Source organism: Nocardia wallacei (genome assembly GCF_029869545.1).
In the GTDB taxonomy this organism is placed as follows: domain Bacteria; phylum Actinomycetota; class Actinomycetes; order Mycobacteriales; family Mycobacteriaceae; genus Nocardia; species Nocardia wallacei_A.
The window spans coordinates 1-86053 of record NZ_JARWQD010000249.1 but is presented as its reverse complement, the minus strand read 5'-3'; the positions used below and the strand labels follow the sequence as shown (position 1 = coordinate 86053).

Annotated in this window: 74 protein-coding genes and 1 riboswitch; of the genes, 48 read left to right on the top strand and 26 right to left on the bottom strand. The window is 69.5% G+C overall.

What is annotated here, in order from left to right:
* The 6 genes from QH290_RS21340 to QH290_RS21315 all read left to right on the top strand — a co-directional run.
* A partial coding sequence (locus QH290_RS21340) for an SDR family NAD(P)-dependent oxidoreductase (RefSeq protein WP_280384691.1) occupies positions 1–3392 on the top strand: 3392 nt, incomplete at its 5' end.
* Between the two features lie 10 nt (positions 3393–3402).
* A complete protein-coding gene (locus QH290_RS21335) occupies positions 3403–4764 on the top strand; it encodes an aminotransferase class I/II-fold pyridoxal phosphate-dependent enzyme (protein ID WP_280384689.1) in 1362 nt (453 codons plus the stop codon).
* On the top strand, positions 4761–6764 hold the full coding sequence (locus QH290_RS21330) for a CRTAC1 family protein (protein WP_280262389.1): 2004 nt from the start codon (positions 4761–4763) through the stop codon (positions 6762–6764). The genes QH290_RS21335 and QH290_RS21330 overlap by 4 nt, the downstream gene beginning before the upstream one ends.
* Positions 6761–7873 carry an enediyne biosynthesis protein gene (locus QH290_RS21325; protein ID WP_280384687.1) on the top strand — a complete coding sequence of 371 codons (1113 nt, stop codon included), beginning with the start codon at positions 6761–6763 and terminating at the stop codon, positions 7871–7873. Before QH290_RS21330 ends, QH290_RS21325 begins: the two co-directional genes overlap by 4 nt.
* 46 nt (positions 7874–7919) lie before the next feature.
* A complete protein-coding gene (locus QH290_RS21320) occupies positions 7920–8870 on the top strand; it encodes a DUF1702 family protein (protein WP_280384685.1) in 951 nt (316 codons plus the stop codon).
* A gap of 5 nt (positions 8871–8875) precedes the next feature.
* Positions 8876–9682 (top strand): SDR family NAD(P)-dependent oxidoreductase, encoded by an 807-nt coding sequence (locus tag QH290_RS21315; protein WP_280262396.1) that lies wholly within the window; start codon positions 8876–8878, stop codon positions 9680–9682.
* 6 nt (positions 9683–9688) lie between these two features.
* Here QH290_RS21315 and QH290_RS21310 read toward each other — a convergent pair whose 3' ends face one another.
* Entirely contained in the window at positions 9689–10678 is a 990-nt protein-coding gene (locus QH290_RS21310) for a UbiA family prenyltransferase (RefSeq protein WP_280384683.1), read from the bottom strand.
* 91 nt (positions 10679–10769) lie between these two features.
* Between QH290_RS21310 and QH290_RS21305 the strand changes: the two genes are divergently transcribed.
* From QH290_RS21305 to QH290_RS21295, 3 genes are read left to right on the top strand one after another with little or no spacing between them, the layout of a single operon-like run.
* A complete protein-coding gene (locus QH290_RS21305; protein ID WP_280384681.1) occupies positions 10770–11639 on the top strand; it encodes a geranyl diphosphate 2-C-methyltransferase in 870 nt (289 codons plus the stop codon).
* The gene (gene idi / locus QH290_RS21300) at positions 11639–12208 is read left to right on the top strand and encodes an isopentenyl-diphosphate Delta-isomerase (protein ID WP_280384680.1); all 570 of its coding nucleotides are present in this window, start codon (positions 11639–11641) and stop codon (positions 12206–12208) included. Before QH290_RS21305 ends, idi begins: the two co-directional genes overlap by 1 nt.
* Before the next feature lie 3 nt (positions 12209–12211).
* Positions 12212–13228: a UbiA prenyltransferase family protein gene (locus QH290_RS21295; protein ID WP_280384678.1), complete on the top strand. Its 1017-nt coding sequence runs from the start codon at positions 12212–12214 to the stop codon at positions 13226–13228.
* Here QH290_RS21295 and QH290_RS21290 read toward each other — a convergent pair.
* The gene (locus QH290_RS21290; RefSeq protein WP_280262406.1) at positions 13215–14018 is read right to left on the bottom strand and encodes an NAD(P)H-binding protein; all 804 of its coding nucleotides are present in this window, start codon (positions 14016–14018) and stop codon (positions 13215–13217) included. The genes QH290_RS21295 and QH290_RS21290 overlap by 14 nt on opposite strands.
* 132 nt (positions 14019–14150) lie before the next feature.
* Here QH290_RS21290 and QH290_RS21285 point away from each other — a divergent pair, with 132 nt between their 5' ends.
* The 5 genes from QH290_RS21285 to QH290_RS21265 all read left to right on the top strand — a co-directional run bounded on the left by QH290_RS21285 (position 14151) and on the right by QH290_RS21265 (position 19273).
* Positions 14151–15041, top strand: coding sequence for an AraC family transcriptional regulator (locus tag QH290_RS21285; RefSeq protein ID WP_280262409.1), 891 nt, complete (start codon positions 14151–14153; stop codon positions 15039–15041).
* Between the two features lie 61 nt (positions 15042–15102).
* On the top strand, positions 15103–15708 hold the full coding sequence (locus QH290_RS21280) for a chemotaxis protein CheB (protein WP_280384676.1): 606 nt from the start codon (positions 15103–15105) through the stop codon (positions 15706–15708).
* The gene (locus tag QH290_RS21275; protein ID WP_280384674.1) at positions 15705–17522 is read left to right on the top strand and encodes a CheR family methyltransferase; all 1818 of its coding nucleotides are present in this window, start codon (positions 15705–15707) and stop codon (positions 17520–17522) included. Before QH290_RS21280 ends, QH290_RS21275 begins: the two co-directional genes overlap by 4 nt.
* Positions 17523–17565: 43 nt before the next feature.
* Complete coding sequence (locus tag QH290_RS21270) at positions 17566–18465, top strand: GAF domain-containing protein (protein ID WP_280262413.1); 900 nt, start codon at positions 17566–17568, stop codon at positions 18463–18465.
* Between the two features lie 31 nt (positions 18466–18496).
* Positions 18497–19273 carry a GAF and ANTAR domain-containing protein gene (locus tag QH290_RS21265; RefSeq protein ID WP_280262415.1) on the top strand — a complete coding sequence of 259 codons (777 nt, stop codon included), beginning with the start codon at positions 18497–18499 and terminating at the stop codon, positions 19271–19273.
* Between the two features lie 9 nt (positions 19274–19282).
* Here QH290_RS21265 and QH290_RS21260 read toward each other — a convergent pair whose 3' ends face one another.
* Positions 19283–20323, bottom strand: a complete 1041-nt coding sequence (locus tag QH290_RS21260; protein ID WP_280384672.1) for an NAD(P)-dependent alcohol dehydrogenase — start codon at positions 20321–20323, stop codon at positions 19283–19285.
* Between the two features lie 110 nt (positions 20324–20433).
* On the opposite strand from QH290_RS21260, the gene QH290_RS21255 reads away from it, so the two are divergent.
* The 5 genes from QH290_RS21255 (at position 20434) to QH290_RS21235 (ending at position 25526) form a co-directional block, all read left to right on the top strand.
* Positions 20434–21909 carry a flavin-containing monooxygenase gene (locus QH290_RS21255; RefSeq protein ID WP_280384670.1) on the top strand — a complete coding sequence of 492 codons (1476 nt, stop codon included), beginning with the start codon at positions 20434–20436 and terminating at the stop codon, positions 21907–21909.
* Between the two features lie 99 nt (positions 21910–22008).
* Positions 22009–22632, top strand: coding sequence for a TetR/AcrR family transcriptional regulator (locus tag QH290_RS21250; RefSeq protein WP_280262420.1), 624 nt, complete (start codon positions 22009–22011; stop codon positions 22630–22632).
* Positions 22633–22689: 57 nt separating this feature from the next.
* Positions 22690–23565 (top strand): bile acid:sodium symporter family protein, encoded by an 876-nt coding sequence (locus QH290_RS21245; RefSeq protein ID WP_280384668.1) that lies wholly within the window; start codon positions 22690–22692, stop codon positions 23563–23565.
* 72 nt (positions 23566–23637) lie between these two features.
* On the top strand, positions 23638–25029 hold the full coding sequence (locus QH290_RS21240; RefSeq protein ID WP_280384665.1) for a family 1 glycosylhydrolase: 1392 nt from the start codon (positions 23638–23640) through the stop codon (positions 25027–25029).
* Between the two features lie 89 nt (positions 25030–25118).
* Positions 25119–25526 carry a hypothetical protein gene (locus QH290_RS21235; protein ID WP_280262426.1) on the top strand — a complete coding sequence of 136 codons (408 nt, stop codon included), beginning with the start codon at positions 25119–25121 and terminating at the stop codon, positions 25524–25526.
* A gap of 25 nt (positions 25527–25551) precedes the next feature.
* On the opposite strand, the gene QH290_RS21230 is transcribed toward QH290_RS21235, so the two are convergent.
* Positions 25552–26568: an alpha/beta hydrolase gene (locus tag QH290_RS21230; protein WP_280262454.1), complete on the bottom strand. Its 1017-nt coding sequence runs from the start codon at positions 26566–26568 to the stop codon at positions 25552–25554.
* 177 nt (positions 26569–26745) lie between these two features.
* On the opposite strand from QH290_RS21230, the gene ligD reads away from it, so the two are divergent.
* Complete coding sequence (gene ligD / locus QH290_RS21225) at positions 26746–27768, top strand: non-homologous end-joining DNA ligase (protein WP_280384663.1); 1023 nt, start codon at positions 26746–26748, stop codon at positions 27766–27768.
* Positions 27769–27817: 49 nt separating this feature from the next.
* Here ligD and lexA read toward each other — a convergent pair whose 3' ends face one another.
* Entirely contained in the window at positions 27818–28474 is a 657-nt protein-coding gene (gene lexA / locus QH290_RS21220) for a transcriptional repressor LexA (protein ID WP_280384661.1), read from the bottom strand.
* 237 nt (positions 28475–28711) lie between these two features.
* On the opposite strand from lexA, the gene QH290_RS21215 reads away from it, so the two are divergent.
* Together QH290_RS21215 and QH290_RS21210 are read left to right on the top strand one after the other, a co-directional pair.
* Entirely contained in the window at positions 28712–29593 is an 882-nt protein-coding gene (locus QH290_RS21215) for a helix-turn-helix domain-containing protein (protein WP_280269805.1), read from the top strand.
* Positions 29590–29805 (top strand): DUF397 domain-containing protein, encoded by a 216-nt coding sequence (locus tag QH290_RS21210; RefSeq protein ID WP_280269806.1) that lies wholly within the window; start codon positions 29590–29592, stop codon positions 29803–29805. The genes QH290_RS21215 and QH290_RS21210 overlap by 4 nt, the downstream gene beginning before the upstream one ends.
* A 76-nt stretch (positions 29806–29881) precedes the next feature.
* Here QH290_RS21210 and QH290_RS21205 read toward each other — a convergent pair whose 3' ends face one another.
* Both QH290_RS21205 and QH290_RS21200 read right to left on the bottom strand, forming a co-directional pair.
* Positions 29882–31612: an LCP family protein gene (locus QH290_RS21205; RefSeq protein WP_425303630.1), complete on the bottom strand. Its 1731-nt coding sequence runs from the start codon at positions 31610–31612 to the stop codon at positions 29882–29884.
* A 557-nt stretch (positions 31613–32169) separates the two neighbouring features.
* Positions 32170–32883, bottom strand: a complete 714-nt coding sequence (locus QH290_RS21200) for a TetR/AcrR family transcriptional regulator (RefSeq protein ID WP_280269808.1) — start codon at positions 32881–32883, stop codon at positions 32170–32172.
* Positions 32884–33024: 141 nt separating this feature from the next.
* On the opposite strand from QH290_RS21200, the gene QH290_RS21195 reads away from it, so the two are divergent.
* Entirely contained in the window at positions 33025–34740 is a 1716-nt protein-coding gene (locus tag QH290_RS21195) for a GMC oxidoreductase (protein WP_280269809.1), read from the top strand.
* Positions 34741–34843: 103 nt separating this feature from the next.
* Here QH290_RS21195 and QH290_RS21190 read toward each other — a convergent pair whose 3' ends face one another.
* Both QH290_RS21190 and QH290_RS21185 read right to left on the bottom strand, forming a co-directional pair.
* Positions 34844–35281, bottom strand: a complete 438-nt coding sequence (locus QH290_RS21190; protein ID WP_280384657.1) for a hypothetical protein — start codon at positions 35279–35281, stop codon at positions 34844–34846.
* 70 nt (positions 35282–35351) lie between these two features.
* Positions 35352–36440, bottom strand: coding sequence for a TerD family protein (locus QH290_RS21185; protein WP_280269811.1), 1089 nt, complete (start codon positions 36438–36440; stop codon positions 35352–35354).
* A 157-nt stretch (positions 36441–36597) separates the two neighbouring features.
* On the opposite strand from QH290_RS21185, the gene QH290_RS21180 reads away from it, so the two are divergent.
* Positions 36598–37116 carry a DUF2599 domain-containing protein gene (locus QH290_RS21180; RefSeq protein ID WP_280269812.1) on the top strand — a complete coding sequence of 173 codons (519 nt, stop codon included), beginning with the start codon at positions 36598–36600 and terminating at the stop codon, positions 37114–37116.
* A gap of 441 nt (positions 37117–37557) precedes the next feature.
* Here QH290_RS21180 and QH290_RS21175 read toward each other — a convergent pair whose 3' ends face one another.
* Both QH290_RS21175 and QH290_RS21170 read right to left on the bottom strand, forming a co-directional pair.
* Positions 37558–38631 (bottom strand): hypothetical protein, encoded by a 1074-nt coding sequence (locus tag QH290_RS21175; RefSeq protein WP_280269813.1) that lies wholly within the window; start codon positions 38629–38631, stop codon positions 37558–37560.
* 80 nt (positions 38632–38711) lie between these two features.
* Positions 38712–39143 carry a pyridoxamine 5'-phosphate oxidase family protein gene (locus QH290_RS21170; protein WP_280269814.1) on the bottom strand — a complete coding sequence of 144 codons (432 nt, stop codon included), beginning with the start codon at positions 39141–39143 and terminating at the stop codon, positions 38712–38714.
* A 129-nt stretch (positions 39144–39272) separates the two neighbouring features.
* On the opposite strand from QH290_RS21170, the gene QH290_RS21165 reads away from it, so the two are divergent.
* The 4 genes from QH290_RS21165 to QH290_RS21150 are packed head-to-tail and all read left to right on the top strand — an operon-like array spanning position 39273 to position 44675.
* The gene (locus QH290_RS21165) at positions 39273–40577 is read left to right on the top strand and encodes an aminotransferase class V-fold PLP-dependent enzyme (protein WP_280384655.1); all 1305 of its coding nucleotides are present in this window, start codon (positions 39273–39275) and stop codon (positions 40575–40577) included.
* Positions 40574–41851: a heavy-metal-associated domain-containing protein gene (locus tag QH290_RS21160; protein ID WP_280384653.1), complete on the top strand. Its 1278-nt coding sequence runs from the start codon at positions 40574–40576 to the stop codon at positions 41849–41851. Before QH290_RS21165 ends, QH290_RS21160 begins: the two co-directional genes overlap by 4 nt.
* Positions 41848–43350: an alanine racemase gene (locus tag QH290_RS21155; protein WP_280384651.1), complete on the top strand. Its 1503-nt coding sequence runs from the start codon at positions 41848–41850 to the stop codon at positions 43348–43350. The genes QH290_RS21160 and QH290_RS21155 overlap by 4 nt, the downstream gene beginning before the upstream one ends.
* A complete protein-coding gene (locus tag QH290_RS21150; RefSeq protein ID WP_280384649.1) occupies positions 43347–44675 on the top strand; it encodes a pyridoxal-phosphate dependent enzyme in 1329 nt (442 codons plus the stop codon). Before QH290_RS21155 ends, QH290_RS21150 begins: the two co-directional genes overlap by 4 nt.
* A gap of 3 nt (positions 44676–44678) precedes the next feature.
* On the opposite strand, the gene QH290_RS21145 is transcribed toward QH290_RS21150, so the two are convergent.
* Together QH290_RS21145 and QH290_RS21140 are read right to left on the bottom strand one after the other, a co-directional pair.
* Positions 44679–46145 carry an FtsW/RodA/SpoVE family cell cycle protein gene (locus QH290_RS21145; protein ID WP_280269819.1) on the bottom strand — a complete coding sequence of 489 codons (1467 nt, stop codon included), beginning with the start codon at positions 46143–46145 and terminating at the stop codon, positions 44679–44681.
* 45 nt (positions 46146–46190) lie between these two features.
* Positions 46191–46484: a hypothetical protein gene (locus tag QH290_RS21140; protein ID WP_280269820.1), complete on the bottom strand. Its 294-nt coding sequence runs from the start codon at positions 46482–46484 to the stop codon at positions 46191–46193.
* A gap of 100 nt (positions 46485–46584) precedes the next feature.
* On the opposite strand from QH290_RS21140, the gene QH290_RS21135 reads away from it, so the two are divergent.
* The 6 genes from QH290_RS21135 to QH290_RS21110 all read left to right on the top strand — a co-directional run bounded on the left by QH290_RS21135 (position 46585) and on the right by QH290_RS21110 (position 55171).
* Positions 46585–48450: a Na+/H+ antiporter gene (locus tag QH290_RS21135; RefSeq protein ID WP_280384647.1), complete on the top strand. Its 1866-nt coding sequence runs from the start codon at positions 46585–46587 to the stop codon at positions 48448–48450.
* Positions 48451–48503: 53 nt separating this feature from the next.
* Positions 48504–49121 (top strand): TetR/AcrR family transcriptional regulator, encoded by a 618-nt coding sequence (locus QH290_RS21130; RefSeq protein WP_280269822.1) that lies wholly within the window; start codon positions 48504–48506, stop codon positions 49119–49121.
* Positions 49122–49197: 76 nt separating this feature from the next.
* Complete coding sequence (locus QH290_RS21125; protein WP_280384645.1) at positions 49198–50910, top strand: acyl-CoA dehydrogenase family protein; 1713 nt, start codon at positions 49198–49200, stop codon at positions 50908–50910.
* Positions 50911–50984: 74 nt separating this feature from the next.
* Positions 50985–51157, top strand: a riboswitch (M-box (ykoK) riboswitch).
* Positions 51158–51348: 191 nt separating this feature from the next.
* Positions 51349–52086, top strand: coding sequence for an MgtC/SapB family protein (locus tag QH290_RS21120; RefSeq protein ID WP_280269824.1), 738 nt, complete (start codon positions 51349–51351; stop codon positions 52084–52086).
* Positions 52083–53819 carry an ABC transporter permease gene (locus QH290_RS21115; protein ID WP_280384643.1) on the top strand — a complete coding sequence of 579 codons (1737 nt, stop codon included), beginning with the start codon at positions 52083–52085 and terminating at the stop codon, positions 53817–53819. The genes QH290_RS21120 and QH290_RS21115 overlap by 4 nt, the downstream gene beginning before the upstream one ends.
* Before the next feature lie 14 nt (positions 53820–53833).
* Positions 53834–55171, top strand: coding sequence for an ABC transporter ATP-binding protein (locus QH290_RS21110; protein ID WP_280269826.1), 1338 nt, complete (start codon positions 53834–53836; stop codon positions 55169–55171).
* 68 nt (positions 55172–55239) lie between these two features.
* On the opposite strand, the gene QH290_RS21105 is transcribed toward QH290_RS21110, so the two are convergent.
* Positions 55240–55983 (bottom strand): TetR/AcrR family transcriptional regulator, encoded by a 744-nt coding sequence (locus tag QH290_RS21105; RefSeq protein ID WP_280384641.1) that lies wholly within the window; start codon positions 55981–55983, stop codon positions 55240–55242.
* A gap of 53 nt (positions 55984–56036) precedes the next feature.
* On the opposite strand from QH290_RS21105, the gene QH290_RS21100 reads away from it, so the two are divergent.
* Positions 56037–57518 (top strand): MFS transporter, encoded by a 1482-nt coding sequence (locus QH290_RS21100; protein WP_280384640.1) that lies wholly within the window; start codon positions 56037–56039, stop codon positions 57516–57518.
* A gap of 44 nt (positions 57519–57562) precedes the next feature.
* Here the strand turns inward: QH290_RS21100 and QH290_RS21095 are convergent, their stop codons facing one another.
* Complete coding sequence (locus tag QH290_RS21095) at positions 57563–59128, bottom strand: DHA2 family efflux MFS transporter permease subunit (protein ID WP_280269829.1); 1566 nt, start codon at positions 59126–59128, stop codon at positions 57563–57565.
* 161 nt (positions 59129–59289) lie between these two features.
* On the opposite strand from QH290_RS21095, the gene QH290_RS21090 reads away from it, so the two are divergent.
* The 4 genes from QH290_RS21090 to QH290_RS21075 all read left to right on the top strand — a co-directional run bounded on the left by QH290_RS21090 (position 59290) and on the right by QH290_RS21075 (position 63567).
* Complete coding sequence (locus tag QH290_RS21090) at positions 59290–60852, top strand: alpha/beta hydrolase (RefSeq protein WP_280384637.1); 1563 nt, start codon at positions 59290–59292, stop codon at positions 60850–60852.
* 90 nt (positions 60853–60942) lie between these two features.
* Positions 60943–61341 (top strand): cold-shock protein, encoded by a 399-nt coding sequence (locus QH290_RS21085; protein WP_280269831.1) that lies wholly within the window; start codon positions 60943–60945, stop codon positions 61339–61341.
* Between the two features lie 91 nt (positions 61342–61432).
* The gene (locus tag QH290_RS21080) at positions 61433–62515 is read left to right on the top strand and encodes an ATP-dependent DNA ligase (protein ID WP_280269832.1); all 1083 of its coding nucleotides are present in this window, start codon (positions 61433–61435) and stop codon (positions 62513–62515) included.
* Positions 62512–63567, top strand: a complete 1056-nt coding sequence (locus tag QH290_RS21075) for a DNA polymerase domain-containing protein (RefSeq protein ID WP_280269833.1) — start codon at positions 62512–62514, stop codon at positions 63565–63567. Before QH290_RS21080 ends, QH290_RS21075 begins: the two co-directional genes overlap by 4 nt.
* Positions 63568–63583: 16 nt before the next feature.
* On the opposite strand, the gene QH290_RS21070 is transcribed toward QH290_RS21075, so the two are convergent.
* The 3 genes from QH290_RS21070 to QH290_RS21060 all read right to left on the bottom strand — a co-directional run bounded on the left by QH290_RS21070 (position 63584) and on the right by QH290_RS21060 (position 66136).
* On the bottom strand, positions 63584–64222 hold the full coding sequence (locus QH290_RS21070; RefSeq protein WP_280269834.1) for a TetR/AcrR family transcriptional regulator: 639 nt from the start codon (positions 64220–64222) through the stop codon (positions 63584–63586).
* The gene (locus QH290_RS21065; RefSeq protein WP_280269835.1) at positions 64206–65351 is read right to left on the bottom strand and encodes an acyl-CoA dehydrogenase family protein; all 1146 of its coding nucleotides are present in this window, start codon (positions 65349–65351) and stop codon (positions 64206–64208) included. Before QH290_RS21065 ends, QH290_RS21070 begins: the two co-directional genes overlap by 17 nt.
* Before the next feature lie 92 nt (positions 65352–65443).
* Positions 65444–66136, bottom strand: coding sequence for a TetR/AcrR family transcriptional regulator (locus tag QH290_RS21060; RefSeq protein WP_280269836.1), 693 nt, complete (start codon positions 66134–66136; stop codon positions 65444–65446).
* Between the two features lie 156 nt (positions 66137–66292).
* On the opposite strand from QH290_RS21060, the gene QH290_RS21055 reads away from it, so the two are divergent.
* The 3 genes from QH290_RS21055 (at position 66293) to QH290_RS21045 (ending at position 69517) form a co-directional block, all read left to right on the top strand.
* A complete protein-coding gene (locus QH290_RS21055) occupies positions 66293–67174 on the top strand; it encodes an alpha/beta fold hydrolase (protein WP_280269837.1) in 882 nt (293 codons plus the stop codon).
* Between the two features lie 54 nt (positions 67175–67228).
* Complete coding sequence (locus QH290_RS21050) at positions 67229–68692, top strand: SDR family NAD(P)-dependent oxidoreductase (protein WP_280269838.1); 1464 nt, start codon at positions 67229–67231, stop codon at positions 68690–68692.
* Between the two features lie 423 nt (positions 68693–69115).
* Positions 69116–69517, top strand: coding sequence for a DUF2784 domain-containing protein (locus QH290_RS21045; protein WP_425301895.1), 402 nt, complete (start codon positions 69116–69118; stop codon positions 69515–69517).
* Here the strand turns inward: QH290_RS21045 and QH290_RS21040 are convergent.
* Both QH290_RS21040 and QH290_RS21035 read right to left on the bottom strand, forming a co-directional pair.
* On the bottom strand, positions 69460–70215 hold the full coding sequence (locus tag QH290_RS21040) for a thioesterase II family protein (protein WP_280384635.1): 756 nt from the start codon (positions 70213–70215) through the stop codon (positions 69460–69462). The genes QH290_RS21045 and QH290_RS21040 overlap by 58 nt on opposite strands.
* Before the next feature lie 25 nt (positions 70216–70240).
* A complete protein-coding gene (locus QH290_RS21035; RefSeq protein ID WP_280384633.1) occupies positions 70241–70813 on the bottom strand; it encodes a TetR family transcriptional regulator in 573 nt (190 codons plus the stop codon).
* Between the two features lie 102 nt (positions 70814–70915).
* On the opposite strand from QH290_RS21035, the gene QH290_RS21030 reads away from it, so the two are divergent.
* Genes QH290_RS21030 through QH290_RS21020 form a run of 3 tightly spaced genes read left to right on the top strand, consistent with a single transcriptional unit; the run spans position 70916 to position 74089 of the window.
* On the top strand, positions 70916–72130 hold the full coding sequence (locus tag QH290_RS21030) for an FAD-dependent monooxygenase (RefSeq protein ID WP_280269842.1): 1215 nt from the start codon (positions 70916–70918) through the stop codon (positions 72128–72130).
* Between the two features lie 34 nt (positions 72131–72164).
* The gene (locus QH290_RS21025; RefSeq protein ID WP_280384692.1) at positions 72165–73202 is read left to right on the top strand and encodes a nucleoside hydrolase; all 1038 of its coding nucleotides are present in this window, start codon (positions 72165–72167) and stop codon (positions 73200–73202) included.
* Positions 73199–74089, top strand: a complete 891-nt coding sequence (locus QH290_RS21020) for an amidohydrolase family protein (protein WP_280269843.1) — start codon at positions 73199–73201, stop codon at positions 74087–74089. Before QH290_RS21025 ends, QH290_RS21020 begins: the two co-directional genes overlap by 4 nt.
* On the opposite strand, the gene QH290_RS21015 is transcribed toward QH290_RS21020, so the two are convergent.
* From QH290_RS21015 to QH290_RS21000, 4 genes are all read right to left on the bottom strand, one after another.
* Positions 74086–75651, bottom strand: coding sequence for an adenylate/guanylate cyclase domain-containing protein (locus tag QH290_RS21015; protein WP_280269844.1), 1566 nt, complete (start codon positions 75649–75651; stop codon positions 74086–74088). The two genes, QH290_RS21020 and QH290_RS21015, sit on opposite strands and share 4 nt — an antisense overlap.
* Before the next feature lie 186 nt (positions 75652–75837).
* On the bottom strand, positions 75838–77073 hold the full coding sequence (gene meaB / locus QH290_RS21010) for a methylmalonyl Co-A mutase-associated GTPase MeaB (protein ID WP_280269845.1): 1236 nt from the start codon (positions 77071–77073) through the stop codon (positions 75838–75840).
* Positions 77070–79331 carry a methylmalonyl-CoA mutase gene (gene scpA / locus QH290_RS21005; RefSeq protein WP_280269846.1) on the bottom strand — a complete coding sequence of 754 codons (2262 nt, stop codon included), beginning with the start codon at positions 79329–79331 and terminating at the stop codon, positions 77070–77072. The genes meaB and scpA overlap by 4 nt, the downstream gene beginning before the upstream one ends.
* Positions 79331–81205: a methylmalonyl-CoA mutase family protein gene (locus QH290_RS21000; protein WP_280269847.1), complete on the bottom strand. Its 1875-nt coding sequence runs from the start codon at positions 81203–81205 to the stop codon at positions 79331–79333. The genes scpA and QH290_RS21000 overlap by 1 nt, the downstream gene beginning before the upstream one ends.
* Before the next feature lie 286 nt (positions 81206–81491).
* Here QH290_RS21000 and QH290_RS20995 point away from each other — a divergent pair, with 286 nt between their 5' ends.
* Both QH290_RS20995 and QH290_RS20990 read left to right on the top strand, forming a co-directional pair.
* Positions 81492–82202: a TVP38/TMEM64 family protein gene (locus QH290_RS20995; RefSeq protein ID WP_280269853.1), complete on the top strand. Its 711-nt coding sequence runs from the start codon at positions 81492–81494 to the stop codon at positions 82200–82202.
* Positions 82203–82340: 138 nt separating this feature from the next.
* Complete coding sequence (locus QH290_RS20990) at positions 82341–83192, top strand: SDR family oxidoreductase (RefSeq protein ID WP_280269848.1); 852 nt, start codon at positions 82341–82343, stop codon at positions 83190–83192.
* A gap of 6 nt (positions 83193–83198) precedes the next feature.
* Here QH290_RS20990 and QH290_RS20985 read toward each other — a convergent pair whose 3' ends face one another.
* Both QH290_RS20985 and QH290_RS20980 read right to left on the bottom strand, forming a co-directional pair.
* Positions 83199–84197 (bottom strand): alpha/beta hydrolase, encoded by a 999-nt coding sequence (locus QH290_RS20985; protein ID WP_425301896.1) that lies wholly within the window; start codon positions 84195–84197, stop codon positions 83199–83201.
* Positions 84198–84409: 212 nt separating this feature from the next.
* Complete coding sequence (locus tag QH290_RS20980) at positions 84410–84952, bottom strand: MarR family winged helix-turn-helix transcriptional regulator (protein ID WP_280269850.1); 543 nt, start codon at positions 84950–84952, stop codon at positions 84410–84412.
* Positions 84953–85035: 83 nt separating this feature from the next.
* On the opposite strand from QH290_RS20980, the gene QH290_RS20975 reads away from it, so the two are divergent.
* Positions 85036–85758 carry an SDR family NAD(P)-dependent oxidoreductase gene (locus QH290_RS20975; RefSeq protein ID WP_280269851.1) on the top strand — a complete coding sequence of 241 codons (723 nt, stop codon included), beginning with the start codon at positions 85036–85038 and terminating at the stop codon, positions 85756–85758.
* Positions 85759–86053: the final 295 nt, after the last annotated feature.

Here is an 86053-nt window from a genome sequence, read left to right as displayed (position 1 = left end):
CCGCCGCGGACTGGACGCTCAATGCCTACGGCCGCCTGATCGAGGCCGATGTGGACGCCACCACGGTCGATGTGACGCCGCCCGCCGCGGCGGACCGCGTCCCGGCCGACGCGCTCTACGACAGCATGACCGAGCACGGGCTGAGCTACGGACCCGAGTTCCGGCTGCTGCGCACGGTGTGGGTCGGGCCGGAAGGTGTTGTCGCCCAGATCGGTTCGCCGGAGCCCGATGCCCGACACCGGCACCTGGCGCACCCGGCCGTCATCGATGCGGCCCTGCAGTGTTTCGCCGCGCTCTACGCCGCCACCGCCGCCCGGCACGGCGCGGGCGCCGCGGACGTGGTGATCCCGGGCGCGATCGCGGGCGTGCGGTGGACGGGCCCGATTCCGGAGCACCCGGTGGTCGTGGTCACCCGCGATCCCGGCGACCCGCTGCGCGCCGATATCCGGATCGCCTCGGCCGCGGGCGATGTCGCGCTGGCGCTGACCGGCGTGCAGTTCCGCACCCTCACCCCGCCGCGATCCCTGTCCGACCAGCTCGACGAGCTGTATTACGAACCCGTGTGGGAAATCGTGTCCGACACCGCGGAATCCGCGCCGCCGGCGCTGCCCGCCGAGGAGGAGGCGCTGGTCGTGATCAACCTGGGCGCCGAGATCTCCCAGCGCGCCAAGGAGATCGCCAGCACCCGCACCGGTGAACTCGTCACCGTCGGCGATCACGCCTCGGCCCTGGGTGACGAGCAGCTGTTCGACCTGCTGCGCGGCGCGCACGCGCGGCCCGGCATCCAGCGGCTGCGGCTGGTCGTGGTCGCGAGCACCGACCTGGACGGCATGCACAACGTGCACGGCCTGGCACAGGTGGCGCGGGCGGTGAAAGCACTGCTGTCCCTGGATGATTCGAAGCCGCACGCGGCCGACGACACCACTCTCGCGGCCGACGTCCGCGCCGTCGTGGTCACCGAGAACGCGCTGTGCCTGCCCATCGACCGGTTCGCCCGGCCCGAGCACGCGGCACTCGCGGGCGGGCGGCGCGAACTGCTCAACGAACTGCCCGCGGGCCAGTGGCGGCTGGTCGACACCGAACCCGGATCCGCCGCCGCCGATATCCTCGAGCAGGTCTACGCCGACACCGTCGTCGACGAGGTCGCCCTGCGCGCCGGGGCGTGCTGGACGATCCGCTGGCGCCGCACCCTCGGCTCCCACCTCGCCCGCTGGGACGTCCCCGCACCGCTCACCGACCCGAATCGTTCCTTCCGCCTCGATATTCCACGGTCCCGCCTGCTGCCGGAGTTGGCGCTGCGCACCACCGACCGCGTCGCGCCGGGCCCGGACGAGATCGAGATCCGCATGCAGGCGGTCGGACTCAACTACAAGGACACCCTCAAGGTGCTCGGCGTGCTCACCGAGCGCGAGCTCGACGGCACGTTCTTCGGCACCGAGATCGGCATGGACGGGTACGGCGTCGTCGAACGCGTCGGCAGCGAGGTCACCGGCATCTCCCCCGGCGACGAGATCTCGGTCGTCGCACCGGGAATCGTCCGCCGTTACGTCACGCTGCGCCCCGACACCGGCGCGACCACCCCGATGGACATCTTCCCGCCGGGCACCTTCGACCCGATGCACTGCACCTCGGTGATGCCACTGTTCACCGCGGAGATCGGCCTCGGCGAGCTGGCCCGGGTCCGCCCCGGCGAGACGGTGCTGGTGCACGGCGCGGCCGGTGGCATGGGCATGGCGGCGGTGCAGGTCGCGCTGCGGATGGGCGCGCGGGTCATCGCCACGGCGGGCACCGCCGAGCGGCGCGACCGGGTGCGGGCGCTCGGCGCGCACGAGGTGCTCAACTCCCGATCCATCAGCTTCGTCGACGAGGTGCTGGCCCTGACCGGCGGCACCGGCGTCGACGTCGTCTACAGCTCCGCGCCCGGGGAGATCCTGCAGCAGAACTTCCGGGTCGCGGGCGAATTCGGGCGCATCGTCGATATCGGCAAGGCCGACATCTACGGATCGGGCGCGATCGATCTGCGGCCGTTCGACCGCAACCTGTCGTTCTTCGCCGTCGACATCGACCGCATTCTCGCGCGGCGGCCCGAACAGGTCCGCCACGCCGCCCGCCGGGTGGTGGACGCGATGTACCACGGCGAGTACACGGCGCTGCCCAACACCGTCTTCGGGCTCGACCGCCTCCCCGAGGCATTCGAGACGGTGGCCCGCTCGGCGCAGATCGGCCGCGTGGTGCTGGATCTGCGCGAGGAGCGGCCCGCGGTACGCCACATCCCCCGCGAGGTCGAGATCGACCCGGCCGCAAGCTATCTCGTGACCGGCGGCTTCGGCGCCTTCGGCCTGGCCACCGCGCGGCACCTGGTGCGCGCCGGGGCCCGGAACCTGGTGCTGGCGGGGCGGCGCGGCGCCATCACCGACGCCGCCCGCGAGCAGCTGGCGCAGTTCGCCCGCGAGGGTGTCGCGGTGCGCGAGGCCCGCATCGACGTCGCCGACTACGACGCGGTGGCCGCGCTGATCGCCGACATCCAGTCGGGCGGGGCGCCGCTGCGCGGTGTCATCCACGCCGCGGGCGTGGTAAACAACACCGAGATCCCCGAGATCACCGTGGACTCACTGCGCGAGATCTTCGAACCCAAGGTCGCCGGTGCGCTGAACCTCGACCGCGCCACCACCGAGGCCGGGGCCGACCTCGACCTGTTCGTGCTCTACGCCTCCGCCAGCGGCATCGCGGGACTGTCGCCCCAATTGGGTTACGCCTCCGCCAATTCCGTGCTCGACGCGCTGGCCTGGACGCGGCGCGCACAGGGCCGTCCCGCGGTCTCGGTGGACTGGGGTTTCATGCGCGGCGACGGCGGGATGGCCGACTCCCAGGCGGTGTCGCGGTACGCGGAGATGACCGGATACGGCTCGCTCGACATGGATTTCGCCACCGTGCTGCTGTGGGAATGCCTGCGGCTGGACGTGCCGCAGTGCGCCGTGCTCGATATCGACTGGGCGCAATGGGCCCTCGCGCACCGCTCCTCGGCGAAGGCACCCCGATTCGTCGAACTGGTCACCGCGGCGGGTGGCGGCGGCACCGGCGGGCTGCGCACCGAGATCCTCACCATCGACAGCGAGCAGCGCGGCGAGGTGGTGGCGTGGCTGCTGGCCGAACAGCTCGCGACCGTCCTCGGTGTCGACGCCGACACCGTGGACCTGGACACCCCCACCAGCGAGCTCGGCCTGGATTCGCTGATGGCCATGGAATTCGGTGCCCGCGTGGTGAAGAGCCTCGGCGTGAAGATGTCGGTGCTCTCGATCGGCGCCGGACTCTCGCTCGGCGGCCTGGGCGCCAAGATCGCCGCCCAGATCGCACAGGAAGAAGCAACGACGACCGAACCGACCGCAGCGTGAGGAATCGCCCATGACGACCGACGCGCGCGCACTGGCGCGCTCCCTGATGTCCAAACACGACCCCGACGCCAACGGGTCCGCCGCCACGGCGACCGCCACCGCGGCATCCGACTCACCGGCGGCGCGGCCGACCCTCGACACCACCTTCCGCGATCACCCCGGCGTGGTCGAGGCCACCGAGAAGTGGGCGCGGTTCGACACCTGGGCCCGCGGGGCCGGGGTGATCAACCCGTACTATCTGCCGCACGAAGGGATCAGCGGCCCGGTCACCCGGTTCGCGGGCCGGGATATGTTGAACTTCAGCAGTTTCGGCTATCTCGACCTGGCCGCCGAACCGCGCGTGCACGCCGCGGCGGTCGCGGCCATCGAACAGTACGGTACCTCCGCGGCCGCGGTGCGGCTGGTCGCCGGTGAGCTGCCGCTGTACGGGGAGCTGGAGTCGGAGATCGCCCGCATCTACGACACCGACGCCGCGATCGTCACCGCCAGCGGATTTCTCACCAATGCCGCCGCGGTCGCGTTTCTGCTCGGCAAGCGCGATATCGCCGTGTGCGATGCGCTGATCCACAACAGCATCATCCAGGGCACCGAGTGGGCCGGATGCAAGCGAGTCACGTTCCGCCACAACGACCCCGAGTCGCTGGAGGCGATCCTGTCGATGTCGCGGCGCAGCTTCGAACGGGCGATGGTGCTCATCGAGGGCGTGTACAGCATGGACGGCGATATCGTGCGGCTGCCCGAAATCATCGAGGTGGCGAGGAAATACAACTGTTCGATCATGATCGACGAGGCGCATTCGTTCGGCGTCCTCGGCGAGCGCGGGCTCGGCGTGCGCGAACATTTCGACCTGCCCGGCGACGCGATCGATGTCTGGATGGGCACGCTGTCCAAGGGAATCGGCAGCGTCGGCGGATATCTGGCGGCCAACAAGGAGCTGGTCGACGGCTTCAAATACTCCGCCTCCGGCCTGAGCATGTACACCGCCTCCCCCGCGCCCTCGGCCGCGGCCGCCGCGCTCGAGGCACTGGCCGTGCTGCACGACGAGCCGGAACGCGTTGCGGCACTGCGGCACAACTCCGAGTACTTCTACCGGCGTGCGGGTGAGCTCGGCTTCGACACCGGCAACGGGCAGGGCACGCCGATCACCCCGATCATCACCGGCGCCGACGAACCGGCCGTGCGGGCGTCGATGGAACTGCTCGAACACGACGTGATGGCCAACGCCATCGGCCATCCCGTCGTCCCGGCGGGCGAGGCCCGGCTGCGGTTCTTCATCAACTGCCGCCACACCGAACAACAGCTCGACCACGCGTTGGACACCGTGCGTGCGGTGTTCGACGGGTTCACCGAACAAGAGGGGCAACATTCGTGAAGCTACCGCCGAATCTACTGCGAAAAGCGCTGGTGCCGTTGGTAGCACTGGCCCTGATGACACTGCTGTTCGTCCCGGCGCGCTCGGCCATGGTCGCACCGAACGAGTACAGCGCCGAGGGCCGGGTGGCCAGCGGCTTCCACTTCACGCCGATGCCGATCGCGCTGCCGCCGGGCTTGCCCGAGAACAAGATCCGCCACATCGAGCCGCGGTATCAGCACATCGACGGCTGGATGTCGTCGGTCAACTCCGCCATCGCGATCAACGATATCGACGGCAACGGACGCGCCGACGACCTGTGCCTGGTCGATTCCCGCTCCGACAAGGTCATCGTCACCCCGACCCCCGACAGCGACACCAGCCGGTACGCGCCGTTCGTGCTCGAGGCCGGGCCGCTGCCGGTCGACGGTGAGACCATCCCGGCCGGATGCGTGCCCGGCGACTTCGACCACTCGGGCCGGATCGGCCTGATGGTCTACTACGGCGGCCGCACGCCGATCATCCATCTGCCCAAGCCGGGCGCGAAGAAGCTGGACAACAACGCCTTCCGGCCGGTCGAGACGGTGACCCCGCCCGCCACCCCGGACGGCAGCTACCAGGGCCCGCGCTGGTTCACCCTCGCCGCGAGCGTCGCCGACTTCGACGGCGACGGCAATACCGACATCTACCTCGGCGACTACTTCCCCGACGGCGATTTCATCGGCCCGAACGGCACGGACAGCCTCACGCTCAACGAGTCGTTCTCCAACGCCACCAACGGCGCCCAGGACCATGTTCTGACCTTCCAGGGCAGCACCGGCGGTCCCGAGCCGACCGCGACCTACCGCGAGGTGGTCGGTGCGCTGCCGGAGGGCAAGGACCGCGGCTGGACGCTCGCCGCGGCGACCCAGGACCTCACCGGCGACCAGCTGCCGGAGTTGTTCGTCGCCAACGACATGGGCATGGACCGGATGTTCGTCAACAAGTCCAGGCCGGGTCACATCGAGTTCGGGCTCGCCGAGGGCGAACGCGGCCCGGCCGACCCGAAGTCCTTTGTGCTCGGGCGTGATTCGTTCAAGGGCATGGGCGCGGACTTCGCCGACCTCAACGGCGACGGCCGCACCGACCTGTTCGTCAGCAATATCGCGCAGCGCTGGGGCACGGTCGAGGGTAACCAGGCGTTCATCAACACCGCGGCCGACCCGAAGGACGCCGCGGCCAAGATGGCCTCGGGGATCGCCCCGTTCGAGAACCGGGCCACCGAGAACGGCACCGCCTGGAACGGCTGGGGCTGGGACGCCAAGATCGCCGACTTCGACAACAGCGGGCGACCGCAGATCGTGCACACCAACGGCATGATCAAGGGCCAGACCACCCGCTGGCCGCAGGTGCAGGAGCTGGCGACGATGAACGACAACTTCGGCCCCTACCCGTGGGCATGGCCGAAATTCACCGGCAAGGCCGACATTTCGGGTAACAACCGGATCGGATTCTTCGCCCAGGACGCCGAGGGCAGGTTCATCAACATCTCCCCCGCCCTCGACATCTTCGACCGCACACCCACCCGCGGCGTCGCGGTGGGCGATCCGACGGGCACCGGGACCCTCAGCTTCGCCGTGGCCCGGCAGTGGGAGGCGCCGGTCTACTACCGCAACGACGCACCGCGCCAAGGCAAGTCGCTGTCGCTGCGGTTGCTGACCCCGGCCCTCACCGCGACGCCCGGCGCCACCACCCTGGCGGGCAAGCCGATCCTCGGATCGCCCGCGCTCGGCGCGGAGGTCACCGTCACCACCCCGGACGGCAAGACCCACCTGCAGCAGCTCGACGGCGGCAGCGGCCACGCGGGCAAGCGGTCCACCGATATCCACCTCGGGCTGGGCGACGTCGATCCGAATGCCGCACTGCCGGTGCGGATCACGTGGCGCGACAACCGCGGCGCACCGCACGCCCAGGAGCTCGCGCTGAAGCCGGGGCAGCACACTCTCATTCTCGACTCGGATGCGCGGGAGGTGCACCAGTGAGTGTCGAAGGAAACGGCCGTCCGGCCGACGACAAACCAGCAACCGGTATCGAAGGCAACGGATCCGCGGCCGTAGCGGGCAACGGATCATCCTCCGCCACAGCGACACTCACGCCGGAGGCCCCGGCGGAGAAGACGTGGCGCCAGAAGTGGCTGGGCGTGAACAAGGAGGGCCGCGACCCGCGCTATCTGGCCCTGCGCAACTTCGCGGGCTCGCTCACCTTCTTCAACATCGTGGGCTTCCTGTTCCTCGGTTTCGAGCAGCCGTGGCTGTGGCCGTTCCTGGCCGCGGGCACCGCCTACGCGGTCGAACTGCTCCTGGAAACGCTGGCGGCGTGGGCCTATCGACGCCCCGCCGCGTACCGGGGCAACGGCCTGCGCGGGCTGCTGGTGTTCCTGATGCCCGCCCACATCACCGGCCTCGCGCTGAACTTCCTGGTCTACGCCGGTGACACCTTCCTGCCGGTGGCGTTCGGGATCACCGTCGCCGTCGGCGCGAAATGGGTGCTGCGGGCGAAGATCAACGGCAAGATGAAGCACTTCATGAACCCGTCGAACTTCGGCATCGTGGTCGCGCTGCTGGTGTTCCCGTTCTTCTCGGTGGTGGGTCCGTACCACTTCCTGGAGTTCGTCTCGGGACCCCTCGACGCGCTGCTGGTGCTCGGGCTGCTGATGGCGGGAACCATGTTGAACGCCAAGCTGACCAAGAAGACGCCGCTGATCATGGCCTGGCTCGGCGCCTTCGTGCTGCAGGCGGTGGTGCGCGGCGTGCTCGACAGCGATATCTCGATCATCGCGGGGCTGGCGCCGATGACCGGAATCGCCTTCGTGCTCTACTCCAACTACATGATCACCGACCCGGCCACCACGCCGTTCAAGAAGCGCGACCAGATCGCCTTCGGCGCGGCGGTGGGCATCATGTACGGCGTCTGCATGGCCCTGAACGTGTCGTTCGGGCTGTTCTTCGCCCTCGTGGTCGTCTGCGCCGCCCGCGGCATCTTCTGGTGGTACCGCAACATTCGCGAATGGCTCGGCAACCGCGCACCGGCCGCGACCGCCGTAACCGTGACCGAACCGGCCGCACCGCAGCCCGTGGCCGCGACATCGTGACCGAACCCCGCACCGCCGCAACAGAATCGAGGATCACATGCCATCGATGATCGGACCACTCCGGTCGGCGCTGCTGGGCACCGGCACCGACGTGCCCCCGCTGGGCAGACCCGGTTTCCAGGCGCCGAGCCCGGCGACGAAGGCCGAACTGGAGCGCGTCGCCACGAATCTGGCGAGCTGCATCGACGTCGCCGTCCGCAGTAAGAACAACGACGAGCTGATCGCCCACATCAACCAGCTGCCCGAGCGGTACCAGGGCTTCGCATTCGAGGGCGCCGCAACGGGTTTGGCCGCGGTCGACTCGATCACCCCGTTCAGCACCCGCGCCCACGACCTCATCGCCGGGCCCGCCGCCAAGCACGACCTGACCATGTACGTCGGTGTCGGGCTGGCGATGGGCCGGATCCCGAGGCCGTTCTGGCGGAAGGTGATGCCCAAGCATCCGTCCTACCGCTGGCTGGCGATCGACGGCTACGGCTTCTACAACGCCTTCTTCCGCACCGAGAAGTACATCGGCCAGCATTACGTCGACACCCGCTACCCCCGCTGGATGGGCGATCGCGCACCGCTGCTGCGGGCGGCCGATCAGGGCATCGGGCGGGCGCTGTGGTTCGTCAGCGGCGGCTCGCCGGAGGGTGTCGCGAAGCTGATCGAGGAGTTCGACGCGAGCCGGCACGCCGACCTGTGGGGCGGAATCGGCATCGCGACCACGTTCGCGGGCGGTGTGGAAACCGCCGACCTGGAGGCGATCCTGGCCCGGGTGCCGCAGTTCCGGCGGCCGCTGGCCGCCGGATCCGCCATGGTCGCCAAGATCCGCACGCAGGCCGACAACGCCATCCCGCACACCCACGCGGCGGTGCGCACCTACACCGGCCGCACCCTCGACGAGGCCGCCGCGCTGATCGATCAGGCCTTCGACGAGGTGCCCCAGGACGGCACCGCGGCCGCCTACCAGCGCTGGCGCGATCACCTCGGCGTGCTGGCCACACCGAAATGAGCACCATGGACTGGACGGGAAAGCACGTCATCGTCACCGGTGCCTCCGAGGGGATCGGGGCGGCCGTGGCGGCCGCGTGCGCCCGCCGCGGGGCCCGGGTGTCGATCATCGCCCGGCGCCCGGATCCCTTGCGGGAGACCGCGAATCGCCTCGGGGCCGACCATGCGGCCGCCGATGTCACCGATCGTCCGGCGCTCACCGCGGCGATCAAGGAGCTGGAGGCCCGCAACGGCGACTGCGCGGTGCTGGCCTGCTGCGCCGGTCTCACCCTGCCGGGGCTGTTCGTGGACCTGGCCGACGACGAGTTCGAGATCCAGTCCGACGCCAACTATCTCGGGTCGGTCAACGCCGTGCGCGCCGTGCTCCCGGGGATGCTGGACCGCGGCACCGGCCATGTGCTGCTGCTGAGTTCGACCTCGGCGTTCCTCGGCATCCCGGGATACGGAGCCTACGCCCCGACCAAGGCGAGCATCCGCCAGCTCGGGCTGTGCCTGCGGTACGAGGCCGAACCGGCGGGCGTGCGGGTGTCGGTGCTGTATCCCGCCGATACCGACACCCCGGGTCTGGTCCGGGAGAACCTGCGCAAACCGGCGGAGACCAAGGCCATCACCGGCTCCATCGATCCGATGCCCGCCGCCGAGGTCGGTGAGGCGGCGGTGCGCGGGCTGGAGCGGGGCCGCGCGCATATCGCCGTCGACCCGCTCACCACCTTCCTGATGCGCTGGGCCAATCTCCCCGAGGATTTCATGCGGCCGTTCTTCCGCCGCAGTATCGCCCAGGCCCGTCGCCGCACCACCCGGGCGGCCTCATGACCGCTGTCACCGGGCCGCGAACACTGCCGCAGCGGGGACCACCGACCCCCAGGCCAGCAGCATGGCCACGAACGCCCAGGATTTCGCGCCGCGCACGACCTCCATCGCCGCCGCCAACTCCTTGCCGCGCACACCGGTCAGCAAGTGCAGGAAATAACGCACCCCGACGCCGATCATCGCCAGATACGGAATATAGGTCCAGGAAAATCCGGCGAGCGGAAACGTCGCCGCGACGAAAATGGCGGCACCGACCACGAGTTGGGTCAGCCCGAGCACGAACGAGGCCGCCAGGCCGAGCGCACACGGTGCGGTATTGATGGAATGTTCGGTATCCTCCGGAACATCCTCCGCCGCATTCACGATGAATGCCGAATTGACCGTCAGCGCGAGTCCGAGAATCGCCAGCACGGCCGCCCATTCGATCGGACGATCGTAGGTGCGCAGCAGAACAATTCCGGGAAGGAAGGTCACCATCACCAGCACCGTCGGAACCTGCCATATTCCGGCGCCCTTCAAATGCAGCGGCGGCAGCGAATACTGAAATGCCAGCACGACCCCGATACCGACGAGAAGCAGCAGCTCGACGTGACCGGTCAGGGTCACCAGCCAGATCAGGAACACGGCGATGGCGGCGAGCCGCTCCAGGATCAATCTCCGGACCCGGCGCACCCCGAGCTCGTGCACCGCGCGGGACAGGCGCGACTTGAATTCCATATCCAGCCAGCGGTCGGCGAGGCAGTTCACGACGTTGGTGACCAAGACATAGGCGGTGAGCATGACAAAGGTGACGAGCATCCGTAACGAGAACACCTCACCCCACGAATGGGTGCTCACCACCACCGACGCGGCCATGACCCCCATGCCCAGCGGAACGACCTCCATCCGCTGGACGGCCAGGCCGAACCGGAAAAACTCCCGCACCGAAAGTTTTCGCCCCTCCTCACCCGGACCGACCGCAAATACGCGGCGGAACTCCGATACCGAACTCATGGTCATCGAATTCTCCAATTCCCTGGCCAACACCCCTGTACCCGCGCATAATACAAGCAATCCCGGCCGATGAAAACAGTGCGAAAGGATGGCGACCATGTCAATGCTGGACTCGGCAACGGACAATGTACTTCGAACCCCATACCAGCGAGCCGTCGCCGATTACTGGAACAACAATCCGAACGACGATCGCGTCAATGTCCGGCTCGGTGAGGTGGACGGCCTCTACCATCACCACTACGGAATCGGGGATTACGACCCGCAGGTCCTGACGGGCCCGGAGGAGACTCGCGAGGAGCGCCTCGTCGCCGAAATGCATCGGCTGGAAACCGCGCAGGCCGACTATTTGCTGGACCAATTCGGCCCGGTGACGGCCGAGGATCGGCTGGTCGACGCCGGCTCCGGTCGCGGCGGGACCAGCATCATGGCCCACGCCCGCTTCGGCTGCCGGGTCGACGGCGTCTCGATCTCGGAGTATCAGGTCGGCTTCGCCAACGAGCAGGCCGAGCAGCGCGGGATCACCGACCGGGTCGCCTTCCACCTGCGCAACATGCTCGACACCGGATTCGACACCGGCTCGATCCGCGGCATCTGGACCAACGAAACCACCATGTACGTCGACCTGTTCGAGCTCTACACCGAGTTCGCCAGGCTGTTGCGGCCGGGCGGGCGCTACGTGTGCATCACCGGGTGCTCCAACGATGTCATCGGCGGCCGGTCCTCGGCGGTGAGCCAGATCGACGCCCACTACACCTGCAACATCCACCCGCGCAGCGAGTACTTCAAGGCGCTGGCCGCGAACAAACTGGTGCCGGTGAGCGTGGTCGACCTGACCCCGGCCACCATCCCGTACTGGGAGCTGCGCTCGCATTCGGAACTGGCGACCGGGGTGGAGAAGCCGTTCCTCACCGCCTACCGGGAGGGCAGCTTCCAGTATCTGCTCATCGTTGCCGACAGAGTCGCCTGATGGCCTCCGGCACAGGACAATTCGAGGCCGATCGCGAGGCGCTGCTCGTCGAACTGGTCGACGGGGACGGCTTCGCGGTCGGTTCGTGTTCGGTGGCACGGGCCCATCATCGGCCCGGGCGGCTGCATCGCGCGTTCTCGGTGCTGCTGTACGACCCGGCGGGGCGGGTGCTGCTGCAGCGGCGCGCCGCGGTCAAGACGCGGTTCCCCGGACTGTGGTCGAACGCGTGCTGCGGACATCCGGCCCCGGGACAGGACGTGGTCGGCGCGGCGACGATCCGGCTGAAGGAGGAACTCGGCACGATCTCCGACACCCTGACCGAGGTCGGCGTCTATCGCTATCGCGCGCTGGACCCGCTCGAGAGCCAGGAGGAGAACGAGTGGGATCACGTGCTGGTCGGCACGCTCAGCGACGCTGTGCTGCAACCGGATCCGGCCGAAGTCTCCGAATGCGCGTGGGTCGACCCCGCCGAACTGCACGCGGCGCTCACGGTCGAGCCCGACCGCTACACTCCCTGGCTGCTCGGCGTGCTCGAGGTGGCCAGGCCCGAATTCTCGAGGAACGGATAGCAATTGCCGACTGTCACTCACAACGACGTGAGTCCGACCCACCGGGGTCGACTACAACGCATCTTCACGGCCGGTCCTGGCGAGCAGGGCCGGTCCCTGACACCGGGCACCCGGGTCAACTACGCGCTGTGGTTGACCCGGCCCGAGATCGCGCCCATGTCCGCGGCCGTGATGGTGGCCGATGTGCTGTTCAGCGCCCACTCCGGCGCCGAGATATGGAACGTTCCCATGCTGGTCGCGGCGCTGATCCTCGCCGTGGCCATCCAGGTGCTGCACGTCGCCAACTGCCTGGCCGACCGCTGGGTCGATATGGAGTACAAGTCCAAGTTCTCCCGCATGGTGCGCGATCTCGGGGTGCGGTTCGTGGCGTGGGAGATCTACCTCATGGTCGCCTTCATCCTGCTCGGCGGCCTCTATCTCGCCTGGGCGACAAGGCATCTCGATCTGCTGCTCATCGTTCCGCTGGGCACCTTCCTGCTGCTGCAGTATTCGCTGCCGCCCTGGCATTTCAAGTCCGCCGGGTTCTGGCAGATCCCGTGGACCTACGTCGCCACGATGGTCTTCCCCGGGCTGGTGGTGCTGCGGCTCTATGATCGGCCCATCGAAATCCCCGCGCTGCTGGCCGTTCTCGGCCTCGGCCTGACACTGACCGGGCTCTTCTCGGTCAACACCGCCGAGGATCTGCCCGAGGACGCCGAGCACGAGATCATGACCTCGGTGCGGGCGCTGGGCCTGCGCGCCTCGTTCGCCGAGTCGATCACGCGAGTGAGCGTCGGCGCCGCCCTCGTCATCGGAAGTGTTGTGGCCGTGGCGGGTTGGACCTGGACCCTCATCCCCTACGCCGCCGTCCTGGCGATCGTCCTGTGGTATCTCGGCAGCACCCTGGCGGGCATCTGGGGCAAGCCACCCGACGAAGCCATGACCATCGTGCGCCCCCGCGCCGCACTCTTCGTCGTCATGGTCGCCCTCATGGCCTGGACGACAGTCCTCCCCGCGGCCGCCACCTTCACCTCCCGGTGAAGGGGCGGGGGGCGCGGCCCAGGAGGGTGTGGACATCGGGGTGGAGGTGGGCGTAGGCGCCGCGCTCCTGGGCGGCGAAGGTTTCCAGTGACCAGTCGAGCGCCGATTCCCGGATGCCTGCCGCGCGTTGCTCGGTGATCCAGTCCGGCAACGGGATTCGAGTGAAGCGCGCCTGCTTTCCCGTAGCCGCGGAGATCAGGGCGACGGCCTCGGTGTAGGAGACGGCGCGGGCACCGGTCAGCGTGTAGATGCGACCGCTGTGGCCGTCGGCGGTCAGCGTCTCGATCGCGACATCGGCGATGTCACGGACGTCGATGTAGGCGACGCGGGTCCGCGGGGCCACCGGCAGCCGGAGTTCCCCGGCGGCGAGTGCGCGACCGGTCCGTTCGCCCGGGTCGAAATTCTGCGCGAACGCTCCGGGCCGCAGGATCGTCCACTCCAGCCCGCTCTCACGCACCGGTGTTTCGCGCGACGCCATCGGCACACTCCCGTATCCGGCACTCAGGCCCGACAGCAGCACCAGGCGCCGCACGCCCGCGGCCTCGGCAGCCGTCACGAACTCCCCCACCCGCTCGGCCGGGAAGTCCGGATCCATCGGCGTCACCAGGTAGACGGCACCAGCACCACCCAGAACCTGTGCCCACGTAGCGGATTCGAACCAGTCGAACCGCACGTCCGCCCCGGCCCGCGCCGCCGTGCGCACCACATCCCCACGCTCCCGCACCCCGGCCGCCACCAGCCGCCCCGTCTTCCCCGTCCCCCCGACCACCACCGTCGTCCCGTTCCTCATCCCCCAACCACCCCGACCATCTGTCGTTCCGATCTCATGCTTCGAGTCAATAGGGGCTTGACCGGCGCGGCCATCTGTAGCGGGCTCGACTACCTTCGTGTTCGGTTCAGGGGGCTCGGTAGCGTCGTATCGGTGGACGTGCTTGCGGAGATGCTGCAGGGGATTCGGGCGCAGGGCTCGCTGCTGTGGCGCGCCGATCGCCAGGCGCCGTGGTCCTGGCTGGCCGATCAGGCGGCGCCGCTGACGCTCTACGCCGTCCTGCACGGTCACGCCTGGCTCACTCGTGACCACCACACCACCGAACTCACCGCCGGGGATATCGCCCTGATCCGCGGCACCGGGCCGCACGTGCTCGCCGACGCGCCGGACTCGCCGCCGCAGGTCCGCATTCACGCGGGCGCGCACTGCACGGCCCTGCGCGCACCCGTCGCGGGGCACGGCGGGCGCGCGGTCGTCATCGCCGGAACCTACGGCAGTATCGATATCGCGGGCCGCAGGCTGCTCGACTCGCTGCCCGAATACGTCTGCGTCACAGCCGATTCCGGTACCTCACCGGCCGCGCTGGCGCTCCTGGACGAGGAGATCGACCACCTCGGCCCCGGCCGCCAGGCGGTCCGCGATCGCCTGCTGGATCTGCTGCTCGCGCACACGCTGCGCGCCTGGCTCGCGGGCACCGAGCCGGATTCGCCGGGATGGCATGCGGCACTGCGGGATCCGATCGTCGCCCGGATCCTGCACGCGATCCACTCCAGCCCGGGCCACCCGTGGACCGCCGATTCCCTGGCCGCGCACGCCGCGGTCTCCCGCGCCACCCTGTATCGCCGGTTCACCGCGCTGTTCGGCGAGTCGCCGCTGTCCTACCTCACCGGCCGCCGCATGACCCTGGCCGCCGATCTGCTGGCGCACGGCGAGACGGTCACGACGGTCGCCCGTAAAGTGGGTTACCGCAACCCTTTCGCCTTCAGCACCGCCTTCCGCCGCCACCACGGCAAACCCCCGAGCGACCTGCACCCGACACACTGATCCCCGCTCGAGCGCCCCCGGCATACCACGAGACCGGCCGTCGGCGCGCTAGGCTGATGCCGTGAACGACTCCAGCCGAGTTCCACCGGCCGAGAGTTACGGCATTGTAGCGATCGCCTCGTCCGCCGGAGGCATCACCGCATTGAGCCGGGTGCTCGGCGGTTTCCCGCACGACTTTCCGGTCCCGATCCTGGTGGTGCAGCACCTCGATCCGCGCCATCACACCGTCATCGCCGACGTGCTGTCGCGGCGCTGCCAGCTGCCCGTGCGACTGGCCGAGGCCGATGTGCGCGCCGAGGCCGGCGTCGTCTATGTGGCGCCGCCCAATCACCATCTGCTGGTCGGGTCCGGCGGCGTGCTCTCGTTGTCCAGCAGCGAGCTGGTCCATTTCGTGCGCCCGTCGGCCGATCTGCTCTTCGAGTCCGTGGCCGGGGCCTACGGTTCCCGCGCCATCGCGTGTGTGCTGACCGGGTCCGGCAGGGACGGCTCCATGGGTGTCGGTGCCGTCAAGTCCCGGGGCGGCACGGTGATCGCGCAGGATCCGCAGGACGCGGAGTTCAAGGGCATGCCCGAGGCCGCGGTCGGCACCGGCGCGGTGGACTTCATCCTGCCGCTGCACGAGATCGCCGAGGTCATCGCAGGGCTGGTCGGGGTGAGCGGCTCGTGACGGAGTCCGACGGGAGCGCGGCCCTCGAGGAGGGCACCGCGGGCGAGGGATCGGTGGAGGATCTGCTGATCTTCATCCGCGACTCCCGCGGCTTCGACTTCACCGGCTACAAGCGGTCGTCCCTGGCTCGCCGGATCCGCAAACGCATGCACGAGGTGCGGATCCCCGATTACCACGACTACCGCGACTATCTGGAAAGCAACGCGGACGAGTTCCGGCACCTGTTCAACACCATTCTCATCAATGTCACCAGTTTTCTGCGCGACATCGACGCCTGGCAGTATCTGCAACGCGAGGTCGTCCCCGAGCTGGTCACCGGCACCGATCCCGCCGACGAGATCCGGATCTGGAGCGCCGGTTGTTCCAGCGGCGAGGAGGCGTATTCGCTCGCCATCGTGTTCGCCGAGGTACTCGGCATCGAGGAATGCGTCCGCCGCGTCAAGATCTACGGCACCGATGTCGACGAGGAGGCGTTACGCGACGCCCGGACCGGCATGTACACCGCCAAGGCCCTGGAACCGCTGTCGAACGAACTGCGCACCAAGTATTTCGAGCCCAACGGGGACAAATTCCTCTTCCGGTCGGATCTGCGCCGCCGGGTGATCTTCGGCCGCCACGACATCACCCGCGATGCCCCCATATCCCGGCTGGATCTGCTGGTCTGCCGCAACACCCTGATGTATTTCAACGTGGAGGCGCAATCGCAGATCCTCGATCGCTATCACTTCGCGCTGCGCGAGGGCGGCTTCCTGTTCCTCGGCAAGGCCGAGATGCTGCTGTCGGACGGTGACCGCTTCGACGTGGCGAATATGCGTCAACGCATCTTCCGCTGTCGCGGCGGTCGTACCGTCACGCCGCATCCGCCCGTCCTCCCGAGGCTCGACGCCGGTCTCGGCAAGGAGGTGCAGGGCTTCGTCAAGCGGCGGCAGGTCGGTGAACTGGCCCTCGAGAACGCGCCGTTCGCGATGCTCGGCGTCGACACCGACGGCCGGGTCACGATCGCCAACACGCAGCTGCGCACCCTGTTCGGCCTGACCCTGCACGATATCGGGCGCCCCCTCAGCGATCTCGAAATCTCCTACCGCCCGGTCGAATTGCGGTCGCTGATCGAACAGGCCGTCGCGGAGCACCACAATATCCGCATCGGCTCCGTGGAGCGCCGCATGGGGCCCGAGGACAACCAGTTCTTCGATGTCCACATCCAGCCGCTGTGGTCCGCGGACGGCGTGAACGCCGGAGTCGTCGTCAATTTCATCGATACCACCGTCGCGACCCGCCTGTCGCTCGAGGTCAAGGTCAAGCGCGAGGAGCTCGAAACCGCCTACGAGGAACTGCAATCCACCAACGAAGAACTCGAAACCACCAACGAGGAACTGCAGTCGGGCAACGAGGAACTCGAGACCATGAACGAGGAGCTGCGCATCCGCACCGATGAGCTGGATGAGACCCGCACATTCCTCGAGGGCATTCTGTCCAGCGTCGCGGCGGGCGTGGTGGTGCTCGACGGCGACCTGCGGGTGCGCAGCTGGAACCGCGGCGCCGAGGAGCTGTGGGGGCTGCGGTCCGACGAGGTGAATCAGCAGTTCTTCCTCGCCCTCGACTTCGGGCTGCCGACCGAGCGGCTGCAGGAGCCCATCCGGCGGTGCCTGAAGACCCGGCGGCGCACCGACCCGGTGGAGATGCCCGCCGTCAACCGCATCGGCCGCTCGATCCTGTGCGCGGTCGTCTGCTCACCCCTGGACGGCAGCCGCGACGGCGTGGTCCTGTTGATGGAGGAATCGGCACAGTCCGCCGATGCGCCGCAACGAAACTGACTCAACCGGCGCCCGATGCCCGCGGCAGGGTTACGCTTGCCGGGTGTCGTCGTTACCGGACGAGCACCAGGATATCGCCGAGGCGCTGCGGCTGTACGCCCTGGAATTACAACGCGCGGCCCACGCCGCCGCCATCGCCGAGCGGCACGAGGAGCAAGCGGAGCACCCACCTGCCTCGATGCGGCCGTTCCGCCAGCGCATGGCCACCCTGCACCGCACCATCGAGGCACGCCACCGCGCCTGCGCGCGGCTGCATCGGCTCTACGCACTCCGCCTGCAGAAATGGCGCGCCACCGGCGGCGGGACCCGGCGACCGGTCTTCATGGCGGCCGTCGCCGATCAGCTGCGCGTGCGCAGCGCCGCGGTGGTGCTCTACGACGACGAGCAGCGGGAACTGCTCACCGCCACCTCCGATGCGGTCGCGCAGACCGTCCACGAGCTCGAGACCGTGATCGGCACGGGCCCCGCCCTCGACATCGCCGCCGGTCGGGACCAGGTGCTCGCCAACGACCGCGATTTCGCCCGGCTCTGGCCCGAATTGGGCGCAGCCCTGGCCGATCTCGGAGTGCGCACGGTGCTGGCCGTCCCGCTGCGGGCCGCCTCCCGGCGCCTGGGGGCGCTGTGCCTGTACTCGCGCAGTGCCGTGCTGACCGACGACGCCGTCACCGGCGCCGACCGGGTCGCCGACGTACTGGCCAATACCGTTCTGCTGGCGGGGTCGAGCACCGATGCCGCGCCCGGCGACCTGTCCCTGCGGGGTGCGCTGTTCGACGACGCCGATTACCTCACCGATGTGAACCAGGCGGCGGGGGTGGTCGCCGTGCAGTGTTGCTGCGATCCGGACACCGCGCTGACGCTGCTGCGGGCCCGGGCCTTCGCCGAGAGTGTGCCGCTGCCCGTCCTCTCCCGCCGAGTCCTCGAGGAGGGGTACCGATTATGCTGATTCACAATATCTTCCGAGCCGAGGCGGTGCCATGACCAACCGACTGGCGACCGGTCTGTCGGCACTGACGTCCGCGTTGCTGTCGCCCGAACCGGTCGAAGACTTCCCGCGCAATATCGCCGAGATCATCTCCGAGATGCTTCCGCGGCGGCCGCTGGCCGGTGTCGTCCTGCTCGAGGGGAACACCACCGTCGGCGGCTCGCGCGATGCCCACGCCATGCTGCTCGACGAGGCGCGCCGGGCGGACGGTATGGCGGCCGCGCGCGAGGCGGTCCGGTCACGGCAGCCCGTCTCGGTGACCGATCTCGGCACCGAACAGCGCTGGGGCGCCTACCCGGAGCGGATGGTGCGGCACGGGATCCGTTCCGCCGAGGTGTGCCCGCTCCTGTCGAACGACGAGGTGCTCGGCGCGCTCGGCCTGTACTCGGCCCGGCCCCACGGCTTCGACGACGAGGGCCGCCGGACGCTGGCGCTCGTCGCCGAGCACGTCGGCCTGCTGCTGGGCTGGGCCCTGACCGCCGCCCACCAGGAACAGCTCACCGAGCAGTTGCGCGCGGCACTGAATTCCCGATCCGTGATCGATCAGGCCATCGGAATCCTGATCGGGCAGCACCGATGCAGCCGGGACGAGGCGTTCGACATGCTGCGCCACATATCGAATCAACGCAACGTCAAACTGTCCCGCGTCGCCGCCCAGCTCGTCACCGCGGTCAGCGGGACGGGCTCTGCCGCAATCCATTTCGACGATCCCGCGGCGCCGCGAGCCGCGGCACCGGGTTGGCCCGCGACGATCGTGCCCGAGAACTGACCCGGCGGGTCAGGGCACGAGTACCGCGCGGCCGCGCACCTGCCCCTTGTCCAGCCGGGCGAACGCCTCCGGGCCCTGGGCCAGGCTGTATTGCTCCACCTCGATGCGCAACCGCCCGGATTGCGCGAGGGCGAGGGACTCGATCAGATCCGATCGGGTGCCGCCCAGCGATTTCCGGACCGAAGCACCCCACGGCCAGCCGGGCCCACCGGCCGGGCCCGCCGTGATCTCCGGTGCGCCGCCGCCGATTCCGACCATCCGGTAGGCACCGTTGGGTGCCACGGTTTCCACCGCGAGCCGCGCGGTCGCGTCGATGCCGACGAAGTCGAAGACGGCCTCCGCGCCCCGGCCGCCGGTACGGTCGAGGATCTCCGCCGCGGTGTCGGCACCCGCGAGCAGGCCCAGATCGGCCCCGCAGGCCGCGGCGAGAGCCAGCTTGTCCTGCTCGACGTCGACCGCGATCACGCGTACGCCGCTGACCGCGCGCAGGATCTGCACCGCCACGTGCCCGAGCCCGCCGATGCCGATGGCGACCGCGGTGGCGCCGGGCCGCAGCTGCTCGCGGGCGCCGCGGATGGCGTGGTAGGGCGTGAGCGCGGCGTCGGCGACGGGTGCGGCCTGCAGGAAGTCCAGGTCGCCGATCGGGACGAACGCGCTCGCCGGAATCCGCGCGTACTCGGCCATGCCGCCGTCCGGGCCCAGGCCCGGGCACGGCGGATACGCCGCGCGCCCGGCGGCCACGCAGACGTTCTCGTTGCCGCTCACGCATTCCCGGCAGCTTCCGCACGTCCAGAACAGGTAGACCACCCCGCGCTCGCCCACCTCCCGCCCGGACACCCCGCTGCCGACCGCCTCGACGGTCCCGGCGAATTCGTGGCCGAGGGTCAGCGGGTCCTCGCGCAGCCGCATCGGGAAGTTCACCAATGTCAGATCGGAATGGCACACCCCGGCGGCCCCGACCCGCAGGAGCAGATCGGCCGGGCCGATCTCGGGAACCGGAACGTCGCGGACCTCAACGGTTTCCGGCCCGGTGTACTGCAGTGCTCGCATCGCGCATCCTTCACACCTTGTGATGTGGCGCACACGATAACATTTCGCTGGACATGGAGTCCATTGAATGACTTACCGTCTAGCATCGGGGTGGGAGACGGGAGCAGACGATGAATCCCACCGAATCCAGGCGGCCGCGCGTCGCGATCGTGGGCGCGGGCATCTCCGGCATCTGCCTGGGAGTGTTCCTGCGGCGCGCGGGTTTTCACGACTTCACCATCTTCGAGAAGGCCGCCGGATTCGGCGGCACCTGGCGCGACAACAGCTATCCGGGGCTGGTGTGCGATGTGCCGTCGCGGTACTACCAGTTCACCTTCGCCAAGAATCCGGACTGGACACAGCTGTATTCCACCGGGCCGCAGATCAACCGATACCTCACCGAGGTCGCGCACGCGCACCGCCTGCACCGGCACACCCGGTGGCACAGCGAGATCACCGCCGCCGAATTCGACGGCCGCGCATGGCATCTCACCACCGCCGCCGGTGCGCGCGAGCGTTTCGACTTCGTGGTGTGCGCCACCGGATTCCTGCATCACCCGCGACTGCCGCAGATCCCCGGTCTCGACGACTTCGCCGGGCCCGCCTTCCACTCCTCCCGCTGGGATCACGGTATCGACCTGCGCGGCAAGCGAATCGGGGTGATCGGCACCGGCTCGACCGGCACCCAGCTCGTGCGCGCCCTCGCCGGGCGGGTACCGCGGGTCGTACTGTTCCAGCGCAGCGCGCAGTGGGTGCTGCCGACCGTCAACCGGCCCTACACCCGGCTGTCACGGGCGCTGTATCGACGCTGGCCGGCGCTCAGCGCGCTGTCCTACCGGCTCAACGCCCTGACGTTCGCGCTGTTCTCGCGGGGGCTGGTGCGCCCGGGCCCCGTGCGGCAAGTGATCAACGCGGTCTGCGCGGCCCACCTGCGCACGGTGCGGGATCCCGAATTGCGGCGGGCCCTCACCCCGGACTACCCACCGATGTGCAAGCGGCTGGTGGTGTCCGACGGCTTCTACGCGGCCGTGCAGCGCCCCGACGTCGACCTGGTCACCGCGGCCGTCGACCGCATCGACCCGCACGGCGTCGTGACCGCCGACGGCCGCCACCACGACCTCGACATCCTGGTGCTGGCAACGGGTTTCGACTCGCACGCCTATATGCGCCCGATGGCGATCACCGGGACCGGCGGCCGCACCCTCGACCAGGTGTGGGCCGACGGACCGCACGCGTTCGAGGCGATGATGCTGCCCGGGTTCCCGAATCTGTTCATGCTCATCGGCCCGCACAGCCCGGTCGCCAACCATCCGCTCACCGCGGTGGCCGAGGCCCAGTCCCGTCGCATCGTCGAGTGGCTGCGGGCCTGGCGCGACGGCGAGTTCACCACCGTCGAACCCACCGCCGCGGCCACCGCGGCCTACAACGAGCGGCTGCGCGCGGCGATGCCGGGCACGGTGTGGGCGGCCGGGTGCCACAGCTGGTACCTGGGCCGCAACGGAATTCCCGAGGTGTGGCCGTCGAGCCCGGCGCGGTTCGACAGGCTCATGCGCCGCGCACCCGTTCTCGCCGATTACGCCCTCGATCGCCCGGCCGTGTCCCGCTGAAATACGGCCGTTCCGTACGGCATTCCGCGCGGCCCGATCGACCCGGCCCTGACCGAGCACTCGGTCGGGGTCGTTATCCGACCGTGATAGGCTCCGCGCATGTCGACTCCCGGGCGCCCGCGCGGCACCGCCCGCAAGGAACGGATTCTCGACGTCGCGCTGAAGACGTTCGCCGACAACGGTTTCCGCGGCGCGTCGATCGCCGAGATCGCCGAGCGCTGCGGTCTGTCGCAGCCCGGACTGCTGCACCACTTCCCCACCAAGGCCGCGCTGCTGACGGCCGTGCTCGAATACCGCGACCGCGTGGACTACGAACGCCTGGGCGCCCCCGACGATCTGCGCGGCCCGGCCGCGCTCGACCGGCTGGCCGCCCTCGTCGCCTACAACGCCCACGTCCCCGGCCTGGTCCAGCTGTTCACCGTCGTCACCGGCGAGGCGATCACCGCCGACCACCCGGCGCACGGCTGGGCGGTCGATCGCTACCGCCGCCTGCGGGCCTGGCTGGTGCGAGCGCTCGACGACGGTGTCACCGCGGGCACCGTCGCCGCCGGGACCGACACCGCGGCCCTGGCCCGCCAGGTCACCGCCATGATGGACGGCCTGCAGCTGCAATGGCTGCTCGACCCCGAAAACGTCGACATGGCAGCACTATTCCGTGCCTACATCGACGGCGTCATCGCTCGCGTATCCCCCGCGCCCGCCCATCCGCACCCGATTCACTAGTGTCGGAACCCGGTGCCGGGCAGCACAACCGGCGGGTGCGCAGATGAGGAGTTCGCAGTGGGTTCGTTGTTCGCGGTGGTCCTGCCCCTCGCCCTGGCCCTGGTGATGTTCGGCCTCGGACTCACCCTGACCGTGGACGATTTCGCCCGGGTGCTGCGCTATCCGAAGGCGGCCGCGGTGGCGCTCGCCTGTCAGATGCTGCTGCTGCCCGCGATCTGCCTGGGCCTGATCTACCTGTTCGGGCTCGACGGCGCGGTGGCGGCGGGCATGCTGCTGCTGGCCGCCTCTCCCGGTGGGCCGTCGGCGAATCTGTTCAGCCATATCGCCGGGGGCAATGTGGCACTGAACATCACGCTCACCGCCGTCAATTCGGTGCTGGCGGTGTTCACCCTGCCGCTGATGGTCGGACTGTCGTATGTGTTGTTCCTCGACGGCGATGCCGGAATCGGGCTGCGCCCGGACAAGTTCGCGCAGGTCTTCGCGATCGTGCTGATTCCGGTGGCGCTCGGCATGTGGGTGCACCGCCGGTTCCCGGACCGGTCGCGGCGGGCGCAGGGCAGCGTGAAGGTGCTGTCGGTCGTGGTGCTGGCGCTGGTGGTACTCGCGGCCGTGGCCCGCGACTTCGACACGCTCACCGACAATGTCGGCGCGCTGGCGGCGGTATGCCTGCTGCTGGCCACGATCGGCATTCTGGTGGGCTATTACGTGTCGCGGCTGTTCGGCATCGGCGCCGATCAGGCCGTGGCGGCGGCCATGGAGATCGGGATCCACAACGGTGCGCTGGCCATCGCCGTGGCGACGTCGGTGCTGCACAACTCGGCGATGTCGGTGCCGCCCGCGGTCTACGGCGTGCTGATGAACGTGCCCGCCGCCGTCGCCGCGGCGCTGTTCGCCCGTCGCGCGCGTACCGGGCTGGCGGCGACCGCGTCCTGAATCCACCCCTGAGCGGCCGACACGCCGCCCGCCGCCACGGATTTCAGCAATTGGCCAGCTACGCTTGCTGGAATGCGACAGTCGACTCGCCGGCACGCGTTGGCGGCATGTGCCGCCGCGGTAGCGACGATGCTCCTACCGGGGCTGGTGGCGGCCGCCCCCGCGACCCCGCGACACGACGAGTGGCAGCTCGGCGACGATTTCCTCTGGGGCGTGGCCGCCTCCGGCTTCCAGTCCGAAGGCTCTGCGCCCGACAGTAATTGGACGCGCTACATCGAATCCGGTGCGGTCGACAAGTACAAGGATTCGGTGCGGTTCCTCGATTTCTACGACGACGACATCAAACACGCCGCCGCCCTCGGCGTGCGGGTGTTCCGGATGAGCATCGAATGGGCCCGCGTGCAGCCCGGCCCCGGGCCCGACGGCTGGGACGAGCAGGCATTCGCCAAGTACGACAAGATGGTCGAGCGGATCCGCGCCTACGGCATGACGCCGATGATCACCCTGGATCACTGGGTGTATCCGGGCTGGGCCGCCGACCGCGGCGGCTGGCTGGACGAGCGCATGGTCGGCGACTGGCTGACCAACGCGCGAAAGGTCGTGAACCGCTTCGCGAAATACGAGCCGATGTGGGTGACGATCAACGAGCCCCTGGCCTATGTCGGCTCCGAACGCCGCATCGGCGCCGTCTCCTCCAACGAGGAGGCCGATCTCATGGTGGAGCGACTCGCCCAGGCGCACAACGACATCTACGACACCATCCACAACAACCAGCCCGGCGCCCTGGTCACCAGCAACGTCGGATTCGTGTCCGGCAAGGAGGCCGAGGTCAATCACGGCTTCGTCGACCGGGTGCGCGACAAGCTCGACTTCCTCGGTGTCGACTACTATTTCGGCCCCGACGAGCAGACCGCCGCGACCGGCACCTCGGCGGGCGCGCCGCAGATGTGGGAGCTACCGCAGCAAACCGAGGGCATCTACTACGCCCTGCGGCACTACCACGAGTATCTCGACGGCAAACCGATCTACGTGGTGGAGAGCGGGATGCCCACCGACAACGGGACCGAGGGCGACTGCCGCAAGAACACCGATCCGCCGATCGAGAGCACACCCGAGCACCCCTACTGCCGCGCCGACCATCTGCGCGACACCCTCTACTGGATCCAGCGCGCCAGGGCCGACGGCATGAACGTCATGGGCTACAACTACTGGAGCCTCACCGACAACTACGAATGGGGAAGTTACGCACCGCGTTTCGGCCTGTACACCGTGGACGTCGAGAGCGACCCCACCCTGACCCGCACCGCGACCGGCGCCGTCGACGCCTACGTCGCCCTCGTCCGCAACGGCGGCGTGCCCGCGGGGTACGTCCCCACCCGGCTGCCCGCGCCGTGCTCCCAGGTCGATCCGCCCGCGAGCTGCGACCGCCCGGTGACCGTCGAGCCCGGGATGACCGGCTCCTGACCTCTCCTCGCCGAGCCGCGTTTGGGCGCTCGGCGTTCGGGGTAACTACCCGAACGCTCGATGTCACAGGAAGAGGAAAAGGTTCAACATTGATCAACGCCAAGAAGTCGATCGCCGCGGGTGCCGCCGCACTCGGGATCACCGCCGGTCTTGCGGTGTTCCTGCCTGCTACCGCATCCGCGGCCAGCTATGGCGGCCAGTGCGGCGAGGGGTTCACCGTCGTCGACCAGCATGATCTGCGGGGCGGCACGGTCTACCTCACCTACAACGGCAGGACCAACTGCGTGGTCACCATCCGGGACACGCCGGGTGAGCCGATTTCGATGGGCGCGGCGGTGCGGCAGTCCAAGGATCACTCCGCGGTGGTCATCAACGACGATCGCACGTTCACCGAGTACGCCTTCGCCAAGGTCGAGGCCGAAGGTAAGTGCATCGACTGGGGCGGCCGCATCAAGGACGACGTCTTCGAGGAGTTCGGCACGCACTGCGGCGACTGACCGCTGAGGGTTGCCCGCCTGTCGCTCAGGCGGGCAACTCCAGCCCCGCCGCCAGCACCGGCCACGACTTGATCAGCGCGTCGTGCCAGTAACCCCAGGAGTGCGTGCCGGTGGGCGGGAAATCGTAGGTCGCCGGAATGCCCAGCGAATTCAGCTTGGCCTGCATGTTGTGACTGCAGTAGTTGACCGCGGCCTCGATGACGCCGCCGATGGTGAGCTGATTGGCCCAGCCGCCCACACCGGGCAGGGTGTAGGGGCCGTCGAGGCCGTCCCACTGCCCGGGCAGCCCGGATCCGCTGGAGATGAACAGATTCAGCCCGCGCAGCTGGTCCGCGTGCACGTACGGATCGTTCTCGGCCCACATCGGATCGTTCTGCGGTCCGTACATGTTGTCGGTGTTGCCGCCGCCCCACACGTTGACCGCCAGATTCACGAAGGTGTAGCCGGTGGGGTCGGAGATCTGCGCGCAGCCGCTGTAGGCCGCGACCGACTTGTACAGGCCCGGTTTGGCGATGGGCAGCTGCAGCACCGAGGTGCCCGAGGTGGACAGTCCCGCAATGGCATTGAGCCCGTTGGTGCCCAGCGCGCCGTCGATCAGCGGCGGCAGTTCCTCGGTGAAGAACGTCTTCCACTTGTTCACGCCCAGCACCGGATCGGGTGCGCGCCAGTCGGTGTAGTAGCTCCATTTGCCGCCCACCGGCTGGACCACGTTGACGTCCTTGTCGGCCAGGAACCGCAGTGTGTCGGGCGCGCGCTGGTCCCAGGTGGCGCTGTCCTCGCCGCCGCCGGCGCCGTTGAGCAGGTACAGCACCGGGCGCGGCACGGAGGCGTCGCGCGGGCGCTGCACGTCGACGGGGAAGGTCTTGTCCATGGCCTTGGAGTAGACGTACAGCCGGATATTGCGGTCGTCCTGCACCGTGGCGCGGGTGATGTAGGAGCCGTCGGCGGCCCGCGGGTCGGCGAGCAGGCTGCCGGAGGTGATGACGGGGTCGGCGGCCGCCGGGCCCGCCACGACCGCCGTCGACAGCACCGCGAAAGTCATTGCGGCGAGAGCCGTTCCGATCCGATTCCGTACCGCCACGTGCACCTCCGTTGCCGATTTCCACCGCACCGGGCACTTGCACCCCTGCATGGACTCTAATTCAGCAGTTACCGTTTGGCGACCCGCTGCGGACGCGCGTCGCGGCCGGGGTGCCCGCCACGAATCAGACCGACGAGTATGATCGAGCAAGTCTTCAGCAACGTCCGTGTCCGGGAGAGGATGGGCGAGGCGGGTATGACGCGGTTGCCGCGGTACGCGGCGATGCTGGCCACGGCGGGTCCACTGCCCGCCGAGGACGGCCGCTGGGCCCGCGAGACCAAGTTCGACGGCATCCGCGCCATCGGGTACATCGATGACTCGCTGCGCCTGGTCTCGCGCAACGACAAGGACATCACCGCGGCGTGGCCGGAACTGGCCGGTCTGGCGCCCGCCACCCCGCGCTTCGTCGTCGACGGGGAGATCGTGGCCGTCGGCGCCGCGGGCCGCACCAGTTTCGAGGCGCTGCAGCCGCGCATGCACCTGCGCAACCAGGGCCGGATCCGGGCGCTCGCCGAGGCCGACCCGGTGACCTACATGATCTTCGACCTGCTCCACATCGGCGACCGGTCGCTGATCGACCTGCCGTATGAGCAACGCCGCGAGTTCCTCGAGAGGCTCGGGCTGACCGGCCCGCACTGGCAGGTGCCGCCGCGGCTGTCGGGCACCGGCGCCGAGGCCCTCGCCGAATCGCGGCGGCACGGGCTCGAGGGCATCGTCTGCAAGCGGCTCGACAGCCGGTACCTGCCCGGGCGCCGCAGCGAGCTGTGGACCAAGGTGAAGAACATCCGCGAGCAGGAGGTGGTGATCGTCGGCTGGCGCCCCGGGACCGGCCGCCTCGCCGGTCGCATCGGCTCGCTGCTGCTCGCAATCCACGACGACACAGGGAAACTCGTCTATTCCGGCAGCGTCGGCACCGGCTTCACCGCGGCCATGCTCGACGACCTCGCTGCCGACCTGCGCCCCCTGCGCCGCACCACACCGACGGTGAAAGCCGATGTCCCCGACGCGGTCTGGGTCTCCCCCGAGCTCGTCGGCGAGGTCGCCTTCACCGAGTGGACCCGCGACGGGCGCCTGCGCCACCCGTCCTGGCGCGGCCTGCGCCCGGACAAGTCACCGGATCAGGTCACCCGCGAACCCCAGTCCGACGACTCCGCCTCCTGACCGCCACGCGCCCGAATCCCGGGCGGTGATCGGCGCGCGGCGCTCCGGTTCAGACGCGGCGCATGACCGAGACGACCTTGCCCAGGACGACGGCGTGGTCGCCGTCGATGACCTCGTAAGCGGGGTTGCGGGGCTCGAGGTAGACGTGGCCGCCGCGGCGGCGGTAGACCTTCACCGTGGCCTCCTCGTCGATCATGGCGGCGACGATCTCGCCCGAATGCGCCTCGTGCTGGCGGCGCACCACGACGATGTCGCCGTCGCAGATGGCGGCGTCGATCATCGAGTCACCGCGCACGCGCAGGCCGAAAACCGTTCCGCGGCCGACGAGTTGGCGCGACAGGGTCAGGATGTCGTCGGTGTGTTCCTCGGCGAGGATCGGGGTGCCCGCGGCGATATCGCCGACCACCGGTACCGCCACCGACTCCTCGTCGCGGTCCGCGGGCGCCTCGGCCCGCAGGAACAGCCGCACATCGATCGGCCGCGACATGCTGTCGCTGCGCCGCAGGAATCCCTTGTCCTCGAGCGCCTTCAGATGTTTGGACACCGACGACGAGGACCGCAGCCCCACGGCCTCCCCGATCTCGCGCGTGCTCGGCGGATACCCGTGCCGCACCACCCAGTCGCGAATGGTCGCCAGGATCCGCTGCTGCCGCAGCGGCAGGATCGAGGTGTCGAGGTGCTCGAACGCATCGTCGTATCCGGTCACCGGGAAATAGTAGAGGGTGGCTCTCGACGCCCCGCCACCCGCCCATTCTTGGACATTCGATCATCGGAAAAACCAGGAGGAATTTCCCACGGATTCCTTGTCACGGAACTCGGTTTTTATGCTGGGAAAACAGATGAGCTGCCGCGGTTTTCCGCGTCAAACCATCGAACCGCGACGCCCACCGTGGAACAGTCGTCTCGACAGCGAATCACCGTGAACCGGAGTGGGGGTACGACGATGCCGGACACCGGCAGCACACTTCCGCGCAGGCAACTGGGACGGTACCTGCGCGACTTGAGACAACAGGCGGGCTTGACCCTGGCCGAGGCCGCGCGCCTGGTCGAACGCAGCCCGAGCAGCCTGCAGCGGCTGGAAACCGGGCAGGCGGAGCGGATCCGGTTGATCGAAATCCGGGAACTGTGCAGGCTGTACGACGCGGACGAGATGACGACCGCCGGAATACTCGGGCTGGCACAGCAGGCGTCGGTCAAATCGTGGTGGCATCGGTACGGGGATCTGATCCCCAAGGATTTCGATGTGTACATCGGGCTGGAAGCCGCTGCGCGACAGCTGACTTCCTACGCCCCTGATGTGATTCTCGGACTTCTGCAAACACCCGCGTATACCAGGACGCTGCTGCACAGCTTCTATCCGGACAACACGCCAGAAGAGATTGATCAGCGTGTGGCTTTGAAACAGAAGCGCCAGGCCCTCATCAAGCGCAAACGGAATCCTGCCCGCTTGGATGTTGTGCTCTTGGAGGCCGTCCTGCACCGAATGGTCGGCGGTCCCCAGGTCATGGCGGCCCAGTTGCGCCATCTCGCAAACGTTTCGACATTGCCGAATGTCTCGCTCCACATCCTGCCACTGCGAGCAGGCATTCCTCTCGGTGATCCGATTGGCCTGTTCACCATTATCGACTTCCCGTACGACAGCAAAGGACGGCCGATCGAACCGTCCGTGGTCTACCTGGAGAACTTCACCGGTAGCTTGTATCTCGAGAACGCAGAGGACGTCGAGCGATACCATGAGGCTTACCAGGCCATTCGACATGCGGCACTGGATGAGACTCGGAGCAGGGATCTCATCCGCCGGGTCGCCAAGGAGTACCTCTCGTGAGCGATGTCAACAACACCGACCTATCGGCCGCCGTATGGCGCAAGAGCACTCGCAGTTCAGCGAGCCGCGACTGCGTGGAGGTCGCCTTCCTTCCCAGCGGTGTGGTCGGCGTCCGCGATTCCAAGGACCCGGCAGGTCCGGCGCTGCTGTTCTCCCCTGCCGAGTGGGATGCGTTCACCACCGCCGTGACGGGGCACGGAGTGGGCGCCTGATCGAGTACCGCCGTGTACGCGCTCGACCGCTGAGTTCGTATCTGCTGCATACGATTCGGGGCCGGAAGCCCTGAACTCAGTTCACGCAGGGGATTTCGGACCCGATGTTCGTGGTCATCGGCTTCCCGGCGTCCGGGGGCGGATCGCCCGCCGCGGAGACCGATCCGCTCGTGGTCGATCCGCCGGATGACGTCGACGACGATCCCGAACCCGAAGTCTCGGACGACGTTGTGCCGGTGGACAATTCGTCGGGCATGGTGAAATCGCTGCCGATCACGATCTTCACCCGCCCGCTCTGCACGGACCTCGACGGCGCGGTGGGCAGCCCGCCGAGCATATCGGCCGCCTGGGTGGCGTCGACGTCGGCACCGGCGCCGTAGTAGACCACCGAACTGGAGCCGTCGCCGTAGCCGGCGTTGCCGATCTCGCCCTTGGTGAATCCCTTCTCCGACAACGCCGTCGACACCTTGGCCGCCATCCCGGTCGGACCGCCGGAGTTGACGACGTCCACGGTGCTGGTCGGGGTGGTGGTGGGCTCGGCGGGCTGCGGGGCCTGCATGCCGAATGCGGCACGGACGGTCTTCTTGATCAGCGCCGGGTCCACGATGTTGACGTCCTGGCCGTTGATGTTGTCGTACGCCTTCACCGGCAGGGTCTGGAATTCGATCGGGATGGACCCGGCCTTGCCCATGGTCTGGGCGAAGTCGATGAGGTTCCAGCCCTGCGACAGCACGATGTCGTCCTGCGCCATCTGGATCAGCTGCTGCAGCTTGCCGACGTTGGTCATGGTGCCGGAATCCTTGAGCTGCTTGGCCACCGAGGTGAGGAACGCCTGCTGCCGATGGGTCCGGTCCAGGTCGCCGTTGGGCAGGCCGTGCCGCTGCCGCACGAACGACAGCGCGTTGGCGGCGTCGAGATGCTGTGGCCCGGCGGGGAATACGGCCCCGGAGTAGTACTCGTCGTCGACCGGTGCCTTCAGGCACACGTCGACGCCGCCGAGAATGTTGGCGATGTCGTAGAACCCGATGAGCGAGACCTCGGCGAAGCGGTTGATCGGCACGCCGGTCAGCTGTTTGACGGTTTGCACGATGGATTCGCGCCCGGCCTCGCGGCCCTTGCGTTCCAGCTCGACCTTGTCCGTCACGCCCTGATTCTCGAGTTTCTGCTCGACGTGGGCCTTCTTGAGCCCGTACGCCTCCTTGATCTTGGCGTGGTCGTAGCCGGGGATCCCGCTGACCGCGACGTAGTCGTCGCGCGGGATGGAGAAGGCGGTGATCTTCTTCAGATCCTTCGGAATATGGACCAGGATCAGCGAATTGGCGTTGTAGCCGCCCTCGGTGCCGTCTCCGGCGTGCAGCTGGTCGAGGATGTGCTTGGGCAGGTCGTTGCCGTTCTGGTCCTTGCGGGTGTCCAGGCCGATGAGGAGCAGGTTCATATCGCCGTCGAGGGCCGCGGCATCCTCGGCGCTGATGGCGTTGGATCGCGTGAAGCCCGAATCGAGGCTGCGCTCGGTGTAGTAGGCGAATCCCGTGCCCGACACCACGACCACGGCGGTCGCGGCGGCCAGCAACCGGCCGCCGATGCGTGCCGCCCGGCCCGCCTTGCTCGGACGCCGCTGCGCGCGGCGCGTGTGCCGGTTCTCCGTCGCGGGGACGTACCGGTCGGTTGGACTGTCGGCGGTGTCGGTCGGCTCGCCGCGCCTTCCCCGCGTCGCGCCCTTCCGGGCGGGAGGTTCCGAATCCTCCTCGGCGGCATCGAGTACCGGGTATCCGGCGCCCCGCACACGTCCCCGGCGAGCCGGGGCCATACCCTCGCCACGGCCGCGACGGGCGGGGCGCTCCCCCTCGGCCCGCTCCGCACCGCCGCCCCGGATGGAACGATCGTCGGCCCGCCCCGCACCGCCACCCCGGGTGGGCCGATCGCCCTCGGCACGGCTGCGACGGGCCGGTGGTCGCGGATCGACGGGCGCCGATCGCGTGCGCGCCGGTGCACCCGAATCCGCCGCGCCGCCTCGCCTGCTGCCGTCGTCCCCGCGCGAACCCCCGCGACCCGATTCCGGCGCCTGGCCGCGCCCACGACGAATCCCGCTCTGCTGCTCCTCGCGCCGAGCGTGCGCGGGCGGCTCACCGGACCGATCGGCGGTATCCGGCTGCGCACGCCCCGCTCGACGGGCGTGGCGACCACCGCGGCGCGGGTCGGGCACCACCGGGAACTGATCGGTATCGTCGTTCATCTCGCCGTACAGTTTCACATCACCGTGCTGTGGAGAAGCTGAGAATGCGCGTCGTCAGGGCTGTGATCTTGCTCCACGGCCGCGGATATCCTGCACCATGACCACGACGAATGCACAATTCCACTGCGTGTTTACCCGCCGGGCGCGCCGCCCAATCCCACCATCGCACACAGGCTGTCGAGTTGGCGCTCGAATATCTCGGCCCGATCGGCGAAGGTCTGCGGACCGTACATGTCGAACACCTCGAAGCTCACCGCCCCGAACAGCCCCGTCCACACCGAGATTCCGCGCACCAGTACCCAATCGGGCACGCCCAGATCGAATTCGCCGCGGATGCGCACCAAATCCGCTGCCAGCGCGTCGGATACGGGCGGCAGCGGTTCCGGTGCGGTGAGAACGTCCGCGCGATAGGCACTTTCGAGCACCCGCAGCAGGGTCCCGATGACGCGCGTGCCCGGTGCGACCGTCTGTTCCGCGGGCGCCTCGTAGCCGGGCACGGGGGTGCCGAAGAGCAGGCCGTAGCGGGCCGGTTCGGCCAGCGCCCAGTCGCGCACGGCGCGCCCGGCCACCCGCAACCGCTGCGCGGGGTCGGCGGGGGCGCTCGCCAGTGCCTCGTCGACGGTGTCGGCGAGTTCGGTGTAGCCGTCGACGACGAGCAGGGTGAGCAGTTCGTCGCGGCTGCGGACGTAGCGGTACACGGCCGAGGAGACCACGCCGAGATCGCGCGCCACCGCCCGCAGCGACAGCGCCGCGGCACCGTGCACCGCGAGGTGCTCGCGCCCGATGCGCACGATGTCTTCCATGGTGCGGGCGCGGGCGCGCGCCCGGGGCGTGGTGGCGGCCATGCCCCCACCCTGCCATATCGAGAGCACCGCGTGCACACGCGAGCATCGCTCCCCCGGTTACAAGGTACCGCGCGACACAGCTACACGTACTCGGGAGTAATGTTGCGGGCGTCACCGGCGACCTCGAGCAAGGAGCTGCACATGGCCGAGCCCGATACCGATTTCGACGTCCTCATCGTGGGCTCGGGGTTCGGCGGCAGCGTCACCGCCCTGCGGCTGGTGGAGAAGGGCTACCGGGTCGGGGTGCTGGAGGCCGGACGGCGATTCGCCGACGACCAGCTGCCCGAGACCAGCTGGGATCTGCGCAAATTCCTGTGGGCGCCGAAGCTGGGCTGCTACGGCATCCAGCGTATCCATCTGCTGCGCGATGTGCTGATCCTCGGGGGCGCGGGCGTGGGCGGCGGCTCGCTCAACTACGCCAACACGCTGTACGTGCCGCCGGACCCGTTCTTCAACGACGCGCAGTGGCGCGACATCACCGATTGGCGCGCCGAGCTCACGCCCTACTACACCCAGGCCACCAAGATGCTGGGGGTGGTGCGCAATCCGCACATGACCCCGGCCGACGAGGTCTTCCGCCAGGTCGCCGACGATATGGGCGTGGGCGACACGTTCGTGCAGACACCGGTCGGGGTGTTCTTCGGCGAACCCGGCAAGACCGTGCCCGATCCGTATTTCGGCGGGGTCGGCCCCGATCGCACGGGCTGCCTCGAGTGCGGTGAATGCATGACCGGCTGCCGCCACGGCGCCAAGAACACGCTCGTGAAGAACTACCTGTATCTGGCGGAACAGGCCGGGGCGCAGGTGATCCCGATGACGACGGTGACCGCGCTGCGCCCGCTCAACGGCGGCTCGTGGCAGGTCGACACCGAACGCACGGGCGCCTGGATCCGCAAATCGCCCCGGTCGTTCACCGCCGGGCAGGTGGTGCTGGCCGCCGGTACCCGCGGCACCCAGCAGTTGCTGTTCGCCATGCGCGACAAGGGGATTCTGCCCGGGCTGTCGCCGCGGCTGGGCGAGCTGACGCGCACCAATTCCGAGTCGATCGTCGGGGCGGCGACCCGCAAGGTCGATCCGGACCGCGACTTCACCCGCGGCGTCGCCATCACCTCCTCCATCCATCCCACCGCCGATACCCATGTCGAGCCGGTGCGCTACGGCAAGGGCTCCAACGCGATGGGCCTGCTGCAGACGCTGATGGTCGACGGCGGCGGTCGCATTCCGCGCTGGCTGCGGTTCCTGCTCGAGGTGCTGCGCCACCCGCTGCGGCTGGTGTCGATGCTGAGCGTGCGCAACTGGAGCGAGCGCACCGTCATCTCGCTGGTGATGCAGCACCTGGACAACTCGATCACGACCTACACCAAGCGGGGCCTGTTCGGGCGCAAGCTCACCTCCAAACAGGGCCACGGCCAACCGAATCCGACCTGGATTCCGGCCGGTAACGACGTCACCCGCCGGGTGGCCGACAAGATCGGCGGGACCGCGGGAGGCAGCTGGGGCGAGATCTTCAACATCCCGCTCACGGCGCATTTCCTCGGCGGCGCCCCGATCGGAGCCGATCCGGAACACGGCGTGCTCGACCCCTATCACCGCGTCTACGGCTATCCGACGCTCAGCGTCGTCGACGGCGCCGCCGTCTCGGCCAACCTCGGCGTCAACCCGTCGCTCACCATCACCGCCCAGGCCGAACGCGCGGCCTCGCTGTGGCCGAACAAGGGCGAAACCGATTCCCGCCCACCACAGCACAGCCCCTACGAACGCATTCCCCCTGTCCCCCCGCGCAATCCGGTCGTCCCCGCCGACGCCCCCGCCGCCCTGGTCCTCCCCATCGTCGAAATCCGCCGCGACACAGCCTGATTCCGCGGGCACTCTCGGTTCCCGCACCCCCTGTTCGTTCCCGCACCCCCTGCGCGTGCTTGTAGCTGGTGCGCGAACGTGCAGGGGGTGCGGGAAGTGGGGGTCAGCGGGTGATGTGGGCGAAGCCCATGGGGGAGGTGGGTGGGGAGGTGGTGGTGGGGGCGCGGAATTCCTGGAGGGCGGGGAGGATGTCGGTGTGGCGGGCGGCGTAGCAGCGGACCTGCGGGAGGGCGTGGCCGACCTCGCTGCGTTCGAGCGGTTCGGCGTCGAGGTAGCCGACCGCGTCCAGGTCGATCCGCAGCCTGGCGGCGATGCGCTGGATGGCGGCGGATTTGCGGCCCCAGCCGACCTCGACCGCGGCGAAGACGCTGTCGAGGCCGTGCCGGTGTAACTTCTCGGTGGTCCAGGCCCATTCGCCGCGGCTGGCCACCGCGTGCACCACGCCCCGGCGTGCGAGCGCGCGTAGCGCCCGCAGCGCGTCCGGGCGCAGCGGCCCGCTCGTCGAATCGCAGACGACACCGTCCCACAGCGTGTTGTCCACTTCCCAGACAAGACATTTCACAGCCGGTGATGTCATCTCGCCCCTAGGTCGGCTCTCTCACACACTCGGTCTACAGATACGGCGGCAGCTGTTGCACCGCCTCCACCGGATGCCCGGCCTGGATGGGCGCGCCGATCGAGGCCAGTCGCCAGATGCCGTCCTCGCGATGCACCTTCGCCACCACCATGGCGGTGTGGGGGCCGCCGCCGCGCAGATTGCCGCGGGCCAGTTCGGCGTTGCTGGTGCCGTCGATCATGCGCCAGTAGCCGTTGCGGATTCGCTCGAAGGTGTGCCCGGCGTAGGAGGTGACCACGAAGACCACGGCCGACACCTCCTGCGACAGGCGGGCCAGGTCGACGGTGATCACCTCGTCGTCGCCCTTGCCCTCGCCGGTCATATTGTCCCCGGAGTGGCGCACCGCGCCGTCCTTGGACGCCAACTGCTGATGGAAGGCGACATCGCGGATGCTGCGGCCCACGAACAGCAGCGCCGAGGCGTCCAGATCGATCTCCAGCTCGCGCAGCCCGCGCGGGCCGTGCACCTTCACCGGATCCCAGCCGACCGCCATCTTCACCAGTGTCAGCTCACCCTTGCGGATCTCGTTGAGCGCCACCTCCTGGCCCGGATTCAGCACGGCGGGGCCGATATAGGCGGGCTCGGGTTCCGCGCCGCGCAGGTGCACGCCGTGCGCGGTGACCAGGTCGCGGAAGCCACCGGGGAAGCCCTCGCCCTGCACCCGCAGCTGCCAGTCGGCGCCCGCCCGGTCCAGATCCAACGCGATCACCGTCGCGGTCGGGCCCAGGCCGTCGATCACGTACTCGTACACCGGATTTCCGGCGGTGTCCTCGATGCGGACCTGCGGCGGCGCGAAGTCGCGGAAGTTCAGCTGGGGGTCGTCGAGCGCGACGACCACCCGCACGTGCTCGATATCGGGCGGCAGCTCGCGCAGCCCGATCGCCAGCGTCGACTGACCGGGGACCAGGCGCATGCCGGGGCCCGTGGGCTGGTTGTAGAAGATGAGGTCGTTCTCGCCGCGCACGCGTCCGGCCGAGTTGAGCAGTAGCGCCGCGACATCCACCGACTCGCTGTGTCGGACCGATACGACGATGTCGTCGACCCTCAGGCGGTCGACTTGCCCCTTGGTCAGCTGTGCGGCCACCCGTCCTACTCTACGTGGCCGGGCCCCGCTGGGCGCCAAGTCGATCTCCCGGGCCTGTCTCGCATCCGGCACGGCGGCAAGCGAATTGCACCGCCGCCGGGGCCGCCGGGTACCGTGGCGTTCGCGGAGACAGCCACGATCGGTCAGGGAGTTGCGAGTGCGGCACAGCGTCAGGGCAATCGGCGGGGCGCTGCTGCTCGCGGGCGCGCTGGCGGCGGCGGGCTGCGGGAGCGCCGACGAGTCCGCGCCGGTCGCGGTGGGTCCGGCGCCCACGACGACCACGCCCGTCACCACGAAGCCGACCGCCACCACCTCGGCTCGGGCGATCGCGGCGACCCCGACGGTCGACGAGTTCGCCGACAGCCCGCTGGTCGAGCGCACGGAGTGGACCGATGATCCCGACGGCCGCCGCCTGCACGTGTACCCGACTCCGGCCGGGCGCGCCGACACCTTCCCGGCGGCCCTGGACCGCGCGTGGGGCGAGGTGCTGGCCCACGCTCCCGACGCCGACAGTCCCGGCATGTACGACCAGTTCAAATGCCATTGGGACTGGGCTCGCCTGGTCGCCCCGAACAAGCCCAGCTGGAACCTCGAGCCCTGGCGCCCCGCCCTGGACTACCAGGGCACCGTGCAGGCCCGCTGCAACCCGGGCGGCCCCGACCCGGCAGGCAACTGACGCCGCGCGCACCGCTCGAACCCGATCACCGCACGCAGGACGACCAATCTGTGGCGCATCGGTGCCCGGGTCGCGAACGATGTGCGGGCCGAACACACGGTTCCCACCCCCCGCAATGTGTGCACCCGTTGCACGCTCGCACCCAGCGCAATGGATCCGGCATGCAGTCCCACACCGCCACGCACCGTACTCGGCCACCCGCTTCTCACCCGAGTGGTGAATGCACTCACGGCACCTCCGCGCCCGGTGCAACGGACCCATCCCGCGATGCCGTCCCACTACGTACCGGGCCTGACCGCCCGCCCGGTCACGGGCCGGGCCCTCGTTGCCCGTGCCGCCGCGCTGGATCACGCACCCGGCTTGCGCCACACGTGGACCGTCCGCCATATACCACTCTCCGGCGCATGTGGCCGATGGACCATTTGCCCGGGCGGCGCGGGTTCAGGGCGTTGCGTTGGTGCGGGCCGGGAGCATGAGGACGGCGAGGAGCCAGGCGACCAGGGCTGCTGCTATCGGTATGCCGGTCCACAGCTCGACCACATCGGGCAGGCGGCCTGCCGCGGCGGCGGCGACGCCGATGTACAGCCCCCAGGTGAACAGGGCGGCGGCCGTGGCGAAACCGCGGTAGGCGGACGGGCGGTCCGCGGCGGGGTCCAGGCACAGCACCAGCAGGTCCACGCCGACGGCCGCGACGGCGAAGGCGATGAGGATGCTCAGGTTGTGGCCGTCGGTTTCGGCGCCGGACATCGCCACCGCGGGCAGCATCGTCAGCAGCGCCGCCCCGAACGGCAGCCGCCAGCGCCGGGCGGCGAACAGCAACGGCAGCAGCAGCACGGCGGTGCTGATCACCACGGCCGCGGCCAGCGCACGCACCTGCGGCCCGCCCGGCTGCGACAGCACCTCCACGATCCGTGCCGCCGAGTAGGCGGCGGCATTGCCGTAGCCGAGGAACAGCACGACCAGCGCGGCGGCGCACCCGCAGGCCAGCAGCGCGGGCCACAGCAGCCGCAGCGGCGGCGCGGCCCCGATGTCGCCGCGCGCCATCGCCGACCGCAGCGGCGTGGTGACCAGGACGAAGGCGCAGGCCGCCAGGCCCAGGTGGGCGGGACCGAACTGCACGTCCACCGCCTCGGCGGTGCCGTGGAAGGCCGCATGCCAGAGCAGGTCGCCCGCCACCGCCAGGACGACGCCGATGAGCGCGGGCACGGTGGCGCGATATCCGAGCGGGACGGCGGCGGCCCCGCGCAGACCGTCGCGGAGGCCGCGCCGCACCAGCAGCAGCACCCATCCCGCGAGCGCGAGGAATCCCGTGTAGGACACCGCCTGCCACGGTGTCGAGAACGGTTCGGGTTCGGGCACGCTCGTGTGCGCCCAGGCGTCCAGCAGCAATCCGCCGACCAGCCATGCCGACAGGAGGGCCGTGACGGCGTCGTCTCGCGCGGTCGCGGGCAGCCCGCCCAGACGCGGGTCGCCGAGGACCGCCAGCACCCTCGCCCCCACGCTCGAGTTACTCACCGCGCACACGGTACCGAGCGGCACTACCCGGCGCAGCCGACTTCTTTCGACAATGCCGACACGCCCCTACGGCGTGCCGCTCAGAGCTCGCGCGTGTCTCCCAAGTCCGCCGACAGCCAGTGCTCCGGGCGCATGTAGACGACGGACTGTTCGCCGAGGCTCACCGCGAACTTCAGGTAGCCCGGGACGTTCTCCGGCGGCAGGTAGCGGCGCACCATCGCCTCGTGCAGCGCGTCGGTGGATTCGGCGATCCGGGTGACCGGACCCTCCACTGTCACATACCGCACGGTCGGTTCCACGCGTTCGACCATCAGGCTGAACCGCCCGGCGGCCTTGATCAGGCCCATCTTCTTCGAGGTGGGCCCGGTCAGCAGCCAGACCTCCCCGCCCGGGGTGTAGTCGTACCAGATCGGCACGGTCAGCGGCCCGCGGTCGGGCCCCGCGGAGACCGAGAGCGCACCGATATGTGCCTCGGTCAGGAACTCTTCACGTTCTTGCGGAGTGAGTGCCATGATCACACCCTACTCCGGGTGCCCACCGGACCCGGCCGAAACTCGTTGTCCGCGAGAATCTTCGAACACGTCATGAAAAGTGCGTATCGTTGGGGAGGTCGGAGCGTACGACCCGAAGGGAGCGTCGCGTTGCGGTCACCTGCGCCATGGTCTGCCCTCGCCGGGCCACCGGCGGCCCGGGAATCGTCGCCGACGTGGGACCCCGCGGCGGTCCGCACCCTGTTCCCCGCCCTCACCGAGGCCGCCGAGGTCTATCTCGACAGCGCGTCGACCACCCAGAAGCCCCGGCCGGTGATCGAGGCGATCCACCGCTACCACAGCAGCCGCACCGCCAACGCCGGACGCGGCACCTATCCGTGGTCCACCGGCCTCACCCGCGCCATCGAGGGGGTCCGCGAGCGCACCGCCGAATTCCTGGGCGCCACACCGCAAGAGGTGGTGTTCACCGCGGGCGCCACCGCCGGGCTCAATGCCGTGGCGCTCGCGTGGGGGCTGGCCGCCCTCGAGGACGGCGACGAAATCCTCTACAGCCCACGCGATCACGCATCGAACGTGTATCCGTGGATCCAGCTGCGGGCCACGCTGGCCGGATTCGGCCGCCGCGTGCGCCTGATCCCCTACCGGGTGACGGCGCTCGGCGAGGCCGATATCGACGACATCGCCGCGAAGCTCTCGCCGCGCACCCGGTTGATCACCGTGAGCCACCTGCACCACGTCTTCGGGTCGGTCACCACCCTCGAGGAGCTGCGCGGCCGTCTCGACCCCCGGGTGCTGCTGTGTTTCGACTGCAGCCAGAGTGCGGGCCATCTGCCGGTGGACGTCGCCGAGCTGGGCGCGGATTTCGCGGTGCTGTCGGCGCACAAGATGTTCGGCGCACCGGGCACCGGCGTGCTCTACTGCCGCCGCCGCGTGCACGACCGGCTCACCGCCTTCCTTCCCGGCGGCAATTCCGGCGTGGCAGTGTCGGATTCGGGCCTGCGCCCGACCCGCATGCCCGAGCAGCTCGAGGGCGGCACCCCCAACATCCCCGGCATTCTCGCCCTCGGCGCGGCGCTGGAGTTTCTCGGCGAGATCGGAATCGGCACGATCACCGCGCACAACCGCGCCCTGACGCAGCGCCTGATCACCGGCCTGCGCCCGCTGCCCGGCCTGCAATTCCTGCCCGGCCCCGCCCACGCGCCGTGTGAAACCGGGTACGGCACAGTGTCGTTCACCCTCGACGGCATCTCCGCCGCCGACCTGGGATTCGTGCTCGCCGAATCCGGATTCCTGGTCCGCACCGGCGCGCACTGCGTTCCCACGGCTGAGCACACCACCGAAGACGTTGCCGCAGATGATGTTTCGGTACGGGTGAGCACTCACCTGTACAACACCGCCGACGAGATCGACCGGTTCGTGCGGTGTGTCGCCACCATTGCCACGGAGGTCCGATGAGTACCGATCAGGCGCAACCCCGCTACGACCGGCGCGCGGCCTCCCGCGTCCTGGCCGGACTGGCCCGGCCGGGCCTGTTCGGCGACCCGCCACCGCCGGAACCGAACCATATCGAATACACCTGCGCGCCTTTACGTTCCGAACCCAACAGCCATCTCACGCTGTCGCAGCGCCTGTATCTGGAGCGGTTCATGCGCCCGTGCCGGGCCGATCAGGTGACCAGCGCGACCCACCGCATCGCCTGGACCGACTCCGACGGCATCCCCAATACCGGTCACTTCCATTCCGGCGGACTGGGCCCGATCGTGCCCATCGCCATGCGCGAGACGGTGCTGCGGCTGTGGCACGGACTGGAGTCCGACACCGGCCTGGCCGACCGCATGTCGGCCCTCGCCCCGCGCGACCGGGCGGTGCTGGCCGGTACCACCACCGACCACGAACCGCACGACATCTTCCGGGTCGGCATCGAGGCGTGCGGGCGCGCGCTGGCCCAGCACGCCCTGCTGGCCCGCTGGACGCCGTATCGCACACCCGACGAATTCGCCTGCGGTATGCGCGATTCCGGCATCTTCGGCGCCGTCGCGACGCGCTGGTTCTGGGAGCTGCAGGCGTCCACCTATCGGCGCGGCATGATCCCGGTGACCTTCGCGGTCCAGCCCGACGGCACCGTCCGCTACACCGCCGACACGGTCGCGACCCTGCGTGCGATGAAGGACACCACCATCTCCGAGGCGCACACCGTGATGCGCCGCGCCACCACCGCCGAGGGCCTGTCGGTGGCGGCGGCCATCGAGAAGTACCACGACGAGCTGGACCTGATCTCCCGCCAGTACGCGCTGCTGCCGCCGGGTACCCGCCCCGCCTGCCTGGCCGCCATGCCGCACCATGTCGCGGGCGAGCACTACAGCATCCTGCCGGTGGTGGTGGAGCGCTTCGTGGAGCTGTTCCGCACGGCGGTGGTCCGGCTCACCGTCGCCGAGGTGCCCGGCGAATCCGAGCCCGGCACCGGCGATCTGGCCGCCGAGGATCAAGTCTTCTACGTGCCGGACATGAACTGCAAGCACTGCGTGCGCACCATCACCGGCGTGCTGGAGTCGATGCAGATCCGGGTGCACGACATCGATCTGGTCAGCAAGCGGGTCGTGGCCGAGTTCCGCAGCCCCCGCAATCGTCATCGGGCGTTCGAGGCGCTGCGCGACGGCGGCTACAATCCGGTGCGCGCCCTGCCCGCCGTCGATCCCGCCGGGCCCCGGCCCACGGAAACCGCGGTATGACCGCGCCCGTCCCCGCGCTGCCCGCCAAGATCCATCCGCTGGTACGCGCCTTCCTCGACGTCCCCGGCGCCGCCGAGGACGCGCTGGCCCGGTTCGGCTCCCCCGCCCACCTGGTCTTCCCGCAGGTGTACGCGGAGAACCTGCGGCGGCTGCGCGCGGTCCTCGACCGGCGGCTGCCGAGTCACCGAATCTGCTACGCGCACAAGGTGAATCGCTCCCGGGCCTTCCTGCGCACCGCCGAGCACGCCGGGATCGCGGTCGACGTGGCCTCCGCCGGGGAGCTGACCTCGGCCGTCGACGCGGGCTTCGGCCCGGCGCGCATCGAGGTGACCGGGCCCAAGGGCGAGGCGTTGCTGCGCGAGCTCGTCGGCGCGGGCGTGACGGTCAATGTCGACAACCTGTGGGAGCTGCGCCGCCTCACCGAACTCGCCGGGGACCACGCGACGGTGCCGGTGCTGCTGCGCATGTCGGGATTCGCGGCGAGCGCGGTGAGCAGATTCGGGATCGCGCTGGCCGACGCGGATCAGGCTCTGCGGGTGCTCGCGGCCCATCCCAGCCGGATCGCGTTGCGGGGCTTCGCCTTCCACCTGGATTCCGGCGAACCCGCCGAGCGGGTACGCGCGGTGGAGACGTGCCTGGAGCTGATCGAACGCGCCTACGGGTACGGGCTGACGCCGACCGTGCTCGATATCGGCGGCGGATTCCGGCAGGTGTTCACCGCCGACGCCGACCGGTTCGACGGCTATGTGGCGGCGCTGCGGGAGTCGCTGCTGGGCCGCGGCGAGCCGATGGCGTGGGGCGGCAACACCTTCGGCTTCCACCTCGACGACACCGGAGTCCACGGCACTCCCGTCTTCCACAAGTACGCCAATACCGTGCCCGCCACGCGCATGCTCGACGATCTGCTCGGCGCCCCGCTCGAGGCGCACGGCGGCCGCACGGTGGCGCAGGTCGCGGCCGAGAACATGCTGGAGCTGTGGCTGGAGCCGGGCAAGTCGCTGGTCGATCACGCCGGAATCACCGTGGCCCGTGTCGAATTCGTCAAACAGGCCGCCGACGGCAGCGTGCTGGTCAACCTCGACCTGAGCCGCGATACCGTCACCCCGGCCGATCAGGAGGTGATGGTGGATCCGATCGTCGTGCCCGCCGTCGCGCACCCCGAACCGGACCCGCCGTGCCCGGCGACTACCCGCGACGGTCACGTGGGGGTCTTCTTCGCCGGAAGGCTGTGCCTGGAACGCGATCTCGTCACCAACCACAAGGTGTGGCTGGCGCACCCGCCTCGGCCCGGCGACCTGGTGGTGTTCCCCAATACCGCCGCCTACCACACCGACCTGTCGGCGGCCGCGGCGTCGATGCATCCGCTGCCGCCCAAACTGGCCGTCGCCCATCGAGGCGGCGCGTTCGAGGTCTGCCCCGACGCCGACTACGAGCCCGCGCCCACCACGCTGGTTCCCGCGGCCTCGCCCGCACCGCGCGCCCCCGGGGTGCCGCGATGACCTACGACCACATCACCGACCTCATCGGCAACACCCCGCTGCTGCGTCTCGACCCGGCCGTGCACGGGCTGACCGGCGTGCAGCTGTACGCGAAACTGGAGTCGCACAACCCGTTCGGGTCGGTGAAGGACCGCGTCGCCTGGGGCATGATCCGCGACGAGCTCGACGATATCCGCGACCGCGGGCAGACGCTGATCGAGGCATCCTCCGGAAATACCGCCAAGGCGCTGCGCATTCTGGGTGCCCTGCACGGCGTCGGGCTGCGCGCGGTCACCAACCGGATCAAGGTGAGCGAGGTGCGCGATCTGCTGCAGCTGTTCGGCACCGAGATCGAGGAGCTGCCCGGCCTGTCGGAATGCCCCGACCCGACCACCCCCAACGACGTGTACTCGGTGATCGAGTCCACGATGGCGAAAAACCCCGGCGCCTACCATCATCCGTCGCAGTACACCAACGAGAAGAACGTCGACGCGCACTACCACGGCACCGGCCGCGAGATCCACGAGGATCTCGCCCGCTCCGGCGTGTCTCGCGTCGACTATCTCGTCGGCGGCCTCGGCACCACCGGCTCCACCCGCGGCGCGGCCTCCTATCTGCGCAAACATCATCCCGAACTGCGGGCGCTGGCGGTGGTGTCGGAGCGCTCGGACTTCATCCCCGGCATCCGTTCGGAGACCGAGATGTGGGAGGTGGGGCTGTTCCAGCCCGATTTCTACGACCGCATCCTCACCGTCGAATCCGGCCGCGCCGTCGACGCCACCCTGGAGCTGGCCACCGGGTACGGCGTGCTGGCCGGGCCGACCAGCGGCGCCAGCTATGCCGCGGCGCTGGATTTCCTGGGGGCACTGGACCGTTCGGCGATCGACACCCCGGCGGTGGCGGTGATCATCGTCTGCGACCGGCTCGAACCGTACCTGTCCTATATCAAGAAGCGCCGCCCGGAGCTGTTCGGGCGCACCGGTTCCCGCGCGCGGCCGCCGACGGCGCAGGAGGTGGCGGCGGTCCCGGCGCTGTCCCCGCGGGCGCTGGCCGAGCTGGATGCCACGGCCCGGCCGACGATCGTCGACACCCGTGGCGCGATGGCCTACCGGATCGGGCACGTGCCGGGCGCGCTGAACATCCGCGACGACCAGCTCGACGACATGCTGGCGCAGGGGGTGCCGTTCTCCCGTTCGCGCCCACTGGTTTTCGTGTGCCCGGTCGGTGAGGTGTCGCGGCGGTTCGCGGCCCTGGCCCGCCGCGCGGGCTACGACGCGTCCTCGCTCGACGGCGGCATCGTCGCCTGGCGCGACGCGGGCCTCGAGATGGAGTCCGCGCCGCGCTGAGCGTCACGGCTCGCGGCGCACGACCCCGCTCTGGCGGATGTGCTCGGTCATCGCCTCGGCGATCGGCGCCGCCGGCGGCGGGGCGGGGGTCGCGCCGGTGCGGGCGTCGTGCGAGATCCGCATCAGCAGCGCGACGATGACGTAGTTGGCCAGCAGCGAGGAGCCGCCGTAGGACATGAACGGGGTGGTCAGGCCGGTCAGCGGAATCAGTTTCGTGACACCGCCGACCACCACGAACAGCTGCCAGCCCAGCGAGAACGCCAGCCCGCCGCCCAGCAGCTTGCCGAAGGAGTCGCGGGTGGCCAGGGCGGCGGTGAATCCGCGCAGCGTGAGGATGGTGAACAGCAGGATCACCGCCGTCAGCCCGATCAGCCCCAGCTCCTCGCCGATGGTGGAGATGATGAAGTCGGTCTTGGCGAACGGCACCTCCTGCGGGCGGCCCGCCCCCAGCCCCGTGCCCGACAACCCGCCCGTGCCGAGCCCGAACAGCGCCTGCGCGATCTGGTAGCCGTTGGTGTAGTAGGTGTCGAACGGGTCCTGCCACACCCGCACCCGCACGCGCACATGCCCGAACAGGTTGTAGGCGATCACCGCGCCCAGCGCGAACATCCCGATGCCGATCAGCAGCCACGACGAGCGCCGCGTCGCGATGTACAGCATGGCCAGCACGGTCCCGAACACCAGCAGCGAGAACCCGAGGTTCTTCTCGTACACCAGCACCAGCACCGACACGAACGTCACCAGCAGCAGCGGCCCCAGATCGCGCAGCCGCGGAACCGTCATGCCCAGGAAGCGTTTTCCGGCGGTGCCGAACAGGTCGCGGTTGGTGACCAGGAATCCGGCGACGAACACCAGCAGCAGCACCTTCGCGAACTCACCGGGCTGAATCGAGAACCCGGAGAACATGATCCAGCTCTTGCCGCCGTTGACCTCGCTGAACCGCGACGGCAGCACGGCCGGTATGAGCAGCAGCACCAGGCCCGCCAGCCCGCAGGTGTAGGCGTAGCGGGCGGGCTGGACGTGGTTGCGCACCACGAGCAGCACCAGCGCGAACAGCGCGATTCCGCCTGCGGTCCAGATCAATTGGTGCGCGGCGTCGGGTGCGGGCGCCGGTGTGCCCAGCGCCACCGCGGCCGCGGCCTCGGCCCGGTCGAGCCGGTCGATGAGCACCAGCCCCAGCCCGTTGAGCACCGTCACGCACGGCAGCAGCACCGGGTCGGCTCTCGGCGCCAGCTGCCGCACGGCCAGATGGGCCAGCAGCACCAGGCCCGCGAACACCACCAGCGCCCAGCGCATCGAGCCGCCGCCCTCGCCGCCCGCGGCCGCCGACATGCCCAGCGCCGCCATCACCACCAGCGCGACCGCGGCCGCGCACAGCACGAGTTCGGCGCGGCGCGGATGCGGGCGGCCGATCGGCCCGGAGACCGCAGCGATCGGCCCCGACGACGAGGAGTCCCGAAACGCGCTCACGTCAACCAGTATGCGGACGAATCCGAAACGGGCGTTGACGCCCGGTCAGCGCCGGTCGAGCGCCTGGAGCAGCAGGTCCTTGATCTCGGCGACGTTCTCCTCGATCGAGCGCACGCGGGCGTTGGTCTCCCCGATCCTGCCCGCCAGCCGCTCCTCGAGGCCCTCGATATGCGAGGCCAGCCGCTGCTCGACGCCGTCGATCGTGGTGTCGAGGACGGCGAGGCGTTCGCGGGTCTGCTGGCCGAGCACGTTGACCATCGACAGCACGGCCTTGTAATCCGCGCGATCGGCCTCCAGCGCGGCGACGCGGGCTTCGAGTTCGGCGAGAGTGGCGGACATTCAGCGATCTTAGACCGGCCGCGCCCCCGCGCGCACCCCGCGAATCGCCAGGGACGGAACCGATTGCGCTGGTCGCGACGCGTCCTGGCACGATGGGCGGGTGCATATCGCAGCGGGATTGGTGATCCTGGTCGCCGTCGCGGTCGCGCTGGCGGCGCTGGCGAGGCGGCTGGGCATGGCCGAACCCCTGACGCTCACCGTCGCCGGGGTGATCGCCTCGTATCTGCCGTTCGTCCCCCAGGTCGACATCAATCCCGAGCTGGTGCTGCTCGGTCTGCTGCCGCCGCTGCTGTACACGGCGGCCATCAACACCTCGCTGATCGAGTTCCGGCCCAAGAAGCTGTCGATCGCGCTGCTGTCGGTGGGCCTGGTGCTGTTCACCACTTTCGCGGTGGCGGTGGTGGTCTGGCGGCTGCTGGGGGTGCCGTTCGCGGCCGCGGTGGCGCTGGGCGCGGTCGTCGCGCCGCCGGATGCGGTGGCCGCCACGGCGGTGGCGCGGCGGGTCGGCATGCCGCGGCGCATCGTGACACTGCTCGAGGGTGAGTCGCTGTTCAACGACGCCACCGCGCTGGTGTCGCTGCGCACCGCGATCGCCGCGATGGCCGGGAGTTTCAGCATCTGGCAGGCGGGCGGCGACTTCGTCTACGCCGCGGGCGGCGGGGCGCTCATCGGTATCGCGGCGGCCGGGGTGCTGGCGGTGCTGCGCCGCCGCATCACCGATCCGGTGCTCGATACCAGCCTGTCGCTGCTGGCGCCGTTCGCGGCGTATCTGCCCGCCGAGGCCGTGCACGCCTCGGGTGTGATGTCGGTAGTGGTGTGCGGGCTGATCCTGGGCCAGGGCGCGCCGGTGTGGCAGACCGCGGCCTCGCGCATCGCCGAGCGCACCAACTGGCGCACCATCCAATTCCTGTTGGAGAGCGCGGTTTTCCTGCTGATCGGCCTGCAGGTGCGCCACATCGTGGAGGACGCCTGGAACAGCGGGCTCGATCACGGCACGATCGTGCTGACCTGTGCGGCGGTGCTGGCGACGGTGGTCGTGGTGCGCCCGGTGTGGGTGTTTCCCGCCACCTATTTCGCCTGGTCCGTGGAGTCGCGCCCGCGCGGGAAACCCAAGCCCGCGTGGACCGGTCCGGCGGTGGTGTCCTGGTCGGGTATGCGCGGCGTGGTGACCCTCGCCGCGGTGCTGCTGCTGCCCGAGGACACCCCGCAGCTGGCGACGTTGAAGCTGCTGGCGCTGGTGGTCGTCGGCGGAACCCTGCTGCTGCAAGGGGTTTCGCTGCCGCTGCTGGTACGGGTGCTGCGGCTGCGCGGTCCCAGCCGCGCCGAGGACGCGCTGCAGGAGGCGAACCTGCTGCAGCAGGCCACCGCCGCCGGGCTCGAGGCGCTCGATGCCGAGATCGCGCCGGAGACCCCGCCGGAGATCGTGACGGCGCTGCGCGATCGGGTCTCGCGCCGCGCCTTCGCCGCCTGGGAGCAGCTGGGCCGGTCGGAATCGGTGCGCGTGACCCCCAGCGGCGAGTATCGAAGGCTGCGGCTGGCGATGCTGCGCGCCGAACGCGAAACCGTGCTGCGCGTGCGGGATTCGGGCACCGTCGACCACGAGGTGCTCGAGAATGTCATGGCCGTGCTGGATATGGAGGAGTCGACCATCGACCGGATCGTCGAGGCCGACAGCGATTCCGCCGCCCCGCTGCGCGCCCCGGCGGCCGGTGACTGCGCCCACCTGCGCGCCGCCCCGCACACCTGCATCCCCGACACACCCGACGTCTGCTCGGACTGTGTCGCGGCGGGCCTGACCTGGGTGCATCTGCGCATGTGCCTGACCTGCGGCCACGTCGCCTGCTGCGACTCCTCCCCCGGCAACCACGCCACCAACCACTTCCGCGACACCGGCCACCCCGTGATGCGCAGCGTCGAACCGGGCGAGAAATGGCGCTGGTGCTACGTCGACGAACTCCTCGGCTGACGCACGGCGTGCGTGAATGCCCGCGTTCCCGGGCGGGCGTTAGGGTTGTGCGCGTGCATTCTGGTCAGGACTCCGAACCGCGCATCTGGGGCGGGACCACGCTCACCGAGCGTCGCGAGGCGCGCCGCTCCGCGCTGCTCGAGGCGGCGCTCGATCTGATCGGCGCCGCCGGAGCGGGCGCGGTCACCATGCGCGCGGTGTGCCGCCAGGCCAATCTCACCGATCGCTACTTCTACGAGAGTTTCACCGGCCGCGACGATCTGCTCGATTCGCTCTACCGCCAGGTCGCCGACGAGTTCCTGGCCCCGATGACCGCCTTCGCCGCCCTCGACACCCCCGACCGCGACCGTGAGCTGGCGCAGGTGCTGGTGGACAAGGTGCTCGAGGATCCGCGCAAGTCGCGGCTGTTCCTGGTGGAGCCGTATTCGAGCACCGGCCTGGGCCGGACCACGATCGCGGTGATGCCGACGTTCACCCGCCTCATCCAGGATCACCTGTTCACCCACATCGACGATCCGGTGCGCCGCCGCATGGCCGCGGTCACGATGGCCTCGGGCAATGCGGGCATGTTCTCGGCGTGGCTCAACGGGTCGCTGAAGGTCACCCGGGAGCAGATCATCGAGCATCTGGTCGCGGTGATCACCGCCTACCGGTCGATGTACCGGGACTGATTCCGGCCGAAAGCGCGCCGGAAACACCGCACGGCCGTAAACTGACGGCAGCCGCCATCACATGAGAGGCCCCGTCATGCCCCTGTTCAATCCGCGCACCGAGACCTTCGCCGAATTCGACCCGAAGACGCGGGAGCTGCTGCGGTCGGTGGTCGAGTTCTTCGAGACCAAGGGCAAGCGGGCGCTGTGCCGCGATGCCCACGCGGGGGTCTGGTACGACGACTGGATGGACTTCCTGGCGTCCTCGCGGATCCTCGCGTACTTCGCCACGCCGACGGCGCACGCGCAGGGCGATCCGGACAAGCGCTGGGATACGGCGTTCATCTCGAAGTTCAACGAGATCACCGGGTTCTACGGCTCCCAGTACTGGTACGCGTGGGGCGTGTCCACGCTGGGCCTGGCGGTGGTCTGGCACAGCGACAACGAGACGGCGCATCGGCGCGCGGCCGCGGAGCTCGACCGCGGCGGCATCATCGGCTTCGGCCTGTCCGAGCGCGACCACGGCGCCGATATCTACGCCACCGATATGCTGCTCACCCCCGACGGCAGCGGCGGATTCACCGCGTCCGGCGGCAAGTACTACATCGGCAACGGCAACGTCTCCCGCCTGGTGCCCGTCCTCGGCCGCCGCACCGACCTCGACGGACCCGAGGCGTACGTGTGGTTCGTCGCCGACAGCAACCACCCCCGCTACAAGCTGGTCGACAACGTCATTCACGGCCAGAACTTCGTCAGCGCCTTCGATCTGGCCGCCTATCCCGTCACCGCCGCCGACATCCTGCACACGGGCCGCCGCGCCTTCGATGTCGCGCTGGCGGCGGTGAACTGCGGCAAGTTCAATATCGGCATGGTCGCGATCGGCATGGTCGAGCACTGCTTCCACGAGACGATCAACCAGGCCGCGAACAAGATCCTGTTCGGCCATCCGGTCACCGAGTTCGGGCAGGTGCGGCAGCTGCTCATCGACAACTACCTGCGCCTGACCGCGATGCAGCTGTATCACGCCCGCGCGATCGACTACATGCGCTGCTCCACTCCGCAGGACCGCCGCTTCGTGATGTTCAATTCGATCGCCAAGATGAAGGTCACCCGCGAGGCCGAGCGCGCGCTCGACGAGCTGCTGGATGTCATCTCCGCCAAGGGTTTCGAGAAGGACAGCTACTTCACCCTCGCCCGCGCCACCATCGCCTCGATGCCGCGGCTCGAGGGCACCGCGCACGTGAACATGGCGCTGACCCTGAAGTTCATGCCGAACTTCCTGTTCAATCCCGTTGCGCTGCCACCTGTTCCGGTGCGCCGCGATCCGGGCGACGACGAATCGCTGTTCCGCCAGCCCGGCGCCGCCGGACTGGGCAAGGTCCGCTTCACCGACTGGCGCCCGGCGTTCGAGCAGTGGAAGCACCTGCCGAACGTGGCCCTGTTCCTGGAGCAGGCCGAGAAGTTCGTCCAGTTCCCCGTGCAGGCCCCGCCCACCGAGGCACAACTGGCCGACCTGGATTTCCAACTGGCCGTGGGCGAACTGTTCACGATGCTCCCCTACACTCAGCTCATCCTCGAACAGGCCACCCTCTCCGGCACCGCCCCGCACCTGATCGACTCGATCTTCGAGATCTTCGTCCGCGACTTCTCCGGCTACGCCCTGGCCCTGCACTCGAAGCCGTCTTCCACTGCGGCCCAACAGCATTGGGCCCTGGACGCGATCGCGAAACCCATACCCGACCCTGCCCGCGCCGACCGTATCTACACCGAGGTCCTCGCCCACGCGAACACCTACGAGATGAACCCCTGACACGACCCCGCCGGGCGATCCGGCTCACACCCGGTTGCCAAGTCCTTCCATCCGGGTGTTTACTGGCCGACGCAAGGTGCCGTCGTTCGCTGAGGCTCCTTCGCGGATACAGGCCGGCGACCCCGAACGTCGAGAGACGCCCCGGGTCAGGACAGGTCTTCCCGGATTAAGGGTTGACTCCGACCGGCTCCCAGTCGCACTGGGTTCACGCCGCGAAGTGCCAAAGGTCTTACGAGGAGTGGCAACCGTCCGGCCATCGGAGCCGGAGCACTCCCTGGCGCACAGGAAGGGAGGTGGTCGTCGTGCCCGACGGTGGCAGTCATCGCTACACGTTTGCTGAATCTTCATCTGGCGACCACCCCGCAATCCACGGCTTCCCGCGCATTTCCCGGTAGCCTGCTGCGGCACGTGGTCGCCACGAGCTCCGGAAGGGCTGTCATGACGACTGTGGAAATGCTGCTGCGGCTGGCCACCGGCGTCGGCTTGGGCGTGGTGATCGGCCTGGAACGCCAATACCGCGCCCGGATGGCCGGATTGCGGACCAACGCGCTGGTCTCCGCGGGCGCGACGCTGTTCGTGCTGCTGTCCGCGCACGGCTTCTCCGGCGGCACCGCCGATCCGACACGCGTTGCCGCGCAGATCGTCTCGGGCATCGGCTTCCTCGGCGCCGGGGTGATCATGCGCGAGGGCCTCAGCGTGCGCGGGCTCAACACCGCCGCCACCCTGTGGTGCTCGGCCGCGGTCGGCGCGCTCGCGGGAGCCGGAATGTACGACACCGCCGCCGCGGGCACGGTGGCCGTGGTCATGGTCAACACCGCGCTGCGCTGGGCGGGCCGCGCGGTGGACCGCCAGCCCGAATCGGGTAGCGAGCAGACCGCGGAATACCTGTTCACCGCCGTCACCGACGATGCCGGGGAGGCACACGTGCGGGCGTTGCTGGTGCAGGCGCTCACCCGCACCGACTTCCGGCTGGTGTCGATCTCGAGCCGCAACATCACCGACACCGACACCGGATCGCCCGCGCCGCGCGGCCAGGTCGAGGTCCGCGCCGAACTCGTCGGCGACGAGCGCGACGACCGGCAGATGGAATCCGCGGTCAGCCGCCTGAGCCTGGAACCGTCGGTGACCAGCGTCGGATGGAGCATCCCGGAACCGGCGCAGGAGCAGCACCGATGACCGCGCTGCGTACCTTCCCCGCCCGCGGCACCCTCGACCGCCCCCGCTCGCGGTGGGCCGACGTCGCGGTCTTCGCCGCAGCCGCGGTGCTGATCTGGGTGATCGTACGGCTGTCGGCCGGGCTGGACGTGCCGTTCCACCCGGACCGGTCGAGCGCGGCGATCTCCACCGACGCCGGGCAACTGCCCTACTACGCGGCCCGCTCCCTGCTGCGGATGTTCCTCGCGCTGGGCCTGGCGATCGCGTTCACCTTCGTCTACGCCACCGCCGCGGCCCGGCTGCGCCGCGCCCGCACCGTCCTGCTGCCGCTGCTCGACATCCTGCAGTCGGTGCCGATCCTGGGCTTTCTGTCGGTGACGGTGACCGCGTTCATCGCCCTGTTCCCCGGCTCCCAGCTCGGCCTGGAATGCGCGTCGATCTTCGCGATCTTCACCTCGCAGGCATGGAACATGACCTTCGCGTTCTACCACTCGCTGGTGTCGCAGCCACGCGACCTCGACGAGGCCGCCCGCAACCTGAGACTGTCGCGCTGGCAACGGTTCTGGCGCGTGGACGTGCCCTCCGGCATGGTGCCGCTGGTGTGGAACGCGATGATGAGCTTCGGCGGCGGCTGGTTCTTCCTCACCGCCTCCGAGGCGATCAGCGTCAACAACCGCGAGTACGCGCTGCCCGGTATCGGCTCCTACGTCGCCGCCGCCACCGCCGAGGGCGCCACCGGCAAGGTGCTCATCGCCATCGGCGTCATGATCGTCATGGTCGTCGGGGTCAACGTGCTGTTCTGGCGGCCGCTGACCGCGTTCGCCGAACGCTTCCGGTTCGAGGACTCCGAACCGGCCGAGGCGCCGCGCAGCGTGGTACTGAATCTGTTGCGGCGCAGCCACATTCCCGATCTGCTCGGCAGACTCCTCGGACCGCTGGTGTATCCGATGGATCGGGCGATGCGCCTGTTCGGGCTGGCCGAGCATCCGCTGCACGTGCCGCTCGCCCGCCGCCGGGCCGGGGACGCGGTGTTCGCGGCGGTGTGGGTGGCGATCATCGTCTACGGCTGCTTCCACGTGGCGCGGTATATCGCCGACACCGTCGGCGTCGGCGAGGTGGCGCACGCGTTCGGCCTCGGCGCGGTCACCCTGCTGCGGGTGATCGTGCTGCTGATCGTGTGCAGCCTGATCTGGGTGCCGGTCGGTGTGTGGATCGGGTTGAACCCCAGGGCGTCCCGCTTCGCCCAGCCGGTGGTGCAGGTGCTGGCCAGCTTCCCCGCCAACTTCCTGTTCCCGCTCGTGACCGCCGTCCTGGTCGCGACCGGCGCGAGCCTGAACTGGGCCGGAATCCTGCTGATGGCGCTGGGTTCGCAGTGGTACATCCTGTTCAACGTCATCGCCGGTGCCTCCGCGGTACCGGGCGATCTGCGCGAGGCCGCCGCCAGCCTGCGATTGCCGCGAAACCTGTGGTGGCGCAGGCTGATTCTGCCCGCCATCTTCCCCAGCTACGTCACCGGCGCGCTTACCGCCGCGGGCGGCGCCTGGAACGCCTCCATCGTCGCCGAGGTGGTCACCTTCCGCGACACCGAACTGACGGCGGTCGGCCTGGGCGCCTACATCTCCGAGGCCACCTCCGGCGGCGACTGGCCGCGCCTGCTCGTCGGCGTCGTGGTGATGAGCGTCTACGTCGTCGGCATCAACCGCCTGTTCTGGCGCCGCCTCTATGCACTGGCCGAACGCCGGTACTCGTTGTGACAGGAGACAATTCGATGACCACCACCACGCCCCCCGGCCAGGTATTGCTCGAGGTCGACGACGTCGGCATGGCCTTCCGCGGCGCCGCGGGCGACCGCCTGCAGGTCCTCGACCACATCGACCTCACCCTGCACAGCGGCGAAATCGTCGCCCTTCTGGGCCGTTCCGGGTCCGGCAAGTCCACGCTGCTGCGCACCATCGCCGGACTCATCGCCCCCACCTCGGGGCACGTGCGCTACCGCGGCACCGAACTCGACGGCGCCAATCCCGGTGCGGCCCTGGTCTTTCAGTCCTTCGCGCTGATGCCGTGGCTGACGGTGCAGGACAATGTGGAGCTGGGCCTGGCCGCGCGCGGGGTGCCCCCGGCCGAGCGACGCCAGCAGGCCCTGGCGGCCATCGACATGATCGGCCTCGACGGCTTCGAGACCGCCTATCCCAAGGAGCTGTCCGGCGGGATGCGCCAGCGCGTCGGTTTCGCCCGCGCGCTGGTGCTGCGCCCGGACCTGCTGCTGATGGACGAGCCGTTCTCGGCGCTGGACGTGCTGACGGCGGAGAATCTGCGCACCGAGATCGTGAACCTCTGGGACACACCGGATTTCCCCACCGAATCCATCTGCATCGTCACCCACAACATCGAGGAGGCGGTGCTGCTGGCCGACCGGGTGGTGGTGCTGGGCGCCAATCCCGGCCGCATCATCGCCGACATCCCGGTCCCCCAGGCCCGCCCGCGCGATCGGCGCACGCCCGGTTTCGAGCTGCTGGTCGACGAGATCTACGGCCTGCTCACCGGCCGTGACACCGGGCGCGCGCAACCGGAACCGGAGAAGGCCACCCCGACCGCGACCCCGCTGCCCGACGCCTCGGTGGGCGGGCTCGCCGGTCTGGTGGAGCTGGTCTACGCCTGCGGGGGCCGCGCCGATCTCCCGGAGATCGCCGACGCGCTGAACTTCGAGATCGATGATCTGCTGCCGCTGGTGGACGCGGCCGCCATGCTCGGATTCGTCACCGTCGACTCCGGCGATATCGGCCTCACCGACATCGGCACCCGCATCACGACCGCCGATATCCAGCAGTCCAAGCAGATCTTCGCCGAACAGGCCCGCCATCGCGCGCCGCTGGTCCGCACCATCTGCAAGGGGCTGGCCGGTAGCACCGACGGCACGCTGCGCGCCTCGTTCTTCCTGGATCTGCTGCGCCGCGGCTTCTCCCCCGACGACGCCCGCCGCCAGCTCGACATCGCCATCGACTGGGGCCGCTACGCCGAACTGTACGACTACGACGCCGACGACGACCTGATCACCGCCGACCCCGCGGCCGAGGAGTTCGCGGGCGTCCGCGACAACTGGACCTGAGCGCGCCCACTATTCCGGTGTGACGCCCACAATTCCGGCACCCAGACCGGGGTGAACAGCGTTGTCGCTCAGGCGTTTTCGGCGTCTCGATGCGCGTTGCCGCGCGATTCGCTCGCCCGCAGCCGCGCCTGCAGGCCGTCGAGCACGCACAGCAGGCCGAAGTCGTAGGCGACGATTCGCGCGGCCTGGGAGTCGGTCGGCATCGTCCGTTCGTAGTCGGCGCGCAGCTCCGGATAGTCGGCGGCCAGCTCGCCGACCACGGCCATCGCGGCCTCGTGGTCGAATCCCTCGCCGCCGGTCGCCCGGTTCAGGCTGATCTCGGGCAGGACCTGGCCGAAGACGAAGCTCAGCACCGTCCCGGAGGCCAGATAGATGTCCAGGCCGGTGAATCCGGCGTTCACGAATGTCCGCCGCAGGCGGTCGCTCAGCGCGAAGGCCTGGGGACCCACCATCGGCATCCGGCCGATGAGGGTGCCGACCCACGGGTGGTCCAGCAGCGTCTGGCGCAGGCTGTAGGCGAAGGTCGTGACGACCCCGCGCCACGACGTCGACTCGTCCGGTTCGGGCAGCTCGACCCAGCCCCAGAATTCGTCGAGCGCCAGTTCCAGCAGTTCGTCCTTGTTCGCCACATGCCAGTACACGCTCGTCGCGCCGGAGTTCAGCTTGGCGCCCAGCTTGCGCATGCTCAACGCCTCGAGGCCCTCGGCATCCAGCAGTTCCAGCACCGCCGCCACGATCTGCTCACGCCCCAGACCTGCGCTCTTGGGCTGGCGTTGCGGGCGGGTCCACACCGAGGAGAACTGTTTTGCCACGGAGTCACCATAATTCACTGGCACAGTGTTCGAGACTATCGTACGCTGTGCGAGTGGAATCGAACGTTGTACGAGATTCGTCCGATGAGATCACCCGCGACCCGCGCCGCTGGTGGATCCTGGGGGTCCTCTGTCTCTCACTACTGGTGCTGATGATCGACGGCACCGTCCTCAATATCGCCATCCCGAAACTGATCCTCGAACTCGGCGCGACACCGTCGGACGTGCAGTGGATCCTCGACGCCTACGTCCTGGTGTTCGCGGGCCTGCTGCTCACCGCCGGCGCCCTGTCCGACCGGTTCGGGCGGCGGCGGATGCTGATCACCGGTCTCGCCGTCTTCGGCGCCGCCTCGCTGCTGGCGGTGGTCGCCACCGAACCGTGGCAGGTGATCGCCGCCCGCGTCGCCATGGGCGTGGGCGGTGCGCTGCTGATGCCCTCGACGCTGTCGATCCTGATGACCTCGTTCGCCGAGGACGAGCGGCGCAAGGCGTTCGCGGCGTGGTCGACGGTGTCGATGGTCGGCATCGTGCTGGGACCGACGCTGGGCGGATTCCTGTTGCAGCACTTCTGGTTCGGGTCGGTATTCCTGCTCAACATCCCGGTCGCCGTCATCGCGATCATCGCCGCGGTGGTGCTCATGCCCGAGACCTTCGGGCAGCAGCGGCCGATCGACCTGGTGGGCGTGGTGCTGTCGATCGTGGCACTGACCTCGACGGTGTACGTCATCATCGAGCGCGAGTGGAACATTCCCGTCATCGCGCTGGCGGTGGTCACGGGCGCCGGATTCGCCTTCTGGGAGCACCGCTCGGCCGATCCGATGCTGCCGCTGGCGGTGTTCCGCAGCCGCGACTTCACCGGCGCCTGCCTGACGCTGCTGCTGATGATGTTCGGCATGGGCGCGGTGCTGCTGATGCTCACGCAGTATCTGCAGTTCGTGCTCGGCTACGAGCCGATGCAGGCGGGCTGGGCGCTGCTGCCTTATGCCGTGGCGGCCGCGGTGTGCAACGGCCTGGGCGCCACGCTCGGCAAGAAGCTGAGCAACAAGACGCTCATCGTCACGGGCCTGCTGGTGATGGCCGGGGCGTTCGCGGTGCTGGCCAATGCCGACAGCTACCTGTACGTGCTGATCTCGATGCTGGTGATGGGCGTCGGCGGCGGCCTGGCCGGTCCGGCGGCCTACGCCTCCATCATGAGCGCCATCCCGCTCGAGCACGCCGGTGTCGGCTCGGCCATGAACGACACCCTGCAGCAGGTCGGCCAGGCGATCAGCATCGCGGTGCTCGGCAGCGTGCTGGCCGGGGTCTTCACCTCGAAGATGCCCGAGGACGTCCCCGCGGCCGCCCGCGACAATATCGGCGCCGCCTTCGGCCTCGGCTTCGTCGAACCGGCCAAGGCGGCCTTCACCGCCGCCATGTCCTACGGCTCGTGGATCAGCGCCGGATTCGCCGTCGCCGCGGCCCTGCTCGGCCTGATCCTGCTGCGCGCCCGCAAACCCAGCGCGGCACACGAGCCCGAGGCCGCGCCGGTGGCGTAGGGCACGCGCGGACGGCCCGGCCTCGGCCGGGCCGTCCGAAATCCTCAGTGCCCCATCATGACCGGGGCCTCTGCCCCCTCCGGGGTCCGCGGCCTGGTCCGCGGCAGGAATGCCGCGGGGATCAGGGTGGCGACGAGCAGCACGACCGCGATGATGTAGGTGTCGGCGAAGGCACCGGCGGCCTGGTCGAAACCCGTCTCCAAGGCGCCGGGCGGCAGCTGCGCGGCGATCTGCGGCTGGCTGCGCGAGGCGATGGCGGCCCCGGCCAGCTCGTGATTGTTCAGCAGATTCGTCAGCACCACCGACATGATCGCGGTGCCGATCGACCCGGCCGCCTGGTTCACGATATTCATCAGCGTCGACCCGCGCGCCACCTGCTGATGGGTCAGCGTCTGGATGGCGGCGGTCATGGTCGGCATCATCGTGCATCCCATGCCGAGACCCATCACGAACAGCGCCCCGCCCATCAGCAGATACGACGTCCCCGCATCCAACTGGGTGAAGAACGTCAGGCTCACCGCCATCACCACGACACCGGTCAGCACGATCTTGCCCGGACCGATCTTGTCCACCAGGCGTCCGGCGATCGGCATCGTCAGCATCGCGCCGAGACCCTGTGGCGCCAGCAGCAATCCGGCATCGAGCGCCGACTCGCCGCGCACCTGCTGCAGATAGCTCGGCAACAGCAGCCCCGAACCCATGAAGGCGATCGCGAACAACAGCATCGTCAGCACCGAGAAGGTCAGCGCGCGGTTCTTGAACAGATGCAGATCGATGAGCGGGTGCTCGGTGCGCAGCGCGTGGAAGACGAACGCCACCATCAGCACCAGCCCGATCACGGCCGGTATCAGCACCTTCCCCGCCATCACCGTCTGCTCCTCCGGGATGGTGGACACCCCGTACAGGAACAGCGCCAGTCCCGGCGAGGCCAGTGCCATGCCCAGGAAGTCGAACGACTGCGACGGCTCCGGACGGTCCTTCGGGAACATCAGGAACGCCAGCACCAGCGACAGAATGCCGATGGGGACGTTGATCAGGAAGATCAGCCGCCAGCCCGCGAGGTGGACGAACCAATCGAGGTCGATCCCGATCAGCCAGCCGCCCAGGATCGGCCCGAGAATCGGCCCGAGCAGCATCGGCACACCGAGCACCGCCATCACCCGACCCACCCGGTGCGGTCCGGCCGCATGCGTCATGATCGTCATGCCCAGCGGCATCAGCATGCCGCCGCCGAGCCCCTGGATCACGCGGAAGGCGATGAGCGCCTGCATATTCCACGCCGTCGCGCACAGCACCGAGCCGAGCACGAAGAACACCAGCGCCATCATGTACAGCCGCTTGGTGCCGAACCGGTCCGCGGCCCACCCCGTCACCGGGATGACGCTGGCCAGCGCGAGCGTGTAACCGGTCATCGACCAGGCGGCGATCGCGTAACTGGCGTGAAATTCGGTCTGGAACTTGGGCAGGGCGATGATCACGACGGTGATGTCGAGAATCGACATGATCGCGCCGAGCACCACCACGCCCGCCACCTTGAACACGGCGGCATCGAGCTTGTCGGAGGTCGGATCCGGATCCGCCCCGGTCTGTGTATCCGGAGGTGAAGTCACCGCTTCAGCCTGCCAGCTGTTCCGGCGAATGACCAGTTCCATTTTCCGGCGTCGCCGCGCACGTCGGAGCGGCAATCCGGTGCCCACCGCCCCGAAACCGGGATGCCGCCGCCCGCAGGCCAATACACTCGAATCGGGCACCGGGATGAGGGGAGGTGCGCGTGGCACGGCGAACGACGCGCGGATTCGGCCGATCCTGCGCATACTCCCTAGGACGCACCGGCGCACTGGCCGCGGTCCTGCTGCTGGCCGTCACCGCCTGCGGTCTGCTCCCGGTGGTGCGGCCACCCGATTTCTATCCGGCCGAACTGGCCCGGTTCTACACCCAGACACCGCACTGGGGTTCCTGCGCGCAGATGAACGAACCGCAGTACGAACTCAGCCCCGAGGCCCGCTGCGCCCGGATCCTCGCACCCCTGGACTACGACCACCCCACCGGCCGCACCGTGGAACTGGCGATCTCCCGCAAACCGGCGACCGGGCCGCGCGTCGGCGCGCTGCTGCTCAATCCCGGCGGTCCGGGCTCTCGCGGGCTGTCGCTGGCCGACAGCGTCGACGGCACCCGGCTGGCCCACGGTTTCGACCGCATCGGATTCGACCCCCGCGGCGTCGGCGCCTCGCTGCCACGCGTGTCCTGCGGCGACCCCCGCGACTACTTCGACCCGTTCGCACCGCGCTTCGACACCAGCCCCGAGGGCATCGCCGCCCACGAGCAGATGAACCGCAACCAGGCCACCCAGTGCGAAAAGCACAGCGGCGCAGAGCTTCTCGCACACATCGGCACGCGGGAGGTGGTGCGCGACATGGACATCATCCGCGCGGTGGCGGGCGATCGCCGGATGAACTACATCGGCTACTCCTACGGCACCCAGCTCGGCTGGGCCTACGCCGAACGATACCCGCACCGCGTGCGCGCCATGGTGCTCGACGGCGCCGTCGCACCCCACGAGAACACCTACACCCGAACCCTCAACCAGGAGAGCGCATTTCAGAAGGCATTCGACTCCTTCGCGATGGAATGCGCGCGCCGCCAGGACTGCCCCCTCGGCGCCGATCCCGAGCAGGCGCCGCTGCGGCTGCGCGAACTCAGCGTGCCGCTGCAGACCGAACCGCTGCGCTCCCAGCGCGATCCGAGCCAGGAGCTGTTCTACACCGACGTCCTCAACCGCACCTCCGTCGCACTCTACAAATCCGAATCGTGGGACGGGCTGATCGCGGCCCTGCGCGCGCTGCGCGACCGCAACCCGGACCCGATGCTGGAGCTGGCCGACCACCTCGGCAGCGACCCGACCCCCGAGCAGGTCGCCGACGACGACGCCTACACCGCGATCACCTGCGTCGACCAGCCCCCCATCACCGACCGCGCCGAGAACGACCGGCTCGACGTGGAGGTGCGCCGCGCCGCCCCGTTCGAGGACGACGGCCGCGGCACCGGCCACGCGCCCCTGGACGTGTGCGCCTTCTGGCCGGTGCCCCCGACCGGCCACCCGCACACCCTCGACATTGCGAATCTGCCTACGGTGCTGGTGGTTTCGACCACCTACGACCCGGCCACACCCCACCGGGCCGGTATCGACCTCGCCCAGCAGCTGCGCGCCCGCCTGATCACCTATCAGGGCACCCGGCACACGATCGCCCTGCTGGACAAATCCCAGTGCGTCGACCAGCGGGTGATCGACTACCTGATGACGCTGCGGTTGCCCGCACAGGACGTGGTCTGTTGAGCACGAGGCAAAAAGCTCTTTCCCCCCGACAACGACCAGCGGGACGGTTAGAGTGACCGGCACAGGGACGGCGACGAGGAGCGGGTGTAGGTGTCCATCGGGAAATTGGTGTCCTTCGACAGTTCTCGGGGGTTCGGTTTCATCCGCCCGGAAGACGGCGGCCCCGATGTGTTCGTGCACGTCAACGACATCGGATTGGATGAGGACGAATTGCGGCAGGGCCGCGTATTCGAATTCGAGGTGACCGAGGGCGATCGCGGGCCCAAGGCCGTCAACCTCACCGTGGTCGGCGGCCAACCGGCGCCCCCGCCGCCCGCGCGACATCGCAACCGCGACCGCAATTCCGGCCCGCTCACCGCCGCCGAACACCGCCGGTTGATCACCGAACTGCTGCTCGACGCCAGCCCAGCCCTCACGGCCGGGGAAATACTGACCATCCGCGACCGCCTGACGACATTCGCCGACCAGCACGGATGGCTGGAGAACTGACGAGGCTTACGATCTTGCTGAACGGTTGCGGGCGATGAATCCGACCGGCCCGCACCGTCGGTATGGGTGAGACCGACCCGAGGAGGATCGTGTGGACCTACCCGTCATGCCGCCCGTCAAGCCGATGCTGGCCAAATCCGCCTCGGCACTCCCCCGCGATCCCGGCCTGGCCTACGAACCCAAATGGGACGGATTCCGCTGCATCGTCTTCCGCGACGGCGCCGAGGTCGAACTCGGCTCGCGCAACGACCGGCCGCTGACCCGGTACTTCCCGGAACTGGTCGAACTGCTGGCCAAGGCCCTGCCGGACAAATGCGTCATCGACGGCGAGGTCGTCATGGTCACCGCACAGGGCCTGGACTTCGACACCCTGCAGCAGCGCCTGCACCCCGCGGCCTCGCGGGTCAACAAGCTGGCCGCCGAGACCCCCGCCAGCTTCGTCGCCTTCGACCTGCTGGCACTCGGCGACGACGACCTCACCGACAAACCGTTCGCCGAGCGCCGCCGCATCCTCGAAACGGTCGTCGACAATTCCCACGAACGCCTGCACCTCACACCCCTGACCTCCGACCCGCAGATCGCCCAGGACTGGTTCACCCGATTCGAGGGCGCCGGGTTCGACGGCGTCATGGTCAAGGCCCAAGATCTGCCCTACCTGCAGGACAAGCGGGTCATGGTCAAGGTCAAACACGAACGCACCGCCGACTGCGTGGTCGCCGGATTCCGCTGGCACAAGGACGGGCAGGGCATCGGATCGCTGCTGCTGGGCCTGTTCGACGACGAGGGCAACCTGCACCACGTCGGCGTCGCCTCGAGCTTCACCGCCGCCCGCCGCAAACAGCTCGTCGACGAACTCGCGCCGCTGCGCGAGAACGCGCTCGACAACCACCCCTGGCGGCAGTGGGCCGACGCCGCCGCCCAGGCCAGGGCCGACGGCAAGATGCCCGGCGGCGTCAGCCGCTGGACCGGCGGCAAGGACCTGTCGTGGGAGGCGCTGCGACCCGAACTGGTCGCCGAGGTGCGCTACGAACACGTCATGGCCGGGCGGCTGCGGCACGGCGGGCGGCTGGTCCGCTTCCGCGACGACCGCACCCCCGCCTCGTGCACCTACGCCCAGCTCGACGAGGTGGCGCCCGCCGAACTCGCCGACATCTTCGCGGAGGCGAAAAAGTGAGCACCGCAATCGAATTGGACGTGGACGGCAAGACGGTCCAGATCACCAACCCCGACAAGATCTATTTCACCGAGCGCGGCGAGACCAAGCTCGATCTGGTGCACTACTACCAGGCCGTCGCCGAACCGTTCCTGCGCACCGCACGCGACAGACCCGTTCTGCTGGAACGCTATCCGGACGGCGCCAGCGGAAAGTCCTGGTTCCAGAAGCGCGTCCCGAAATCGGCGCCCGACTGGCTGCAGACCACCGTGGTCTCCACCCCCAACGGCACCACCAGCGACGCGCTCGTCGCCGCCGACCTCGCGCACATCCTGTGGGCGGTCAACCTGGGCTGCCTGGGTTTTCACGTCTGGCCCACCCACGCGGGCGCCGCCGAACGCAGCACCGCCCCCGACGTATTCGACGCGGCCGGAAACCTGCTCCCGCCCACCGGCATCACCGACGAACTGCGCATCGACCTGGACCCCTCGCCCGGAATCGGATTCGACGAACTGCGCCGCGCCGCGCTGCGCACCCGCGAACTGTGCGCCGAACTCGGCATCGACGCCCGCATCAAGACCTCCGGCTCGCGCGGCCTGCACATCTACATCCTGCTCGAGCCGCGCTGGGACGGCTATCAGGTCCGCGCCGCCTCCATCGCCCTGGCCCGCGAACTCGAACGCCGCCACGGCGACCTCATCACCGCGAGCTGGTGGAAGGAGGAGCGCGGCAGCCGGGTCTTCGTCGACTACAACCAGAACGCCCCGCACCGCACGGTTTTCGGCGCCTGGTGCGTGCGCCCCAAGGTCGGCGCGCAGGTCTCGACGCCGATCGCCTGGGACGACCTCGACACCGTCGAACCCGGCGAACTCACCATCGCCACCGTCCCCGCCCGCGTCGCGCGCCTGGGCGACCCGTGGGCCGACCGCACCCCCCAATCCATCGAACCACTGCTGAAAATGTCCGCGGCCGATATGGATTCTGGACTCATGGATGCCCCGTGGCCCCCGGTCTACCCGAAAATGCCCAACGAGCCTTCGCGCGTGCAGCCCAGCAAGGCCCGCAAGGAGTGACCCCGTATTTCCGGGGCTAGTCGTTGCCCTGCTCGATCTTCGGGAACGACTGCGTGACCAACGTCAGCAGCATGTCTGCCAGCAGATGGTGTACCTGCTCGCGGGTCAGGCTCTCCCGCGTGATCCATTCGCGCCCAGCGGCTTTCACCAACCCGCCGTAGGCCCGCACCAGCGCCCGCAGCTCGGCGCTGCGCCGCGACCCCGACAACCCGACCATCTGCAACAGACGCTCGGCCGCGGCATCGTCGGCCTCGTCGAGGATGCGCTGCACCTCCGGATCGTCGCCGATGCCCTCGTGGCCGGTCACCTTCACCCAGGTGCTGCCGTGCTCACCGATGGTGTCCAGCAGCCACGCCACGCTCGCATCCACCCGCTCCCGGTCCGTGCCGGTGGGCACCACCATGTGATCGGGCCGCGGCAGCGTCACCATCCGGCGCACCACCGCCAGATACAGATCGCGCTTGTTGCCGAAGTAGTGGTTGATCAGTCCCCGGGCCACCCCGGCCCGCTGCGCGAGTTCCGCTGTCGAGACCGCGGCATACGGCCGCTCCCCGAACATCGCGATCGCGCACTCCAGAATCTGGGCGCGCCGCTCGTCGGGTTCCAGCCGGCGCCGCCGCGCCAGCGACTCCGCGGTGTCAGAGTGAGCGGGCAATGAGATCCTTCATCACCTCGTTGGACCCGGCCAGGATGCGCAGCACCCGGGCACCCGTGTACAGCTGGGAGATCGGGTATTCCGTCATGTATCCGTAGCCGCCGAACAGTTGCAGGCAGCGGTCCACCACAATACCCAACTGGTCGGTCAGCCAGTATTTCGACATGGCGGCCGTGGGAATGTCCAGTTCGCCCCGCAGATGCTTGACGATCGCGTCATCGAGGAAGGTGCGGCTCACCCGCGCGATGGTCGCGCACTCGGCCAGCTCGAACTTCGTGTTCTGCATCGCGAACAGCGGCTTGCCGAACGCCTCGCGGCCCTTGGTGTACTCCACGGTCAAATCGACCGCCTTCTCCATCATCGCGACCGCCATCACCGCGGTCACCAGCCGCTCCTGCGCCAGCAGTTGCATCATCTGATAGAAGCCCTGACCCTCGGCCTCGCCCAGCAGATTCGCCGCCGGAACCCGCAGCCCGTCGAAGAACAACTCCGCGGTGTCCTGCCCCTTGCCACCGATCTTGGACAGGATGCGCCCGCGCGTGAATCCCGGCGTGTCGTCGCCGACCTCGGCGAACAGCAGCGAGACGCCCGCGGCGCCCTTGGTCGGATCGGTCTTGGCGGCGATGATGATGCCGTCGCACAGCCAGCCGTTGGAGATGAAGATCTTCGAGCCCGTGATGACGTACTCGTCGCCCTCGCGCACCGCGCGGGTCTTGATGTTCTGCAGGTCCGACCCCGTGCCCGGCTCGGTCATGCCGATCGACAGCACCATCTCACCGCTCGCGGCCCTCGGCAGCACCCGCCGCTTGAGCTCCTCGGAACCGAACTCGTGCAGATACGGCGCGATGATCGAGGAGTGCACCGGCATGCCGAGCGCCCCGTCACCGAGGTATGCCTGCTCCTCGATGATGGCCGCCTCGTGCGCGAAAGTGCCTCCGCCCCCGCCGTATTCGGCCGGGATCGCCGCACACAGCAACCCCAGCTCGCCCGCCCGGTTGTACAGTTCGCGGTCCGGATGACCCTGCGCGACGAACTTCTCCTCGTGCGGGATCACCTCTTTGTCGAAGAAGTTCTTCGCCAGCTCGCGTACGGCCTCGACCTCGTCGTCGCTCCATGCGGCGCGCACCATCGTCGTTGTCCTTCGTCTCGTGCCCAGGCCGGACCCACCGGCCCTCCCGGCACCAGGGTGAACCACTATTGGCGCGATGTCAACAACGCGGGTCAGTCGGCGCCGCGCGCCTGGTTCACCTCCGCCAAGGTGGTGAAGATCGGCGTCTCCGGGTCGGCGACGATGCCCTGCCGCCGCAGGAACCCATCGATCAGGCCCCACACCAGCTCGGTGACCCGATCCACATACTCGTCGGCGCCCTCCTCCGGCGACCCCTCCAGCCACAGATCCGTGGTCGCCACCACGACACCGACAACCGCACGCGACAGATAGTCGATCCCGCCGCTATCGATCGGCACCGCCTCCGCGATCGCACGTGCCAGCTTCGCGAACCGCCGCGCCGCATCGCGCCCCAGATCGAACTGCAGCACCGAACCCTCCGCACCCCCGGACCGCATCATCGGCGCCTGCGCCAGGAACCGGAAGACGTTGGGATGCTCCAGAATTCCCCGCACATACGCGTCGAAGACCCGGCGCAGCGCCGGGCGCGGCGGCTGCAGCAACAGCGTCATATCGTCACCCGCCGCCCCGAACGCGGTACGCGACATCCGAGCCGCGACCTCGGCATAGAGATCGGCCTTGTCCGCGAACCGCCGATACAGCCGCGGCTTGGTGATCCCGGCCTCGCGCGCGATGTCGTCCATGCTCGGCCGCGGCCCCCGGCGATCGATCACCCGCACGGCCGCGTCGACGATCTCGTCGCGAGTGATTCGCGACGTCGCGGCACTGCCGCTCGAACGAGGCACGGTGAACTCCAGGGCCGGGATCGCGTCTGACGACTCAACGTACCACCGGTACGAATGCACACCCCGCATTGCGTCGGCCACCCGGCCACTGCCAGAATTGTCGTCCGTACCGGCGGTACGAACCCGTCGGGACAGCCCGCCCCACGAGGTAGCCACATGACCCACTTGCCAGACACCCCCGCCACCCGGCCACGCCGCCGCACCGTACGCGCCGGCGACCTGCCCCTCGCCGTCTACGAGCGCGGCAATCCGAACGCCGAGACACTGGTCCTCGTCCACGGCGCCACCGACACGCACCGCATCTGGGACGACGTGGCAGCCATGCTCGCCGACTGCTTCCACGTCGTCACCTACGACGTGCGCGGCCACGGCCGCTCCCCCAAATCCCCACGCCCCCACGACTATCGGCTCGATCGCCTGGCCGAGGACCTCTACGCCGTCCTCGACGCGGTCAGCCCGAACCGCCCCGCACACATCGCCGGGCACGGCTGGGGCGCATTCCAGGTCTGGGAGGCACTCGGCGATCCCCGCGCCAACACCCGCATCGCCTCCGGCACCGCCCTGTGCGCCCCCGACCTGGACCGCCTCGCATTCGCCCTGCGCGAGCCGCGGCTCCCGAACGCACCCTGGTGGAAGCTGCCCGGCCTGAGCTGGCTCGTCCTGGGCCGGCGGCTGCTGCGCTGGCCGCGCCTGCGCGCCCGCATCCTGCACGGCGCCGGGCGGCCGCCGCGCACCTGGCCGACGGACCTGCTCGCCGGGGCCCGCCTCGTGCACGCCAACCTCGCCCACCACCTGCTGCGCCCGCGCGAACGCCACACCGCCGTCCCGGTCCAGCTGATCGTCGACCGCGCCGACGCCGCCGCACTGCCCGCCGCCGGTATCCACGTCCGCCGCGGCATCGACCGCCTCTGGTGCTACCAGCTCCCCGCCGACCACTGGCTCCCGATCACCGAACCCCTCCTGGTGGTCGAGGCGATCGCCAATTTCATCGACGACCTCCGCGCCGACAACGCCCCGATCGAGTACTCACCGCACTGATGCGACAATGAGGCGCCACCCCCACCAGCGCACGAAGGACCGACTCCCAGCACGATGGCCGATCACGACCCGACGACCGCCGCCGTATCGCCGGACACCGCGATCGACCCCGACGAACTCGCCATCTGCCTGCGCGTGCTCGATCAGGCGGGGCAGCTCGACAAGGACCATCCCGACTCCGTCGCCGTGCAGCGCGCCGTCGGCCACCTGTTCAAACAGCTCAAGCGCCGGCGGCGGATCGAGGCCCGCGACGCCAAGACCGCCGCGGACCGGGCCGTCGTCGCCGGAACCGCCACCGGCTCACCGAACCGCATCGATGACGAGACGGCCGGAATCCCGCTGTCCTCCAACACCACCGGCGCCACTGCGGGCCAACTCATCCGGCCCCGCCCCTGCTACATCTGCAAGCAGCGCTACACCCGCGTCGACGCCTTCTACCACCAGCTCTGCCCCGACTGCGCCGCCACCGGCCACGCCAAGCGCGACGCCCGCACCGACCTGCGCGGCCGCCGCGCACTGCTGACGGGCGGCCGCGCCAAGATCGGCATGTACATCGCGCTGCGCCTGCTGCGCGACGGCGCCCACACCACCGTCACCACCCGCTTCCCCAACGACGCCATCCGCCGCTTCGCCGCGCAGCCCGACAGCGCCGACTGGCTGCACCGGCTCCGCGTCGTCGGCATCGACCTGCGCGATCCGGCGCAAGTGGTGGCGCTCGCCGACGACGTCGCCGCGCAGGGCCCGCTCGACATCCTCATCAACAACGCCGCCCAGACCGTCCGGCGCTCCCCCGGCGCCTACAGCGCGCTCGTCGAGGCCGAGTCCGGCCCGCTGCCCGCGGGCGCACTGCCCGACACCGTCAGCTTCGGCAAGACCATGCAGGCCCACCCGACCGCGCTCACCGCATCCCTCGGCTCCGCGCTGTCGGCGACCGAGGTCACCGAGCTCGCGCTCGTCGCGGGATCGGCCACGCCCGAACGGATTTCCCGCGGCGTCGCCATCGACGCCGGTGGCCTGGTCCCCGATCTCGCCCACACCAACAGCTGGGTGCAGAACGTCGCCGAGGTCGACGCCACCGAACTGCTCGAGGTGCAACTGTGCAACTCGGTGGCCCCGTTCATCCTCGTCTCGCGGCTGCGCCCGGCCATGGCCGCCGCGCCCGCCCGCCGCAAGTACGTCGTGAACGTCTCCGCTATGGAGGGCGTCTTCGGCCGCGGCTACAAGGGTCCCGGCCACCCCCACACCAATATGGCCAAGGCGGCGCTGAACATGCTCACCCGCACCAGCGCCCGGGAAATGTTCGAATCCGACCGCATCCTCATGACCGCCGTAGACACCGGCTGGATCACCGACGAGCGCCCGCACTACACCAAGCTCCGCCTCGCCGAGGAGGGCTTCCACGCGCCGCTGGACCTGGTCGACGGCGCCGCCCGCGTGTACGACCCGATCGTGCGCGGCGAGAACGGGCACGACCTGTTCGGCTGCTTCCTCAAGGACTACGAGCCCTCCAGCTGGTGAAGTCGGCCGACTCGGTCGGGCCTCCCTCTCCCTCGATGCTTGTTTCTAAGGTGACTTCGAACGCGACACGCAATTGAGATTGAAATGCATTAATTCGCATAGGTCGATATCGGTATTGAAATATCGGACGGCTATCCCGGCATAGACGGCTGGCGCGCTAACACGCCTGCATGCAGGGGTCTCACACCAATCGTTGCGAAACTACAAGGGCCCCAGCGCATCTCCTCCCCTGTCGACGGCGGGTTTCCGGACGTGGCCCGACACTCCCCTGCCACGCGCGACACCTCGGCGGAGACATGCTCAGATGCGCATATCGGTGTATTGGTATCGAACTGCATTCGGCGATGGATCTCGCACCGGCGTCCCATTCCCGCGCCGAGTGCCTGCGCACCCGGACGACCTGCGGTTACGCTGGTACCTGTGATGTACCGGCTGCTGGCCGATGCCACCGCGGGCGTGCACTTCCTGTTCGTCGTCTATCTGGTGACGGGCGGATTTCTCGCGTGGCGCTGGCGCTGGACGATCTGGACCCACCTGGTGGCGGTCGTCTGGGGATTCAGCACGGTATTGGTCGGGGTCGACTGCCCGCTCACGCACCTCGAGAACTGGGCCCGGCATCGCGCGGGCCAGGAGGGGCTCCCTCCGAGCGGATTCATCGACCACTACATCACCGGTGTGCTGTACCCGCGCGACGCACTGGATCTGGTGCGCCTGCTGGTCGTGATCGTCGTCGTGGCCTCGTGGGCCGGGCTGTGGTGGCGCCGGGACTATCTCAGGCGGGCCGCGATGAACTCCGCCAGCTCGGGCACCCGTTCATCCAGATAGAAGTGGCGGCCGGGGAATATGGCCAGCTCGAACTCGCCGACGGTGTGCTCACGCCAGCGGTCGGCCTGCTCCGGGCTCACGGTCGGGTCGGCGTCGCCGAGGAGCGCGGAGACGGTGCACCGCAGCGGTTTTCCCGGCGTGTAGGTGTAGGTCTCGACGGCTCGGTAGTCGTTGCGGACCGCGGGCAGCACCAGCTCGGCCAGGCCGGGCTCGGTGCGCAGGATCGCCACGGACGCGGGATCGTTGGCGAGGCGCTCCAGTTCGGCGATCAGGTCCGCATCCGGCGCCTCGTGCAGCCGCCCAGGATAGGGGTCCGATGGGGCGATCCGCCCGGAGGCGAACAGCCGAATCGGGTTGTGGCCCTCGGCTTCCAGGCGGCGGGCCGTCTCGAAGGCCACCGTCGCACCCATGCTGTGCCCGAACAGCGCCAGCTCCGCGCCGGGCTTCCACGCCCGCAGATCGCGGGCCACCCGGTCGGCCAGTTCCCCGATGTCGGCGACCATGGGTTCACCGAGCCGATCCTGCCGCCCCGGATACTGCACCGCGACCACCGCGATGCCGTCGCCGAGATGCTGCGCCAACCCTTGATAGGCGCTTGCCGAGCCCCCGCCCGGCGGGAAACAGACCAGCACCGCATGCGGATGCGCCGCGCCCCGTAACTCTCGCAGCCACTCGGTACCCTCGATGGATCGCGCCACGCTCGGGCCTCCTTCCGCCGCGAGCTTACTTTGCGCGCAGCGTCTTCACCGCCAGTTCCACATCCTCGCCGTGCAGCAGGTCGCCCGAGGGGGCGAGCAGGTGGAGCATCGCGAACCCCTGGAACAACACGAAATACAGCTTCGCCACGGCGCGTGCCTCCGCGGCGGACAGCTCCGGATGCGCGGCGCGCAGGCTCGCCGCGATATCGGCGTAGGCGCCCTCGGTCGCCTCCGACAGATAGGTCTGCAGCTCGGGCGAGCGGGCGATCCGGACCCCGTTCTCCAAGCTCAGCAGCAGTTGCTCGTGATTGTTGCGCACGGCGTCGAGAAAGCCGTCCCACGTGGGCCCGATCGACTCCCACAGCGAGCGCCCCTCCCCCGCCTCCCGGATCGCCGCCTCCACGCTGTCGCCGATCTCGCCGCCCACTCCCTCGGTGACGGCCTCGGACACCAGCCGGTCCTTGGATCCGAAGTGATAGCCGATGGCGGCCAGGCTGACACCCGCGGCGGCCGCGATATCGCGTGCGGTCACCTTCGCCAGCCCGCGCTCGAGAATCGCCTTGCGGGCACCGGCCAAGAGGTCTTCCCGATTTCCCATGACCCCACCCTACCAGCGTCTTAGACATTTGTACTAGACATCCGTGCAAACCTCTGTTAGACATTTGTCTAAGACGTTCGAACCAAAGAACAGGAACCCACCGTGAACAGCTCCGCATCCGCCCCTCGCATCCTCGTCTCCGGCGGCGGCATCGCCGGTAATGCCGTTGCGCTGCAACTGCTTCGGTCCGGGATCTCCGTCACCGTCGTCGAACGGGCGCCCGCCCCCCGGCCCGGCGGCCAGGCCGTCGATCTGCGCGGCGCCGGCCGCGAGGCGGCCGAGCGCATGGGCCTGATGCCGGGCATCCGCAAGTATCAGCTCGAGGAGCTGGGCATCTCCTATATCGATCCGCGGGGCCACACCTACGCGAACCTGTCGATGGAGGATTTCGACGGGAAAGGTCCGGTCGCGGAGATCGAGATCACGCGCGGCGACCTGAACCAGGTGCTGCTGGACGAGGTCGCGGCGGCCGGAGGCGAACCGGACTATCGCTACGGCGAGTGGATCGAGGCACTCACGCAGGACGACGACGGCGTCGAGGTGGCCTTCGCCTCCGGCCGCACCGAGCGCTTCGATCTGGTCGTCGGGGCGGACGGTGTGCATTCGGCGACGCGCCGCCTGGCCTTCGGCCCCGAGGAGCGGTACAGCACCTTCCTCGGCGGCTACGCCTCGTTCTTCACCATCCCGACTCCGCCCGGCGTGCGGCCCGGCTGGTTCGCCCTGCAGACGGTGCCCGGCGCGGCCGTCGGCATCCGGCCCGATCACGATCCCGCCACCTCGAAGGCCATCCTGACGCTGCTGGCCGAGCCCGATCCGGCGCTGCGCCGCGACACCGCCGCACAGCAGCGGCTCATCCGGCGGATGCTGGCCGATGCCGGGTGGCACTCCCCCGCCATCCTCGACGCCATGACCACCACCCACGACTTCTACTTCGACGAGCTGGCACGGATCGATATGCCGAGCCTCGCCGCCGGACGGGTGACCCTGGTGGGCGATGCCGGATACTGCGGCTCGCCGATGACCGGAATGGGCACCGCGATGGCCATCGTGGGCGCGTACATTCTCACGGGCGAGATCGCCGCCGGGCCGGGCGATCTGCCCGCGGCGCTGCGCCGCTACGAGGACCGGGTCACGCCGTTCCTCGACAAGGCCAAGGAGCTGCCCGGCGGTGGCATCAAGACGATGCTCTCGCCCACGACCTTCGGAACCGCCCTGCGCCGCACCGCGAATCGGGCCATGATGTCGCGGGTCATGCGGCCGGTGACGAAGAAGATCTTCTTCGGCAAGACCGACGGTTACGAGCTGCCGACGTACTGATCGCTAGGCTCGACATGTGCGGCAGAAGATCATCATGGATGTCGATACCGGTATCGACGATGCCCTGGCGCTCCTGTACCTCCTGGCGAGTCCGGAGGCCGAGATCGTCGGCATCGCCTCCACCGCGGGCAACGTCCCGGAGCCACAGGTCGCGGCCAACAATCTCGCGCTCCTGGACCTGTGCCGGGCACCGGATATCGAGGTGGCCCACGGCGCCGCGGCACCGCTGGCGATCGCGCTGCGCACGACCGAGGACACCCACGGGCCGCAGGGCATCGGGTACGCGGAGTTCCCACCGTCGGCGCGCACGCTGTCCGACCGGTCCGCGGCGCGGCTGTGGGTGGACCTCGCGCGGGCGCATCCCGGGGAGATCGTCGGGCTGTGCACCGGCCCGCTCACCAACCTGGCGTTGGCGCTGCGGGCGGAACCGCAACTGCCGCACCTGCTTCGGCGGTTGGTCGTGATGGGCGGAGCGTTCCAGCGGCCGGGCAACACCACGCCGACCACCGAGTGGAATGTGCACGTCGATCCCGAGGCGTGGAAGGAGGTCTTCGACGCCTTCGCCGCGGTTCCGGCCGACCGGCGGCCGCTCGTCTGCGGGCTCGACGTCACCGAGACCATCGAGATGCGCCCCGACCACCTGATTCACCTCGGCGAACGCGCCGACAGCGTTCCGGTGGAGCGGCTCTCCGAATCCGATACGCGCGGAATCCGATCGAAGGCGAGTAATCCGATCGTCCGGTTCGTCACCGATGCGGTGCGGTTCTACTTCGAATTCCATCGCGATCACGGTCAGCCGTACCTGGCGCATATGCACGATCCGTTCGCGGCGGCGGTCGCCCTCGACCCCGCCCTCGCGGTGACCCTGCCCGCCACCGTCGACGTCGAGCTGGGCGGGTCCATCACCCGCGGCACGACGGTGGCGGACTGGGCGGGCATGTGGGGCCGGGAACCCAACGCGGACATCGTGGTCGGCACCGATCCCGCCGCGTTCTTCGATCGGCTCGTCGCGCGGGTCGGCGATCTGGCACGCACGGTCTATCCGCCGATGCAGGACGGGGAGATTCGTTGAGCGGCACCGGTGACGACGAAACGGCCTACATCGCCGAGTTCCGGCAGCGGCTCGGGCTGCCGGGAATCATCGATGTCCACACGCATTTCATGCCCGACCGGGTGCTGCGCAAGGTGTGGTCGTATTTCGACTCCGCCGGTCCCCTGATCGGCAGGCCCTGGCCGATCACCTACCGCGACGACGAGCAGGTGCGGCTGAAGACCCTGCGCGGCTTCGGTGTTCGCGCGTTCACCTCGCTGGTGTACCCGCACAAGCCGGATATGGCGGCCTGGCTCAACGAGTGGGCCGCCGACTTCGCCGCCCGCACCCCGGACTGCCTGCACACGGCGACGTTCTTTCCCGAGCGGCACGCCGACAGCTATGTGGAGGCGGCGGTCGACGCCGGTGCACGAATCTTCAAGGTGCACGTCCAAGTCGGCGATTTCCATCCGCGCGATCCGCACCTCGACGACGTGTGGGGCATGCTGGCCGACGCCGGGATTCCGGTGCTCATCCACTGCGGATCGGGCCCCGCGCCGGGCGAGTTCACCGGACCCGGGCCCATCGCCGAACTGCTCCAGCGTTATCCGCGGCTGCGCCTGATCATCGCGCACATGGGCGCTCCCGAATACTCCGAATTCCTCGATATCGCCGAGCGTTTCGACGGCGTCCACCTGGACACCACGATGAACTTCACCGACTTCTTCGAATCCGCGGATCCCTTCCCCGCCGCCGAGCGCGGCCGCCTGCTCGACTTCGGCGATCGCATCCTGTTCGGCAGCGACTTCCCCAATATCCCGTACCCCTACAGCCACGCACTCCACGCAGTGGAGCGCCTCGACCTCGGCGACGACTGGCTGCGAAATGTCTGCTACCGCAATGCCGCCCGGCTGTTCGACATCGGTTAGGCCGGACGCGCCAGGCGGGTCGGCTCGGTCCGGCCGCGCAAGGTGACCGATTCGCCGAGCCGCCAGTGCTTCCGCTCGCTCTCTCCGGCGGCCTCGAGGGTGGCGGCGGTGGCCAGCACCCGCCCGGGCTCCTGCTTGGACAGTTCGCACAGCCGCGCCGCCTGGTTGACGGGGTCACCGATCACGGTGAATTCGTATCGCCGATGCGCACCGACATTGCCCGCCACCACCGGCCCCGCCGCGACCCCGATTCCGGCGTCGAATCCCATTGCCGCATCGGACAATCGGGCACGGATCGCCCGCGCGGCGGCCAGGGCGGCGCCCGCGAAGTCGGACAGCGGCGCCGGGGTGCCGAAGATGGCGACCGCGGCGTCGCCCTCGAACTTGTTGATCAGGCCGCCGTATCGTTCCACCTCGTCCACCACGATGGCGAAGAAGTCGTTCAGGAGCGCCACGATCTCGTTCGCCGGGCGGGCGGCCGCCATGGTGGTGGATCCGATGATGTCGATGAACAGCGCCGCAGCCTCGACCTCCTCGCCGCCGAGTTCCGGATTGCGGGCCAGCGCGGCGGCCGCGACATCGTCGCCGACGTGACGGCCGAACAGGTCCCGCACCCGCTCCCGCTCCCGCAGGCCGTCCACCATCCGGTTGAATCCGCTTTGCAGTTCTCCCAATTCGGTGCCGTCGAATACGGTGACCGCCACCTCGAGGTCGCCGTCCTCCACTCGTCGCAGCGCGCGGCGCACGGTGCGGATCGGGGCGAGGGTGGCCGCCAGGGTCTGCATCATCAGCAGCAGGCCGAACACCAGGGTCAGCCCACCCAGCGACAGCACGCAGATCGCGAGCCGCTGGGTGCTGATGTCCACCGGCGTCAGCGCCAGGACCGCGAGGACCATCATCACGGCGACGGGAACGCCCGTGCCGACCACCCACACCACGATCGACCGACCGAAGACGCCGCTGCCGCGGCCCTGCCGCGACGGTGCCGCCTCCAGCACCCGGGTCGTGACCGGCCGCAGGGCGAACTCGGCGACCAGATAGCTGAAGGCGCACACGACCACCAGCGTGAATCCGATGCCCAGCAGGCACTTCGGAATCAGTGCGGGATCGGCGAGGCCGTACAGCGGGGTCAGGACGGCCGCACCACCGGCCCAGAGCAGCGCCTGCAATATCACCAGTCTGCGGGGCACCGCCACCGCGGCGGCCTGTTCCGCCTCGGTCGGCACCCGATCCGGGTCCGCCGTCGCCCAGCGCAGCGCCCGCAGACCCGACGCCGTACCCCAGACCGTCCCGATCAGCACCGCCGCGGCGGAATACAGCGGCGTCGCGACGAAATTCTGCAGGATCAGCGTGCGGCTGAACACCGACGGCCCGGGTAGCACGAATCCGACGAGCGCGATCACCACGGCGATCCCGGTCAGATTCGCCGCCAGCAGCGGCACCGTCAACAGCAGCTGCACCCGCACCCGCCGCCGGCCGACCGTCTCCTCGGCCGATCCGAGCAGCCGCGAACCCCACGGCGCCGGTCCCAGCGCCGCGGGCGTCACCTCACCGTCGACCACGGGTGCAGCTTATGCGGGAAGATCGCCCGAAGGAGAGAGGCGCGGCCACGACGACCACGGGCACCGGCCTGCGCGGCCGACATCACCGCCGCATGGTGCGCGCGAGGCAGGCTCGACGCGGCGGGCTGGTACCGGTCCGGCCTGGTGTCGGCCCGGCGTAGCGCAGGGCCGTGCGCACACCCGGGGTCAGCGGTCGTCGAAGACGCGCAGGAGTTCCTCGGCGGCGAGGGCGGGGGTGAGTGAGCCGTCGCGGACGGCCTTCTCGACCTGTCCCCGAACGGATTTCACGCCGGGGCTGTCGGCGAGGCGGCGCAGCAGCTGGTCGTGCACCATGGTCCAGGTCCAGTCGACCTGCTGGCGGCGGCGCTTCTCGGCGAACTCCCCCGCCTCGGTGAGGACCCGGCGATGTTCGAGCACCGTATCCCAGAAGCGGTCCAGTCCGGTGCCGTTCAGCCCGCTCATGGTGAGAACCGGTGGGCGCCAGAGCGATTCGCGCGGGTGGATGAGCCGCATGGCGCCCTGCAGCTCGCGCGCGGCGGCCTTGGCCTCGATCGCGTGCTTGCCGTCGGCCTTGTTCACCGCCACCAGGTCGGCCAGCTCCAGCACGCCCTTCTTGATGCCCTGCAACTGATCTCCGGTGCGGGCCAGGGTGAGGAAGCAGAACACGTCGACCATATTGGCGACGGTCACCTCCGACTGTCCGACGCCGACGGTCTCCACCAGGATCACGTCGTAGCCCGCGGATTCCAGCAGCACGATGGTCTCGCGCGTCGCCTTCGCCACGCCGCCGAGCGTGCCCGCGGTCGGCGACGGCCGGATGTAGGCGTCGCGCTCCAGCGAGAGTTTCGCCATCCGGGTCTTGTCGCCCAGGATCGATCCGCCCGTCCTGGTCGAGGAGGGGTCCACGGCCAGCACCGCGACCCGATGCCCCGCCTCGATCAGGGACATGCCCAGCGCATCGATGAATGTCGACTTACCCACGCCCGGAACGCCGGTGATGCCCACCCGGTTCGACTCGACCTGTGCGGTGTCGGTCCCGAGCGCCAGCAGCAGCCGCTGCGCCGCGTCGCGGTGATCGGCCCGGGTCGACTCGACCAGCGTGATGGCTCGCGCGAGGGCCGCGCGCTCGCCCCCGCGCACGGCCTGCGCGAGCTGCTCCACGTCGATCTCACGGCGTCCCCCGGCCTTGCCACCGGAGGCCGGTGATGCGCCCCGACCGGCCGGGGCGAACCCGCGCTCAGTCGACAGCGCCTGCGTACCAGCGATATTCACCGATGCACCCCCGGTCTGCGCAGGACTGTGCGCGCGCCCCGGCCCGCCGGGCAGGCGATCGGATACCGCGCCCGGATCACGCTGTCCCGCTCGCTCCTCGCCGTCGGCAGGGGATCCGGCATCGTTGTCCGCTCCAGCGCCCTTGCTCATTCCGCTCCGGGCTGCGCGCCGATCTCGTGGCCCAGTTCCCCTGCCAGCTTCTTCAGCAGGTCGACCGCCGCATCGGCGATCACGGTGCCCGGTGGGAAGATCGCCGCGGCGCCCGCCTGGTACAGCTCCTCGAAATCGCCGGGCGGGATGACGCCGCCGACGATCACCATGATGTCGGGCCGTCCGACCTCGGCCAGTGCCTGCCGCAGGGCGGGCACCAGCGTGAGGTGACCGGCCGCCAGCGACGACACGCCCACCACGTGCACGTCGTTGTCGGCCGCCTGCCGCGCCACCTCGTCCGGGGTCTGGAACAGCGGGCCCACATCGACGTCGAAACCGAGATCCGCGAAGGCCGTGGCGATCACCTTCTGGCCCCGGTCGTGGCCGTCCTGGCCCATCTTGGCCACCAGGATGCGGGGGCGGCGGCCCTCGGCCTCGGCGAACTCCTCCACCAGGTCGATGGCCCTGCTGATGTTGGTCACCTTACCGGCCTCCTCGCGGTAAACACCTGAGAGAGTGCGGATTTCGGCCTGATGGCGCCCGTACACCTGCTCCAGCGCGTCGGAGATCTCGCCGACGGTGGCCTTGGCGCGGGCGGCGTCGATGGCCAGGGCGAGCAGATTGTTCTCCATGCCACCGCCGGAAGCCGCGGCGGCCCTGCTCAATTCGCCCAGCGCCCGCTCGACCTCGGCCGAATCGCGCTCGGCCCGCAGCCGCCGCAGCTTCGCCTCCTGCTCGGCGCGCACCCGCGAGTTCTCGACCTTGAGGACCTCGATCTGCTGATCCTCTTCCACCTGGTACTTGTTCACGCCGATGACCGGCTGCTGCCCGGTATCGATGCGGGCCTGCGTGCGGGCGGCGGCCTCCTCGATGCGCAGCTTCGGGATGCCCTCCGAAATCGCCTGCGCCATACCGCCGTGCGCCTCCACCTCGGCGATGTGCGCGCGGGCCCGCTCGGCGAGCTGATGGGTCAGCCACTCCAGATAGTACGAGCCGCCCCACGGATCGATCGGCCGGGTCGTGTTGGACTCCTGCTGGATCAGCAGCTGGGTGTTGCGGGCGATGCGGGCGGAGAAGTCCGTCGGCAGCGCCAGCGCCTCGTCGAGCGCGTTGGTGTGCAGCGACTGGGTGTGTCCCTGGGTCGCGGCCATCGCCTCCACGCAGGTGCGGGCGACATTGTTGAACACGTCCTGTGCCGTCAGCGACCAGCCCGAGGTCTGCGAATGGGTGCGCAGCGACAGCGATTTCTGGCTCTTGGGCTCGAACTTCGACACCAGCTCGCTCCACAGCAGCCGCCCCGCGCGCAGCTTCGCGACCTCCATGAAGAAGTTCATGCCGATCGCCCAGAAGAACGACAGCCGGGGCGCGAACTGGTCGATCTCCATCCCCGCGTCCAGCCCGGCGCGGATGTATTCGACCCCGTCGGCGAGGGTGTAGGCCAGCTCCAGATCCGCTGTGGCACCGGCCTCCTGGATGTGATAGCCGGAGATCGAGATGGAGTTGAACTTCGGCATCTTCGCCGAGGTGTAGGCGAAGATGTCGGAGATGATCCGCATCGACGGCTTGGGCGGATAGATGTAGGTGTTGCGGACCATGAACTCCTTCAGAATGTCGTTCTGAATGGTTCCGGCCAGTTGCTCGGGCTTGACGCCCTGTTCCTCCGCCGCGACCACGTACAGCGCCAGGATCGGCAGCACCGCGCCGTTCATCGTCATCGACACCGACACCTGGTCCAGCGGGATGTGGTCGAACAGCTCCCGCATGTCCAGGATCGAGTCGATGGCCACACCGGCCATGCCGACGTCACCGGTCACGCGCGGGTGGTCGGAGTCGTAGCCGCGGTGCGTCGCGAGGTCGAACGCGACCGACAGCCCCTTCTGCCCGGCGGCCAGGTTGCGCCGGTAGAAGGCATTGGAGTCGGCCGCGGTGGAGAAGCCCGCGTACTGGCGGATCGTCCACGGCTGGTTGACATACATCGTCGGATAGGGCCCGCGCAGGAACGGCGCTACACCCGGCACCGAGTCCAGCGGATACCCTTGCGCGGCAATGCGATCGCGGTCGGCCTTGGTGAACACCGGTGGCACGTCGATACCCTCGGGCGTCGGCCACACCAGCTGTTCGGGCGCGGAGTGATTGGCCGACGCGGCCGCCCGCACGAACGCCTCGACCTGTTCGCCGCTCACGTTCGCGGCACCGGGATCGTCCAGTGCGACGTCGGCGAAGCTGCCGATCACGTGCTTGATCTCCCCTGTGGTCATTACGCTCCCACCTTCTCCAGCAGGCCGGACAGGGCCGCGACCGCATCCATGCGGGCGGTGAGGAATCCGTCGGGCCGTTGGGTGCCGGACAGTTCGGCGACCGCCTTCTCCGGCCCGGCCAGCAGCACCGTGGCGACACCGGCGCTGCGCAGCTGCTCGACCGCGGCCGCGGCCTCGGCGGCGTAGCGCGCGTCGGTGCCGCACAGTACGGCGATGGTGCTCGCGGATTCGGTTGCCGCCGCGGCGATTCCGGCGATCTCGAGGGCACCCGGATTGACCGCCTCGATGCCGCCGGAGGCGAGCAGGTTGGCGGTGAAGGTGACCCGGACGTTGTGCTCGGCCACCGGACCCAGCGGGATCAGCAGCGCCCGCGGGCGAGCCCCGTGCGCGGCCAGGTAGGCGTCGGACCGGTTGCGCAGCGCCTCGAACGCCGCACCGTACCGCGCCACCGTACCCGGCCGCCGCGCCGCCTCCGACAGCGGTTGCTCGGCCAGGTTCGGGAACTCGTTGACCCCGGTGACGGCCGTCTTCCGGTGTGCCACATCGGCTTCGCGCCGCTCGCGCACCGCGGCGATGCGCTCGGCCAGCAGTCCGGAGTCGAGGGCGGCCGCATACCCACCGGCGCGCTCGATCTCCTGCATGAACTCCCACGCCCGATGCGCCAGCTCGTCGGTGAGGGTCTCCACATACCAGGAACCGGCGCCCGGATCGCGCACGTGCCCCAGATGCGACTCCTCCAGCAGCAACAGCTGGGTATTGCGGGCCATGCGATCCGAGAACGCCCGGGACACCTCGAGTTCGCCCGGGGGCAGCGCCGAGTCGAACGGCAGCACGGTCACGTAGTCGGCGCCGCCGACACCGGCGCCGAAGGCGGCCAGCGTGGTACGCAGCATGTTCACCCACGGGTCGCGCTGGGTCATCATCGCCGCCGAGGTGACCGCGTACTGCGGCGCATTGCCGAACGCGGGCGCACCCAGCTCGTGCGCCACCCGCGCCCACAGTCGCCGTCCCGCACGGAATTTCGCGATGGTCTCGAACTGGTCGTCGGTGGCGGCGAACCGGAACATCAACTGGCCCAGGGCATCCGCGACATCCACACCGGCATCGGTGAGGGCCCGCAGGTACTGCAGGCCCGCGGCCACGGCGGCGCCCAGCTCCTGCGCGTCGGAGGCGCCCGCGTTGTGGAAGGCGATGCCGCAGACGGTGAGGGCGCGCACCGTCTCCGGTCGTGCGATCGCCTGCTGCGCCAGCGACACCGCGGTGTCCAGGTCGGCGTGCGGCGTCTCGCTGAACCGGCTGGTCAGTGGCGTCGCTCCGAGCGAGACCTGGATATCGGCGCGATTCGAGGCCGCGTCGCCGGGGAGGGCGTACCCGTCCAGGATCGAGAACAGCTGCGCCGCCGCATCGTTCGCGTCCGCGCCCGCATCGAGCACCAGCGGCGCGAGTTCGAACAGCATGCCCCGCAACGCCGTCGGCAGGTCGGCCACCGCGACCCCGCGCTCCCCGGCGCCCAGCCACACCGCGCTCACGCCGTTCTCCAGCGCCGCCATGATCTCGCGGTTCACCTCGGCGGCGTCCGGCCCGCCGAAGCGAGCGCCGACATACCAGCCGCGCTGCACGTCGCGGGTGCCGTCCGAGCCGCGCACGAACGGGAACTCACCCGGCAGCGGCTGCTCGGGCAGCTCGTCGCGCCGGGTGTAGAGCGGGGCCACGGTCAGCCCGTCGTAGGTCGAGACCTCGAGCAGCTTCTCCGGCTCGTCGCCGAGCTCGGACGCATCCACCTTGCGGGCCTTGGCCAGAACCCCGGCCACGCCCTTCCGCCATGCGGCATATCCGGGCACCACGTCCGTGCCCGGATCCGAACCAATCGGCATCGCTGCTGTTCCTCTTCCACTCGATCCGATACTTCAGCTGTACCGGATATCCGGGCGCAAGCCCAACCCTTCGCACCGTCTTCGCAACCCGCTGTGTGTATCGTTCACACCGCGCGTCGAGTACGGTTCGAGCAGGTCATCAGGCATCTAAGTTAACGGGCATTCATCGGTGTTCCTTCGATGCTAACCGCACGGCCACCAGAGCTTCGCCCAGCCTCCCGCTACCAACCGGTAACCTCGCCCCGCGCTCCGGTAGCCTGGCTCGGTGCTGAGGAGAGCAGGTGCGGTGCTGTCGAGACTCCGCGATCCGCGCGTTCTGACGCTGCTGGCGCTCGGCGGCGCCCTGATCGCGATCGCCGTGCTGGCGCCGCACCCGGCCCCGCAGCAGATCCGGGAGTGGGCCGATTCGGTCGGCCCGCTGTTCCCGCTCGTCTTTTTCGCCGTCCACGCGATCGTGACGGTGGCGCCGTTCCCGCGCACGGTCTTCACGCTCAGCGCCGGACTGCTGTTCGGTCCGATCCTCGGCATCGCGGTCGCGGTGAGCGCGACGACCGTCAGCGCCGTGCTGGCCCTGCTGCTGGTGCGCGCACTCGACCGCGAGCAGGTGGCGGCGCGGCTGCGTCATCCCGCGGTGCGCGCGGTGGACCGGCGGCTCGAGCGCCGCGGCTGGCTGGCGGTGGGGTCGCTGCGGCTGATCGCGCCGGTGCCGTTCTCGGTGATCAACTACTGCGCGGGCCTGTCGTCGGTGCGCATGCTCCCCTACCTGCTGGCCACGGTCGTCGGCGTCATCCCCGGCACGATCGGGGTCGTGGTGCTGGGCGATGCGCTCACCGGCCGCACCGAGCCGGGATTCCTCGTCCTGTCGGGGGTGTGCATCACCCTCGGGGTGATCGGTCTCGTCGTCGACGCGCGGTGGGGCGCTGAACAATTCGCGGCACCCGCCGAGGATCCGGTCACCGAATCCGCGGACGACCAGTCCGCCGTGCCCCACGCGTAGGCCGAGACACCATCCTCACCGGGCGAGCCGTGGTCCCGTCGCATTCCGGCCGTATCCGTCGCGCGTCGCCCCGGCAGGTCCGCAATCGCGCGGAAATCTACGTGACCGGGCCGCGGCGGGAATGACACCATGCGCGCTATGCCACTGCTACCCGACCCCACCCCGGAGGAACTCCGCCGCGATCCGCTGCCGCTGCGCGGGCGCACCGCGCTGGTCACCGGCGCCAGCAGGCGCGGCGGCATCGGCTACGCCGTCGCGCGGCGCCTGGCCGCCCACGGCGCGAGCGTCTACCTGCACCACCATATTCCGCACGACGCGGAAAAGCCCTGGGGCGCAGACCGTCCCGAGGAAGTAGTCGCGGGAGTGCGTGCGGCGCTGGGCGATCCCGCCGCCCGGGTCGCCGCGGGGCCGGGCGACCTGTCCGACCCGCAGGCACCCGCCCGGCTCCTCGACGAGGCGTCGAAGGCGCTGGGCCCCATCGATATCCTGATCGCCAACCACGGCCTCAGCGGCAACGACGGCATCCTGGACACCATCGATGCGCAGATGCTCGACGCGCACTGGGCGGTCGATACGCGGTCGGTGGTCCTGCTGATCCAGGCGTTCGCCCGGGCGCGGGCGGCGCGACCGGGCGGGCGCGTGGTCATGATGACCTCCGGGCAGGACATCGCCGACGGCATGCCGGGCGAGTTCGCCTACGCGCTGCAGAAGGGCGCGCTCGCGTCCATCACCCGCACTCTCGCGACGACCTTGGCCGACCGTTGGATCACCGTCAACACGATCAACCCGGGCCCGGTCGACACCGACTACATGAGCGGCGCCGACTACGACTTCGTCGCCAACCAGTTCCCGGCCGGGCGTTGGGGCATGCCCGACGACCCCGCGCGCCTGATCGCCTGGCTGGCGACCGACGAGGCGGCGTGGATCACCGGCAATGTCATCGACTCCGAGGGTGGGTTCCGCCGCTGGCCGCCGGAAGGTCTCGGATAACCCCGCTCAGTTCTCCGGCAGTCCGAGCCCGCGCGCGAGCACCGGCCAGGACCGCTTCAGCTCGTCCTCCCAGTAACCCCAGGAATGGGTGCCGGTGGGATCGAAATCGTAGGTCGCGGGGATGCCCAGCTGGTCCAGCCTGGTCTGCAGGTTGTGGGTGCAGTAGTTCGTGGCCGCCTCCAGCACCCCGCCGACGGTCACCTGGTTGGCGAGTCCGCCGGGACCGGGCAGCGCGCGCGGACCGTCGAGGGTGTCCCACCTACCCGGGAGCCCGGAACCGCTGGAGATGAACAGGTTCAGGCCGCGCAGCCGGTCGGCGTGCACGTAGGGGTCGTTGGCCGCCCACATCGGATCGCCCTTGGGGCCGTACATATTGTCGGGATCGCCGCCGCCCGCCCGCACCACGGTGGCAACGGCGTCGTAGCCGATCGGGTCGCTGATCTGGGCGCAACCGCTCAGTGCCGCAACGGATTCGTACAACCCGGGCGCGGCGATCGGCAGCTGCAGCACCGAGGTGCCCGACATCGACAGGCCCGCAATGGCATTGGTGCCGTCGGTACCGAAGGCCCTGTCGATCAGGGGCGGCAGTTCCCGGGTCAGGAACGTCTGCCACTTGTTGACGCCGAGGCCGGGATCCGGTGCGCGCCAATCGGTGTAGTAACTGAACTTGCCGCCCACCGGCTGCACCACGTTGACATCCTTGGTCGCCAGGAACGGCAGCACATCGGACTGCCGCTGCCACGTCGCCGAATCCTCGCCGCCGCCCGCGCCGTTGAGCAGATACAGGGTCGGCCGGGGCCGGGACGTGTCGGCGGGGCGCTGCACATCGACCTGGATCTGCTTGCCCATCGCCGCCGAGTACACCTGCAGGACCACCGATCGGCCGTCCCCCTCGTCGACCGAGGCGATATAGGACCCGTCGGCGGAGCTCCCGGCCTGCCGCACCACGGCCGCCGCGGCGGGACCGGCCGCCAGTAACGGCGCCACCGCCACGCTCGCGGCCATCAGCAGCGCCGCGCTTGCTCTCCTCTTCGACAGGTGCACACCGTCTCCTTCGACTCCACGCCGCCCGCGAATCGGGCAGGCATCGGGTCACCCTGCCCGCGTTCGCTAAGACAGCACTACGGCAAACCTGATGAGCAGCTGAGAGGCGTCGTGGCGAATCCCACGGGTCGAACGCGTAACACGCGGTCGGGCACCGCGATCCGAGACCCGGTCTAGTCCGGGCCGCCGACCTGCGTCGGGCGTCGTTCGCCGAGTTCGGCATGCAGGCCCTCCAGCAGCGCCCGAAGCAGTTCGGTGAGTTCACGCTGCTGGCGCTCGTCGAGGCGGGACACCAGCTCCGCCTCCCGTCCCAGCACTCCGTCGACGAGCCGCTCGACCAATTCGTGACCCGCCGGTGTCAGTTCGACATCGACCCGGCGGGAACCGTCGGTGCGCGTGGTCCGGGTGACAAGACCTTCGCGCACGGCGCGGTTCACGCGCTGCGAGATCGCGCCCGCCGTGAGCAGCGTCGCCTCCGCCAGCTCCCGGGTGGTGAGCCGATACGGCGGACCGCTGCGGCGCAGCACCGACAGCAGGTCGAGGGTGGCGGCGTCGGCACCGGCCCGCGCCAGCGTGCGGCGCCGCTCCTCGCCCAGCAGCTTGGCCGCGTGCCAGATCCTGGTGACGATGCCGATGGAGTCCACCTTCGTGCCGGGACGTTCGCGCGCCCACGCCAGGGCGATCGCATCGACCGGGTCGTTCGCGTCGAGATCCACCACACACTCCCTTGTTTAGGTCTAAACGTCTGGTATGTTTAGACCTGAACAAAGTAGCGCACGCACCAGGAGAGGTGATCGACATGGGCAGAACAGTGGTGGTGACCGGCGGCGGCACCGGAATCGGCAAGGCGATCGCCCGGGCCTTCGCCCAGGACGGCGACGCGGTGGTGATCACCGGGCGGCGGCAGCAGGTGCTCGAGGCGGCCGCGGCCGATCTCGGCGACGCCGTCCGTCCCGCCCGCTTCGATGCCGCTGATCCGGACCAGGTCGAGGCGTTCGCCGCCGGGATCGGACCGATCGACGTCCTGGTCAACAACGCGGGCGGACAAACCGACTTCGACCGCACCGCGCCCGGCTCGCTGCGGGAGGTCGCCGACGGCTGGCGGGCGAACTTCGAGGCCAATCTCCTGTCGGCGGTGCTGCCGACCGTCGCGTGCCTGGACAGGATGCAGCGGGGCGGGTCGATCATCACGATCGGCTCGATCGCGGCCGACAAGGGCTCGGGCTCCTACGGCGCGGCGAAGGCGGCCGTCGCCTCCTGGAACGTCGACCTCGCCCGGACGGTCGGCCCGCTGGGCCTGACCGCCAACGTGGTCTCCCCCGGCTACATCGCCGACACCGAATTCTTCCGGGACAAGCTGACCGACGAGCGCCGCTCCGCCCTCATCGCGGCGACGTTCACCGACCGGCCGGGCACACCCGACGACATCGCCGCGACCGTCCGATTCCTCGCCTCCCCGGCCGCCCGCCAGATCACCGGCCAGGTCCTGGCGGTAAACGGCGGCGAACGCACCACCCGCTGACCCGACAGCCGCACAGGATCTCGCCACGGCGGACGACAAGACCCGGCCCCCACGCGGATCACATGCCCCGCCACCGACGACACGGCCCCGGGGCGCCGCGGGGGGGGGGGGGGGGGGGGGGTGCGTGTTTTATAAGCGAACCGCTGAAAGGTGGGGGCCGACCGCGCCCCCCGCCCCGGGGGGGCGCCGGGCGGGCCCCCCCACCCTGCCGGCGCCGCGCCCAAACCCCCCCCCCCCCCCCCCCCCCCCCCCCCCCGGGGCGCCGGGGCCGTGTCGTCGGTGGCGGGGCATGTGA

Bases quoted from the DNA above. Each gene is read 5' to 3' on its own strand.
- QH290_RS21335 (WP_280384689.1), top strand. From the start codon at position 3,403: ATGACGACCGACGCGCGCGCACTGGCGCGCTCCCTGATGTCCAAACAC.
- QH290_RS21320 (WP_280384685.1), top strand. From the start codon at position 7,920: ATGATCGGACCACTCCGGTCGGCGCTGCTGGGCACCGGCACCGACGTG.
- QH290_RS21315 (WP_280262396.1), top strand. From the start codon at position 8,876: ATGGACTGGACGGGAAAGCACGTCATCGTCACCGGTGCCTCCGAGGGG.
- QH290_RS21310 (WP_280384683.1), bottom strand. From the start codon at position 10,678: ATGACCATGAGTTCGGTATCGGAGTTCCGCCGCGTATTTGCGGTCGGT.
- QH290_RS21305 (WP_280384681.1), top strand. From the start codon at position 10,770: ATGTCAATGCTGGACTCGGCAACGGACAATGTACTTCGAACCCCATAC.
- idi (WP_280384680.1), top strand. From the start codon at position 11,639: ATGGCCTCCGGCACAGGACAATTCGAGGCCGATCGCGAGGCGCTGCTC.
- QH290_RS21290 (WP_280262406.1), bottom strand. From the start codon at position 14,018: ATGAGGAACGGGACGACGGTGGTGGTCGGGGGGACGGGGAAGACGGGG.
- QH290_RS21265 (WP_280262415.1), top strand. From the start codon at position 18,497: ATGACCAACCGACTGGCGACCGGTCTGTCGGCACTGACGTCCGCGTTG.
- QH290_RS21260 (WP_280384672.1), bottom strand. From the start codon at position 20,323: ATGCGAGCACTGCAGTACACCGGGCCGGAAACCGTTGAGGTCCGCGAC.
- QH290_RS21255 (WP_280384670.1), top strand. From the start codon at position 20,434: ATGAATCCCACCGAATCCAGGCGGCCGCGCGTCGCGATCGTGGGCGCG.
- QH290_RS21250 (WP_280262420.1), top strand. From the start codon at position 22,009: ATGTCGACTCCCGGGCGCCCGCGCGGCACCGCCCGCAAGGAACGGATT.
- QH290_RS21240 (WP_280384665.1), top strand. From the start codon at position 23,638: ATGCGACAGTCGACTCGCCGGCACGCGTTGGCGGCATGTGCCGCCGCG.
- QH290_RS21230 (WP_280262454.1), bottom strand. From the start codon at position 26,568: ATGACTTTCGCGGTGCTGTCGACGGCGGTCGTGGCGGGCCCGGCGGCC.
- ligD (WP_280384663.1), top strand. From the start codon at position 26,746: ATGATCGAGCAAGTCTTCAGCAACGTCCGTGTCCGGGAGAGGATGGGC.
- QH290_RS21215 (WP_280269805.1), top strand. From the start codon at position 28,712: ATGCCGGACACCGGCAGCACACTTCCGCGCAGGCAACTGGGACGGTAC.
- QH290_RS21205 (WP_425303630.1), bottom strand. From the start codon at position 31,612: ATGGCCCCGGCTCGCCGGGGACGTGTGCGGGGCGCCGGATACCCGGTA.
- QH290_RS21200 (WP_280269808.1), bottom strand. From the start codon at position 32,883: ATGGCCGCCACCACGCCCCGGGCGCGCGCCCGCGCCCGCACCATGGAA.
- QH290_RS21195 (WP_280269809.1), top strand. From the start codon at position 33,025: ATGGCCGAGCCCGATACCGATTTCGACGTCCTCATCGTGGGCTCGGGG.
- QH290_RS21170 (WP_280269814.1), bottom strand. From the start codon at position 39,143: ATGGCACTCACTCCGCAAGAACGTGAAGAGTTCCTGACCGAGGCACAT.
- QH290_RS21160 (WP_280384653.1), top strand. From the start codon at position 40,574: ATGAGTACCGATCAGGCGCAACCCCGCTACGACCGGCGCGCGGCCTCC.
- QH290_RS21155 (WP_280384651.1), top strand. From the start codon at position 41,848: ATGACCGCGCCCGTCCCCGCGCTGCCCGCCAAGATCCATCCGCTGGTA.
- QH290_RS21150 (WP_280384649.1), top strand. From the start codon at position 43,347: ATGACCTACGACCACATCACCGACCTCATCGGCAACACCCCGCTGCTG.
- QH290_RS21140 (WP_280269820.1), bottom strand. From the start codon at position 46,484: ATGTCCGCCACTCTCGCCGAACTCGAAGCCCGCGTCGCCGCGCTGGAG.
- QH290_RS21125 (WP_280384645.1), top strand. From the start codon at position 49,198: ATGCCCCTGTTCAATCCGCGCACCGAGACCTTCGCCGAATTCGACCCG.
- QH290_RS21120 (WP_280269824.1), top strand. From the start codon at position 51,349: ATGACGACTGTGGAAATGCTGCTGCGGCTGGCCACCGGCGTCGGCTTG.
- QH290_RS21115 (WP_280384643.1), top strand. From the start codon at position 52,083: ATGACCGCGCTGCGTACCTTCCCCGCCCGCGGCACCCTCGACCGCCCC.
- QH290_RS21110 (WP_280269826.1), top strand. From the start codon at position 53,834: ATGACCACCACCACGCCCCCCGGCCAGGTATTGCTCGAGGTCGACGAC.
- QH290_RS21065 (WP_280269835.1), bottom strand. From the start codon at position 65,351: ATGGTGCGCGCCGCATGGAGCGACGACGAGGTCGAGGCCGTACGCGAG.
- QH290_RS21055 (WP_280269837.1), top strand. From the start codon at position 66,293: ATGACCCACTTGCCAGACACCCCCGCCACCCGGCCACGCCGCCGCACC.
- QH290_RS21050 (WP_280269838.1), top strand. From the start codon at position 67,229: ATGGCCGATCACGACCCGACGACCGCCGCCGTATCGCCGGACACCGCG.
- QH290_RS21045 (WP_425301895.1), top strand. From the start codon at position 69,116: ATGTACCGGCTGCTGGCCGATGCCACCGCGGGCGTGCACTTCCTGTTC.
- QH290_RS21035 (WP_280384633.1), bottom strand. From the start codon at position 70,813: ATGGGAAATCGGGAAGACCTCTTGGCCGGTGCCCGCAAGGCGATTCTC.
- QH290_RS21025 (WP_280384692.1), top strand. From the start codon at position 72,165: ATGGATGTCGATACCGGTATCGACGATGCCCTGGCGCTCCTGTACCTC.
- meaB (WP_280269845.1), bottom strand. From the start codon at position 77,073: ATGAGCAAGGGCGCTGGAGCGGACAACGATGCCGGATCCCCTGCCGAC.
- scpA (WP_280269846.1), bottom strand. From the start codon at position 79,331: ATGACCACAGGGGAGATCAAGCACGTGATCGGCAGCTTCGCCGACGTC.
- QH290_RS21000 (WP_280269847.1), bottom strand. From the start codon at position 81,205: ATGCCGATTGGTTCGGATCCGGGCACGGACGTGGTGCCCGGATATGCC.
- QH290_RS20990 (WP_280269848.1), top strand. From the start codon at position 82,341: ATGCCACTGCTACCCGACCCCACCCCGGAGGAACTCCGCCGCGATCCG.
- QH290_RS20985 (WP_425301896.1), bottom strand. From the start codon at position 84,197: ATGGCCGCGAGCGTGGCGGTGGCGCCGTTACTGGCGGCCGGTCCCGCC.
- QH290_RS20975 (WP_280269851.1), top strand. From the start codon at position 85,036: ATGGGCAGAACAGTGGTGGTGACCGGCGGCGGCACCGGAATCGGCAAG.